Annotated in this window: 102 protein-coding genes, 1 pseudogene and 1 riboswitch (2 of these 104 cut by a window edge); of the genes and pseudogenes, 59 read left to right on the top strand and 44 right to left on the bottom strand. The window is 74.2% G+C overall.

Going from position 1 to position 113,999, the window contains the following annotated elements; all coding sequences use genetic code 11:
- From murJ to CHC11_RS20850, 4 genes are all read left to right on the top strand, one after another.
- Positions 1-465, top strand: partial view of a murein biosynthesis integral membrane protein MurJ gene (gene murJ, locus CHC11_RS20865; protein WP_089313416.1) — the 3' portion only. It extends 1,197 nt beyond the left edge of the window; 465 of the gene's 1,662 nt are visible here — the last part of the coding sequence; its start codon lies off the left edge, out of view; its stop codon occupies positions 463-465.
- The gene (locus tag CHC11_RS20860) at positions 458-1,651 is read left to right on the top strand and encodes a glycosyltransferase (RefSeq protein ID WP_179278915.1); all 1,194 of its coding nucleotides are present in this window, start codon (positions 458-460) and stop codon (positions 1,649-1,651) included. The genes murJ and CHC11_RS20860 overlap by 8 nt, the downstream gene beginning before the upstream one ends.
- A gap of 226 nt (positions 1,652-1,877) precedes the next feature.
- The gene (locus CHC11_RS20855) at positions 1,878-2,882 is read left to right on the top strand and encodes a TerC family protein (protein ID WP_089313481.1); all 1,005 of its coding nucleotides are present in this window, start codon (positions 1,878-1,880) and stop codon (positions 2,880-2,882) included.
- A gap of 76 nt (positions 2,883-2,958) precedes the next feature.
- Positions 2,959-5,154 carry an acyl-CoA dehydrogenase family protein gene (locus CHC11_RS20850; protein WP_089313415.1) on the top strand — a complete coding sequence of 732 codons (2,196 nt, stop codon included), beginning with the start codon at positions 2,959-2,961 and terminating at the stop codon, positions 5,152-5,154.
- A 315-nt stretch (positions 5,155-5,469) separates the two neighbouring features.
- On the opposite strand, the gene CHC11_RS20845 is transcribed toward CHC11_RS20850, so the two are convergent.
- Entirely contained in the window at positions 5,470-5,811 is a 342-nt protein-coding gene (locus CHC11_RS20845) for a hypothetical protein (protein ID WP_143227177.1), read from the bottom strand.
- A gap of 128 nt (positions 5,812-5,939) precedes the next feature.
- On the opposite strand from CHC11_RS20845, the gene CHC11_RS20840 reads away from it, so the two are divergent.
- Genes CHC11_RS20840 through CHC11_RS20830 form a run of 3 tightly spaced genes read left to right on the top strand, consistent with a single transcriptional unit; the run spans position 5,940 to position 8,639 of the window.
- Positions 5,940-6,374, top strand: coding sequence for a hypothetical protein (locus tag CHC11_RS20840; RefSeq protein WP_245919501.1), 435 nt, complete (start codon positions 5,940-5,942; stop codon positions 6,372-6,374).
- Positions 6,371-7,240 (top strand): AAA family ATPase, encoded by an 870-nt coding sequence (locus tag CHC11_RS20835; protein WP_089313412.1) that lies wholly within the window; start codon positions 6,371-6,373, stop codon positions 7,238-7,240. The genes CHC11_RS20840 and CHC11_RS20835 overlap by 4 nt, the downstream gene beginning before the upstream one ends.
- A 1-nt stretch (position 7,241) precedes the next feature.
- Positions 7,242-8,639 carry a VWA domain-containing protein gene (locus tag CHC11_RS20830; protein ID WP_089313411.1) on the top strand — a complete coding sequence of 466 codons (1,398 nt, stop codon included), beginning with the start codon at positions 7,242-7,244 and terminating at the stop codon, positions 8,637-8,639.
- A 7-nt stretch (positions 8,640-8,646) separates the two neighbouring features.
- On the opposite strand, the gene CHC11_RS20825 is transcribed toward CHC11_RS20830, so the two are convergent.
- The gene (locus CHC11_RS20825; RefSeq protein ID WP_089313410.1) at positions 8,647-10,041 is read right to left on the bottom strand and encodes an MFS transporter; all 1,395 of its coding nucleotides are present in this window, start codon (positions 10,039-10,041) and stop codon (positions 8,647-8,649) included.
- A 91-nt stretch (positions 10,042-10,132) separates the two neighbouring features.
- Here CHC11_RS20825 and CHC11_RS20820 point away from each other — a divergent pair, with 91 nt between their 5' ends.
- Positions 10,133-10,627, top strand: coding sequence for a winged helix-turn-helix transcriptional regulator (locus tag CHC11_RS20820; RefSeq protein WP_089313409.1), 495 nt, complete (start codon positions 10,133-10,135; stop codon positions 10,625-10,627).
- Between the two features lie 74 nt (positions 10,628-10,701).
- Positions 10,702-12,303, top strand: coding sequence for an adenylate/guanylate cyclase domain-containing protein (locus CHC11_RS20815; protein ID WP_089313408.1), 1,602 nt, complete (start codon positions 10,702-10,704; stop codon positions 12,301-12,303).
- Between the two features lie 22 nt (positions 12,304-12,325).
- Here CHC11_RS20815 and CHC11_RS20810 read toward each other — a convergent pair whose 3' ends face one another.
- From CHC11_RS20810 to CHC11_RS20800, 3 genes are read right to left on the bottom strand one after another with little or no spacing between them, the layout of a single operon-like run.
- Positions 12,326-13,060 (bottom strand): RlpA-like double-psi beta-barrel domain-containing protein, encoded by a 735-nt coding sequence (locus tag CHC11_RS20810; protein ID WP_245919499.1) that lies wholly within the window; start codon positions 13,058-13,060, stop codon positions 12,326-12,328.
- Between the two features lie 51 nt (positions 13,061-13,111).
- Positions 13,112-13,756, bottom strand: a complete 645-nt coding sequence (locus CHC11_RS20805) for an MBL fold metallo-hydrolase (RefSeq protein ID WP_089313407.1) — start codon at positions 13,754-13,756, stop codon at positions 13,112-13,114.
- A complete protein-coding gene (locus CHC11_RS20800; RefSeq protein WP_089313406.1) occupies positions 13,756-14,841 on the bottom strand; it encodes an S-(hydroxymethyl)mycothiol dehydrogenase in 1,086 nt (361 codons plus the stop codon). The genes CHC11_RS20805 and CHC11_RS20800 overlap by 1 nt, the downstream gene beginning before the upstream one ends.
- Before the next feature lie 157 nt (positions 14,842-14,998).
- Between CHC11_RS20800 and CHC11_RS20795 the strand changes: the two genes are divergently transcribed.
- Positions 14,999-16,270, top strand: a complete 1,272-nt coding sequence (locus tag CHC11_RS20795; protein ID WP_218826170.1) for an alpha/beta hydrolase — start codon at positions 14,999-15,001, stop codon at positions 16,268-16,270.
- Here CHC11_RS20795 and CHC11_RS20790 read toward each other — a convergent pair.
- Together CHC11_RS20790 and CHC11_RS20785 are read right to left on the bottom strand one after the other, a co-directional pair.
- Positions 16,263-16,838, bottom strand: a complete 576-nt coding sequence (locus CHC11_RS20790; RefSeq protein ID WP_089313405.1) for an ATP-binding protein — start codon at positions 16,836-16,838, stop codon at positions 16,263-16,265. The genes CHC11_RS20795 and CHC11_RS20790 overlap by 8 nt on opposite strands.
- 99 nt (positions 16,839-16,937) lie before the next feature.
- The gene (locus tag CHC11_RS20785) at positions 16,938-17,603 is read right to left on the bottom strand and encodes an MBL fold metallo-hydrolase (RefSeq protein WP_089313404.1); all 666 of its coding nucleotides are present in this window, start codon (positions 17,601-17,603) and stop codon (positions 16,938-16,940) included.
- A 208-nt stretch (positions 17,604-17,811) separates the two neighbouring features.
- On the opposite strand from CHC11_RS20785, the gene CHC11_RS20780 reads away from it, so the two are divergent.
- Both CHC11_RS20780 and CHC11_RS20775 read left to right on the top strand, forming a co-directional pair.
- Entirely contained in the window at positions 17,812-21,627 is a 3,816-nt protein-coding gene (locus tag CHC11_RS20780) for a tetratricopeptide repeat protein (protein WP_179278914.1), read from the top strand.
- 99 nt (positions 21,628-21,726) lie between these two features.
- Positions 21,727-22,425, top strand: a complete 699-nt coding sequence (locus CHC11_RS20775) for a Crp/Fnr family transcriptional regulator (protein WP_089313402.1) — start codon at positions 21,727-21,729, stop codon at positions 22,423-22,425.
- A gap of 31 nt (positions 22,426-22,456) precedes the next feature.
- Here the strand turns inward: CHC11_RS20775 and CHC11_RS20770 are convergent, their stop codons facing one another.
- A complete protein-coding gene (locus CHC11_RS20770) occupies positions 22,457-23,221 on the bottom strand; it encodes a maleylpyruvate isomerase family mycothiol-dependent enzyme (RefSeq protein ID WP_179278913.1) in 765 nt (254 codons plus the stop codon).
- A 461-nt stretch (positions 23,222-23,682) separates the two neighbouring features.
- Here CHC11_RS20770 and uvrA point away from each other — a divergent pair, with 461 nt between their 5' ends.
- From uvrA to CHC11_RS20750, 3 genes are all read left to right on the top strand, one after another.
- Positions 23,683-26,520, top strand: a complete 2,838-nt coding sequence (gene uvrA / locus CHC11_RS20760) for an excinuclease ABC subunit UvrA (RefSeq protein WP_089313399.1) — start codon at positions 23,683-23,685, stop codon at positions 26,518-26,520.
- A 54-nt stretch (positions 26,521-26,574) separates the two neighbouring features.
- The gene (locus CHC11_RS20755; protein ID WP_089313398.1) at positions 26,575-27,015 is read left to right on the top strand and encodes a Rieske (2Fe-2S) protein; all 441 of its coding nucleotides are present in this window, start codon (positions 26,575-26,577) and stop codon (positions 27,013-27,015) included.
- Positions 27,016-27,109: 94 nt separating this feature from the next.
- Entirely contained in the window at positions 27,110-27,610 is a 501-nt protein-coding gene (locus tag CHC11_RS20750) for a Rieske (2Fe-2S) protein (protein ID WP_089313397.1), read from the top strand.
- Here CHC11_RS20750 and CHC11_RS20745 read toward each other — a convergent pair.
- Positions 27,597-28,766, bottom strand: a complete 1,170-nt coding sequence (locus CHC11_RS20745) for a mechanosensitive ion channel family protein (RefSeq protein WP_089313478.1) — start codon at positions 28,764-28,766, stop codon at positions 27,597-27,599. The genes CHC11_RS20750 and CHC11_RS20745 overlap by 14 nt on opposite strands.
- A 161-nt stretch (positions 28,767-28,927) precedes the next feature.
- Here CHC11_RS20745 and uvrC point away from each other — a divergent pair, with 161 nt between their 5' ends.
- From uvrC to whiA, 4 genes are all read left to right on the top strand, one after another.
- Positions 28,928-30,919 carry an excinuclease ABC subunit UvrC gene (gene uvrC / locus CHC11_RS20740; RefSeq protein ID WP_089313396.1) on the top strand — a complete coding sequence of 664 codons (1,992 nt, stop codon included), beginning with the start codon at positions 28,928-28,930 and terminating at the stop codon, positions 30,917-30,919.
- On the top strand, positions 30,916-31,794 hold the full coding sequence (gene rapZ / locus CHC11_RS20735; protein ID WP_089313395.1) for an RNase adapter RapZ: 879 nt from the start codon (positions 30,916-30,918) through the stop codon (positions 31,792-31,794). Before uvrC ends, rapZ begins: the two co-directional genes overlap by 4 nt.
- A gap of 52 nt (positions 31,795-31,846) precedes the next feature.
- Positions 31,847-32,815, top strand: a complete 969-nt coding sequence (locus CHC11_RS20730) for a gluconeogenesis factor YvcK family protein (protein WP_089313477.1) — start codon at positions 31,847-31,849, stop codon at positions 32,813-32,815.
- A 61-nt stretch (positions 32,816-32,876) separates the two neighbouring features.
- The gene (gene whiA / locus CHC11_RS20725) at positions 32,877-33,857 is read left to right on the top strand and encodes a DNA-binding protein WhiA (RefSeq protein WP_089313394.1); all 981 of its coding nucleotides are present in this window, start codon (positions 32,877-32,879) and stop codon (positions 33,855-33,857) included.
- A 239-nt stretch (positions 33,858-34,096) separates the two neighbouring features.
- Here whiA and CHC11_RS20720 read toward each other — a convergent pair whose 3' ends face one another.
- The 4 genes from CHC11_RS20720 to CHC11_RS20705 form a co-directional block, all read right to left on the bottom strand.
- Positions 34,097-35,944, bottom strand: a complete 1,848-nt coding sequence (locus tag CHC11_RS20720) for a heparinase II/III domain-containing protein (RefSeq protein ID WP_143227175.1) — start codon at positions 35,942-35,944, stop codon at positions 34,097-34,099.
- 78 nt (positions 35,945-36,022) lie between these two features.
- The gene (locus tag CHC11_RS41435; RefSeq protein ID WP_089313392.1) at positions 36,023-37,231 is read right to left on the bottom strand and encodes a hypothetical protein; all 1,209 of its coding nucleotides are present in this window, start codon (positions 37,229-37,231) and stop codon (positions 36,023-36,025) included.
- The gene (locus CHC11_RS40415) at positions 37,221-38,516 is read right to left on the bottom strand and encodes a hypothetical protein (RefSeq protein ID WP_143227174.1); all 1,296 of its coding nucleotides are present in this window, start codon (positions 38,514-38,516) and stop codon (positions 37,221-37,223) included. The genes CHC11_RS41435 and CHC11_RS40415 overlap by 11 nt, the downstream gene beginning before the upstream one ends.
- An 11-nt stretch (positions 38,517-38,527) precedes the next feature.
- On the bottom strand, positions 38,528-39,289 hold the full coding sequence (locus CHC11_RS20705; RefSeq protein WP_089313390.1) for a hypothetical protein: 762 nt from the start codon (positions 39,287-39,289) through the stop codon (positions 38,528-38,530).
- A 218-nt stretch (positions 39,290-39,507) separates the two neighbouring features.
- Here CHC11_RS20705 and gap point away from each other — a divergent pair, with 218 nt between their 5' ends.
- The 10 genes and pseudogenes from gap (at position 39,508) to CHC11_RS20655 (ending at position 49,013) form a co-directional block, all read left to right on the top strand.
- The gene (gene gap, locus CHC11_RS20700) at positions 39,508-40,512 is read left to right on the top strand and encodes a type I glyceraldehyde-3-phosphate dehydrogenase (RefSeq protein ID WP_089313389.1); all 1,005 of its coding nucleotides are present in this window, start codon (positions 39,508-39,510) and stop codon (positions 40,510-40,512) included.
- 75 nt (positions 40,513-40,587) lie between these two features.
- Positions 40,588-41,775, top strand: a complete 1,188-nt coding sequence (locus tag CHC11_RS20695) for a phosphoglycerate kinase (protein ID WP_089313388.1) — start codon at positions 40,588-40,590, stop codon at positions 41,773-41,775.
- A 3-nt stretch (positions 41,776-41,778) separates the two neighbouring features.
- Positions 41,779-42,588, top strand: a complete 810-nt coding sequence (gene tpiA, locus CHC11_RS20690; RefSeq protein WP_089313387.1) for a triose-phosphate isomerase — start codon at positions 41,779-41,781, stop codon at positions 42,586-42,588.
- 139 nt (positions 42,589-42,727) lie between these two features.
- Complete coding sequence (gene secG / locus CHC11_RS20685) at positions 42,728-42,970, top strand: preprotein translocase subunit SecG (RefSeq protein ID WP_089313386.1); 243 nt, start codon at positions 42,728-42,730, stop codon at positions 42,968-42,970.
- Between the two features lie 82 nt (positions 42,971-43,052).
- Positions 43,053-43,424 carry an RNA polymerase-binding protein RbpA gene (locus tag CHC11_RS20680; protein WP_089313385.1) on the top strand — a complete coding sequence of 124 codons (372 nt, stop codon included), beginning with the start codon at positions 43,053-43,055 and terminating at the stop codon, positions 43,422-43,424.
- A 390-nt stretch (positions 43,425-43,814) separates the two neighbouring features.
- Entirely contained in the window at positions 43,815-44,750 is a 936-nt protein-coding gene (gene bla / locus CHC11_RS20675) for a class A beta-lactamase (protein ID WP_089313384.1), read from the top strand.
- Entirely contained in the window at positions 44,747-46,003 is a 1,257-nt protein-coding gene (locus CHC11_RS20670) for an MFS transporter (protein ID WP_089313383.1), read from the top strand. Before bla ends, CHC11_RS20670 begins: the two co-directional genes overlap by 4 nt.
- A 77-nt stretch (positions 46,004-46,080) precedes the next feature.
- A complete protein-coding gene (locus tag CHC11_RS20665; protein WP_089313382.1) occupies positions 46,081-46,572 on the top strand; it encodes an Lrp/AsnC family transcriptional regulator in 492 nt (163 codons plus the stop codon).
- Between the two features lie 109 nt (positions 46,573-46,681).
- A pseudogene (locus tag CHC11_RS43905) lies at positions 46,682-47,497 on the top strand (DMT family transporter); the annotation flags it as partial.
- A gap of 104 nt (positions 47,498-47,601) precedes the next feature.
- Positions 47,602-47,688, top strand: a riboswitch (ZMP/ZTP riboswitch).
- A gap of 53 nt (positions 47,689-47,741) precedes the next feature.
- Positions 47,742-49,013: a serine hydroxymethyltransferase gene (locus CHC11_RS20655; protein WP_089313380.1), complete on the top strand. Its 1,272-nt coding sequence runs from the start codon at positions 47,742-47,744 to the stop codon at positions 49,011-49,013.
- A 3-nt stretch (positions 49,014-49,016) separates the two neighbouring features.
- Here CHC11_RS20655 and CHC11_RS20650 read toward each other — a convergent pair whose 3' ends face one another.
- Together CHC11_RS20650 and CHC11_RS20645 are read right to left on the bottom strand one after the other, a co-directional pair.
- Positions 49,017-49,802: a class I SAM-dependent methyltransferase gene (locus CHC11_RS20650; protein ID WP_089313379.1), complete on the bottom strand. Its 786-nt coding sequence runs from the start codon at positions 49,800-49,802 to the stop codon at positions 49,017-49,019.
- Complete coding sequence (locus CHC11_RS20645; RefSeq protein WP_089313378.1) at positions 49,786-50,850, bottom strand: GNAT family N-acetyltransferase; 1,065 nt, start codon at positions 50,848-50,850, stop codon at positions 49,786-49,788. Before CHC11_RS20645 ends, CHC11_RS20650 begins: the two co-directional genes overlap by 17 nt.
- A 162-nt stretch (positions 50,851-51,012) precedes the next feature.
- Between CHC11_RS20645 and CHC11_RS20640 the strand changes: the two genes are divergently transcribed.
- Genes CHC11_RS20640 through CHC11_RS20630 form a run of 3 tightly spaced genes read left to right on the top strand, consistent with a single transcriptional unit; the run spans position 51,013 to position 53,751 of the window.
- The gene (locus tag CHC11_RS20640; protein ID WP_089313377.1) at positions 51,013-51,684 is read left to right on the top strand and encodes a carboxymuconolactone decarboxylase family protein; all 672 of its coding nucleotides are present in this window, start codon (positions 51,013-51,015) and stop codon (positions 51,682-51,684) included.
- Positions 51,677-52,264, top strand: a complete 588-nt coding sequence (locus tag CHC11_RS20635) for a GNAT family N-acetyltransferase (protein WP_089313376.1) — start codon at positions 51,677-51,679, stop codon at positions 52,262-52,264. Before CHC11_RS20640 ends, CHC11_RS20635 begins: the two co-directional genes overlap by 8 nt.
- Before the next feature lie 50 nt (positions 52,265-52,314).
- Positions 52,315-53,751, top strand: coding sequence for an NAD(P)/FAD-dependent oxidoreductase (locus tag CHC11_RS20630; protein WP_089313375.1), 1,437 nt, complete (start codon positions 52,315-52,317; stop codon positions 53,749-53,751).
- Here the strand turns inward: CHC11_RS20630 and CHC11_RS20625 are convergent.
- Positions 53,738-54,532 carry an isocitrate lyase/PEP mutase family protein gene (locus CHC11_RS20625; RefSeq protein WP_089313374.1) on the bottom strand — a complete coding sequence of 265 codons (795 nt, stop codon included), beginning with the start codon at positions 54,530-54,532 and terminating at the stop codon, positions 53,738-53,740. The two genes, CHC11_RS20630 and CHC11_RS20625, sit on opposite strands and share 14 nt — an antisense overlap.
- Before the next feature lie 26 nt (positions 54,533-54,558).
- A complete protein-coding gene (locus CHC11_RS20620) occupies positions 54,559-55,290 on the bottom strand; it encodes an aspartate/glutamate racemase family protein (protein WP_089313373.1) in 732 nt (243 codons plus the stop codon).
- Positions 55,291-55,364: 74 nt separating this feature from the next.
- Here CHC11_RS20620 and CHC11_RS20615 point away from each other — a divergent pair, with 74 nt between their 5' ends.
- The gene (locus tag CHC11_RS20615; RefSeq protein WP_245919490.1) at positions 55,365-55,910 is read left to right on the top strand and encodes a helix-turn-helix domain-containing protein; all 546 of its coding nucleotides are present in this window, start codon (positions 55,365-55,367) and stop codon (positions 55,908-55,910) included.
- A gap of 2 nt (positions 55,911-55,912) precedes the next feature.
- Here CHC11_RS20615 and CHC11_RS20610 read toward each other — a convergent pair whose 3' ends face one another.
- From CHC11_RS20610 to CHC11_RS20595, 4 genes are read right to left on the bottom strand one after another with little or no spacing between them, the layout of a single operon-like run.
- A complete protein-coding gene (locus CHC11_RS20610; protein WP_089313372.1) occupies positions 55,913-57,307 on the bottom strand; it encodes an MmgE/PrpD family protein in 1,395 nt (464 codons plus the stop codon).
- Positions 57,304-58,122 (bottom strand): cyclase family protein, encoded by an 819-nt coding sequence (locus tag CHC11_RS20605; RefSeq protein WP_089313371.1) that lies wholly within the window; start codon positions 58,120-58,122, stop codon positions 57,304-57,306. The genes CHC11_RS20610 and CHC11_RS20605 overlap by 4 nt, the downstream gene beginning before the upstream one ends.
- Positions 58,119-58,982, bottom strand: a complete 864-nt coding sequence (locus CHC11_RS20600; RefSeq protein WP_089313370.1) for an HpcH/HpaI aldolase/citrate lyase family protein — start codon at positions 58,980-58,982, stop codon at positions 58,119-58,121. The genes CHC11_RS20605 and CHC11_RS20600 overlap by 4 nt, the downstream gene beginning before the upstream one ends.
- Positions 58,979-60,166 (bottom strand): CaiB/BaiF CoA transferase family protein, encoded by a 1,188-nt coding sequence (locus CHC11_RS20595; RefSeq protein ID WP_089313475.1) that lies wholly within the window; start codon positions 60,164-60,166, stop codon positions 58,979-58,981. The genes CHC11_RS20600 and CHC11_RS20595 overlap by 4 nt, the downstream gene beginning before the upstream one ends.
- Positions 60,167-60,400: 234 nt before the next feature.
- Here CHC11_RS20595 and CHC11_RS20590 point away from each other — a divergent pair, with 234 nt between their 5' ends.
- Genes CHC11_RS20590 through CHC11_RS20545 form a run of 10 tightly spaced genes read left to right on the top strand, consistent with a single transcriptional unit; the run spans position 60,401 to position 70,066 of the window.
- The gene (locus CHC11_RS20590) at positions 60,401-61,651 is read left to right on the top strand and encodes an ABC transporter substrate-binding protein (protein WP_089313369.1); all 1,251 of its coding nucleotides are present in this window, start codon (positions 60,401-60,403) and stop codon (positions 61,649-61,651) included.
- Positions 61,648-62,664: a branched-chain amino acid ABC transporter permease gene (locus tag CHC11_RS20585; protein ID WP_218826169.1), complete on the top strand. Its 1,017-nt coding sequence runs from the start codon at positions 61,648-61,650 to the stop codon at positions 62,662-62,664. The genes CHC11_RS20590 and CHC11_RS20585 overlap by 4 nt, the downstream gene beginning before the upstream one ends.
- On the top strand, positions 62,661-63,716 hold the full coding sequence (locus tag CHC11_RS20580; protein WP_089313368.1) for a branched-chain amino acid ABC transporter permease: 1,056 nt from the start codon (positions 62,661-62,663) through the stop codon (positions 63,714-63,716). Before CHC11_RS20585 ends, CHC11_RS20580 begins: the two co-directional genes overlap by 4 nt.
- Complete coding sequence (locus CHC11_RS20575) at positions 63,713-64,462, top strand: ABC transporter ATP-binding protein (protein WP_089313473.1); 750 nt, start codon at positions 63,713-63,715, stop codon at positions 64,460-64,462. The genes CHC11_RS20580 and CHC11_RS20575 overlap by 4 nt, the downstream gene beginning before the upstream one ends.
- Complete coding sequence (locus tag CHC11_RS20570) at positions 64,449-65,150, top strand: ABC transporter ATP-binding protein (RefSeq protein WP_089313367.1); 702 nt, start codon at positions 64,449-64,451, stop codon at positions 65,148-65,150. The genes CHC11_RS20575 and CHC11_RS20570 overlap by 14 nt, the downstream gene beginning before the upstream one ends.
- Positions 65,147-65,728, top strand: a complete 582-nt coding sequence (locus CHC11_RS20565) for an MmgE/PrpD family protein (protein WP_218826168.1) — start codon at positions 65,147-65,149, stop codon at positions 65,726-65,728. Before CHC11_RS20570 ends, CHC11_RS20565 begins: the two co-directional genes overlap by 4 nt.
- A complete protein-coding gene (locus CHC11_RS20560; protein ID WP_089313366.1) occupies positions 65,728-66,396 on the top strand; it encodes a hydantoin racemase in 669 nt (222 codons plus the stop codon). Before CHC11_RS20565 ends, CHC11_RS20560 begins: the two co-directional genes overlap by 1 nt.
- Positions 66,393-67,787, top strand: coding sequence for an FAD-dependent oxidoreductase (locus CHC11_RS20555; RefSeq protein ID WP_089313365.1), 1,395 nt, complete (start codon positions 66,393-66,395; stop codon positions 67,785-67,787). The genes CHC11_RS20560 and CHC11_RS20555 overlap by 4 nt, the downstream gene beginning before the upstream one ends.
- A gap of 10 nt (positions 67,788-67,797) precedes the next feature.
- Positions 67,798-69,267 (top strand): dihydroorotase, encoded by a 1,470-nt coding sequence (locus tag CHC11_RS20550; protein ID WP_089313364.1) that lies wholly within the window; start codon positions 67,798-67,800, stop codon positions 69,265-69,267.
- Positions 69,268-69,289: 22 nt separating this feature from the next.
- Positions 69,290-70,066 carry an IclR family transcriptional regulator gene (locus CHC11_RS20545; protein WP_089313363.1) on the top strand — a complete coding sequence of 259 codons (777 nt, stop codon included), beginning with the start codon at positions 69,290-69,292 and terminating at the stop codon, positions 70,064-70,066.
- Here the strand turns inward: CHC11_RS20545 and CHC11_RS20540 are convergent.
- Complete coding sequence (locus tag CHC11_RS20540; protein ID WP_089313362.1) at positions 70,063-70,791, bottom strand: phosphodiesterase; 729 nt, start codon at positions 70,789-70,791, stop codon at positions 70,063-70,065. The genes CHC11_RS20545 and CHC11_RS20540 overlap by 4 nt on opposite strands.
- A gap of 46 nt (positions 70,792-70,837) precedes the next feature.
- Here CHC11_RS20540 and pdxR point away from each other — a divergent pair, with 46 nt between their 5' ends.
- The 3 genes from pdxR to CHC11_RS20525 all read left to right on the top strand — a co-directional run bounded on the left by pdxR (position 70,838) and on the right by CHC11_RS20525 (position 73,448).
- On the top strand, positions 70,838-72,226 hold the full coding sequence (gene pdxR, locus CHC11_RS20535) for a MocR-like pyridoxine biosynthesis transcription factor PdxR (RefSeq protein ID WP_089313361.1): 1,389 nt from the start codon (positions 70,838-70,840) through the stop codon (positions 72,224-72,226).
- A 195-nt stretch (positions 72,227-72,421) separates the two neighbouring features.
- Positions 72,422-72,967: an AAA family ATPase gene (locus CHC11_RS20530; RefSeq protein ID WP_089313360.1), complete on the top strand. Its 546-nt coding sequence runs from the start codon at positions 72,422-72,424 to the stop codon at positions 72,965-72,967.
- Positions 72,968-73,076: 109 nt separating this feature from the next.
- Positions 73,077-73,448 (top strand): VOC family protein, encoded by a 372-nt coding sequence (locus CHC11_RS20525; RefSeq protein ID WP_089313359.1) that lies wholly within the window; start codon positions 73,077-73,079, stop codon positions 73,446-73,448.
- A gap of 17 nt (positions 73,449-73,465) precedes the next feature.
- On the opposite strand, the gene CHC11_RS20520 is transcribed toward CHC11_RS20525, so the two are convergent.
- The 4 genes from CHC11_RS20520 to CHC11_RS20505 form a co-directional block, all read right to left on the bottom strand.
- Complete coding sequence (locus CHC11_RS20520) at positions 73,466-73,678, bottom strand: hypothetical protein (protein WP_089313358.1); 213 nt, start codon at positions 73,676-73,678, stop codon at positions 73,466-73,468.
- 89 nt (positions 73,679-73,767) lie between these two features.
- Positions 73,768-74,442, bottom strand: coding sequence for a response regulator (locus CHC11_RS20515; RefSeq protein WP_089313357.1), 675 nt, complete (start codon positions 74,440-74,442; stop codon positions 73,768-73,770).
- Entirely contained in the window at positions 74,439-75,572 is a 1,134-nt protein-coding gene (locus CHC11_RS20510) for a sensor histidine kinase (RefSeq protein WP_089313356.1), read from the bottom strand. Before CHC11_RS20510 ends, CHC11_RS20515 begins: the two co-directional genes overlap by 4 nt.
- Before the next feature lie 148 nt (positions 75,573-75,720).
- Complete coding sequence (locus tag CHC11_RS20505) at positions 75,721-76,176, bottom strand: MarR family winged helix-turn-helix transcriptional regulator (RefSeq protein ID WP_089313355.1); 456 nt, start codon at positions 76,174-76,176, stop codon at positions 75,721-75,723.
- Between the two features lie 300 nt (positions 76,177-76,476).
- On the opposite strand from CHC11_RS20505, the gene CHC11_RS41430 reads away from it, so the two are divergent.
- A complete protein-coding gene (locus CHC11_RS41430) occupies positions 76,477-76,641 on the top strand; it encodes a hypothetical protein (protein WP_179278912.1) in 165 nt (54 codons plus the stop codon).
- On the opposite strand, the gene CHC11_RS20495 is transcribed toward CHC11_RS41430, so the two are convergent.
- From CHC11_RS20495 to CHC11_RS20485, 3 genes are read right to left on the bottom strand one after another with little or no spacing between them, the layout of a single operon-like run.
- Entirely contained in the window at positions 76,638-77,303 is a 666-nt protein-coding gene (locus tag CHC11_RS20495; RefSeq protein WP_089313353.1) for a response regulator transcription factor, read from the bottom strand. The two genes, CHC11_RS41430 and CHC11_RS20495, sit on opposite strands and share 4 nt — an antisense overlap.
- Positions 77,304-77,323: 20 nt before the next feature.
- Complete coding sequence (locus CHC11_RS20490) at positions 77,324-77,752, bottom strand: pyridoxamine 5'-phosphate oxidase family protein (protein ID WP_089313352.1); 429 nt, start codon at positions 77,750-77,752, stop codon at positions 77,324-77,326.
- A complete protein-coding gene (locus tag CHC11_RS20485) occupies positions 77,733-78,935 on the bottom strand; it encodes a sensor histidine kinase (protein WP_245919488.1) in 1,203 nt (400 codons plus the stop codon). Before CHC11_RS20485 ends, CHC11_RS20490 begins: the two co-directional genes overlap by 20 nt.
- A 183-nt stretch (positions 78,936-79,118) precedes the next feature.
- Between CHC11_RS20485 and CHC11_RS42130 the strand changes: the two genes are divergently transcribed.
- Positions 79,119-81,833, top strand: coding sequence for a serine hydrolase (locus CHC11_RS42130; protein ID WP_089313350.1), 2,715 nt, complete (start codon positions 79,119-79,121; stop codon positions 81,831-81,833).
- Between the two features lie 80 nt (positions 81,834-81,913).
- Here CHC11_RS42130 and CHC11_RS20475 read toward each other — a convergent pair whose 3' ends face one another.
- From CHC11_RS20475 to tkt, 10 genes are all read right to left on the bottom strand, one after another.
- Positions 81,914-82,246, bottom strand: a complete 333-nt coding sequence (locus CHC11_RS20475) for a cupin domain-containing protein (protein ID WP_089313349.1) — start codon at positions 82,244-82,246, stop codon at positions 81,914-81,916.
- 43 nt (positions 82,247-82,289) lie between these two features.
- Entirely contained in the window at positions 82,290-83,495 is a 1,206-nt protein-coding gene (locus CHC11_RS20470; protein ID WP_089313348.1) for a L,D-transpeptidase, read from the bottom strand.
- Between the two features lie 129 nt (positions 83,496-83,624).
- A complete protein-coding gene (gene pgl / locus CHC11_RS20465; RefSeq protein ID WP_089313347.1) occupies positions 83,625-84,404 on the bottom strand; it encodes a 6-phosphogluconolactonase in 780 nt (259 codons plus the stop codon).
- The gene (locus CHC11_RS20460) at positions 84,401-85,507 is read right to left on the bottom strand and encodes a glucose-6-phosphate dehydrogenase assembly protein OpcA (protein WP_089313346.1); all 1,107 of its coding nucleotides are present in this window, start codon (positions 85,505-85,507) and stop codon (positions 84,401-84,403) included. The genes pgl and CHC11_RS20460 overlap by 4 nt, the downstream gene beginning before the upstream one ends.
- Positions 85,508-87,034 (bottom strand): glucose-6-phosphate dehydrogenase, encoded by a 1,527-nt coding sequence (gene zwf / locus CHC11_RS20455; protein WP_089313345.1) that lies wholly within the window; start codon positions 87,032-87,034, stop codon positions 85,508-85,510. It abuts the gene before it with no gap.
- 133 nt (positions 87,035-87,167) lie between these two features.
- A complete protein-coding gene (locus CHC11_RS20450; RefSeq protein WP_089313344.1) occupies positions 87,168-88,778 on the bottom strand; it encodes a hypothetical protein in 1,611 nt (536 codons plus the stop codon).
- Positions 88,775-90,457 (bottom strand): phosphoheptose isomerase, encoded by a 1,683-nt coding sequence (locus tag CHC11_RS20445; RefSeq protein ID WP_089313343.1) that lies wholly within the window; start codon positions 90,455-90,457, stop codon positions 88,775-88,777. The genes CHC11_RS20450 and CHC11_RS20445 overlap by 4 nt, the downstream gene beginning before the upstream one ends.
- Before the next feature lie 125 nt (positions 90,458-90,582).
- Positions 90,583-92,238, bottom strand: coding sequence for a glucose-6-phosphate isomerase (locus tag CHC11_RS20440; RefSeq protein ID WP_089313342.1), 1,656 nt, complete (start codon positions 92,236-92,238; stop codon positions 90,583-90,585).
- Complete coding sequence (tal, locus tag CHC11_RS20435) at positions 92,235-93,350, bottom strand: transaldolase (protein WP_089313341.1); 1,116 nt, start codon at positions 93,348-93,350, stop codon at positions 92,235-92,237. Before tal ends, CHC11_RS20440 begins: the two co-directional genes overlap by 4 nt.
- A gap of 97 nt (positions 93,351-93,447) precedes the next feature.
- Positions 93,448-95,574 carry a transketolase gene (gene tkt / locus CHC11_RS20430; RefSeq protein WP_089313340.1) on the bottom strand — a complete coding sequence of 709 codons (2,127 nt, stop codon included), beginning with the start codon at positions 95,572-95,574 and terminating at the stop codon, positions 93,448-93,450.
- 555 nt (positions 95,575-96,129) lie between these two features.
- Between tkt and CHC11_RS20425 the strand changes: the two genes are divergently transcribed.
- The 3 genes from CHC11_RS20425 (at position 96,130) to CHC11_RS20415 (ending at position 99,494) form a co-directional block, all read left to right on the top strand.
- A complete protein-coding gene (locus CHC11_RS20425) occupies positions 96,130-97,119 on the top strand; it encodes a heme o synthase (protein WP_179278911.1) in 990 nt (329 codons plus the stop codon).
- 73 nt (positions 97,120-97,192) lie between these two features.
- Positions 97,193-98,416, top strand: coding sequence for a PrsW family intramembrane metalloprotease (locus CHC11_RS20420; RefSeq protein ID WP_089313339.1), 1,224 nt, complete (start codon positions 97,193-97,195; stop codon positions 98,414-98,416).
- Positions 98,417-98,495: 79 nt separating this feature from the next.
- Positions 98,496-99,494, top strand: coding sequence for a COX15/CtaA family protein (locus CHC11_RS20415; protein WP_089313338.1), 999 nt, complete (start codon positions 98,496-98,498; stop codon positions 99,492-99,494).
- 7 nt (positions 99,495-99,501) lie between these two features.
- Here the strand turns inward: CHC11_RS20415 and polX are convergent, their stop codons facing one another.
- The 5 genes from polX to CHC11_RS20390 all read right to left on the bottom strand — a co-directional run bounded on the left by polX (position 99,502) and on the right by CHC11_RS20390 (position 104,827).
- Positions 99,502-101,223 (bottom strand): DNA polymerase/3'-5' exonuclease PolX, encoded by a 1,722-nt coding sequence (gene polX, locus CHC11_RS20410; RefSeq protein WP_089313337.1) that lies wholly within the window; start codon positions 101,221-101,223, stop codon positions 99,502-99,504.
- A gap of 39 nt (positions 101,224-101,262) precedes the next feature.
- Positions 101,263-102,099, bottom strand: a complete 837-nt coding sequence (prcB, locus tag CHC11_RS20405) for a proteasome subunit beta (RefSeq protein WP_089313336.1) — start codon at positions 102,097-102,099, stop codon at positions 101,263-101,265.
- 71 nt (positions 102,100-102,170) lie between these two features.
- On the bottom strand, positions 102,171-103,130 hold the full coding sequence (locus tag CHC11_RS20400) for an EamA family transporter (RefSeq protein ID WP_089313335.1): 960 nt from the start codon (positions 103,128-103,130) through the stop codon (positions 102,171-102,173).
- A gap of 3 nt (positions 103,131-103,133) precedes the next feature.
- Positions 103,134-103,850 (bottom strand): ABC transporter permease, encoded by a 717-nt coding sequence (locus CHC11_RS20395; RefSeq protein WP_089313470.1) that lies wholly within the window; start codon positions 103,848-103,850, stop codon positions 103,134-103,136.
- 50 nt (positions 103,851-103,900) lie between these two features.
- A complete protein-coding gene (locus CHC11_RS20390) occupies positions 103,901-104,827 on the bottom strand; it encodes an ABC transporter ATP-binding protein (RefSeq protein ID WP_089313334.1) in 927 nt (308 codons plus the stop codon).
- 175 nt (positions 104,828-105,002) lie between these two features.
- Here CHC11_RS20390 and CHC11_RS20385 point away from each other — a divergent pair, with 175 nt between their 5' ends.
- The 8 genes from CHC11_RS20385 to sufD all read left to right on the top strand — a co-directional run.
- Positions 105,003-106,244 carry an arginine deiminase gene (locus tag CHC11_RS20385; protein ID WP_089313333.1) on the top strand — a complete coding sequence of 414 codons (1,242 nt, stop codon included), beginning with the start codon at positions 105,003-105,005 and terminating at the stop codon, positions 106,242-106,244.
- The gene (gene argF / locus CHC11_RS20380; protein WP_089313332.1) at positions 106,244-107,245 is read left to right on the top strand and encodes an ornithine carbamoyltransferase; all 1,002 of its coding nucleotides are present in this window, start codon (positions 106,244-106,246) and stop codon (positions 107,243-107,245) included. The genes CHC11_RS20385 and argF overlap by 1 nt, the downstream gene beginning before the upstream one ends.
- A 26-nt stretch (positions 107,246-107,271) precedes the next feature.
- Positions 107,272-108,207, top strand: coding sequence for a carbamate kinase (gene arcC / locus CHC11_RS20375; RefSeq protein WP_089313331.1), 936 nt, complete (start codon positions 107,272-107,274; stop codon positions 108,205-108,207).
- Complete coding sequence (locus CHC11_RS20370) at positions 108,204-109,670, top strand: amino acid permease (protein ID WP_218826167.1); 1,467 nt, start codon at positions 108,204-108,206, stop codon at positions 109,668-109,670. The genes arcC and CHC11_RS20370 overlap by 4 nt, the downstream gene beginning before the upstream one ends.
- Positions 109,663-110,715: a universal stress protein gene (locus CHC11_RS20365; protein WP_089313329.1), complete on the top strand. Its 1,053-nt coding sequence runs from the start codon at positions 109,663-109,665 to the stop codon at positions 110,713-110,715. The genes CHC11_RS20370 and CHC11_RS20365 overlap by 8 nt, the downstream gene beginning before the upstream one ends.
- 131 nt (positions 110,716-110,846) lie before the next feature.
- Positions 110,847-111,638: a helix-turn-helix transcriptional regulator gene (locus tag CHC11_RS20360; RefSeq protein ID WP_089313469.1), complete on the top strand. Its 792-nt coding sequence runs from the start codon at positions 110,847-110,849 to the stop codon at positions 111,636-111,638.
- Positions 111,635-113,047, top strand: coding sequence for a Fe-S cluster assembly protein SufB (gene sufB / locus CHC11_RS20355; protein ID WP_089313328.1), 1,413 nt, complete (start codon positions 111,635-111,637; stop codon positions 113,045-113,047). The genes CHC11_RS20360 and sufB overlap by 4 nt, the downstream gene beginning before the upstream one ends.
- Positions 113,047-113,999: the 5' portion of a Fe-S cluster assembly protein SufD gene (sufD, locus tag CHC11_RS20350; RefSeq protein ID WP_089313327.1), read on the top strand. It continues 184 nt past the right edge of the window; the window shows 953 of its 1,137 coding nt (coding positions 1-953); it begins with the start codon at positions 113,047-113,049; its stop codon lies beyond the right edge, outside the window. Before sufB ends, sufD begins: the two co-directional genes overlap by 1 nt.

The following is a 113,999-nucleotide window of genomic DNA, read 5'->3' as shown; positions in this document are numbered from 1 at the left end:
CACCTCGGCCGCGTCCTGTACGCGTGCCACCGGGGACGGATGGGCGCGGCCGCCGTCGTCGCGGGCTGGATCGTCGTCATGGTCGCGGAGGTCGCGCTGGTGCTGTCGGTCGACCGGCAGTGGGTCGTCGCGGCGCTCGGCGTCGGCAACGCCGTCGGGATGACGGTCGCCGGCGCCCTGCTGCTCGTGACGCTGGTGCGCGCGAGGGGCGCCGCGGCCGTGCACGGCGTGCCGCGGGCCCTGGCCGCCGGGCTGCTCGGCGCCGCGGCCGGAGGCGCAGCCGGGTACGCGGCGGCCGCGCTGCTCGGCCTCGGCGGGACGGGCCCGGCCGGCGAGCTGCGTAACGTCGGGACCGGGGCGCTCGCCGCGCTGGTCGCCGGCGCAGTCTTCCTGATCATCGCATTCTTGATCGACGGCCGGGACCTGCGGGCCGTCCTCAGCCGGAAGGTCACCCGCAATGTCTGACAGGCAGGATCTGGACGGGCTGCGCGTCGCGCTCGTCCTCGGCACCAGCGCCGGCGGCGTCGGCCGCCACGTCCGGTCCGTCGCCGAAGGCCTGGTCGAGCGCGGCGCCCGCGTGGTGGTGTGCGGGCCCGCCGCCACCGACGAGCTGTTCGGGTTCGGCGCCGGCGGCGCCCGGTTCGCCGAGGTCGACCTCGCCGACCGGCCCCGCCCGGCGAGCGACGCCAGGGCCGTCGCCCGGCTGCGGCGGCTGCTGCGCGACGCCGACGTCGTCCACGCCCACGGCCTGCGCGCCGGGGCCCTCACGGTGGCGGCGTGCGCGCGCGTCGTGCCGGGCCCGCTGCGGTTCGCGCGGGGCGGCCCGCCCCTGGTCGTCACGCTCCACAACGCCGTCATCGCCGGTGGCCGGACGGCCGCGGTCTACGGGGTGCTGGAACGCGTCGTGGCGCGCGGCGCCACCCGCGTCCTCGGCGTCTCGCCCGATCTGGAGGAGCGGATGCGGGCCCTCGGCGCCCGGTCGGTCGGGCACGCGATCGTCCCCGCGCCCGCACCGCAGGCGCCGCCCGGCCCCGCCGTCCGCGCCGGCCTGCGGGCCGAGATCGGCGCGGGGGAGCGGCCGCTGGTCGTCACCGTCGCCCGGCTCGCCGAGCAGAAGGGCCTGCCGACGCTGCTGGACGCCGCGGCGGCGTGGGCGGGACGCACCCCGCCCCCGCTCGTCGCCATCGCGGGCGACGGGCCGCTGGAGGACGGGCTGCGCGCCCGGATCGAGGCGGAGGACCTGCCCGTCCGGCTGCTCGGCCGCCGCTCCGACGTCGCCGGCCTGCTGGCCGCCTGCGACGTGGCGGTCGTGCCGAGCGTGTGGGAGGGGCAGCCGCTGGTCGTCCAGGAGATCCTGCGGGCGGGCCGGCCGCTGGTCGCGACCCGCGTCGGCGGGATCCCCGGCATGGTGGGCGCCGAGGAGCGGGAGGAGGGGGCCTCGCTGCTTCAGGGGCCCGAGTCCGACGCGGCGCTGCTGGTGCCGGCGAACGACGCCGAGGCGCTCGGGCGCGCGGTGAGCCGCGTCCTGGACGACCCGGCGCTCGCGGCGCGGCTGGGCTCGGCCGCCGCCCGGCGGTCGGCGCTGCTGCCCGGGGAGGACGACGCCGTCGACCAGCTGGCGGAGCTGTACCTGGAGCTGACCGGACCTTAGACGCCTCCTCCCGGGCTCCGGTTCGAAGACCGGGCCGGAAAATCGCGGGGGAGGGGAACCGCCCCGGCGCGGCCCGCGTTGAAGCAGGTAACGGAGGGGAGTATCCCCGCGCGCGGTTCTCGTCAATACGGTCGGCCCATGCCGGCCCGGGTTCCGCGGCCCGTACCCGATCGCAGGGCGGGAGAGACCTCCGGCGCTCGTCTCATGTCCGCCGGAGGTGTTCACGTTGTCGGTCTCCCCTCTCGTCTGGGGCCTCACCATCGCGGCGATCCTTGCGATCATCGCCGCCGACCTGTTCCTGATCCACCGCAACGACACGCGGGAGTTCACCACTCGCCGCGCCGCGTTCTGGTCGGTGGTCTACATCGGCCTGGCCGCGCTGTTCGGGCTAGGCGTCTGGGCGTTCTCGGGCGGGGAGTACGCCGCGCAGTACTTCGGCGGCTTCGTCATGGAGAAGAGCCTCAGCGTCGACAACCTCTTCGTGTTCATGGTGATCCTCGCCCGGTTCGCCGTGCCCAAGCACGCCCAGCACACGGTGCTGATGGCGGGCATCGTGATCGCGCTGGTGCTGCGCGGCGCGTTCATCGCGGTCGGCGCCGCCGCCATCGCGACCTTCACCTGGGTGTTCTTCCTCTTCGGTGCGTTCCTCATCTGGACGGCGATCGGCCTGGTCCGCGGCGGCGACGAGGACGAGTTCAAGGAGAACGCGCTGCTGCGCTGGGCCAAGCGCGTCATCCCGACGTCGGAGGAGTACGACGGCAGCCGGTTCCTCACCAGGCGGAACGGGCGCCGGCTGGTCACCCCGATGGCCATCGTCATGATCGCGATCGGCTCCACCGACGTGCTGTTCGCGCTGGACTCCATCCCCGCGATCTTCGGTCTGACGACCGAGGCGTACCTGGTCTTCACCGCCAACGCGTTCGCGCTGATGGGCCTGGTCCAGCTGTACTTCCTGCTCGGCGGCCTCGCCGACCGCCTCGTCTACCTCGGCCACGGGCTGGCGTTCATCCTCGGGTTCATCGGCGTCAAGCTGATCCTGCACGCGCTGCACGAGTACGGCGCCGGGTGGGCGCCGGACATCCCGATCTGGCTGTCCCTCGCCGTGATCGCCGGGACGCTGGCCGCCACCGCGGTCGCCAGCCTCGCCGCCGGCCGCAGGCCGTCCCGCGAGCCGCTCCCGAAGGCCGAGCCCGCCGCCGAGGCGGAGACCCGGGCGACACGCGAGGGCTGAGAGCGGGTCCGCGTCCCCACAACATCCGAATGCTGTTCTAGAATCTCGGTCAAAAGGGTCGAGAGAGGGTTGACGCATGGCCATCGGGCTGACCGAGGAGCATGAGGCGCTCGCCGAATCGGTGCGCGGCTTCGCCGAGCGCAACATTCCGGCGACGGCCGTCCGGGCCGCGCTGGACGCGGAAGAGGAGACCAGGCCCGGGTTCTGGCCGGCCCTCGCCGAGCAGGGCCTGCTGGGCCTGCACCTGGACGAGGAGCACGGCGGGCAGGGCTTCGGCCTGCTGGAACTGTCGGTCGTGCTGGAGGAGCTGGGCCGCGCGGCCGCGCCCGGACCGTTCCTGCCGACCGTGCTCGCCAGCACGGTCATCGACGCCTCCAGCAACGCCAAGCTGCGCGCCGAGCTGCTCCCGGGCCTCGCCGACGGGTCGCGGACGGCCGCCGTCGCGCTGGACGGCGAGCTGACCGGCCGCCGCGAGGGCGACTCGCTGGTGGTGTCGGGAACGTCGGCCACCGTGCTCGGTGCCGCGCTCGCCGACGTGCTCGTCCTGCCGGTCGCCGTGGACGAAGGCGAGCAGTGGGTCGCGCTGGACGCGGCCGACCTCGCCGTCACGCCGGTGGCGAGCCTGGACCGGGTCCGCCGCGTCGCCTCCGTCGAGGTCTCCGGCGCCGCCGTCGCCGCCGACCGCGTCCTGGACGGCCTCACCACCGGCCGGGTCCGGGACCTGGCCGCCGCGCTGTTCGGCGCCGAGGCCGCGGGCCTGGCGGACTGGCTGGTGGCGACCGCCGCCGAGTACGCCAAGGTCCGCGAGCAGTTCGGCCGCCCGATCGGGCAGTTCCAGGGCGTCAAGCACAAGGCCGCCCGCAGCCTGATCGCGCTGGAGCAGGCCCGCGCCGCCGCGTGGGACGCCGCCCGTTCCCTGGACGAGGGCACCGAGGAAGCCGGGTTCGCCGCCGCCGTGGCGGCCGTCATCGCGCTGGACGCCGGCGTGCAGACCGCCCGCGACGCCATCCAGATCCTCGGCGGCATCGGCTTCACCTGGGAGCACGACGCCCACGTCTACCTGCGCCGCGCCCTCACGCTGCGGTCGCTGCTCGGCCCGTCCAAGGGCTGGGCCGCCAAGGTCGCCGCGCTCGCGCTGGACGGCGGGCGCCGCGAGGTCGTGCTGGAGCTGGACGAGGACGCCCAGCCGCTGCGCGAGCGGATCCGCGCCGAGATCGCCGAGCTGGCCGCGATCGAGGACAAGGACGCGCTCGCCGAGCGCCTCGGCGACGAGGGCTGGACCGTCCCGCACTTCCCGAGGCCCTGGGGGCGCGAGGCCGGGCCGGTCGAGCAGATCCTCATCCAGCAGGAGCTGAGGGCCGCCAAGGTCAAGACGCCGAATCTCGGGATCGGCGCCTGGCTGGTGCCCTCGCTCGTCCGCTACGGGACCGACGAGCAGAAGGAGCGGTTCCTGCGGCCGACGCTGCGCGGGAAGATCGTGTGGTGCCAGCTGTTCTCCGAGCCGGGCGCCGGCTCGGACCTGGCGTCCCTGTCGATGAAGGCCGAGCGGGTCGAGGGCGGCTGGAGGCTCACCGGCCAGAAGATCTGGACGTCGCTCGCCCAGCATGCCCAGTGGGGCTTCTGCATCGCCCGCACCGACCCCACCGCCGCCAAGCACGACGGCATCACCTACTTCCTCGTGGACATGGCGTCCGAGGGAGTGGACGTCCGCCCGCTGCGGGAGCTGACCGGCGACGCCCTGTTCAACGAGGTCTTCCTGGACGGCGTCTTCGTGCCCGACGACCGCGTGGTGGGCGAGGTGAACCGGGGCTGGCAGGTCGCGCGCAACACCCTGTCCAACGAGCGGGTGTCGCTGTCGACCGGCGGCGGGCTCGGCATGGGCGTCCCCGAGCTGCTGCGGTTCTTCGCGAACCGGGACCTGGACGCGGTCGCGGCCGCCGAGGTCGGCAGGCTCGTCGCCCAGGGCCAGTCGATCGACCTGCTCGGCCTGCGCACCACGCTCAAGCAGCTGAACGGCGTGGAGCCGGGCGCGGAGGCCAGCGTCCGCAAGCTGCTCGGCGTCCAGTTCAACCAGGACGTCGCCGACCACTGCTGGGCGGCGCAGGGCGCGGCCGCGGCCACCGAGGTCCCGATGGCCGAGAGCGGCATCGTGGGCCGCGCCATGCTGTTCAGCCGCGCGATGACCATCTACGGCGGCACCACCGAGGTGCAGCTGAACATCATCGGCGAACGCATCCTCGGTCTCCCCCGAGACCCCGAACCAGGCAAGTAACCCACCCCGGACACGAGCCGCACCCCCGACTGGACCTGAACCTCAACCCCGACAGGGCGAGAGCCTCAACCCCCGACAGGGCGTGAACCTCAGCCCCCCGGACAAGGCATGAACCTCACCTTCGTCAGGGCAGGTGCATCAGCCCGCATCACGGGCAGGCGCGTGGAGCGAGCGCAGCGAGCGCAACGCGCCTGCCCGTCGACGCAGGCGACCGCAGCGACGCCACAACGGCCGCCACGGACGCCGTGAACCGTCACGGCGGCGTGAGGATCGCCTGCGTTGCAAAGGGGGTTCCAGGGGGTCGCCCCCATGGGGCTATCTGGGCCGAAAGGTGTAGGTGAGGTTGATGAGGACGATGCCGGCCAGGGCGATGAGGAGGCCGGGGAGGCCGGCGTTGACGACGCCGATCGCGCTCAGCGGGATCGCGGCGAGCAGCGACAGTATCGCCATGGCCAGGCTGTGATCGCGGTCGCCGCGCCGGGGTTCGGGCGCCGGGGCGCGGCGGCGGGTGCGCGGCGCCGCGGTGCGGGCGTCGAGGGTCTCCTCGATGCGGTCGACGACCGACTCGAGGAAGGCGTCGTCGTAGTCGGGCCCCAGCTCGCGCCGGGCCGCCATGGCCGCCGTGAGGTCCTCGCGAGGCAGTCGTGGGGTCGTCATGACACCGTTATAGGCGGGCGGGGCCGGCGCCCGCGTCACCCCCCGGTGCCATGTGGCGGCTACCCCTCAGGTGTGAGCGGACGCGCAGGTAGGATTCCGCTCCTGTTCCAGGAAATCCGGAGGTCTCCGTGACAGTGCGGGCCCGTTCGACCGTCCTCGCCGCCTGTGCCGTCGCGGCCGGGCTGGCCCTCGCGGGCTGCGGCGGCGGCGAGAAGCAGGCCGCGGACGCGGCGCCGTCCGCACCGCCCACGACGCTGGCGCCGCTTCCGGCGGTGAAGCCCGCCGACGTCAAGCCGCTGGTGGGACGCTGGGTCGGTACGGCCAAGGACTACTTCCAGTTCAGGGCCGACGGCGGCGGCGTGTGGGTGCGGGGCCGGCAGAAGCTGTGGAGCGGCTCGGCCATCCCCGAGGGCGGCGGCAGGTACCGCTTCTCGTGGAACGGCGGCGACCCCAAGTCCGCGTCCTACTGGGGCGTCGCCCTCAGCGAGGACAAGGCGTCGCTCGTGTTCGCCGGGACCAACCAGACCTACAAGAAGGTCGCCGCGAGGAAGGGCAAGCGATGACCGACGCGATGTTCGCCTCACCCGCCGACGCCGGGCGCAGGCTCGCCGGCGTCCGCTACCTCGCCGACGACGCGATCGCCACGACGGTGTTCCTGGCCCAGGCGCTCGGCAAGCCGCTGCTGGTGGAGGGCCCGGCGGGCGTCGGCAAGACGGAGCTGGCCAAGGCCGTGGCGGCGGCGACCGGTGCGGAGCTGATCCGGCTGCAGTGCTACGAGGGCCTGGACGAGGCCCGCGCGCTCTACGAGTTCAACTACAAGAAGCAGCTCCTCGCGATCCAGGCCGCGCCCGCCGACCGCGCCTGGGAGGAGACCCACGACGACATCTTCTCCGAGGAGTTCCTGCTGGAGCGGCCGCTGCTGGCGGCGATCCGCCGCAGCGACCCGACCGTCCTGCTCATCGACGAGGCGGACAAGGCCGACGTCGAGGTCGAGGGCATGCTGCTGGAGATCCTGTCGGACTTCCAGGTGACGATCCCCGAGCTCGGGACGGTCTCGGCGGTCCGCCGCCCCTTCGTGCTGATCACCTCGAACGCGGCGCGTGAGCTGTCGGAGGCGCTCAAGCGCCGCTGCCTCTACCTGCACCTGGGCTACCCGGCGCCCGACCGGGAGCGCGACATCGTCCTCGCGCAGGTGCCGGGCATCGAGGCGGAGCTGGCCGAGCAGCTGGTCCGCACCGTCGGCACCCTGCGCGACCTGGAGATCAAAAAGGCGCCGTCGATCGCGGAGACCGTCGACTGGGCGCGCACGCTGCTGGCCCTCGGCCTGGACGACCTGGACGAGGCGGCCGTGGCCCGCACGCTCGGCGTCGTCCTCAAGCACGTCTCCGACCAGGAGCGCGCCGCCAAGGAACTCGGGCTGAGCGGCTGACATGGCCTCACTCGTCGACCGGCACACCGGGTTCGTCGCGGAGCTGCGGCGGGCCGGGCTTCCGGTGTCGGTCGCCGAGGGCCTCGACGCGGTCCGCGCCGTGCGGGCCGTCGACCTGCTCGACCGCGAGTCGCTGCGCGCCGCCTACGCCGCGACGGTCGTCAAGCGGCCCCAGCACCGCGCGACGTTCGACACGCTCTTCGACCTGTGGTTCCCGGCGGCCGTCGGGGACGGGGCGGGAGCGGCGCGCGGCCCCGAGCGCCCGGCGAGGACGGTGGACGACGACGGACGTCCCATCCCGGCGGCGCTCGACCCGCAGGTGCAGCGGCGCCGGGACGAGCTCGCAGAGCTGCTCCTGTCCGGGGACGACGCGGGGCTGCGCCGGTTCGCCCGGATGGCCGTCGCCGAGTACGGCCGGACGCCGGGGCAGGAGTCCTGGTTCTCCTCCGGCGTGCTGAGCGCGCTGTCGCCGGAGACCCTGATGGCGCGGCTGCTGGAGTCGGTCCTGACCGGGCGGGAGCGGGGCGGCATGGCCGAGCGCGTCGCGCGCCGGACGTTCCGCGACCGCATCGGCCGCTTCTCCGGCCTCGTCGCGGGCGAGGTGCGGCGCCGCATCGCCGAGGACACCGGCGTCGAGCGGACCGCCCGCATCGCCGTCCGCCCCCCGCTGGAACGGCTCGACTTCGCCGGCGCGACCCGCGCCGAGATGGAGGCGCTGCGCCGCGAGGTGTATCCGCTGGCGCGCAGGCTGGCGTCCCGGCTCGTCCAGAAGCAGCGCCGCGGGCGGCGGGGCCGGCTCGACTTCCGCCGGACGGTCCGCGCGTCCCTGGCGAGCGGGGGAGTGCCGCTCACCACCCACCACCGGCCGCGGCGCCCGCACCGGCCCGAGCTGGTGGTGCTCTGCGACGCCAGCGACTCGGTGTCGGCGTTCGCGCACTTCACGCTGCTGCTGACGTTCGCGCTGCGGGAGCAGTTCAGCAAGGTCCGCGCGTTCGCGTTCATCGACGCCACCGACGAGATCACCAAGTACTTCGCGCCGGGCGCGGACGTCGCCGGCGCGATGACCCGCCTCGCCGCCGAGGCCGACCTCGTGTGGATCACGGGCCGGTCCAACTACGGCCACGCCTTCAAGGTGTTCGACGACAGGTACCGCGACGCCGTCACCCCGAGGTCGTCCCTGCTGATCCTCGGCGACGCCCGGTCCAACTACGGGGAGCTGTCCCTGCCGATCGTGCGGTCGATGGCGGACCGGGCCCGGCACGCCTACTGGCTCAACCCCGAGCCGCGCGCCCAGTGGGACACCGGCGACTCCGCCGCGTCCCGCTACGGCGAGCTGGTCCCCATGTACGAGTGCCGGAACCTGACCCAGCTGGCCGCCTTCATCGAGGAGCTCGCCTAGCGGGGGGTCAGGAGGTCCGGGCCCGATCCCGGATCACCAGGGCGAGGACGGCGTAGGCGAGGGCGGTGACGGCCGAGACGACCAGCGCGACGTTCGTGCCGTGCGCCAGCGAGGCCGCATCGTGCCCGGAACCCGTCGCGATGGCCCCGACGATCGCCACGCCCAGCGACGCGCCGATGTAGCGGGCGGTGTTGTTGGCGCCGGCCCCCATGCTCGCGCGGTCGGCGGGGACGCTCTCCACGGCCAGCCGGGCGAGCATCGCGTTGGTCAGGCCGCTCGCGACGCCGGCGACGGCGAGGCCCGGGGCGAGCCGCCACCAGTGCGCGTCCGGGCTCAGGCCCGCCAGCGTGAGCTCGCTGACTCCGGCGAGCGCGAACCCGGCGGCCAGCAGGCGCCGGACGGGCAGCCGCGCGGGGAGGCGGTGCGCCTGGAGGGCGACGAGGAACGACAGCCCGGACCAGATGGCCAGCACCAGCGCCGCCGCGATCGGGGACAGGCCCATCACCAGGCTCATCATCGTCGCCAGATAGGTCATGATTCCGATCACGGCGAGCCCGGTGACGAGCGCCCCGGTCACCGACAGCAGGAACGCCGGCCGCCGGAACAGCGCCAGGTCGACCATCGGCTCCCGCCGCCGCGACTCGACGGCGACGAACGCGGACAGCAGGACCGCCGCGGCGGCGAACAGCGCGAGGACGCCCGGGGCCGTCCAGCCGGCGCGGCCCCAGGTGATCGCGGCCACCAGTGCCGCCACGCCGAGGCTCATGGTGACCAGACCCGGCACGTCCACACCGCGCGGGCGCTCGGCCCGGGACTCGGTGAGCGCGCGGGACGCCGCCGCGGCGAGCACCGCGGACGCCGCGACCGTGGCCCAGTACCACAGCCGCCAGCCGCCGGCGGCGGTCAGCCCGGCCGCCGCGATGGGGCCGAGCGCGATGCCGAGTCCGACCATCGCGCCCCACATGCCGGCGGCCCGCGCCCGCCGCGGTCCCGGCGCGAACGAGGCGCCGATGATGCCGAGCCCGGTCACCAGCAGGGCGGCGCTGGCCGCGCCCTGCGCGACGCGGCCCACGATGAACACCGCGGCGTTGGGCGCGAGCGCGCACGCGACGCTGGAGACGGCGAGCGCCACCGCGCCGATCACGAACGTGCGCCTGCGGCCGTGGTCGTCGGCGAGGCTGCCCGCGGCCAGCAGCGCCGCCGCCAGACCGAGGCTGATCGAGCTCATCAGCCAGATCTGCGCGGTCGGCCCGGCGCGCAGCCCGCGCGCGGTGTCGGCCAGCGTCGCGGCGGGGGCGCAGTAGTTCATCAGGGCCAGCAGGGTGGCCGCGGCCGGCAGCGTCAGCGCGGCGGCGGTGCCCGGCGCGCTGCTCGCGGCGCGGGGGGTCGCCAGAGTCGTCATGCGGTCTCCAGGTTCATTGAACGAACTCAACGGAGTGACGGTAGCACGACTGAGTTCAATCAATGAACCCTCGGGTGGGTACTGTGGTGGCATGGCACTCGGCAAGGACTACGCGGCGCAGGACTGCTCGCTGGCCCGCGCGCTGGAGGTCGTGGGGGAGCGCTGGACGCTGCTGATCGTCCGGGACGCCTTCTACGGCGTCCGCCGGTTCAGCGACTTCCTCGTTCACCTGGACATCCCCCGCGCCGTGCTGTCGGCGCGGCTCCAGTCGCTGGTCGACGCCGGCGTCCTCGTCAAGGACGGCCACGACTACGTGCTGACGGAGATGGGCAGGGAGCTGTGGCCCGTCGTCCACACCCTCGCCCGCTGGGCGGAGGACCACCTGTCCGCCGAGCCGTGCCGCGTCTTCGTCCACCTCGCCTGCGGCACCGAGATCGGCCCGGACGGGCGGTGCGCGAAGTGCGGGCGGCACGTCGCCCCGGAGGAACTGGAGATCCACGCCGGTCCCGGCGTCCGCCGCCGCACCGACCCGGTCAGCATGGTCCTGCGCAAACCGCACCGGCTGCTGGAGCCGATCCGCACCTGAGTGAGCAATCCCTCGGCGAGGTCGCTCACCGGCGGTGGGGTCCGGGGTGATCCGACCGGATAATCTCCTCGCTCATGAAGACCGAAAGGGCCGAGACCGCCCCCCGCGCCCGGCGCCGGCCGGGAAGCTTGCTCGGTCCCCTGTGGCGGCTGATCGACGGCGGCCCGGACGACACCCGGGCCCAGATCGCCCACCGGGCCAGGGTCCTGGTGCGGATCGCCACCGGGCTGGCGAACCTCGGCGGCGCGCTGGTCGTGCTCGCGTTCGCCGTCGTCGTCCCCGACCCCGTCGGCGAGGTGTCCGAGCGGCTCCGGCTCGTCAACCTGATCGTCTTCACCCTCTACGTCACCGCCGCGGTCCCGGTCGGCCTCGTCCTCGGCGAGCGGTTCTTCCGCCGCGTCCGGCGCATGGTCGAGCGGCACGACGAGCCCGACCGGCACGAGCGCTCCCTGCTGCTGTACGGGCCGCTGCGGCTGATGGCCCTGCACCTGACGCTGTGGGGGATCGGGACGGTCGGCTGGGTCGTCATCAACGCACCCTTCTCCGGCCTGCTCGCCGTCAAGCTGGGCCTGACGAGCCTCCTCGGCGGCCTCACCACCTGCACGGTCGTCTACCTGCTGACCGAGCGGCTGCTGCGGCGCGCGGTGACCACCGCGCTGCGCAGCGAGATGCCGCGCCGCACGGGGCTGCCCGGCGTCGTCGCCCGGTCCGTGCTGGCCTGGGGCCTCGGCACCGCCGTCCCGATCCTCGGGCTGATCACCCTCGCGGTCGGGTCGTTCGTCATCGCCAGGATCACCGTGCGGGAGTTCGCCGTCGCCGTCCTCGCCCTCGGCGGCATCGCGCTGGTCGTCGGGCTCGGCGTCACCTACGGCGCCGCCCGCGCCATCGCCGACCCCGTCGAGTCGGTGCGGCTCGGCCTCGCCCGGGTCGAGCGCGGCGACCTGGACGTCGAAGTCCCCGTCTACGACGCCAGCGAGGTCGGGCTGCTGCAGGCCGGGTTCAACCACATGGCCGCCGGGCTGCGCGAGCACGAGCGGCTGCGCGACCTGTTCGGCCGCCAGGTCGGCGCGGACGCCGCGCGCGTCGCGGTGGAGCGCGGCATCGACCTCGGCGGCGAGCTGCGCGAGGTCGCGGTGATCTTCGTGGACATCATCGGCTCCACCCGGCTCGCGGCCGACCGGCCGCCCACCGAGGTCGTCCGGCTGCTGAACGACTTCTTCGCCGTGGTCGTCGAGGTGATCGGCGCGCACGGCGGCTGGATCAACAAGTTCGAGGGCGACGCCGCGCTGGCGATCTTCGGTGCGCCGATCGCGCTGGATGGCGCGCCCGCCCGCGCGCTCGCCGCGTCCCGCGAGCTGGCCCGCCGGCTGCGCGAGGACGTCCCGGCGCTGAGCGCCGCCGTCGGCGTCTCGGCGGGCGAGGCGGTCGCCGGGCACATCGGCGCCGAGGAGCGGTTCGAGTACACCGTGATCGGCGACCCGGTGAACGAGGCGGCCCGCCTCACCGACATGGCCAAGACCACCCCCGGGCGCGTGCTGGCGGCGGGCTCGCTCCTCGCCGAGGCGGGACCGGACGAGGCGGCGCACTGGTCGCTCGGAGACGAGGTCACCCTGCGGGGCCGGACGCAGCCGACCCGCCTCGCCTCACCCTGCCCCGTCGAGCGGGTCCCGTCCTAGACGCGCCCCTTGTCCGGACGTATCAGGGCGGCCCGAGCGTGGCGCCGCTCAGCGTCGTGTAGAAAGGCGACCCGGCCAGCCGCGAGCCCTTCTCCTCGCCGATGTAGACGTCGGCGTGGTTCTCGCCGCCGTATCCGGGACGGAACACGTCGGTGACCGTCCAGCGGGCCTTCCGGAACGCCGTGCACACCTCGTCCTCGATGGCGCGGCCGTTGCCGTCCTTTCCGCAGTCGACGATCGCGAACCGCCGGCCCCGCGCCAGGACGGACCTGTCGGCCGCCGCCGACGCCCACGCCCGCAGCGGGCGCCCCCGCGAGTCGCGGGTGGTGTCGTCCAGCCAGTAGCCGACGCTGTGCGACCAGTTCAGGTACCGGCCCCGCTCGGGCCCCTCGGTGAGGCGCCCGCTGCCCTCGGTCTGGACGACCTTGAGGAAGTCCTCCGGGTGGGAGCCGAGCGGGGACTTCCCGTGCGAGCAGTGGAAGCGGGCGCAGCCGCGCACCGCTTTCCGCTCGCCGTCGTAGAGGCTTTCCAGCGCCGTGTAGTACGTGGTGATGCGCCACCCCGCGACCCGTCCGAGCGGCGCGGGGCTACCGGTCGCGGGCGAAGGGGCACCGGTCGTGGGAGGCCGGCCCGCGGCGGGAGCGGGGGCCGACACGGGCGGCGCGGTCGGCGGGGGCACGTCGGCGCCGCGCGCGCTCTGACCGCAGCCCGCGACGGCCCCGCACAGCAGGAGCGCCAGCGGTGCCCTGCGCCGCATCGCACCCTCCCGGCCCTGGACGGCTGTCCGCCACCGGGGACACTATCCCGGTCAGTGGCCGCGGGCTATCCATTCCTCCAGATGCGGGGCTTCCGCGCCGATGGTGGTGGACTCGCCGTGCCCGGTGCGGACGGTCGTCTCCGGTGGGAGCGTCAGCAGGCGCTCCCGGATCGAGGCGATGATGGTCGGGAAGTCGGAGAACGACCGGCCGGTCGCGCCCGGGCCGCCGTTGAACAGGGTGTCGCCGGAGAAGACCGTCGCCAGGTCGGGCGCGTGGAGGCACACCGCGCCGGGACTGTGGCCGGGCGTGTGCAGGACGGTGAGGCCGGTGCCCGCGACGGTGATCATCTGGCCGTCGGACAACTCGCCGTCGGGTGCGGCGTCGGGGTGCCGCTGCTTCCACAGCATCAGGTCGTCGGGGTGCAGCAGGACGGGCGCGCCCGTGCGGGCCCTCAGGGCGGGCGCCGCGTCGATGTGGTCGTCGTGCCCGTGCGTGGACACGATCGCCACCAGCCGGCGGTCGCCGAGCGCCGCCGCGATCGCCTCGGCGTCGTGCGCGGCGTCGATGACGATCGCCTCGCCGTCGTCCCCGACGATCCAGACGTTGTTGTCGACGTCCCAGGTCCCGCCGTCCAGCGAGAACGTCCCGGAGGTGACGACGCGGTCGACGCGCAGTCCCGCGGATCCGGCCGCCATCAGAGCACCACCACCGAGCGCAGCACGTCGCCGCGGTGCATCTTCTCGAACGCGGCCTCGACGCCCTCCAGCTGGATCGTCTCGGAGACGAACGCGTCCAGGTCCAGGCGCCCTTGCAGGTAGAGGTCGATGAGCATGGGGAAGTCGCGGGAGGGCAGGCAGTCGCCGTACCAGGACGACTTCAGCGACCCGCCGCGCCCGAACACGTCCAGCAGCGGCAAATCCAGCCTCATCTCCGGGGTGGGCACCCCGACCAGCACGACCGTCCCGGCGAGGTCGCGGGCGTAGAAGGCCTGCTCGTAGGTCTCGGGACGGCCGACCGCGTCGATGACGACGTCCGCGCCGAACCCGCCGGTCAGCTCCCGCACGGCCTCGACCACGTCGGTGTCCCCGGCGCGGATCGTGTGGGTCGCGCCGAGGGAGGACGCGGTGGCCAGCTTGCGCTCGTCCAGGTCCACGGCGATGATCCGGGCGGCCCCGGCCAGCCGGGCGCCGAGCACGGCCGCCGCGCCGACACCGCCGCAGCCGATGACCGCCACCGAGTCGCCGCGCCCGACGTTCCCGGTGTTGATCGCCGCGCCCAGACCGGCCATGACCCCGCACCCGAGCAGGCCCGCGACCTCGGGCTCGGCGGCGGAGTCGACCTTGGTGCACTGCCCGGCGGCCACGAGGGTCTTGTCGGCGAAAGCGCCGATGCCGAGCGCGGGCGACAGCTCCGTCCCGTCCTCAAGGGTCATCTTCTGGGCGGCGTTGTGGGTGTCGAAGCAGTACCAGGGACGCCCGCGCAGGCACGCCCGGCACTGCCCGCACACCGCCCGCCAGTTCAGGATCACGAAGTCGCCGGGCGCCACCTCGCTCACCCCCTCGCCCACCGACTCCACGACCCCGGCGGCCTCGTGCCCGAGCAGGAACGGGAACTCGTCGTTGATCCCGCCTTCGCGGTAGTGCAGGTCGGTGTGGCAGACACCGCACGCCTGGACCTCGACGACCGCCTCACCTGGACCCGGGTCCGGAACGACGATGGTCTCGATCCGCACCGGCTGTCCCTTGCCGGGTGCGACGATCCCACGTACCCGCTGCGCCATGCTGCCGCCTCTCGTCGTCTCGATCTCCCCCCGACCCTACCCACGCCCCGCCCGCCCTCCTCTCCGCTTCCGGACGGGGGACCCTCTCAGGTAGCGGATGCGAGATCACCTGCCGGCGTGACGCGGGTTCGGGCGGCTGGGCGCGAGGCTCACCTCCATGACACGCACCATGACCCGCCTCACCGCAGGGATGCTCGCGGCCGCCGCGATCACGGCCGCCGGCATCGCCGGCGCGTCCGCCGGGGCGTTCGAGCTCCCGGCCACCGATCGCAAGGCGGGGGCCGTCGCTCAGCAGAGCGCCGCACGGGGACACCTGGTCTCCGCGACCCACCTCGCCGCCATGCCCGCCGACCGGGTCCGTACCTGGCTGGCGTCCGAGGACTTCGACACCGCGTCCGTCCGCTACGGCGTGGACACCTACCGGCTCGTCTACCGGACGGTCGACGCCCGGGGCCGCGCGACGACCGCCAGCGGTCTGGTCGTCCTGCCGCGCAGCCGGGACCGCCGCCTCGCCGCGGTCTCCTACACGCACGGCACCATGAGCTACAAGCCGGACGCCCCGTCGACGGCGGACGACGTCTGGGGTCCCGGCCCGGCCGTCACCTATGCCGCGGCGGGGTTCGCGGCGGTCGCGCCCGACTACCTCGGCCTGGGCGAGGGGCCCGGCGTCCATCCCTGGAAGGACGTGCCCTCGGAGACGAGCGCGTCCCTCGACATGCTCCGCGCCGCGCGCGACTTCGCCCCGCGTGCGGGGCGCGTCCTGGACGGCCGGGTCTTCGTCACCGGCTTCTCGCAGGGCGCCTCGTCCGCCCTCGGCCTGGCCCGGGCGCTGCAGGGCGGCGCCGACCCGCACTTCCGCCTCCGTGCGGTGGCCCCCATCAGCGGCGGCTACGACTTCCGGGGCGCGGAACTTCCCGCCCTGCTGAACGGGGACCTCGCGCCGAAACTGTCGGTCGTCTACACGTCGTACCTGCTCACCTCGTGGAACCGCATCCACGGAGGCATCTACAGGACCCCTTCGGAGGTGTTCCGCAAGCCCTACGCCAACCGGGTCGAGAAGTACTTCGACGGCACGACCCCCGGGCCCGTCATGCTCGACGGCCTTCCGGACAAGCTCGGCGATCTCCTCACCCCGCGCGGCCTGGAACTGCTGCGCCACCCGTCCGGCACGTTCGCCGAGGCCCTGCGTGTGGACGCGGAAGTCTGCACGGCCTGGACCCCGCGCGTCCCGGTCCGCCTCTACAAGATGGCCGGGGACGAGCAGGCCGTCACCGCCAACACCGACCACTGCGCCGCGGGGTTCGGGGAACGCGGCGTCACCGTGCCCGTCGTCGAGGTGGGCGACCGGCTCTACGGCGGCTCCCGCCACCTCGGCTCCAACCTCGCGGGCACCGCCCGGATCGTGCGCTGGTTCGGCGAGCTCAGCTGAAGTGGATGGCCCGCAGCTTGTCGGCGGCGTCACGGTCGAGGACGGTGACGCCGTCGGCGGGGGGAATGGGGGCGCCGCTGCGGGCGCGGGCGATCAGGACGCGCCAGCGGCGGCAGTGGCGGGCCCACAGGGTGGAGGTGACGACGCGGCCGCGCGCGTACTGGCCGGCGCGTGCGGTCTCCGGCGAGACGTCGATGAGGATCAGGTGCAGCCGCCCGCCGCGGCGGCGGGCCAGCCAGGCGAAGCAGTGCAGGATGTGCGGCCAGGTGCCGCGGGTGTGGGCGACGACGCCGTGCCCGGCGAGGATCGCGCGGCCGATGCGCCAGACGTGGGTGCTCTGGACGACCGGGGTCCGCAGCCGGACGGGCAGCGGCCCGAGGAACCGCGCCCACCAGTTGCGCGACTGGCGCGAATCGATCACCCGGACGTCGCCGGCGCGCACCGGGGTCGTCTCGTCGCCGCGCAGCCCGTACAGGCGGTTGAGCAGCGTGCTCTTGCCGGCGCCGGGCAGGCCTGCGAGCAGCACCAGCGAACCCGCCGGATAGCGCAGCGCGGGCCCCGGATCCACCTCGTGGGTTTGGGGGATGGTCGACTCCTGGTCTCGAACCGGAAGTGTGTTGGGGCTAACGAACGTCCCGCACCACTTGTTCCGGCCGAGCGGGAAGCGTCACCAGCCGCGGGAGCGCCACTCCGGGAGCGAGGGGCGCTCCCGGCCGAGCGTCGAGTCCTTGCCGTGGCCCGGGTAGAACCAGGTGGCGTCGGGGAGGCGGTCGAAGACGCGTTCCTCCACGTCCGCAAGCAGCTGCCGGAAGCGGGTCGGGTCGCCCCAGGTGTTCCCGACGCCGCCGGGGAACAGGCTGTCGCCGGTGAACAGGTGCGGGCGGTCGGCCAGCTCACCGCCGGCGTCGTAGAGCAGCGCGATCGAGCCGGGCGTGTGGCCGCGCAGGTGGATGACGTCGAGGGACGCCTGCCCGACCGCGACGGTGTCGCCGTGCTCCACGGGCTCGGCGACCGGCTCGGGGAGGGGGGCGGCGTCGCGCGGGTGGGCGACGACAGGCGCGCCGGTGGCCCGCGCCACCTCGCTCAGCGCCATCCAGTGGTCCTCGTGGCGGTGCGTGGTGACGATCCGCGCGAGGGGGCCGTCGCCGATCAGCTCCAGCAGCCGGGTCGCCTCGTTCGCCGCGTCGATCAGCAACTGCTCGCCGGTCGCGGTGCACCGCAGCAGGTAGGCGTTGTTGTCGTACGGGCCGACCGCCACCTTCGTCACCCGCAGCCCGGGCAGCTCGCGGACGTCCGGACGCCCGCCGGACTCGACGTTGCCGGTGTAGGTCATGCGCCCTCCCCGTCGATCGTTTGAAGACCATCTTCCATCATCGGCTCCCGCGATCACCCGCGCCCCGGGTGCGTGCCTGGAATGAGTCACCAGACGCAGCCGAACCGTGCGCTGCCGGACGGACTTTCCCCCCTTTTCGCCGCACCATGGGAACTGGAAGATCAGGTTCGACCGGACGCCGGCGGCGGCGATGGCGGGAGGTGACCGGATGATCGGAGACGACCCGGGCGTCCGGCCGGGCAGCTTCTGGGAGCGGCTGGCCCCCACCGACCGGCAGGCCCTGCGCGCCATGGGCCGGCGCACCGGCATCCCGCCCGGCGGCATGCTGTGCCACCAGGGGACGGTCGCGCCGGCCGTCTACGTCGTGTTCAAGGCGTCGCCGCGGGCCGCGAGCAACGCGGTGGCCAAGGAGTTCGTGGACTCCAGCGACGGCGACGAGTCGATCATCGACCTGTTCGGGGCGGGCGACCTGGTCGGGGTCCTCGGCCCGTGGGGGCATCCGCAGCGCGCGACGGTCGCCGCGCTGGACCACGTCACGGCGCTGCGGGTGGACCGCGGCAAGTTCCGCAGCCTGCTGGCGGCGAGCCCGCAGGTCGCCGAGGCGATGATGCACGCCCTCTCCGAGAGCGTCACCTACGGCGGCCGCCGGCACGCGGTGCGGGCCGCCGACCATCCCCAGCGGCTCGCCTACCACCTGCTGGAGCTGGCGCACCGGTTCGGCGAGCCGGCCCCCGGGCAGGGCACGCGGATCCCCCTGCGGCTCAGCCAGGCGGAGCTGGCGAACTGGGCGGGGATCTCGCGCGAGACGCTGGTGCGCTGGTTCCGGGCCTGGCGGGCCAAGGGCATCCTGGACCGGCAGGCCCGCCCGCTGACCGTCCTCGACGTCGAACGGCTCCGCCGCGCCGCGAGCCCCTGGGGCGACGACTGGCCGGCCGCCGAGGCCGAGCGGCCGCCCGAGGACGCGCTGGGGCACGGCGGCGGCGCCGGGATCGCGGCGCGCGAACCGGTGCGCCTCGGGGCGCAGGCCGGGCCTCCCGCCGTACGCCTCCCCGCCGACAACCCCTACTTCGCCGGGCGCGTGGTCAGCCTCGGCAAGCTCGATCTGCTGGTCGGCCAGTCCGTGTGGCCGCGCGCCGTCGTGGTCCAGGGGATGGCGGGCGTCGGCAAGACCACGCTGGCGCTGCACTGGGCGCACCGGGTCGTCGACCGATTCCCCGACGGCGTCCTGTTCGCCGACCTGCGCGGCACGTCCCGCAGCCCCGTCACCCCGGCGGAGGCGATGGGGCAGGTGCTGCGCGCGGCGGGCGTGCCCGGCGACCAGGTCCCGCGGACGCAGGCGGAACTGGCGGCGCAGTGCCGGTCACTGCTCGGCGACCGCCGCATGCTGCTGATCCTCGACAACGCCGCCCGGCCCGAGCAGATCGCACCGCTGCTGGCGGCGATGGCCTCCGGGCTGGTGGTCGTGACGAGCCGGCGGCGGCTGCCGGCCCTGCTGGAAGGCGCCGACGTCCGGACGCTGGAACTGCGGGAAATGGCGACGCAGGAGGCCGTGGACCTCATATCCAACGTCCTCGGGGCGGGCGACCCCCGCCTCCGGGAGGAGGACAAGGCGGTCGAGCGGCTCGCCCGCGAGTGCGGCCACCTGCCGCTCGCCCTCGGCGTCATGGCCGGGCGGCTGGCCGAGAACCCCGGCGAGTCGATCGCCGGGACCGTCCGGGAGCTGGCCGCCCGCGACGTCCGGGACGCCGCGCCGTACGGGCCGGGCCTCGCGGGGGCGGGCCTGGGCGACGGCGCGGCGCCCGGCACGTCGGGGACGGCGCTGCTGGCCGTCCTCAGCCCGACGTTCGACGTCGCCTACCGGAGCCTGCGCCGCGGGCAGCGCGAGGCGTTCCGCAGGCTCGGCCTGGTCGCCGGCCCCGACTTCACGCCCACCGCCCTGGCCGCCCTGCTCGACGGCACGGTCGGCGGGGCGCGCGAATACCTGGAGGGACTGCGCCAGGCGTACCTGGTGCACGACGTGGGGCCGGACCGCTACCGGATGCACGACCTGCTGCGCGACTTCGCCCGCGAACGGGGCCTGCGCGAGGACTCCGACGGCGAACTCCAGGCCGCGCAGCGGCGGCTGCTGGCCGGCTACCTCGCCGAGGCGCGCCACGCGGGGGACGCCATGGCGGCGCGCTCCCGTCCCAGGGCGCACCCGGGGGAAGCGCAGGGACGCCCGTCCGCCGCCGCGGAGCGCGCCGCCGGGCTCGCCTGGTTCGAGGCCGAGCGGCGCAACCTGGTCGCCGCGGTGCACCAGGCCGCCCGGCTCGGCCTGCACCGGACGTGCTGGGAGCTCGCCGACGCGCTGTTCGATTTCCAGGAGTTCCGCCGCTACAGCGAGGACAGCATCGCCGTCCACCAGGTGGGCCTGCACGCCGCCCGCACCGAGGAGGACTGGGCGGCCGCGGCCGTCATGCTCCACAATCTGGCCACGGCGCACTTCGAGCTGGGCGACTCCGTCCAGGCCATCGGGTACGGGGAGGACGCGCGGCGCGGGTTCCGGGCCGTCGACCCGCCCGACCGCTACGGGGAGGCCGCCACCCTGGCCACCCTGGCCGACGTCCACGTGGCGCTGGGCCGCTACCTGACGGCGATCGACCACGCGCGGCGCTCCCTCGCCATCCACGGGGAACTGCGAGACGACGCGGGCACGGCCGAGGGCCACGACATTCTGGCCAGGGCGTACCTGGGCCTCGGCGACTACGAGACGGCTCTGGACCACGCCGCCAGGGCGCTGGACGTCCGCCGCCGGACGCAAGACCAACCGGGCGTGGCCGAGACACTGCTCACCGTGGCCCAGGTGCACCGCCGCCAAGGGAACGTCCACGGCGCGGTCTCGCACGCTCTGGAAGCGCTCGCTATCCGGCAGGAACTCGCCGACATGCACGGCGCCGCGCAGGCGCTGACGGAGCTCGCGCGGATGAACGCCGCGCTCGGCCTTCGCGACCTGGCGCAGCAGGACGCCGAGCAGGCGCTGCGCACCTACCGCGCGCTGGGCGCCCGCCACGGGGAGGCGCGCGCGCTGACCACGCTCGGCATGCTGATGTGCGAGGCGACGCGGTTCGCCGAGGCGTTCACCTACTGCGGGCAGGCGCTGCGGCTGCACCGCGACACCAGCGACCGGCACGGCGAGGCCGAGGCGCTCGCGCAGATCGGGATCGTCCACTGGCGCCTCGGGCGGTACCGCGAGGCGCGCGAGCACCTCCTGCGCGCCCTGGAGATCCGCCGCGAGATCGGCGACCAGCACGGCGAGGCCAACGACCTGGAGCACCTGTCGGTGGTGATGCGACGCCTCGGCCGGCACCAGGAGGCGTTCATCCTCGGCCTGGAGGCCCTGGACCTGTGGCACCGGCTCGGGGCGCGGGGCGGGATGGCCGGGACGCTCGGCAGCCTGGCCCGCACGTACTCGCGGCTCGGCCTGCCCGAGGACGCCGAGCGCGCCGCCCGGCAGGCGCTGGGCATCCGCGAGTCCGGCGGCGACTGGTACGGCCTCGGCGTCGGCATGGACACCCTCGCCGCCGTGCTGCGCCGGGCCGGCCGGCCCGAGGAGGCGCTGGAGCGGGAGCTGGAGGCGCTGCGCATCCTCGGCGAGGTCGGCGACCGGCACAGCGAGGCCGTCGGCCTGGTCCACCTCGCCGCCATCCACCTCGACCTCGGCCGCGCCGGCGAGGCGCTCGCGGCCGGGCGGCGCGCCCTCGACCTCGCCGCCGAACTCGGCGCCACCCGCGAGCAGGCCCACGCCCTGCACAGCATGGCCCGCGCGTCCCAGCTGACCGGCGAGCACGCCCGCGCGGTGGAGCACGTCACCGCCGAGATCGCCATCCGCCGCGAGACCGACGACCAGTGGGGCCTGCGGCGGGCGCTGGAGCTGCTGCGCGACACCCACCTGGCCCTCGGCGACCAGGCCGCGGCCGCGGACTGCGTCCGCCGCGTCCGCGCCCTGGACGGCCTGCTCGCCCCGGAAGGACCGCTCGACGTGTGACCGATGACCTGGTCGGCCGGCCCCGGGGCGCGTTCACTGGACGTACGCGATCATGAAAGCCCGGGGCCCGGCCGGATCCGGGCCCGGTGAGGAGGCGAGATGCAGACCCCCCGGTTCTGGGACGCGCTGACCCCCCGTGCCCAGGAGGCCCTGCGGCGGGCGGGCGCCCCGGTGCTGATCAGGCCCGGCGCGTTCCTGACGCGCGAGCACACCCGCGCGGCCCAGGTCTTCGTCCTGCGGTCCGGGGCGGTGAAGGTCTGGGTGGACCGGGACGGCGAGACCGCCATCCTCGACGTCCTCGGCCCCGGCGACCTGGTGGGGGAGCTGGAGGCGGTGGACGGCGGGGTCCGGCACGCCAACGCCGAGGCGCTGACGCGGGTCGAGGCCCTCGTGCTGCCCGCCGCGCGGTTCCGCGGCGTCCTGGAGGCCGAGCCCGGCTCGGTGTGGGCCGTCGCCGCCGTCCTCGCCGAACGGCTCCGCGACGCCAACGAGCTGCGCGTCGCGCACTTCCCCGACGACCCCGAGCGCCGCCTCGCCGGCCGCCTCCTGCGCCTGGCGGCGCGGTTCGGCTCCCCGGTCAAGCGGGAGCGCCCGGACGGCGTGACCGAGGAGGGCGTCCTCGTCCAGATCCCGGTCACCCAGCAGGACCTCGGCCGCTGGGCCGGCATGGGCCGCCGCAAGGTCGCGCAGATCCTCGCGGCCGAGCCGGTGCGCGGCTGCGTGACCGTCGCCCGGAGCGCGATCGCCGTCCGCTCCGCGGACGCGCTGCACCGGCTCGCGGGCGACGACCCTCCCTAGGCCGACGTCCTTCCCCAGGCCCCCGGCCCCCTCAGAAGCCCGACTCCTCCGAGAACCGCGAGGGCTCGTGCGGCCAGGGCGGCGGCACGGGCAGCGGGCCGTCGGGGCGGAGGTGAACGCCCGCGCCGTCCGACCGTCCGCTCAGCCAGCCCAGCAGCGCCCGCCCGGAGCCGGACGCCTCCGGGCCGCCGGGCGTCCAGCCGAGCTCGGCGGTCTCGCCGGAGTCGGTCGCGGTGATCCGCAGCCCGGCCAGCTCCCCGAGGCGCCGGTCCGGCAGGGCCGGCAGGTCCGCCAGCGTGGCCGCCGCGGCCCACCGGACGTAGGGCTCGGGCCAGTCGGCGGGGCCGTACCCCGCGGCGAGGTCGACATGGTGTGCCTCCACCTCGTTCCAGCGGCGGAAGACCGCGTACCAGGCCGGATGGGACCGGCCCGACATCGCCCGCACCGAAGCGTTCCAGGCCCTCCCGGGCAGTGACCGGGCCTGCTCGGAGAACCGCGCCTGCGTCGCCCGGACGTCCGCGACCAGCTCCTCCCGGCCGCGCCCCGCGCCCGCGGTGACGTCGGCGTTGCGCCGGTCCATGCTCGGGTACTGCGGGATCTCCGTCCCCGTGCGCGCCCCTTCGAGCAGGTTCCACAGGGAGTCGGCGTTGCGCGCGATGTGCGTCGCCACGTGCCCGCGGCTCCATCCCGGCAGCGCGGACGCGCCCCGCAGGGCGTGGTCGGACAGCCCCTCCAGCGTCGCGGAGATCCGCTCCACGCCCGCGTCCAGCTCGTCGATCACGTCGCGCCAGTCCATGATCCCTCCTCGCCGAAAAGGACGCTCCATCCTGTCGCACCGGCCCGGCCCGCGCCAGACGACGATGATCACGGAGCGTCCGGTCGGCGGACGGGCGGCGTCCGAGGACGCCGGGCCCCGCCCGGACCGCCTGGATGGCGGGGACGAGCGGCGGTGCGACGGCTGCGCTCCGTGTCCCGAACCCGAAAGCGGCCTGGGCGGGCGCGTCCACGACCGGAGAGCGTTCCGGGTGGTCGGAGGGGGTGCCGCGCTCCAGGCGGTGTTCCGGTGGCGGGTGGCGTTCGAACACGTGTACGGTGCGATGGTGCCGTCCCGACCGCTCGGATCGGCCGGGTAGCGTCATGAAATGCAGCGGCGAGCGCCGCTGTTGAGAAGTCGGGGACTCCTGTCGCACCCCGTGGCTAGCCTTGATACCGAGCCGTAACCGCAGATCACCGCGCCCAGAAGAGGACCGGAAGAACGTGCATGACCGACTCATCGTGCGTGGAGCACGCGAGCACAACCTGAAGGACGTCTCGCTCGACCTCCCGCGGGACGCCATGATCGTGTTCACCGGTCTGTCGGGTTCCGGGAAGTCCAGCCTGGCCTTCGACACGATCTTCGCCGAGGGGCAGCGCCGGTACGTCGAGTCGCTGTCGGCCTACGCCCGGCAGTTCCTCGGGCAGATGGACAAGCCCGACGTCGACTTCATCGAGGGGCTGTCCCCGGCGGTCTCGATCGACCAGAAGTCGACCAGCAAGAACCCCCGGTCCACGGTCGGGACGATCACCGAGGTGTACGACTACCTGCGGCTGCTCTACGCCCGGATCGGGCACCCGCACTGCCCCGAGTGCGGCCGGCCGATCAGCCGGCAGGCGCCGCAGCAGATCGTCGACCGGGTGCTGGAACTGGAGCAGGGCGCCAGGTTCCAGGTGCTGGCGCCGGTGATCCGCGGCCGCAAGGGCGAGTACCTGGAGCTCTTCCGCGAGCTGCAGTCCAAGGGCTACTCGCGGGCGCTGGTCGACGGGCAGATGGTCCGCCTGGACGAGCCGCCCCAGCTGAAGAAGCAGGAGAAGCACGACATCTCCGTCGTGGTCGACCGGCTCTCGGTGAAGGACTCCGCCCGGCAGCGGCTCGCCGACTCGGTCGAGACGGCCCTCGGCCTGGCGGGCGGCACGATCGTCCTCGACTTCGTCGACCTTCCCGACGACGACGAGCACCGCACCCGGATGTACTCCGAGCACCTCTACTGCCCCTACGACGACCTGTCGTTCGAGGAGCTGGAGCCGCGCTCGTTCTCGTTCAACTCGCCGTACGGGGCCTGCCCCGACTGCACCGGCCTCGGGACGCGCATGGAGGTCGACGCCGAGCTCGTCGTCCCCGACGGGGAGCTTTCGCTCGGCGAGGGCGCGATCCAGCCGTGGTCGGGCGGGCACGTCAGCGACTACTTCCTGCGGCTGCTGTCGGCGCTGGGCGATGCGATGGGCTTCGACCTGAACACGCCCTGGGACCGGCTGCCCGCCAAGGCGCGCAAGGCGATCCTGAACGGGCACGAGACGCAGGTCCACGTCCGCTACAAGAACCGCTACGGCCGGACGAGGTCGTACTACACGGCCTACGAGGGCGTCGTCCCCTACATCCAGCGGCGCCACGCGGAGTCCGAGAGCGACTCCAGCCGGGAGCGGTTCGAGGGCTACATGCGGGAGATCCCGTGCCCGACGTGCGAGGGCGCCCGGCTGAAGCCGGTCGTGCTCGGCGTCACCATGGGCGGGATGTCGATCGCCGAGGTCGCCGCGATGCCGATCGGCGAGGCCGCGAAGTTCCTGCTGGCGCTCGAACTGAACGAGCGCGAGACGCACATCGCCGAACGCGTCCTGAAGGAGATCAACGCCCGGCTCGGCTTCCTGCTGGACGTCGGCCTCGACTACCTCACCCTCGACCGGGCCTCCGCCACCCTCGCCGGCGGGGAGGCCCAGCGCATCCGGCTGGCGACGCAGATCGGCTCCGGCCTGGTCGGCGTCCTGTACGTGCTGGACGAGCCGTCCATCGGCCTGCACCAGCGCGACAACCACCGGCTGCTGGAGACGCTGCTCCGGCTGCGCGACATGGGCAACACCCTGATCGTCGTCGAGCACGACGAGGACACCATCGCCGCCGCCGACTGGATCGTCGACATCGGCCCGCGCGCCGGCGAGCACGGCGGCGAGATCGTCGTCTCCGGCACGGTCGAGGACCTCAAGAAGTCCGAGCGCTCCCTGACCGGCGCCTACCTGGACGGGCGCCGCGAGATCGCCGTCCCGCAGATCCGGCGGCCGCGCACCAGGGGCCGCGAGGTCACCGTCAAGGGCGCGCAGCAGAACAACCTGCGCGACGTCGACGTGGCGTTCCCGCTCGGCGTCCTCACCGCCGTCACCGGTGTGTCGGGGTCCGGCAAGTCGACGCTGGTCAACGACATCCTCTACAACTCGCTGGCGAAGAAGCTGAACGGGGCCAAGACCGTCCCGGGCAAGCACAAGCGCGTCAACGGCGTCGACCAGCTCGACAAGGTCGTGCACGTCGACCAGTCGCCGATCGGCCGCACCCCGCGGTCCAACCCGGCGACCTACACCGGCGTGTTCGACCACATCCGCAAGCTGTTCGCGCAGACCACCGAGGCGAAGGTGCGCGGCTACCAGCCCGGCCGGTTCTCCTTCAACGTCAAGGGCGGCCGCTGCGAGAACTGCTCCGGCGACGGCACCATCAAGATCGAGATGAACTTCCTGCCGGACGTCTACGTCCCGTGCGAGGTCTGCCACGGCGCCCGCTACAACCGGGAGACCCTGGAGGTCCACTACAAGGGCAAGACGATCTCCGAGGTGCTCGACATGCCGATCGAGCAGGCCACCGAGTTCTTCGAGCCGATCACGGCGATCCACCGGCACCTGAAGACCCTGAACGACGTCGGCCTCGGCTACGTCCGGCTCGGCCAGCCCGCCCCGACGCTGTCCGGCGGCGAGGCGCAGCGCGTCAAGCTGGCGTCCGAGCTGCAGAAGCGCTCCACCGGCCGCACCATCTACGTGCTGGACGAGCCGACCACCGGCCTGCACTTCGAGGACATCCGCAAACTCCTCGGCGTGCTGAACGGCCTGGTCGACAAGGGCAACACGGTCCTGGTCATCGAGCACAACCTCGACGTCATCAAGACCGCCGACTGGATCATCGACATGGGCCCCGAGGGCGGCTCGCGCGGCGGCACGGTCGTCGCCACCGGCACCCCCGAGGAGGTCGCCGAAGTCGAGGCCAGCCACACCGGCCAGTTCCTCAAGAAGATCCTCGACTGAGCCCTGGAGGCGGGTCGGTGCGGGACGGGTGAGGCCGTCCACCAGGATGGAGCCATGGGAGACGAAGTGACGCCCGGAGCCGCCGAGGCCGCCGGGAGCGGGGGAGTCGGCCGGCGCGCGGTGCTCTGCGGGGCGGGGGCGCTCGGCGCCGCCGCGCTCGCGGGGTGCGCGTCCGGAGGCGGGGCGAAGCCCGCCGAGGACCTCAGGGGAAAGCAGATCGCCAAGGCCGCCGACATCCCGGTCGGCGGCGGCAGGGTCTACGGCGACGAGAAGGTCGTGGTGACCCAGCCGAGCCCGGGCGCCTACAAGGCGTTCACCGCGGTGTGCACCCACCAGGGCTGCGCGGTCGGCGGGGTGTCGAACGGGCTGATCAAGTGCCACTGCCACGGCAGCGAGTTCAAGATCACTGACGGCTCGGTGCAGCACGGCCCCGCCAAGGCGCCCCTCAAGGAGTATCCCGTGCGGGTCGAGGGCGGCGGCATCGTCGTCACCTGATCATCGTTCGGGTTCGGCTTTGAACCGACCCGCTCGCGCATCCGTGGTTCCCGGTGACGGACAGGAACCGAGAGAGGTCACCGGAGGGGCGAGAATGCCACACAGGTCCGAGACGCGGGCGGACGGAACGGAGCGCACGCCGGGGGAGGACGCGCCAGGGGAGTCCCAAGCGGGCGGTACCCGCCGGGGACTTCTCATCGGCGCCGGACTCGCGGGCGTGGCCGGGCTGGCGGCGGCGTGCGGCGAATCGGGCGACGGCGGGGGCGGCTCCGGCGGCTCCGGGGGCGGGAGCGGTGGCGGCGGGACGGGCGCGGCCCTGGCCTCGGTGAGCGAGATCCCCGTCGGCGGGGGCAAGGTGTTCGAGGACGCCAAGGTCGTCGTCTGCCAGCCCCGCCAGGGCGAGTTCACGGCGTTCTCCGCGACCTGCACCCATCGGGGATGCAGCGTCGGATCGGTGTCCGGAGGCACGATCAACTGCCCCTGCCACGGCAGCAAGTTCAAGATCACGGACGGGTCGGTGGCGAGCCCGCCCGCCGACGAGCCCCTGGCCGGGAAGAAGGTCACCGTCCAGGGCGGGAAGATCACGCTCGCCTGAGCGCCTTCGTGCGCGCCGGGCCGTCCACACGGGGGACGGCCCGCGCGCCGTCGGCGTGCCGTCCCTCCGCCACCTCGTCCTCGGTGGCCGGCGCCGGGTCGTCCGCCTCGGCCCCGGCACCGTCCACCACCGGTTCGGGGCCGATACGGAGCCGGGGGAGGGCCTCCGGGTGGCGGTCGCGGATATGGGAGACCAGGTGCTCGCGCACGTCGCAGCGCAGGTCCCAGGTGCTCGCCGAGTCGGCGGCGCTCATCAGCGCGCGCACCGTGACGAGGCCGCTCGGCAGCACGTCCACCACCTGCAGCATCCACTCCCGCCGGTCCCACAGCGGGTTCTCCTTCAGCGCCGTGTACAGCTCGGCGCGCAGGTCCTCGACCGGGACCGTCCAGTCCACGTGCAGCTCGACCGAGCCGAGCAGGCGGCTGGAGTGCCGGGTCCAGTTCTCGAACGGCTGCTCGGTGAAGTGCGACACCGGGAAGATCATGCGCCGGTCGTCCCAGAGCTGCAGGACGACGTACGACAGCGTCAGCTCCTCGACCCGGCCCCAGATGCCCTGCGTGACGACGACGTCGTCCAGGCGCAGCGCGTCGCTGAACGCCAGTTGCAGCCCGGCCAGCAGGTTGCCGAGGGTCGGCCGCGCCGCGATGCCGACCACCAGGCCGGCGACGCCCGCCGAGGCGAGCACCCCGGCCCCGACCGCCCGCACGGCCGGGAACGTGAACAGCGCCGCGCCGACGGCGAGGACCACGATGATGACGGCGGCGATGCGGCGCAGCAGCAGCATCTGCGTGCGGGCCCGCCTGGCCCGCCGGTTGCGCTCGCCCTCGATCCGCATCAGCCGCGCCAGCGGCGGGTCGCTCAGCGCGTAGCCGATCCGCATCACCAGCCACGTGGAGGCGCCGATCGCCGCGATCCGCATCGCGTGCCGGACCACGTCCTCGGCGTGCCCGCCGATGAACTGGTACGGCATCGCGGTGCTGGAGCTGACCACCACCGCGAACGCGAACACGGGCGCGGTGCAGCGCCGGGCGACCCGGCCCGCGCCGGGCCAGCGGTGCGACAGCCGGCCCGCGACGAGCCGGCGGCCCACCTCCACGGCGATCACGGACGTGCCGGCGACGGCGGCCAGGATGGTCCATGCCCAGAGTGCGGACATGTGCGCGACGTCCCCCTTCCGGATCCGTTTGACCCTCCCTTTCCGAAGCATTTGCGAACATCCGGGCAGTAGGGAGAGATCTACGTCACCCTCGGGGCGGCGGGACGGCGCCGGGCGTGCGGGGGCTCGGCGTGTCGGTGTCGCCCATTAGGCTTTCGAGCGTGGCAGACCCGGCGACCTACCGACCCGCACCCGGCTCCATCCCGGAATCCCCGGGGGTGTACCGGTTCCGCGACGAGCACGGCCGGGTCATCTACGTGGGCAAGGCCAAGAACCTGCGTTCGCGGCTGAACTCCTACTTCGCCGACTTCTCCGCCCTGCACCCCCGCACCCAGACGATGGTGCAGACCGCCGCGCGCGTCGACTGGACGGTCGTCGGCACCGAGGTCGAGGCCCTCCAGCTGGAGTACTCCTGGATCAAGGAGTTCGACCCCAGGTTCAACGTCCGCTACCGCGACGACAAGTCCTATCCCTATCTCGCCGTCACCCTGAACGAGGATTTCCCGAGGGTGATGGTGATGCGGGGCGCCAAGCGGAAGGGCGTGCGCTACTTCGGGCCGTACTCCCACGCTTGGGCGATCCGGGAGACGGTCGACCAGCTGCTGCGCGTGTTCCCCGTCCGGACGTGCAGCGCCGGCGTGTTCAAACGGCAGCACCAGCTCGACCGGCCGTGCCTGCTCGGCTACATCGGCAAGTGCTCGGCGCCGTGCGTCGGCCGCGTCTCGCCCGACGAGCACCGCCTGCTCGCCGAGGACTTCTGCGACTTCATGGCCGGCGACACCACCCGGTTCATCAAGCGCCTCGAACGCGACATGCGCGAGGCCGCCACGTCCCAGGAGTACGAGCGCGCCGCCCGGCTCCGCGACGACATCCGCGCCCTGGAGCGCGCTCTGGAGAAGCAGGCGGTCGTACTGCCCGACCGCACCGACTGCGACATGATCGCCTTCGCCGAGGACGAGCTGGAGGCGGCCGTCCAGGTGTTCTACGTGCGCGGCGGCCGCATCCGCGGGCAGCGCGGCTGGGTCGTCGACAAGGTCGAGGACGTCACCACCGCCGACCTGGTCGAGCACTTCCTCATCCAGATCTACGGTGAGAGCGAGTCGGTGCCCCGCGAGGTCCTCGTCCCGGCCCTGCCGCCGGAGGAGGAGGCCATGGCCGAGCTGCTGTCGGAGCAGCGCGGCGGGCCCGTCCGGCTGCACGTCCCGCAGCGCGGCGACAAGCGGACCCTGCTGGAGACGGTGGCGCGCAACGCCCACGAGGCGCTCAAGCAGCACAAGACGCGCCGCGCGTCCGACCTCACCACCCGCAGCCGCGCGCTGCAGGAGCTCCAGGAGGCTCTGGAGCTCGACGACGCCCCCCTGCGGATCGAGTGCTACGACGTGTCCAACCTGCAGGGCACCGACGTGGTCGCGTCCATGGTCGTGTTCGAGGACGGCCTGGCCCGCAAGAGCGAGTACCGCCGGTTCACGATCAAGGCCGTGCAGGGGCAGGACGACGTCCGCTCCATCCACGAGGTCATCACCCGACGGTTCAGGCGCTACCTCGCCGAGAGCGAGAGGACCGGCGAGCTCGACACCCTCGGCGACCCGGAGGAGGAGGGCGCGCACCAGCCGATCGACCCGGAGACCGGCCGGCCGCGCAAGTTCGCCTACCCGCCCAACCTGGTCCTCGTCGACGGCGGCCCACCGCAGGTCGCGGCCGCGCAGCGCGCCCTCGACGAGCTCGGCGTCGACGACATCGCGGTGTGCGGGATCGCCAAGCGGCTGGAGGAGCTCTGGCTCCCCGGCGAAGGCGATCCGGTCATCCTGCCGCGCAACAGCGAGGGCATGTTCCTCGTCCAGCGGGTCCGCGACGAGGCGCACCGGTTCGCCATCACCTTCCACCGGCAGCGGCGTTCCAGGTCCATGACGGTCAGCGAACTCGATAACGTTCCGGGTCTGGGCCCGGCGCGCCGCGCGGCGCTGCTGAAGCACTTCGGATCGCTGAAGCGGCTGAAGGACGCGACGCCCGCGCAGGTCGCCGAGGTTCCGGGGATCGGCCTGCGCAGCGCGCAGAGCATCGTCGCGGCGCTGCACGGCGGCGCCGCGCCGGCGGGCGGCGGGGGCGGGGATCGCGGCGGGGACGACGGGGAGCACAGGGGGAGAGGCGCATGACCAGCGAGACCAAGATTCCGGACATCGTGATCGTCACCGGTATGTCCGGGGCGGGCCGCAGCACCGCGGCCAAGTCGCTGGAGGACCTCGACTGGTTCGTGGTCGACAACCTGCCGCCCGGACTGCTGGCCACGATGGCCGACCTCGGCGGCCGGGTGAAGGACGCGGTGCCGCGCATCGCCGTCGTCGTGGACGTCCGCAGCCGCGCGTTCACCGACGACCTGCACTCCTCGATCGCCGAGCTGGAGGCCCGCGGCGTCCACCCGCGGGTGGTGTTCCTGGAGGCCGGCGACGCCGACCTGGTGCGCCGGTTCGAGAGCGTCCGCCGTCCCCATCCGCTGCAGGGCGACGGCCGCCTGGTGGACGGCATCGCCCGCGAGCGCGAGCTGGTCCGCGAGGTCCGCGCCGAGGCCGACCTGGTGATCGACACCAGCGGCCTGAACGTGCACGAGCTGCGCAACAAGATCATCGGCTTCTTCGGCAACGACACCGGCGAGTCCAGCCTGCGCGCCACCGTCGTGTCGTTCGGCTACAAGTACGGCCTGCCGGTCGACGCCGACCTCGTCGTCGACTGCCGCTTCCTGCCGAACCCGCACTGGGTGCCGGAGCTGCGGCCGAAGACGGGGCGCGACACCGCCGTCCGCGACTACGTCCTCGGGCAGCACGGCGCCAAGGAGTTCCTGGACGCCTACGCCGAGGTGCTGCGGCTCCTCGCCGACGGGTACGAACGCGAGGGCAAGCACTACGTGACGCTCGCCGTGGGATGCACCGGTGGAAAACACCGTAGTGTTGCCATGGCGGAACAGATCGCCGCCCGGCTGCGGGACGAGGGCATCGAGGTGCAGGTCGCCCATCGTGACCTCGGCCGCGAATGACGGTCCGCGCCGGGAGCCGGCGGGGGTCCCGGACGAGGAGAGAAACGGCACGGTGAAGCCCCTCGGCCCGAAGGTCGTCGCGCTCGGCGGGGGCCACGGCCTCTACGCGTCGCTGTCGGCGCTGCGCCGCGTCACCGACCGGCTGACCGCGATCGTCACCGTCGCCGACGACGGCGGTTCCAGCGGCCGGCTGCGCCGCGAGCTCGGCGTGCTGCCGCCCGGCGACCTGCGGATGGCGCTCGCCGCACTCTGCGGCGACGACGAGTGGGGCCAGACCTGGCGGGACGTCGTCCAGCACCGCTTCCGCAGCGAGGGCGACCTGCAGGGCCACGCCGTCGGCAACCTGCTCATCGTCGCGCTGTGGGAGCTGCTCGGCGGTGACGGCGCCTCGCCCGGCTCCACCGTCGCCGGGCTCGACTGGGTCGGCCGGCTGCTCGGCGCGCACGGCCGCGTGCTGCCGATGGCCGCCGTCCCCATGGACATCGTCGCCGAGGTCCGCGGCGCCGACCCCGCCCGGCCCGACGAGATCACCCATGTCAAGGGCCAGGTGGCGTGCGCCAGGACGCCCGGCGGCGTGCTCGGCGTGTCGCTGGTGCCGGCCGACCCGCCCGCCTGCCCGGAGGCCCTCGCCGCCGTCGAGGACGCCGACTGGATCGTGTTCGGCCCCGGCTCGTGGTTCACCAGCGTCATGCCGCACCTGAAGGTGCCCGCGCTCGCCCGCGCCCTCACCACCACCCGCGCCCGCCGCGTCGTCGCGCTGAACCTCGCGCAGCAGCCCGGCGAGACCGACGACTTCTCCCCGCAGACGCACCTGGAGGTGCTGCAGGCGCACGCGCCCGACCTGCGCGTGGACGTCGTCCTCGCCGACCGCGCGGTGGTGGACGACCCGGACGCCCTCGACAAGGCCGTCCAGGACCTCGGCGGACGCCTCGTGCTCGCGGACGTCGCCGCCGACGACGGATCACCGCGTCATGAACCCGCCCGCCTGGCCCAAGCCTTCGTACAGATATTCACCGAGTGACGACCGGCGCGGCCGCGATCGGCCAGACTGCTGGAAGTCCGATAGGGGGAGGGTTCATCAGATGGCGATGACCGGTGTGGTCAAGGACGAGCTGAGCAGGCTCACGGTGCTGAAGCCGTGCTGCCGCAAGGCCGAGGTCTCGACGCTGCTGCGGTTCGCGGGCGGCCTGCACCTGGTCAGCGGCCGCATCGTGATCGAGGCCGAGATCGACACCGGTGTGGCGGCCCGGCGGCTGATCAAGGACATCTCGGAGGTCTTCGGGCACACCTCCGAGGTCGTCGTGCTCGCGCCGAGCGGCCTGCGCAAGGGCAACCGCTACGTCGTGCGCGTCTTCCGGGACGGCGAGTCCCTCGCCCGGCAGACCGGCCTCATCGACAACAACGGCCGGCCGGTCCGCGGACTGCCCCGGCACGTCGTCTCGGGTGCCGCCTGCGACGCCGAGTCGGCCTGGCGCGGCGCGTTCCTGGCGCACGGCTCCCTCACCGAACCCGGCCGCTCCATGTCGCTGGAGGTGACCTGCCCCGGTCCCGAGGCCGCGCTCGCCCTCGTCGGCGCCGCCCGCCGCCTGAAGATCCACGCCAAGGCCCGCGAGGTCCGCGGCGTCGACCGGGTCGTCGTCCGCGACGGCGACGCGATCGGCGCCCTGCTCACCCGGCTCGGCGCCCACGACAGCTACATGGCCTGGGAGGAGCGCCGGATGCGCCGCGAGGTCCGCGCCACCGCCAACCGGCTCGCCAACTTCGACGACGCCAACCTGCGCCGCTCCGCCCGCGCCGCCGTCGCCGCCGGCGCCCGCGTCGCCCGCGCCCTGGAGATCCTCGGCGACGACGCCCCCGAGCACCTGGTCAACGCCGGCCGCCTCCGCCTTGAGCACAAGCAGGCGTCCCTGGAGGAACTCGGCCAGCTCGCCGACCCGCCCCTCACCAAGGACGCCATCGCCGGCCGCATCCGCCGCCTCCTCGCCATGGCCGACAAGCGCGCGGGCGACCAGGGCATCCCCGGCACCGAAGCCAACCTCACCGCCGACATGCTCGCGCAGTAGTTCTCCGGGGGGCGACCCCCCACCCCCCCCGTCACGACGCAGGCGATCCTCACGCCGCTGTTGCGGTTCGTTGTGCCCGTTGCGGTTGGTGTGGCGTCGCTGCGGTCGCCCGCGTCGACGGGTCGGGCGACCTCCAGGCGCTGAGAGCGCCCTCCGGCCACCCGACCCGCGCCCTCGCTCAGGTCGACTCCAAGAGGGTCTTGGGCGGCACGTCCAAGAGCGTTGGATGTGGATGTTGGTCAGGGGAGGCGGCTGAGGGTGCCGTCGGGGTGGGCCTCGAAGGTCAGGTGATGGGTGGGGAAGGTCGCCTCCACGTGGAGGGTTCCGTCCGGGAGCGTGCGGGTTCGGATCCTCGGGCGTGCTTCGCCGCGGACGGGGGCGATCAGGGTCAGGACGCGGGCCGGCGGGATCCCGCCGCGGGCGGTGAAGGAGACCACCGGGGCGGGGAGCCTCCTGCGGGCGGAGGGGGCGATCCAGCCTTGCGGCGGGGTGCGGGAGCCCCGGACGACCCTGGTGGGCCCGCTCGTGGCGCCGGGGAGCGGCAACCGGATGAAGTGGACGCGGACGGGGCCTGCGGTGGCGATGGCGTTGAGGCCGTCCGGGACCGCGGTGAACGCCGCGGGCAGGTGCCAGAGCTGCTCGACGGGATGGGGGGCGGCGGAGCGCACCTCGTCCAGCACGGCGACGGCGTCGGGGTCGGACGCGGCGAGCACCGAGCGGGAGCGGGTCGTCCCGGCGAAGGCGGTGTCGGAGAACCGGAAGGTGTCGGCGCCGCGCCGGAAATCGTGCGCCACCAAGGCCGTTTCCGCGTTCTCGCGGAACGGTGCGCCGTGCACCACGAGCGTGTTGTGCGCCTCCGGCGAGGCCAGCCACCTCCGCCACGTCGTGTCGCTGTAGCCGATGTGGCCGCTCGGAACGAGGATGTCCCGGCCGAGCGCGTGGAAGGTGAGCGCCATGTGGTCGTTCTGCCCGTGCGCGTACCGGGCCGGGCCGAACCGCGCCGTGTAGGCCATCTCCTCGCTGAACGAGCGGCCCCCCCGGCCCCAGCCGGACCTGCCCACCACGTATCCGGCGCGGTAGAGGCGTGCTCGCTCTCTTGGCGGGACGCCTTTCGCGCCCTGCGTCGCCACGTACCTGAGCGGGCCCGTCCCGGGGGAGTCGATCGCGGAGGCTCTGGACGCGTACGACTCACCTATCTGGAGCAGGTCTCCGGCGGGTGTGGTCTGGAAGGCGATGAACTCGTCCAGCAGCCGGTGCCGGCGGACGAGTTCGGCGGGGACTGTACGGCCGCACTCCCGCATCACCCGGAACGCGCGCCGCCACCGGTTCCGGTTGTAGACGGCGTAGTGCGCGGACTGCTCGTTGCCGGCGCCCTCGTCGTCGATGGCCGGGCGCGCGCCGCCGGGCGGGGCGAGGATCGCGTCGAGCAGGCGCCGGTGGCCGAGCCCGGCGAGGTCCGCCCGGCCGATGCCGCAGCCCGCCGTCATGAGCGTCATCGACTCGTCGGTGCCGTGGTTCCAGGGGCCCGAGTAGTGCTCGGGACGGGCCAGCCACTGCGCGTGAGCGGCGATGGCCTCGTCCAGCCACCGTCCGCTCAGGTGCCTCCGCAGGCAGACGAGGGTGGCGAGGCGGAACTTGGCGGCCTGGCCGATCGCCTCGCGCCGGTGCCCGGAGAACCGTTCCGGGCGGGCGTTGTCCGCGAGCCAGTCCTGGGCGATGCCCGCGGCCGTCCTCAGCGCGGCGCGGTCGCCCGTCCGCTCGTACTCCCCGATGAGGCCGCCGAGCCATTCGAGGGAGTGGAACCAGAGCTGCCACGACCGGTCGCCGTACGGGTCGCGGCCCCAGTCCACGTCCGTCCCCACGGCGACGCGGACGGGGGCCGCGCTCGGTGTGGCGAACCGGCCCGTGCGAACCCGCGCCGCCGGGTTCGCCCTGTCCAGGCCGTTGTAGCCGAGGCAGACGGCCTGCGCCGCGCGGGCGGTCACCGGCACGACGGGCGGGCCGGCGCCCTGGCAGCCGCACGACAGCGACAGCAGGAGCGCGGCGCACGCCGCGCCGGGGGCGCTTCTCCAAGATCGATGGGCCACAGTCCCACAACACACGTGGGGCGCCCTACCGGCGGACCGCCACCGGTGAAGGGACGGTAAACATTCGGGGCCGCGCGGTCAGCGGGGGGTGTTGTCGCCGCGCAGCACGCGCTCGATGAGGTCGTCGCGGAGCTGGCCGTAGCCGGTCTCGGCCCACACGCTGCGGGACGGGTCGGCCTCGTAGTAGGGGACCTCCCGGCCGTCACGGCGGTCGGTGAGGACCTCGGGTGTGCGCTTGTCGCGGGCCGCGCGGGCGCACGGGCGGCAGGTCCGGACGCTCAGCCGCCTGCGGGAGCCGAGGGGCCGCCAGTCGAGCTCGCTGGTCGCGTCGCCGTGGAGGGGGTTGAAGAAGCACAACGGGACGGGCGGGATCTCGGGCCTGCCCTTCGCGACGGCCTGCGCGGAGGCGAGGGCGTCGCGGCCCTGGTCGAGCAGGACCAGGACGCCGGCCAGGTCGGGGACGCCCCGCGCCGCGTCGAGGGTCTTCCCCGCGGCCTGGTAGGCGTCCAGGGCGCGGGCCACCAGGGTACGGGGCCGCTCGCCGGAGGTCGGGACGGTGCTGTCGTCCAGCAGCTCCCCGAACGCGATGACCTCGCGGGACGCCTGCTCGCGGAGCTGGTCCTCGGTGGCGCGGTTCGCCGTGGCGAACACCGTGCGGGGCATCAGCAGCCTCTCGCCCTCGCGGCGGACGGAGGCCATCCGGCGCCGCCGCCACAGCAGGAACCCGGCGGCCCCGGCCGCGGCCGCGCCCGCCGCGCCCGCGCCGAGGGGCAGCGCGAGCCCGCCCCCCTCCGCGCCGCGCCCGGGCGGCGGGGTGCCGTGGCGGGCCTTGTAGCGCTTGTCGATCTCGGCGGAGACCCGGTCGTACTCCTGCTGGCCGGTGCCGGAGACGATCAGGTCGGCGACGCGGGACAGCCGGTCGGCGAGCGGCGCGTCGTCCATGGCGCGGTCCAGGGTGACCGCCCAGGCCGCGCGGTCGGCCCGGTGGTCGCCGCCCCACTCGCGCGCCCTCAGGTCCTGGGAGTCGTCGTCGAAGGTGATGAAGATCCCGTCGCGGCCGAGCCGGTCGTGCACGACGGTCGCGAGCTGCTCGGCGTCCGTCCACGTGCCGCCCTTGACGATGGGGACCAGCACGACGAACACCGGCGCGGGCGCCCTGCGGAGCTTGGCGATGAGCGCGCGGCGGGCCGCCGCGGGGAGCGCGGACGCCAGGGACGGGTCGACGTGCACGGGGGAGCGGCGAAGGGCGGCGGCCAGCCGTTCGCCGGGGGTGGGTTCAGTCAACACCGAGGTACCTCATCACACGGGGGAGGAAGGTCTTGCCGTGGGCGCCCCACGCCGTGTCGCGCCACACGCCCGGGACGAGGGTGTGCGGGCGGTGGCCGTCCGGGCCCGGGATCTGCAGGAGGCGCCGCTCGTCGAGTCCGTGCCGATGGTCGAGATCGCGGCAGTCGGCGCAGAGCGGGCACGGCCTCGGCAGGGCGCCGCCGTGCCCCTTCTCCAGCTTCCCTACGCGCCTGCGCACGACCGACCCGCCGTGCAGCGGGTTCACCAGGCACGGGGACGGCGGGGACGCGACGTCCCGGGTCAGGGCGATGCGCCCCTGGCGGGCCAGGACGATCGCGCCGACCAGGTCGATCGCCTTGCTCTCGTCATCCTTGGCGTCGTCGTAGAGGATCTGGGCGGCGTCGTAGGCGGAGACGGCGTAGGCGCGTCCCTGCTCGCCGCCGGCCGTGGTCAGCAGGCGGCGAAGCCTCTCCAGATCCTTGGCGCCGTGCCGGCGGAGCCAGCTCATGCTCGGCCTGGTGCGCGCCTGGGCGTGCCGTCCGGGCCTCCGCCGGACCGGGGAGCGCGACCGCCCGCCCCGGCGCAGCGCCAGGACACCGAGGCCCAGCCAGTACAGGACCGCGGCCCCCGCCGGCCCGGCGAGCAGGAGGCCGGTCAGCAACGGCGCCTTGATCTCCGGTTCGTCGGCCCTCAGGGTGTTCTCCTGCCCGAACGGGTCCGGGCTGGAGTACGACCGCGGCATGGTGGGGGACGCCGAGGGCGCCGCCGCGTGGCCGTCCAGCCTCCTGATGATCCGTTCGGCGAGCCCGTCGAACGGACGCTCGGAGTCGGCGGGCGACGCGGCGCCCGGTTCGTCGTCCTCGTCCAGCGGGGACGGGCCCTCGCGCGGCACGTTGAACGCCTCGGACTCCAGGTGGCCGTGCGGGTCGGCCATCACGTAGAGGCCGTCGCGGCGCGAGCGGTCGTGCAGCATGAACAGGAACGCGTCGTCGCGGCCCTGCGACTCCGACTGGCTCGGGTTCGGGATCACCACGACGTACGCCGGCGTGCCGAGCCGCCTGGCCGTATCGGCGAGGGCCGCGCGGAGGCGGGCGCGGTCGGACGCGCCGAGCGCCTGCGCGACGTCCGGGTCGACGAACAGCGGATCCTTGGCCAGCGCGGCGCCCACCCGGTCGAGCCGGTGATAGGCGTACGGGGGCGGCTCGTCGGCCGCGGCGGCGCGGGGAAGCACCGCGAGCGCGGAAAGGGCGAGGGCGGCGAGCACCAACGGGAACCGCAGAGCCACTGGAGACCGCCTCATCTGCGGGCCTTCCTGCTGTTCTGCTTCTGCTTCTGCTTCTTCTTCGGCGGCGGCCTCCTGGGCAGCCGCGCCCGCCTCGCCGACCGGACGCGGCGGCCGACCAGCAGGCCCAGGATCGTGGCCCCGCTCAGCGCGGCGCCGCCGCCGAACACGCCCCACTCGATGCGGGACGCCCGCCGGTCGGCCGCGTCGTCGGCGTCCAGGGCCTTGCGGACCTTCGACTTCGGCCTCGGGCGCGGATGGTCGCGGCGCTCCCCGGCATGCCCCGACAGGGCGATGTCCACGAACCGCGCGATCACCTCCGGGGCGCCCGCGTCGTAGGGGGTCTCGAAGTCCGCGGCCGCCCAGGCGTCGTCGAGCGGGAGGCCGCGGACGCCGCCGAAGTGGCGGACCTCGCCGCCCCCGCCGGCCGGGGGCACCACGATGTAGACGCCGTCCTTGCGGAGCCGGTCGCGCAGCAGCGAAGCGAAAGACTCGGACGGGTTCTGCGGTCCGAGGCCCGAGGTCGGCGTCACCGCCACGTACGCGGGGACTCCGAGCCGGGCGACGGACGCCCTGATCCGCGCGGCGGCGTCCGGGGGCAGCGCGCGGGGCGCGTGGTCGGTGACGTACACGGGGTCGCGGCGGAGCGCGGCGGCGATGGCGTCCGCGCGGCTCTCCGGTCTGGCGCGCTCCAACGAGGGAGCGGCCTCGGCCGGGCAGCCGAGCAGCACGGCCCCCACCAGCCCCGCCAACAGAACCGACCACCCGCGCCCCATGGCCCGCGAGTGTAGTGATGATCGTGTTATGTCGTGACAGGGGCCCGTCGCGCTCCCCCTACCGGGGGAATGCGGGCTCACCCGTGAATCCCACGAAACCGGTGTCCGGCTACTCGTGGGTCATTGGATAGGGTCTGAGGTGGGGGAGAACCCCGGATCGACCGTAGGTAAGAGCCCGGCTGGCACCGGGCGATACGACGTACGAGGAGAGCGGTTCCGTGACCATCCGAGTAGGCATCAACGGGTTCGGCCGGATCGGCCGCAACTTCTACCGCGCGGTGAAGGCGTCCGGGGCCGACATCGAGGTCGTGGCGGTCAACGACCTGACGGACAACGCCACGCTTGCCCAGTTGCTCAAGTACGACAGTATCCTCGGCCGCCTCCCCGAGGACGTGCGCGCCACCGAGGACGAGATCGTCGTGGGCGGCAAGGCCATCAAGGCCTTCGAGGAGCGCGACCCCGCGAACCTCAAGTGGAGCGAGGTCGGCGCCGACATCGTCGTTGAGTCGACCGGCTTCTTCACCGACGCGAACAAGGCCCGGGTGCACGCCGACAACGGCGCCAAGAAGGTCATCATCTCCGCGCCGGCCAAGAACGAGGACCTCACCGTCGTCCTCGGCGTCAACGAGGACAAGTACGACCCGGCGAACCACACGGTGATCTCCAACGCGTCCTGCACCACCAACTGCCTGGCCCCGCTGGCCAAGGTGCTGCACGACACCTTCGTCATCGAGAAGGGCCTGATGACGACGATCCACGCCTACACGCAGGACCAGAACCTGCAGGACGCGCCGCACAAGGACCTGCGCCGCGCCCGCGCCGCCGCGCTGAACGTGGTCCCCACCTCCACCGGCGCCGCCAAGGCGATCGGCCTGGTGCTGCCCGAACTGAAGGGCAAGCTGGACGGCTACGCCCTGCGCGTCCCGGTGCCGACCGGCTCGGCCACCGACCTCACCGTCGAACTGTCCCGGGAGGTGACGGTCGAGGAGGTCAACGAGGCGTTCAAGGCCGCCGCCGACGGCCCGCTGAAGGGCTACCTCACCTACACCGAGGACCCGATCGTCTCCAGCGACATCGTCACGGACCCGTCGTCCTGCATCTTCGACTCCGGGCTGACCAAGGTCATCGGCGACCAGGTGAAGGTCGTCGGCTGGTACGACAACGAGTGGGGCTACTCCAACCGCCTCGTCGACCTGGTGAAGCTCGTCGGCTCGCAGCTGTAACCGAAGCCCGTCACCGCCGTGGCCGCGCGACGCGCGGCCACGGCGGGGCCGTGTACGGAAGGACACCGCATCCCGATGCGCACCATTGACGACCTCGACGTCGCAGGACGGCGCGTGCTGCTGCGCGCGGACCTCAACGTCCCGCTGCACGATGGGCGGATCACCGACGACGGGCGGATCCGGGCCAGCCTGCCGACGATCGAGGCGCTGCGGGCCCGCGGCGCCAGGGTCATCGTCTGCGCCCACCTCGGCCGTCCCAAGGGGGAGGTCAAGCCCGGGCTCTCGCTCGCGCCGGTCGCCGCCCGCCTGGGCGAGCTGCTCGGCACGGAGGTGGCGTTCGCGGCCGACGTCGTGGGCGACTCCGCCCGCGCGGCGGCCGGCGGCCTCGCCGACGGCGGCGTCGCGCTGCTGGAGAACCTGCGCTTCGAGCCGGGCGAGACCAGCAAGGACGACGCCGAGCGCGGCGCCTTCGCCGACCGGCTGGCCGCCCTCGCCGAGGTCTACGTCGGGGACGGGTTCGGCGCGGTGCACCGCAGGCACGCGTCGGTCTACGACGTGCCGGAGCGGCTCCCGCACGCCGCGGGCGGGCTGATCGCCACCGAGGTCGAGGTGCTCAGGAAGCTCACCGAGGACGTCGAGCGCCCCTACGCGGTCGCGCTCGGCGGGTCCAAGGTGTCCGACAAGCTCGGGGTCATCGACAACCTGCTCGGCAAGGCCGACCGCATCCTGATCGGCGGCGGCATGGTGTTCACCTTCCTCAAGGCGCAGGGGCACGAGGTCGGCGAGAGCCTCCTGGAGGAGGACCAGCTCGGCACCGTCCGCGAGTACCTGCGGCGCGCTGAGGAGACCGGCGTCGAGTTCGTGCTGCCGGTCGACATCGTCGCGGCCACCGCGTTCGCCGCGGACGCCGACCACGACGTGGTGCCGGCCGACGCGATCCCGGCCGGCCGGCTGGGCCTGGACATCGGGCCCGAGTCCGGCAAGTTGTTCGCCTCGCGCCTCGCCGACGCCCGGACGGTCTTCTGGAACGGACCCATGGGCGTGTTCGAGATGGAGCCCTTCTCGCACGGCACCCGCGCCGTCGCGCAGGGTCTCATCGACTCCGGTGCCTTCACCGTGGTCGGCGGCGGCGACTCGGCCGCGGCCGTCCGGCTGCTCGGCTTCGACGAGGCGGCCTTCTCCCACATCTCGACCGGCGGCGGCGCGAGCCTCGAGTACCTCGAAGGCAGGACGCTGCCCGGCCTGCAAGCCCTGGAGGACTGACCGATGGCACGCGCGACCCCTTCCGGCGGCCCGAGCGGACGCAAGCCGCTCATGGCCGGCAACTGGAAGATGAACAACAACCACCTCGAGGCGATCGCGCTCGTCCAGAAGATGGCGTTCGCGCTCAAGGACGCGGACTACGCCGCCGTCGACGTCGCGGTGATCCCGCCGTTCACCGCGCTCCGCTCGGTGCAGACCCTGATCGAGGCCGACAAGTACGGGATCCAGTACGGCGCGCAGGACGTCTCCCAGCACGTCTCCGGCGCCTACACCGGTGAGATCTCCGCGGCGATGCTGGCCAAGCTCGGCTGCACCTACGCCGTCGTCGGGCACTCCGAGCGGCGCCAGTACCACGCCGAGGACGACGCGGTCGTCAACGCCAAGGCCAAGGCCGCGCTCGCCGCCGACCTCTCCCCGATCCTGTGCGTCGGCGAGGGGCTGGAGGTCCGCAAGGCCGGCGGCCACGTGCCGCACGTGCTCGCGCAGATCGACGGCGGGCTCGAAAAGATCACCGCCGACCAGGTGCGGCGCACCGTGATCGCCTACGAGCCGGTCTGGGCGATCGGCACCGGCGAGGTCGCCACCCCGCAGGACGCGCAGGAGGTCTGCGCGGCCATCCGCACGCGGCTCGCCGAGTTGTACGACGGCGGAGTGGCCGACGAGGCGCGTATCCTGTATGGCGGTTCGGTCAAGGGCGGGAACGTCGCCGGGATCATGGCGCAGACCGACGTGGACGGCGCTTTGGTCGGTGGTGCCAGCCTGGACCCGGGAGAGTTCGTCAAAATCTGCCGGTACCGGGATCTGCCGGTCTGATCAAAACTGATCAATTCCGCGTGAACCAGGGGTTCTTGCCGAACCAGCGAAGACTTCGTCGTACCCTTCGTAGCTGACGGGTAAACGCCCGGTCCGGCTCGAGCTCCGTCCTGAACTACAGACAAGGCGCTGAAGAAACGTGATCATCGCAACGTCCATCGTGCTCATCGTCACGAGCCTGCTGATGGTGGTCCTCGTCCTGATGCACAAGGGCAAGGGCGGCGGCCTGTCCGACATGTTCGGCGGCGGCGTCTCGTCCTCCCTCGGAGGGTCTTCGGTGGTCGAGCGCAACCTCGACCGGCTGACCATCGGCGTCGGGGTCGTCTGGTTCGCCTCGATCGTCGTGCTCGGGCTGCTGTTCAAGCACAAGGGCGTCGGCTGAGCCGTCCCGTCCAACACATGCGAGCGCCGCGCCGCCCTCGAAGGTCACGGGCGGCGGCGGATCACCAAGCGAGGAGTATTCCGTGGGTAGTGGCAACGCGATCCGGGGCAGCCGTGTCGGGGCCGGTCCGATGGGAGAGGCGGAGCGCGGCGACGCCGCCCCCCGCGTCTGGGTGACCTTCTACTGCGCCAACCGGCACGAGACCCGCCCCAGCTTCGCGACGGACGTCGCGGTCCCCGAGACATGGGACTGCCCGCGCTGCGGGTTCCCCGCCGGCCAGGATTCCGACAACCCCCCGGCCCCGCCGAAGACGGAGCCGTACAAGACCCACCTCGCGTACGTGAAGGAGCGGCGCAGCGACGAGGACGGCGAGGCCATCCTGGAGGAGGCGCTCGCCAAGCTCCGGCAGAAGCGCGCCGCCGTCAAGCAGGCCATGGAGGCCGCGGCCCGCTGACGCCCGCCGAAGCCGCACCGTGTGGCCCGACCCGAGCAGGGGCCGGGCCACACGCCTTTTCGGGCCGGTTCCGCGGCCGGGCGGGGGCGGCGGCGTTCCGCGGCCGGGGGCGCGGAGGCGGGCGGTGGCCGGCCCGAAGATCGATGACCGCCCCGCCCGCCGCCGCGATGCCGGCACCTGCGCGAGCCGCCAAGCGCCGGACCCAGGCGACACACCGCCGTCGGCAGAATCGCCGGGTCTGCGCGACCTCGCCTCGGCCGCGGGCCTGACCAGGTCTGATATGCGCATGTGTATGGCGGTACGAGTGATATCCATATTGGACGTCACGCGTGCGGCTCTGGTCTGCTGAGCCGCGTCCGCCCTCCGCCCCGGGAAAGCAGGTGCCCCCGCATGCCGTTCGAGCGTTCCGGTCCGTCCCGGCGGGCCCTGCTGGCCGTCGCGGCGCTCCTGCCGCTGGCGGGATGCGGCGAGAAGGAGCGCCCGTCCGCCGCGGCGTCGCCGCCGCCCGCCCGGCCCTCGGCCGCACTGCCGGACATGTCGCGGTTCGCGGCGCTCGAACGCCGGCACGGCGCCCGCCTCGGGGTGTACGCGACGGCGACCGGGACCGGAGCCGAGGTGGCCTACCGCGCCGACGAGCGTTTCGCGTTCTGCTCCACCTTCAAGGCGCTCGCCGCGGCGGCGGTCCTGCACGGCAATCCGCTCGGCCACCTCGACGAGCGGGTCACCTACACCCGGGCCGACGTGAACTCCATCTCACCGATCACCAAGGACCGCGTCGACACCGGGATGACCATCCGGGAGCTGTGCGAAGCCGCCGTCCGCCACAGCGACGGCACGGCGGGGAACCTGCTGATGCGCGACGCCGGCGGCCCGGCGCGGCTGACCGCCTACCTGCGCGGGCTCGGCGACACCGTCAGCCGCATGGACGACTACGAGCCCGAGCTGAACAGGATCCGTCCAGGCGACCCGCGGGACACCACCACCCCCCGGGCGATCGCCGCCGACTACCGCGCGATCGTCCTCGGGGACGCACTGGAGCCCGCAAAACGCGCCCTGGTCCGCGGCTGGCTCGAACGCAGCGCCACGACGGTCGGAGCCGAACGCGTCAAGGCCGGACTGCCCGAGGGGTGGAGGACGGCGAGTAAGACCGGGACGGGCGACTACGGCAGGGCCAACGACATCGCCGTCGTGTGGCCACCCCGGGGCGCTCCCCTCATGGTGGCCGTCATGTCCGACCGCCCGGGATACGACACTCCGCCCAAGAACGCCCTGATCGCGCAGGCCACGGAGCTGGTCGTCTCCGACCTGTCCCGGGCAGGGCTGTGACCGTCTCCGTCCCCGCGCCCGTCCCCGCGCCCGCCCCCGCGCCCTCCGGCCTGCGGCCCGCGCCCGCCGCGGACCCGTCCGGCCGCAGGGTGATCGTGACGGTGGTGGCGATCCAGCTCGCCGCCAGCCTCGGCTTCTTCGCGGTGATGTCGCACCTCGTCGCCCACCTCCGGCACGACCTCGGGCTGCTGGCCGGCACGGTCGGGCTGGTCCTCGGGGTGCGGGTGGGCCTGCAGTTCGCGCTGCTCCTGCCGGTCGGCACGGTCACCGACCTGCTCGGCGCGCGCCGGACCGGATTGATCTCCTGCGCCGTGCGCGCGCTGGGGTTCGTGATGCTCGGGTCCGCCGGGAGCGTGGGCGCGCTGCTCTGCGCGGCCGTCGCCCTCGCGGTCGGCGGCGCGCTCTACAACCCCGCGGGCCACAGCCTGCTCGCGTCCGTCGGCCCCGGCAGCAGGTCCGGCGGATTCGCCGCCTATGTCGCCGCCCAGCACCTGGCGACGGTCGCCGGCCCGCCGATGGGGCTCCTCCTGCTGGGCATGGGGCCGGGGTTCCCGCTCCTGGCGGGGACGGCCGCCGCCCTGTGGACGGTCGCCGGCGTCCTGTTCCTGTTCGTGCCCCGGTCCGGTGGGAAGGGCGCGCCCGCGCGTTTCCGCGACGTCCTCGCCGGCGTGCGGGCGGTGCTCGGCGACCGCGCGTTCCTGTTCTTCGCGCTGCTGACCGCGCCCACGACGCTGCTCGCCACCCACATCATGACGGCGGTGCCCCTCCTCGGTTTCGAACCTGCGGTGGCCACACTGTGCTTCTCCCTCCTGGCCATGGTCGCGGCGGCGGCCCAGCCCTTCGTCGCCGTCCGGCGCCGCGGTGAGCGGCCGTGGGTGCTGCGGACCGGCCTGCTGTGCGCCGCGGCGGGGTTCTTCGTTCTCGCGGCGCTGGACGGCACGCAGCCGGGTCCGCTGATGCTCGCGGCCGTCCTCAACGGGGCCGCGAACGGCCTCGTCCAGCCGTCGGTGTTCCAGCGGACCGCGCGGCGCGCCCCGCCGGAGCGCTTCGGCTCGTACTACGGCGTCCTGGCGTTCTGCGCCGGCATGTTCTCCTTCGCGGGCGACCTGGTGATCGGCCGCCTCTTCGACCTCGGCCCGGCGGGCGCGGCGTGGGCCCTCACCGGGGTCGGCGCCTGCGCGCTGCTGGCCGTGGCCGGCACCATGGCGGGCCCCGCGGCGGGCGCCATGGCGGGCCCGGCCCGGGGCGAATAATCTTCGGGGAACGGGACGTCCGGGCGCGGTTCCCGCGCGGGAGTTCGGCGTCCGCCGGGCAGTTCGGGAGGAACCACATGGACGCGGTCGACCAGGCGATCCTGCGGCGCCTGCAGCGGGACGGGCGGCAGACCAACCGCGAACTGGCGGAGGCGGTGGGGGTCGCGCCGTCCACGGCCCTGGAGCGGACGCGGGCGCTGCGCTCGCGGGGCGTCATCACCGGGTTCCACGCGGCGGCCGACCTGGAGCGGCTGGGACGCGGCGTGCAGGCGCTGATCTCGATCAGGATCCGGCCGCAGTCGCGCGAGGCGATCGAGTCCGCCCGCGACAGCATGGCCTCGATGCCCGAGACGATCGGGGTCTTCGTGGTGACCGGGAACGAGGACCTGCTCGTCCACGTGGCCGTGCCGAGCACCGCCTACCTCCGCGACTTCGTGCTCGACCGGCTGGCGCGCCGCAAGGAGTACGTGGACGTCCGCACCATCGTCGTCTACGACTACGTGCAGCCGGTGGAGCAGTCCGAACTTCCGTCGGCCCACCGGTCCGAAGGGCGAACGCCCTACAGCTGACGCCTGGAGTTCTCCGGCTGCGGCGAAGGAACGACGGTGCCAGCTGACTGGGGCGAACGAATGACGGCACAGAGCGCCAGATCCCGCATGTTCGCCTAGCTTCGGCGGCATGGACCGATGGAACAACTCATCTGGTGCGCTGCTGGTGCTCGCCGCCGGTGTGCTCTGGGGGACGGTCGGGCCGGCGCAGGTGCTGGCCGGGCCGTCCGCCGGCCCGGTCGCCGTCGGCGGCGCCCGGATCCTCTCGGGCGGGCTCGTCCTCGCCGTCCTCGTGCTCGTGGCGGACCGCCGCGCGTTCCTGGCGCTGACCCGGCGGACCTGGCCCGCCCTGCTGGCCGCCTCGGCCGCGACCGGTACCTTCCAGGCGTCGTTCTTCAGCGCGGTCGACCGGACGGGCGCCGCCGTCGCGACCGCCGTCGTGTTCGGGCTCGCGCCCGTCTCCACCGGCCTCTGCGAGCGGCTCGCCCTGGGCGCCCGGCTCGGCCGCCGCTGGTGGGCCGGGACGGCCTGCGCGGTCGGCGGCGTGGCGCTGCTGATGGTGCCGGGGGAGGCCGTCCACGCCGACCCGGCCGGGATCGCGCTGAGCCTGGTCGGCGGCACCTGCTTCGGCGTCTACACGGTGTCGGCCAAGGTGCTGACGGGCCTCAGCGCCGGGATGAGGGGGATCGGGATGGCCGGCGCGGTGTCGGTGACGCTGCTGGCCGGGGGAGCGGCCCTGCTGCCCTGGACGCTGCCGGAGCTGCCCGCGCTCGCCGAGCCGCGCTCGGCGGCCCTGGCGGCCTGGCTGGGGATCGCCGCCACCGCCGCCGCGTACATGTTCTTCGTCACCGGCCTCGGCCGGGTGGCGGCCGCGACCGCCGGGACGCTCAGCCTCGCCGAGCCGCTCGTCGCCACCGGCCTGGCCGTGGCCGTCCTCGGCGAGCGGATGTCGGCGCCGGTCGCGGCGGGGTCGCTGCTGCTGATGGGGGGGCTGTCCCTGGTCTCGGTCCCCGCGGGTGCGCCGCGCGGGCGCGGGACGGCCCGGTATGATGGCGCCCACGCGACTGGCGCAGTCAAGGTGGAGACGACCACCGGGGAGCGAGAGTAGTCCGCACACCGCGCGCCTGGGTGTACGGGTCCCCTTCGCCGGGGCGCCCGACGCCCCGGCGCGAGCAGCGCGGAGGCTCACGATGCACGAACCGGCCGTACCCCATCTGCAGGGCCAGGACCCCGAGATCGCCGCGCTGGTGGAGGCCGAGGCCCGCCGCCAGTACGAGAAGATCCGCTTGATCGCCTCGGAGAACTACGTCTCGGAGGCGGTGCTGGAGGCCGCCGGCACGGTCCTGACCAACAAGTACTCCGAGGGCTACGCGGGCAAGCGCTACTACGAGGGCCAGCAGAACGTCGACCCTGTCGAACTGCTCGCCATCGAGCGGGCGAAGGGCGTGTTCGGCGCCGAGCACGCCAACGTCCAGCCCTACTCGGGCTCGCCCGCCAACCTCGCCGTCTACATGGCGTTCCTTGAGCCCGGCGATCCGGTCATGGGCCTGTCGCTGCCGATGGGCGGCCACCTCACGCACGGCTGGTCGGTGTCGGCCACCGGCAAGTGGTTCCGGCCCGTCCGCTACGACGTGCGCGCCGACACCGGCCGGGTCGACATGGACCAGGTGCGCGACCTCGCCCTCAGGGAGCGGCCGAAGCTGATCTGGTGCGGCGGCACCGCGGTCCCGCGAACGATCGACTTCCCGGCGTTCGCCGAGATCGCCCGGGAGGCCGGCGCGGTCCTGGCCGCCGACATCGCGCACATCGCGGGCCTGGTCGCCGGTGGCGCGCACCCGTCCCCGGTCGGGCACGCCGACGTCGTCACCACCACCACGCACAAGACGCTGCGCGGCCCCCGCGGCGCCATGATCCTTTCGACGGCGGAGCACGCGAAGGCGGTCGACAAGGCCGTGTTCCCCGGGCTGCAGGGCGGGCCGCACAACCACACGACGGCCGCGATCGCCGTCGCGCTGAAGGAGGCGGCGCGGCCGGACTTCGCCGGGTACGCACGGCAGGTCGTCGCGAACGCCAAGGTGCTGGCCGCCGCGCTGCTGGACCGCGGCTACGACCTGATCTCCGGCGGTACCGACAACCACCTCATCCTCATCGACCTGACCGGCAAGGGCGTGGCGGGCAAGCCCGCCGCGCAGGCCCTCGACCGCGCCGGCATCGAGCTGAACTACAACGCCGTCCCGTTCGACCCGCGCAAGCCCTTCGACCCGTCCGGGTTGCGGCTCGGCACCGCCGCGATCACCACCCGGGGGATCGGCGAGGAGCACATGCCGCAGCTCGCCGCGTGGATCGACGAGGTCGTGCAGGCCACCGCCAAGCAGGACGAGGCGGTCCTGGACCGGGTCGCCGGGCAGGTCCGCGAGCTGCTCGCGTCCTACCCGATGCCCGGCTGGCGGTCCGCGCCCTGACGCTCAGCGCGGGCGCAGCAGCGTGATCATGCGCCAGGCCCCGGGGCCGGCGAGAGGAACCGCGTCCTCGCCGGCCCCGAAGTCGCCGTACTGCGCGACGGCCTCCAGCCCGCCCGCGAGTCGGACCGCGGCGTCCAGCTCGGTGGCCGTCCAGAACCGGTAGGGCACGACGTCGCGGACGACCCGCGGCTCCGTGCCCTCACCGGTGATGGTCATCGTCACGCGGTCGTCGGCGACCTGGGTGACCGGGTCCAGCCGGTCGGACGGCTCGCCCCAGCGCACGCTCGCCCGGACGCCGTCCCGCTCGACCGTCCAGCCGGTGCTGACGCTCGGGTCGTCGCCCAGCCGGTCCCGGGGATGCGACATCTCGATGACGTGGAGGCCGCCGGGGGACAGGTGCGCGGCGGCGCACCGCAGGTGCGCCACGAACGCGTCCAGCGTCATGAGGTGGGACGTGGAGTCCAGCATGGTCGCGACGAGGTCGAACCGGCGGTCCAGCGCGAACCGCGTCATGTCGCCTTCGACGACCTCCAGTTCGACGCCGGCGCGTTCGGCCTCGCGGGCCGCGTAGGCGCACATGCGCGGGTTCAGGTCGAGAGCCGTCGCGGCCAGCCCGCGGCGGGCGAACTCGCGGGCGTGCTCGGCGGGTCCGGCGGCCAGCTCCAGCGCCGTGCCGGGCGCGAGGCCCTGCTCGGCGCACCACCCGAGCAGCGCGTCCACCTCGGCCGGCACGTCGCGGAACGAGCACGCCAGCTCGTACGCCCAGGGGTCGTCATATATGCCGGTCACCCGCCCATCCTGCCAGCGCCCCCGGCTCGGCGGGACGGCCGTCCAGCCGCAGCCTGATCTCCACGATCGCGGTGTCCTCGGTGCGCCGCGTCCGCCCGCCGAGCGAGGTCAGCAGCCGCCGCATCCGGGCGTTCTCGCTCAGCGCGGTCGCGCGCACCTCCACCAGGCCGCGATCCCTGGCCAGCGCGAGGAGCAGCTCGGCGAGGCCGCGGCCGAGCCCGCGGCCCTGCCAGGCGTCCTCGACCAGGAACGCGACCTCCGCGGCGCCCGGATCACGGACGAGGACCAGGTGCGCCAGGGCCAGCAGCGACCCGTCCGGCCCCTCGGCGACCAGCGTCAGGCCCCGCGAGGGATCGCAGAACCGCTCGAACGACCGGCGCGGCGGGTACGGCTTGGGGCTGAAGTAGCGCATCCGGCGGCTGTCCAGCGAGCAGCGCTCGTGCAGCGCCCGCACGGCGTCGCCGTCGCGGGGCTCGACCGGCCGGACGACCACCCGCGTGCCGTCGCGCAGCGCGATCCGCCGGGACGCCGACGGCCGCGGCACCGTCGGGAGCGCTGCCCGTACCAGCGCGTCCGCCCGCGCCGCCTCCGTGGCGGTGAACGGCAGCCCGGCGCGCCGGAGCCGGACCGGGCGCCCGCGCACCGGGACGAGGAGGTCGCAGCGGTCGGGCTCCTCGCCGCCGGGGGCGTCCCAGCGGGCCTCGTCGGCGCGCAGCAGCTCCCCGAGGATCTCGGGCACCGCGTGCGGCTCGGCCCGCAGCCGGGCCGCCAGGGCGAGGGCGCGGGTCGGCTCGTCCACCAGGTCGCGGGGGCGCGCGGGGAGCACCGCCGTCCGGGTGCCGCCCGCCGCGCCCAGCGCCTCGGCGAGGGCGCGCGCGTCCGGGCCGCCGGGCGGGACGTCGACGATGAACTCGTCCACCACCCCGTCGGCGTCGAGCTGGACCGACAGCCCGAGGATGTTGGCGCCGCGCCGGGCCAGCGCGGCGGTGAGGGAGGCGAGGCGGCCGGGGCGGTCCTCGATCTCGGTGCGGATGCGCAGCAGCGGCATGGGACGTTCCCTCCGAGGGCCGGGTGCCCCGTTCGTGTCCGGTGCGGTCGCCGACAAGGTTCGCCGACGCGTGTTACGCGGTCGCTACGTCATCGTGTGCCAGGGGTTTCACATTCCGGACGGGGGTTGAGCCGCCCGCTTCGAGCGCCTAGCGTGCGGTGAGTGATCGACCCCGTGACCGGTGAGCGCGTCAACGACCGACCGCGGCGAGGCCCGTCCCCGACGAGGCTCCCGCTGCTCCTCCCCGGTTCGCTCAGCGAAGAGCAGCGAGCCGTCTACGAGGCGGTGACGGGCGGGCCCCGCGCCGGCGACCGCAACCCTCCCTTCGCCCTGGCCGATGACGTCGGGCGCCTCCAGGGCCCGTTCAACGCGATGCTCTACAGCCCTCCCGTCGGGCTGCCGCTGCAGGACCTCGGTGCCGCGCTGCGCTTTCGCACGGGGTTCACCAAGCGCGAGCGGGAGATCGCGACCCTCGTCGTGGCCGCGCACCTGCGCTCCGACTTCGAGTGGTACGCCCATGAGCGGATCGGGCGCAGGCAGGGGCTCGCCGACGAGGAGATGGACGCGCTGCGCGAGGACCGCGCGCCGATGCTCGCCGACGTCCGCGAGCGCGTCGTGTACGAGGCGGCGCGCCAGCTCGTGGCCGAGGGCGACCTCGCCGACGCCGTGTACACCGAGGCGGTGGCCACACTCGGCCGCACCGCCCTCGTCGAGCTGGTCGCGCTCGTCGGCTACTACCAGGCGCTCGCGCTGCAGTTGCGCGTGTTCCGCGTCGGCGTCCCCGACGGGGAGGAGGCGCCCGAGTGGCCCGCCGCGGGGGACGGGCATGAGTGAGGTGCTGCGCACGGTGCGGCTCGTCCTGCACCCGGTGTCGATGCGCGACCACGGCGCCCTGCTGACGCACTGGACGGGTCCCCTCGTGCGGCGCCACCTGTTCGACGACCGGGTGGTCACGCCGGTGCAGGTCAGCGAGATCATCGAGGCCAGCGAGCGGGACTTCGCCACCGAGGGCTACGGGCTGTGGGCGCTGCGCCCCGCCCCCGGGTCCCCGGGCGGCGGTGCGGCGGCGCCCGGCGGCCCGCTCGCGGGCGTGGCCGGGCTCAGCCACCACGAGGGGCCGCTCGGCCACGGCGTGGACGTCGAGATCCTCTACAGCCTGGAACCCGACCACTGGGGGCGGGGGCTGGCCGCCGAGGCGTCCCGCGCCGTCCTCGACTACGCCTTCGGGGTGGTCGGCGTGCACCGGATCACCGCCGAGATCGACACGGCCAACCCCGCCTCGTCGGAGATCGCGCTCCAGCTCGGGATGCGCCGGTGGCGGGAGGGCCCCGCAGGTCCCGACGGTGCCGCGTACTACGCCGCCGAACGCTCCCGCTGGATCGGATCCCGTCGAATCGCCGACACCGTACCCTAGGATCCGTTGCCGACTGTTGATTTTGCTGCGGAATGCAGCAGGATGAGCGCATGAGCTCCTCCCCGGGGCGGGCGCCCCTGGCTCCCGGCTTCGCCAACGGCGGCGTCTCCCACTGGTACCGGGCGGCCGGGCGCCCCGCCCCCGGCCCCCGCCTGCCGGGCCCGCGCACCGCCGACGTGTGCGTCGTCGGCGCCGGCTACACCGGGCTCTGGACCGCCTACTACCTCAAACGCGACCGGCCCGACCTGCGGATCGTCGTGCTGGAGCGCGAGTTCGCGGGGTTCGGCGCGTCCGGCCGCAACGGCGGCTGGGTGCTGGGGGAGATCGCGGGGTCCCGGGAGCGCTACGCCGCCCGGCACGGCCGCCCCGCCGCGATCGCGCTGCAGCACGCCATGTTCCGGGCGGTGGACGAGGTCGTCCGCGTCGCGGGCGCCGAGGACATCGACGCCGGCCTGGTCAGGGGCGGCGTCCTGCACGTGGCCAGGAACGCCGCCCAGCGCGCCCGTCTCGCCGCCCTGGTCGACGAGGCCCGCGAGTGGGGCTGGAGCGACGACGACCTCGTCCCGCTGCCCGCCGTCGAACGCGACGAGCGGCTGCGCGTCGAGGGCGCGACCGGCGCCGCCTGGAGCCCGCACGCCGCGCGCGTGCAGCCCGCCGCACTCGTCCGGGGCCTCGCCGCGGCCGTCCGGCGGCTCGGCGTGCAGATCTACGAGCGGACGCCGGTCGTGCGGATCGACCCGCGCCGGCCGGGCGGGCCGGCCGCCGCCGTCACCCCGTTCGGGACCGTCACCGCCGAGCACGTGCTGCGGGCCACCGAGGGCTTCACCGCCGCGCTGCCCGGCCACCGCCGCGACTGGCTCCCGATGAACAGCTCGATGATCGTCACGACGCCGCTGCCCGCCCGCACCTGGAAGGCGATCGGGTGGGAGCGCCGCGAGCTGCTCGGGGACATGGCGCACTACTACATGTACGCGCAGCGCACCGCCGACGACCGCATCGCCTTCGGCGGCCGGGGCCGCCCCTACCGGTACGGGTCGCGCGTCGACGACGGCGGGCGGACGGAGCCGGCCACCGTCGACGCGCTCTGGACGATGCTCACCGGGATGCTTCCCGCCGTCGCCGACGAGGGGGCGGTGGAGCACGCCTGGTCGGGGGTCCTCGGCGTCCCCCGCGACTGGTGCGCGACGGTCGTCCTCGACCGCGAGACCGGGCTCGGCCACGCCGGCGGCTACACCGGCCACGGCGTCGCCACCGCCAACCTGGCCGGCCGTACCCTCCGCGACCTCGTCCTGGGCCGCGCCACCGAACTGACGGCGCTGCCGTGGGTGGACCGCCGCGTCCGCCGCTGGGAGCCCGAACCCCTGCGCTGGCTCGGCGTCCACGCGATGTACGCCCTCTACCGGGCGGCCGACGCCCGCGAGTCGTCCGCGCCGTCCGCGCGCACCTCGGGCCTGGCCCTCCTCGCCGACCGGATCACCGGCCACTGACGAGCCGCTGGACGTCCCCGTACGACGGCACGGGAGGGGCGTCGCCCGCTCCGGTGACTTCGAGGGCCGCGGCGACCGTCGCGCGCAGCGCCTCGCGGAACGGCAGCGACCCGGTGCTCACCCGGTGCACGCCGAGCCGGGCGAGCCGCGGGTACCCGGTCCTGCCCGGCAGGTACAGCACGTTCAGCGGCAGGCCGGTGGCGTCCAGGACCGCCCGGATGTCGGCGTCGCCGGCGATCCCGGGGACGAAGATCCCGTCGGCTCCCGCCTCCGCGTACGCCCGTGCCCGGCGCAGCGTCTCCTCCAGCTCCGGCGTGCCGAGCCAGAACGTGTCGGTGCGGGCGTTGAGGAACACCTGGGGCGCCGCCTCCTTGACGGCGGCGATGACCTCCGCCCGGTCGCCGGCGGGCGCGAGGGTCCCGTCGGCGCGCCCGTCCTCCAGATTGAGCCCGGCGATCCCGAACGAGGCGAGTTCGGCGGCCAGCGCGGCCACGTCGCCGGGCCGGTCGGAGAAACCGCCCTCGATGTCGACGGTCACCGGGACGGGCAGCCGCGCCAGCGTCCGGGCGAGCGCCGCCGTCTCGGTGCGCGTGCCGCCGGTCGCGTCGGCCTTCCCGGCCGCCGCGGCGACGCCGAGGCTCGTCGTGCCGATCGCCGGGAACCCCGCCTCGGCCAGCGCCGCGCCGCTCGCGAAGTCCCACGCGTTCGGCAGCACCAGCGGACGGTCGCCGTGGTGGAGCCGCCTGAACCGGCTCGCCTTCTCCGCGCTTCCGAAGTCCATGCCCGCCAATCTAGGGGCGGGTCGTTTCACCGCCCGTCGAAGCGTCCGCCGCGCCAGGTGGGGAGGGGGCGGCGGTCCGCGGCCACGTCGAAGGCGGCGCGGGCCAGCAGGCGGGTGGAGTCGAGCGTGGGCAGCGGCGAGGCCTCGGGCGTGACCAGGAGCGGGATCTCGGTGCACACCAGGGCGACGGCGTCGCACCCGCGCCCGGCGAGGCGCTCGATGATCCGGACGTACTCGCGGCGCGAGTCCTCGGTGAAGACCCCGTTGACCAGCTCGTCGAAGATGATCCGGTTGACGGTCTCCCGGTCGGCGGGGTCCGGGACCTCGGCGGCGATGCCGCGCGCGGCCAGTTCGCGCGGGTACAGCGGTCCGTCCATCGTGTAGCGGGTGCCGAGCACGCCGACGCGCGTCCGGCCGTCGCGGGCGGCCTGGTCGGCGACGACCTGGACGATGTGCAGGCCCGGCAGCGCCAGCTCGTCGGCGGGGTGTTCGAGGGCCAGGTGCGCGGTGTTGTCGGGGCAGACGAAGAAGTCCGCGCCGGCCGCGGCGAGCCGCCGGGCGCTCTCGGCCAGGATCGTCCTGATCGGGGCGTGGTCCCCGGCGTCCCAGGCGGGCATGCTCCGCGCGAGCGCGATGAGGTCGAGCGTGACGTCCGGGTGGTCGTCGGGGCCCAGCTCGCGGAAGCCCTCCTGGCAGAAGGTCCGGAAGCACAGCGCGGCGCCTTCCGCGCTGTGGGCGAGGATGCCGAGGTGCCTCATGTTCAGTCCTGTTCGGTCTGGCGAACAATCGTCCGATACAGTGAACACTACCCTCGGAGGGCGGGAGCGGGCGAGTGGATGTGATCGCGGTGATCGCGGCGTCGATCCGGCGGGAGCGCGAGCGCGCCGGGATGTCCCAGACGGAGCTCGCCGGGCGGGCGGGCCTGGCCAAGTCGACGCTCTCCCAGCTGGAGTCGGGCACCGGGAACCCGAGCGTGGAGACGCTGTGGGCCCTCGGGACTGCGCTGGGCGTCCCCTTCAGCCGCCTGGTGGACCCGCCGCGCCCGGCCGTCCGGGTGGTCCGGGCGGGGGAGGGGCCGGCCGCGCACTCCGACCGGGCCGACTACACGGCGACCCTGCTGGCGTCGTCCCCGCCGCACGCGCGCCGCGACCTCTACCGCGTCACGGCGGAGCCGGGCGAGCCGAGGGTCTCCGACCCCCACCCGCCGGGCACCACCGAGCACGTCGTCCTCAGCGCCGGCCGCGCCGTGGCCGGGCCCGCGTCCGAGCCGGTGGAGCTGGCCCCCGGCGACTACCTCACCTACCCCGGCGACGTCCCGCACGTCTTCGAGGCCCTGGAGCCCGGCACGGCCGCGGTCTTCCTGATGGAGCACCTCTAGCGTCAGGCCAGCAGGGACGTGAGCCGGCCGAGGTCCGCCAGCCCGGCGAGGCCGTAGACGAGTTCGGTGATCTCGTCGGCCCGGGCCTCCGGGACGCGGCGGGCGGCGTTGAGGCGGAACTTCGTCGCCAGCTCCTCGGCCGAGAGGGGGTTGCCCGGGCCGCCCCGGTTGACGTCCACGCGCTCCTCCAGAAGCGCGCCGTCGCGGGTGCGGACGCGCAGGACGGCCGGGAACTGGTGCGGGAAGATCTCGTCGCAGCGGGCGTCCGGGACGCAGCGGACCCGGGCGGCCAGTGCCAGCCGGGCGGGGTCGGCGGCGGCCTCGTCGGTGAAGTCCTCATGGAAGACGCCGAGGCCGCCGCCGCCGAGCAGGGCCGCCGCGACGGTGTAGGGCCCGGAGAACGCGGCGTGGTACCCCGACCGGGGACGGATCTTGTCCTCGTGCGGCTCGCCGATCGTCCGCAGCACGGGGGCCGGCGCGCCCAGCTCGATCGAGTCGATGCCGGCCGGGTCCAGCCCGCGCGAGCGCAGCCGGAGGGCGCCGTCGATGCCGGCATGCGTGAAGTGGTTGCACGGGTACGGCTTGAAGAAGATGCCGGGCAGCTCCCAGTGCTCGCCGAGCTCCGAGGTGAGGGCGTCGAGGTCGACCTGGTCGCCGCAGAACGCCTGGAGCATCCCGAAGCGGCCTTCGAGGACGGTCGGCGGGCCGGTGATGCCGGTGCGGGCGAGCCCGGCGGCGGTGACGGCGGCGTGCGCGGCCCAGCCGCAGTGGATCCGCTTGACGGTGCCGCCGGTGCGGTTGGCCTCCAGGATGCCCGAGCCCATGCTCGCGGCGATGCCCATGGCGTCGGCGATCCCGGCGGCGTCCAGCCCGGACAGCATCGCGGCGGACGCGGCGGCGCCGACGGCGCCGCAGATGGCGGTGGCGTGCTGGCCGCGCTCGAAGAACACCGAGTTGCCGAGCTCGCGGTCGTACCCGGCCATGCCGAGCCGGACGGTGATCTCGACGCCGACGCCCACCGCGTCCAGCAGCCGGCCGCCGCCCGCGCCGTGCGCCTCGGCCACGGCGAGCGCGGCGGGCACGACCGACGCCGACGGGTGCAGGACGGACGGCAGGTGCGTGTCGTCGAAGTCCAGGGAGTGGGCGAGCGTCCCGTTGAGCAGGGCGGCGCTCGGCTCGGGCAGGCGCGTGCCGGTGCCGATCGCGGTGGCCCGGCCCTGCCCGCCCCATTCGGCGACGAGGTCTCCGACGGCCCGCGCCGGGCGCTCCCCGGTCGCGGCCAGGCTGTTGCCCAGGGCGTCCAGGACGCGGCGCGCCGCGTCGGCGCGCAGTTCCGGGGGCAGCCCGCGGGAGGCGACGGTGGCCGCCAGTCCGGCGAGCCGCTGGACGGGGGTCACGCCGCCACCGCCGCGAGGGGGCGGACGGGGGAGCCGGTGCCGCCGGTGATCCGCAGCGGTGCCAGCACGAACACGAACTCGTGCAGCCCGGCCTCGGCGAGCGCCTCCAGGGCGAGGTGCTCCAGGATGAAGATCCCCGACTCGACCAGCAGGATGCGGTGCACGGGCAGGACGGCGTGCCCCGCGCCCGCCGGGATCTGCTCGTAGGCGGTCGTGTCGGCGCCCGTCGCGGCCACGCCGCGGCCGGCCAGCCAGCGGGCGGCGGACGGTGTCGCGCCCGGGACGCCGGTCTCCCGGCCCAGGTAGCAGGTCGCGTCCGCGAAGTTGCGCGACCACCCGGTGCGGATCAGCGCCACGTCGCCCGCGCCCGGCTCGGTCCCGGCGCGCGCGGCGGCCAGGTCCAGGTCCTCGGCGGTCACGCCGTAGCCGGGCGGCAGCGTCGCCACGCCGTGGACCGCCGCCACGTCCAGCAGCACGCCCCGGCGCAGCAGGCCCGGCAGGTTCTCGGCGCCGTGGCTGGTGAAGGCGCCGCCGCGCTGGGCGTCGGCGGCGCGGATACCGCCGTGCAGCTCTCCGTCGTGGCTGACGTGGGAGAGCGCGTCGATGTGGGTGCCGACGTGCCCGCCGGTCACGATGATCTCGTTGGCCGCCGAGCCGCCGTCGGGGCGCTCCATGTCGCCGTGCCGGCGGATCAGCGTCATGCGGAACCCGGGATGGTTGGGCGAGCAGGGCATTCCGGTGAAGAACGGCTGGCCCAGCTCGATCAGCCGGACCCCTCCGGCGACGGCCGCGAGCAGCGGGTCCTGCGAGTTCATCGGTGGCCTTCCTTGACGGGCGGGGCGGCGGAGCCGGCGGACGCGGCGGCGTCGAGCAGCCAGGCGGCGCGCTCGACGACCGCCTTGTCCACGAACCGGCCGGCGGAGTCGAGCCAGGCGCCCCGGCGAGCCGGGTCGCCGTGTTCGGCGAGCCGGCTCATCAGGTCCCGCGCCCAGGCGACCTCGTCCGGGTCGGGCGCGGACGCCTCGTGCACGACGGGGATCTGCGCGGGATGGATGACCGAGCGTCCGAAGAACCCGGCCCGCCGCCCCGCGAGCGTGTCGGCGCGCAGGCCGTCCAGGTCGCGGACGGCCGTCCAGACGCTCTGCGGCGGGGACGGGAGCCCGGCTGCGCGGGCGGCCACGACGACGCGGGAGCGCGGCCACGCCAGCGCGTCGCCGCCCGCCACCCGAAGGTCGGCGGACAGGTCGGTTTCGCCCAGCGATATCCCGGCGACGAGCGGGTGCGCGGTGGCGAGCGCGAAGGCGTTCTCCACGCCGAGCGCCGACTCGAGGACGGGGAACACCGGGACGCCGAGCGCGTCGGCGGCGCGGCGCAGTTCGGCCGGGTCCTCGCACTTGGGGATGCGCACCCCGGCGAGGCCGCCCGGAGCGGCCGCGAGGAGCGCGATGTCGTCGGCGCCGTCCGGGGTGCCGGGCGCGTTGATCCGCACGTGGGCGGTGCGCCCGGCGTCCAGGGCGCCCAGGGCGTCCAGGACGGCGCGCCGGGCGGCCTGCTTGGCCGGCGGCGCGACCGCGTCCTCCAGGTCGAGGATCACCGCGTCGGCCGCCGAGGCCAGCGCCTTGGCCATCCGGTCCGGGCGGTCGCCCGGGACGTAGAGCCAGGTCCGCGGCGTCACCTGATCACGCCCTTGGCCCGCAGGTCCTCCAGCCCGGCCCCGTCCACGCCGTAGCGGGCGAGGATCTCGGCGGTGTGCGCGCCGAGCGGCGGCCCGGCCGAGGTGATCCGGCCCGGCGTCCCCGACAGGCGGAAGAGCACGTTCTGCATCCGCACCGGGCCGAGCTCGTCGTCGGGGACGGAGGCGATGGTGCCGAGCGCCTCGAACTGCGGGTCGGTCATCACGTCGGCGGCGGTGTACACGGGGGCGACGGCGGCCTGCGCCTCCTCGAACGCCTTGACGACCTCGTCGCGGTCGCGCCGGGCGATCCACGACCCGACCGCCTCGTCCAGCACGTCGGCGTGCCGGGCGCGCTGCGCCCCCGTCGCGAACCACGGCTCCTCGATCAGCTCGGGGCGGCCGACCAGCCGCATCACCCGCTCGGCGATCGACTGGGCGCTGGTGGAGACCGCGACCCAGCCGCCGTCGCGGGTCCGGTAGGTGTTGCGCGGCGCGTTGTTGTGCGAGCGGTTCCCGGTGCGGGCCTGCAACTCGCCCAGCTGGTCGTAGGTGATGATCTGCGGGCCGAGCAGGGTGAGGATCGGCTCGACGATGGCCAGGTCGACCACCTGGCCCTCACCGGTCGCCTCCCGTGCCCGCAGCGCCGTCATCACCGCGAACGCGGTGGTCAGCGCGGCGATCCCGTCGGCGAGGCCGAAGGGCGGCAGGGTCGGCGGGCCGTCCGGCTCGCCGGTGATCGCGGCGAATCCGCTCATCGCCTCGGCGAGCGTGCCGAACCCGGGCCGCCGGGCGTAGGGGCCGGTCTGCCCGAACCCGGTGACCCGGGCCAGTACGAGCCGCGGGTTGATCCTGTGCAGCTCGTCCGGGCCGAGGCCCCAGCGCTCCAGCGTCCCGGGACGGAAGTTCTCGATCACCACGTCGGCGTCGGCGGCCAGCCGCCGGAACAGCTCCTGGCCCTCGGGCGAGCCGAGGTAGAGCGTCATCGCCTTCTTGTTGCGGCCGAGCATCTTCCACCACAGGCCGACGCCGTCGCGCTGCGCGCCGTGGCTGCGCACCGGGTCGCCCGCCGGATGCTCGATCTTGATGACCTCGGCCCCGAAGTCGCCCAGCAGCGTCGCGGCGAGCGGGCCGGCGAACAGCGTGGCCGTGTCGAGGACCCGGACTCCGGACAGGGCGTCGGTCATGGACGGCACCGCCTTCGCTGATCGTTTCTCTTAGAGAAACATAAGTGAATCTCGTGGCCGACTCGCGTAGCGACCCGGAGCCTTCAAGTTGGCACTGCTTGTCGAGTCTCGTCAAGTTTCCCCTAGATATTGACCCCAAGGCGTGACGAGTGCCACCATGACGCAACCATGACCTGCTGTTCCTCTAAGCGGAACGCTCGCGAGAGGGCAGGGGCAGACGGGCAGGAGAGATGAATGTCGGCTCGCAAGCTCGCCGCCGGGCTCGGCGCGTGCGCGGTCCTGCTGGCCGCGGCCGGCTGCGGCGGCTCGGCGCCGTCCGGCGCGGCCGGGGTGGCGGCCGGGCGCGACGAGGGCCCGGTCAAGATCGGCGCGCTGCACCCGGTCAGCGGCGCCAACGCCGTCGACGGCCAGCAGATGCGGCGCGGCGCGCGGATGGCGGTGGAGGCGATCAACGCCGCCGGCGGCATCCGGTCCCTCGGCGGACGCAAGGTCGAACTGGAGACGGGCGACACCCAGGGCAAGGCGGAGGTCGGCCAGAGCGAGGCCCAGCGCCTCATCTCCGCGGGCGCCGTCGGGCTCGTCGGCACCTACCAGAGCGCCGTCAGCACGAACGTCGCGGTCGTCGCCGAGCGCAACCGGGTGCCGTTCGTCATGGACGTCACCGCCTCGGACGCGATCTTCGCCCACGGCCACCGGTACGCGTTCCGGGTCCAGCCGGGCAGCGCCGCCATCGCGGGCGCCGCCGCCCGCTACCTCAAGGAGGTCTCGGAGCGGGCGGGCAAGCCCGTGCGCAAGGTCGCGTTCCTGCACGAGCAGACCGACTTCGGCAGCGGCGCCGCCGAGGCGTTCACCGCGGCGGCGAAGCGGCTCGGCATCGAGGTCGGCCCGGACATCAGCTACGACGCGCTCACCGTGTCCGACCTCACCGCGCAGATCACGCAGGTCAAGGCGTCCGGCGCGGACGTCCTCGCCGTCGCCGGCTACTACCGCGACAGCCTGCTCGCGGCCAAGGCGGTCGCCGCGGTCAAGCCCGCCCTGAACGCAATCTGGGGCGTGTCCAACGGCGCCTACGACCAGCCCAAGTTCGTCACCGACGGCGGCGCCGCCGCGGAGCGGATCTTCAGCACCAACTATCACTTCGACGCCCGGAGCCCGCAGACGGAGCAGCTGCGGGCCGACTACCAGCGGCGCTACGGCGCCCCCATGCGCACGGGCGCGGTCCTCGCCTACGACGCGGTCCAGGTGATCGCGCAGGGCGTGGAGCGCGCGGGCACCACCGACGCGGAGAAGGTGCGCGACGCGATCGCGTCCTCGAAGGTCGAGCCCCTCACGGTCGGCACCGGCCCGATCTCCTTCGCCCCGAACGGGGACAACCGCAACGCCCTGCCCGTCCTCATGCAGGTGCAGGGCCGAGGGGTCAAGCAGGTCTACCCGCCGGAGAAGGCCGAATCCCAGCCCAACTACTCGGTGACGTGGCGGTCGTGAGCGACATCGGAACCAAGGCCCAGTCCCCTCCCACCCCCGCCGCCCGGCGCCGCCTCCCCGGCGGCGTGACGGCGGTGGTCCTCAAGCGCGCCGCCCTCACCGGCGGCCTGGTGGCGGCCGCGATCGCGGTCGCCCTGATCAAGTCCGGCAGCGGCCTCGTCGTCTGGCAGTCGGTGGTCACCGGCCTGCTGATGGGCGGGCTGTACGGGCTCATCGCGATGGGCCTCACGCTCATCTTCGGCGTGCTCGACATCGTGAACTTCGCGCACGGGGCGCTGCTCGCCATCGCGATGTTCATCGCGTTCGGTGTCGTGCAGGGCACCGGCCTGCATCCCTACCTCACGCTGCTGGTCGCCGTCCCCGCGCTGTTCCTGATCGGGGCGGCCGTGCACCGCGGCCTGCTCGGCGGGACGGGCGGCGCGTCGCTGGAGAACCAGCTGCTCATCACGCTCGGCCTGTCGCTGCTGCTGGAGAACGGCCTGCTGATGTTCTTCGGCGCCGAGCCCAAGAACGTCGCGCTGCCCGGCGACTTCCAGTTCTCGCTGTTCGGCGCGGTCGTGTCGGGCGCACGGCTGTACGCCTTCCTCGGCGCCGTCCTGATCGGCGCGGCGCTGTTCTGGATGCTGCGCCGCACCCGGTTCGGCACGGCGATCCGCGCGGTGGCCTCGAACCGGCCGGGCGCGGAACTGGTCGGCGTGAACGTCCGCCGCGTCCACACGCTCACGTTCGCGATCGGCACCGCGTGTGCCGGAGCGGCGGCCGTGCTCGCGGCGCCGCTCGTCACGGTGACGCCCACGCTCGGCGAGCAGTTCAACATCACCGCGTTCGTCGTGGTGGTGCTGGGCGGCATGGGCAACGTCGCAGGAGCGCTCGCGGGCGGGCTGCTCATCGGCCTGGTCGAGCAGCTCACCACGATCTACATGGACGGCCAGAGCTCGCTGCTCGGCGTGTTCGCCGTCTTCCTGGTCGTGCTCTTCCTCCGCCCGCAGGGACTCTTCGGGAGGCGTGCATGACCGGCATCACCCTCACCGGCCGCCCCGGTGCCGACGCGGCCCGCTCGGCGAAGGCAACGCCGCTGCGCCCGCAGAACCGGCAGCTCGCCGTCCTGGCGGTGCTGCTGCTCCTGGCGATCCCGCTGCCGCTGGTGCTGCCGCCCGCGCAGGGCGCCGTCGCCGTCCGCATCCTGATCTTCGCGCTGATGGCGATCGGCTGGAACGTGATGAGCGGGTTCGGCGGCATGTTCAGCTTCGGGCACGCCGCGTTCTTCGGCCTCGGCGCCTACACCAGCGCCTACCTGCTGGTCGAGCGCGGGGTGTCGCCCTGGATCGGGATGCTCGCCGGGATGGCGGTCGCGGCGGCCGTCGCCGTGGTCATCGGGTTCTTCGCGTTCCGCTACCGGCTCAAGGGCGCCTACTTCGCGCTGGCGACGTTCGCGTTCGCCGAGATGCTCCGGCTGGTGGTCACCACGACGGAGTTCACGGGCAAGGCGGTCGGGTTCACCGTCCCGCTGATCCAGGGGTCCTCGCTCTGGAAGATCCAGTTCGCGGCGGACTCGCCCGCCTACTTCTGGATCGCGCTCGCCCTCGCCGGCCTCGCCGCCGTGGTCAGCATCCTGTTCCTGTACTCGCGGACCGGGCGCTACGTCACCGCGATCCGCGACGACGAACTCGCGGCGGCGTCCCTCGGTACCCCGGTCCTGCGGTACAAGCTGCTCACGGTCGCGCTGTCGGCCGCGATCACCGCCGTCGCCGGGGCCCTCTACACGCAGTACTACCTGTTCGTGAACCCGGACCTGGCGTTCGGGTCGTCGGTGTCGATCCAGGCGATCGCCGCCGTGGTCATCGGCGGCATCGGCACGGTCTGGGGCCCGGTCGCCGGCGCGGTCATCCTGGGCTCGCTGTCGGACGTGACCGCGACGCTGCTGCGGACCCCGCCCGGCTTCCTGGACTTCCTGCAGGGGCGCAGCGGCCTGGACGTCGCGGTCTACGCGGTCCTGCTGATCCTCATCGTCCGGCTGCTCCCCAAGGGCATCGTCGGCACGATCGCCGCGAGGTGGCGCGGATGAGCCCGTCCGAGGAGGCCGTGCTGACCGTGTCCGGCGTCGGCAAGCACTTCCGGGGCCTGCGCGCGCTGGCCGATGTCGACCTTCGGGTCGCCGAGGGCGAGATCGTCGGCGTCATCGGCCCGAACGGCGCCGGGAAGACGACGCTGTTCGACGTCATCTGCGGCGCCCTCGCCCCCGACGCGGGCCGGGTCGAGTTCGGCGGCCGGGACGTCACCGGCGCCTCGCCCGACCGCATCGCCCGCGCCGGGATGGTCCGGACGTTCCAGCTGATGCGGCCGTTCGGGAGCATGACCGTCCTGGAGAACGTCGCCCTGGCCGCCCAGCACCGCCGCCAGCCGCCGCACCGCCTGCGGGCGCGGTCGATGGACGTCGTGGAGCGGGTCGGGCTCGGGGAGTGGGCGCACCGGGGCGCCACCGAACTGCCCACCGCCGGGCTCAAGCGGCTCGAACTCGCCCGCGCGCTCGCGATGCGGCCGAGGGTGCTGCTGCTGGACGAGGTCCTCGCCGGACTCGTCCCGGCCGAGCGCGAACCCGTCCTGGACCTGCTCGCCGCGCTGCGCGAGGAGGACGGCACGACGCTGCTGTTCATCGAGCACATCATGGCGGCCGTGATGCGCCTGTCGGACCGGGTCCTCGTCCTGGACCAGGGCCGGGTGCTGGCCGCCGGGACGGCCGCGGAGGTCACCTCCGACCCCCGCGTGATCGAGGCGTACCTCGGAGAGGAGCCGGACGATGCTGGCGATTGACGGGCTCTGCGCCGGCTACGGCCGCATGCGGATCCTGCACGAGGTCGACCTGCGGCTCGGCGAGGGCGAGATCGTCGCGCTCGTCGGCGCGAACGGCGCGGGCAAGACGACCACGCTGCGCGCGGTGTGCGGTCAGCTGCGCCCGACGTCCGGGACGATCACGTTCGCGGGCGCGTCCACGGCCGGGCGGCGCCCGGACCAGCTCGTCAGGGACGGCCTCGTGCACGTCCCCGAGGACCGGGCGCTGTTCGGCACGCTCACGGTCGAGGAGAACCTGCGGATGGGCGCCTGGACCCGCCCGCCCGCCGAGGCCGGCGCCCGGATGCGGGAGGTCTTCGAGCTGTTCCCCGTGCTAGCCGAGCGCCGCGCGCAGGTCGCGCAGACCTTCAGCGGCGGGCAGCAGCAGATGCTCGCGATCGGACGCGCGCTGATGGCCCGGCCGAGGCTGCTCATGCTGGACGAGCCGTCCACCGGCCTGTCGCCCAAGCTCACCTGGGCGATGCTCGACGCCGTCAAGCGGATCCGCGACACCGGGGTCGCCGTGCTGCTCGTCGAGCAGAACGCCAAGCAGGCCCTCGGCATCGCCGACCGCGCCTACGTCATGGAGAGCGGATCGACCGTCCTGCACGGGACGGGCCGCGAGCTGGCCGGATCCGCCGAGGTCAGGAAGGCGTACCTGGGACTGTGACGGATGCGGTGGAGGCGACGGCGCGCCTGGGGGAGTGGGCCGCGCGGCTGGACGCGGCGCGGGCGCCGGAGCCGGTGCTCGACCGGCTGTCGCTCGTCCTGCTCGACGTCATCGGCGTGACGGCGCTCGGCGCCGGGCTGGCCTCGCCGCGCTGGGACAACCGCCTGTCGGCGATGTTCTCCACGCCGTTCGCCGTGGCCGCGGCCCTCCTGCACGGCGAGGTCGGCCCGCGCACCAGCCTGGAGGACCCGCGCCTGCGGGCCCTCGCCCGGCGCGTCCGGCTGGTCGAGGCGGACGACCTGACGGCCCGGCTCCCGGACGAGCGCGCCGCGCGCGTCACCGTCGCGCTGGCCGATGGGACGACGCGGATCCGCGAGGTGCCGAACCCGGTGGGCGACGCCGACCACCGCCCCCTGGACGAACGGGAGGTCCTGGCCCTTCTGCGGCGATGGCTGCCCGGACGCGGGGACCTGATCGGCCGGGCCGCGGCCTTCGCCCGTGAGCTGCCCGCCCTGGACCACGCCGGTGAGCGCCTGCGCGAACTCGCCGGCGGCGACGAGACGAAGGAGCCGAAGTGATGCGCGCCCTGGCCGTGACGCCGATCCATCTGCCGCCGGAGGAGATCCGCAGGAGGCAGGCCCGCTACGACCGGCTCGCCCCACCGGGGCTGTCGGTCGAGCTGCGCGACGTCGGCCCCGCCGCACCCGGGGCGCTGGACGACGAGGCGTCGATCCGCGCGTCCGAGAGCGAGGTCGCCGCCGCGCTGGCGCGGGCCGGGGCCGGCTGGGATCTCGCCTTCCCCGACTGCGTGCTGGACCCGGCCGTGCCCACCGGTCCTGTGCCCACCCGTCCCGTGCCGACCGGTCCCGCCCCTGACCGGGCCGTTCCGGTGAACGGCCTGCTCAGGCTGAGTAGTCTGTATCTTTCTGCGATGAATGTACGTTTCGGTGCGGTGGTGCGGAACGAGGCGATCGGCGCGGAGCTGCGCCGCCGCCTCACGGCCTACGGCCTGGACGCCCACACGGCCGGGATCGAGGTGCTGGACCTGCCCTTCGACGCCGTCGCCGACGCGGGCGCCTGGAACGCCGCCCTCGGCGCGGCCGTGGACGCCCTCGCCGCCGTCGGCGCCACCGCCGTGATCAACGGCTGCTCGGCCGTGGACGTCGCGACGCACCGCCTCGCGGCCCGGATCGTCGACCCCACGGCCCTGGCCCTGCGGCTCATGGCGATCGGGAGGAGCGCATGACCGGCGGCCCCGACCTCGTCGTCGCGGGCGCCGGCGGCGGCCTCGCCGGGGCGCTGCGCGCCGCCGAACTCGGCCTCAGCGTGCTCGTCGTCGAGGCGAGCGAGCACTTCCGGCGCGGCAACAACACCTCGATGTCGACCGCGATGTTCCCCGGCGCGGGCTCGCGCTGGCAGAAGGCGGCGGGGGTCGAGGACTCCCCGGACCGCTTCGCCGCCGACATCGCGGCCAAGACCGGCGGCCGCGCCGACGCCCGCCTCGCCCGCACGCTCGCCGAGGTCAGCGGCCCCCTCGTGGAGTGGCTCGCCGACTCGGCCGGGCTGCCGCTCTCCCTGGTCACCGACTTCAACTACCCCGGCCACTCCGTGCACCGCTGCCACTCCGTCCCCGGGCGGCACGGCTCCAGCGTGATCGACCACCTCGCCCGCCGCGTCCGCGAGCACCCGGGCATCGACCTGCTCGTCCCGGCCGAACTCGTGGACGTGGCGACCGGGCCGGGCGGCCCCGGTGCCGCCGCCGGCGTGCGCGGGGCGGTGGTCCGGTACCCGGACGGGACGCAGGAGGAGATCCCCGCCGGGGCCGTGCTCCTCGCCACCAACGGCTTCGGCGCCGACCGCGCCCTGGTGGAGCGCCACCTGCCCGAGATCGCGGGGGCCCTCTACCAGGGCGGCGAGCGGTCCCGCGGGGACGCGCTGCGCATCGGCGGCGGGCTCGGCGCCGCCACCGGCTACCTGGACGCCTACCAGGGGCACGGGGCCGTCGCCGCCGGCGCGGGCACCCTCGTCGGCTGGGCCACGATCATCCACGGCGGGATCATGGTGGACCTGGGCGGGCGCCGGTTCGGCGACGAGACCCGCGGCTACTCCGAGTACGCCGCCGAACTGGCCGCCCGCCCCGGCTCCACCGGCTGGATCGTCCTGGACGAGACGATCGTCGAGCAGTGCCGGCCGTTCCAGGACTTCCGCGACACCGTCGAATCGGGCGTCCTGGTCCGGGCCGACGACGCCGAGGGCCTCGCCGAGGCCACCGGCCTGCCCGCCGGGGCCCTGGCCCGCGAACTGGAGGCCAGCGGCGCCGCAGCGCGCGGCGAACGCCCCGACGAGCACGGCCGCACCCACTGGGAGCGCCCGCTCGCCGCCCCCTACGCCGCCGTCCGCGTCGTCCCCGCCCTCTTCCACACCCAGGGCGGGCTGCTCGTCGACGGGGACGCCGCCGTCGTCGACTCCGGCGACCGCCCCATCCCCGGCCTGTACGCCGCGGGCGGCGCCGCCGCCGGGATCTCCGGCCACGGCGCCGGCGGCTACCTGCCCGGCAACGGCCTGCTGCCCGCCTTCGGGCTCGCCTACCTGGCGGCCGGCGCCATCGCCCGCCGCACGACCACCCGCGAGAATTGAGGAGACCACCATGGCGACGACCGAGCTGCTGCTGAAGAACGTGCGGGTGGTCCGCCCCGACGCCCCCGAGGGCACCGAGCCCGAACCCCTGGACATCGCCGTGAACGACGGCGCCATCGCGCGGGTCGCGCCCGGGCTGCCGGACGACGACGCCGCCACCGTGATCGACGGCCGCGGCCGGCTCGCCTTCCCCGGCGTCGTGGACGCCCACCAGCACTGGGGCATCTACAACGAGCTGGCCGCCGACACCCGCACCGAGAGCCGCGCCGCGGCGCAGGGCGGCGTCACCACGGCCCTGACCTACATGCGCACCGGCCAGTACTACCTGAACAAGGGAGGACCGTACCGCGAGTTCTTCCCCGAGGTGCTGAGCGCCGCGCAGGGCAACGCCTACGTCGACTACGCCTTCCACCTCGCGCCGATGGAGGCCCGGCACATCGAGGAGATCCCGTACCTGGTCGAGGAGCACGGCGTCACCTCGTTCAAAATCTTCATGTTCTACGGCAGCCACGGCCTGCACGGGCGCTCGTCCGGCCAGAGCGACTTCCTCATGACGCCGCCCGACGAGCGCTACGACGTGGCGCACTTCGAGTTCGTCATGCGCGGCGTCCAGAAGGCCCGCGAGCAGCTCGCCGAGTATGCGCCGCACATCTCCCTGTCACTGCACTGCGAGACCGCCGAGATCATGACCGCCTACACCAGGATGGTGGAGCGCGACGGGTCGCTGACCGGCCTGCGCGCCTACAGCGCGTCCCGCCCCCCGCACTCGGAGGGCCTCGCCGTCACCATCGCGTCCTACCTCGCGCACGAGACGGGCCTGCCCAACATCAACCTGCTGCACCTGTCGTCGGAGAAGGCGCTGTCGGCCGCGCTGACCATGGCGGGCGCCTTCCCGCACATCGACTTCCGCCGCGAGGTCACCATCGGGCACCTGCTCGCCGACGTCGACACCGCGGCCGGCCTGGGCGGCAAGGTCAACCCGCCGCTGCGCGAGCGCTCCGACGTCGAGGCGCTGTGGCGGCACGTCCTCGACGGCGAGGTCGACTGGGTCGTCAGCGACCACGCCTGCTGCCGGGACGAGATGAAGTTCGGCGCCGACCGCGACGACGTCTTCCTCGCCAGGTCCGGCTTCGGCGGCGCCGAGTACCTGCTGCCCGGCCTCGTCGGCGAGGGACTCAAGCGCGGGCTGTCGGTCCAGCGCGTCGCCCGGCTGACGTCCTGGAACCCCGCCCGGCGCTACGGGCTGCTCGACAAGGGCGCCATCGCCGAGGGATACGACGCCGACATCGCCCTGGTCGACCCGGACGCGTCCTGGACGGTCCGCGCCGCCGACTCCGAGTCGACGCAGGAGTACACGCCGTTCGAAGGCTTCGCCATGACCGCGCGGGTCACCGACACCTTCGTGCGCGGCCGCCGCGTCTACGCCGACGGTGAGATCACCGGCGCCCCCGCCGGCCGCTATCTCCACCGCGGCCGGTGACGCCTTTCCCTAGGATCGTCCAGTGACCAACCAGACCGCCGCTCCGGCCCAGGGGGGAACCGAGGTCGCCGGGCGCGTCGCGGACGTGCTGCTGCTGTTCGCCGGCGGGCCCGAGTACCTCGGTGTCACCGCCATCAGCCGCGAGCTCGGCATCTCCAAGGCCGTCGTGTACCGCATCCTGCAGTCGCTCGTGTCGCGCGAGATGCTGGAGGCGGGCACGTCCGGCTACCGGCTCGGGCCCGCCGCCGTCGCCCTCGGCGTGAGCGCGCTGCGGCGCTTCAACGTCCGCAACGCCGCCGCGCCCGTGCTGCGCCGGCTGCGGGACGAGACCGGCGAGACGACCACGCTGTCCGGGCTCGTCGGCGACGAGCGGGTCTACCTCGACCAGTTCGAGAGCCCCCGCGAGGTCAAGATGACCGTCGAGGTCGGGCGGCGGTTCCCGCTGCACGCGGGCTCCTCGGGCCGGGTGATCCTCGCTTTCCTGCCCGAGGAGCGGCGCGAGGCCGTGCTGGCCCGCCCGCTGGCGGCGCTGACCGACCGGACCGTCACCGGGTCGGCGGCGCTGCGCGCCGAACTCGCCGAGACGGCCCGGGAGGGCGTCGGCGTCTCCTTCGGTGAGCGGCAGGCCGACGCCGGGTCGGTCGCCGCGCCCCTCTTCGGCCCGGACGGCGAGGTGCACGGCTCCATCAGCGTGTGCGGGCCCCGGCACCGCTTCACCCCCGAGGCCGTCGAGCGGTACCGGACGCTGGTCCGCGACGCCGCCGAGGAGGTCACCCGGACCTGGACCGCGCACCGCTAGAAGGTGCGGTAGTGCGTGCTCAGACGCCCCTCGTCGTCCAGGACGTGGAAGGCGACGCCCGGGGGAGCGCCCAGGTCGGCGATGTCACCCTCCTGCCAGGGCAGCCGGAGGGTCGACACGACGCCGGGCGCGACGAGCAGGGGCCGGCCCGCGAAGGTCGTGGCCGCCGCCGTGTGGGCGTGCCCGCACAACACCGCCGCGACCTGCGGGTGGCGCAGGACCACCTCGGCCAGGCGCCGCTCGCCGAACTGCCGGATCCCGTCCACGTACGGGATCTGGAGCGTCACGGGCGGATGGTGGAAGCAGACGAACGCCGGCGCGTCCGGGGCCGCGGCGAGCCGCCGGTCGAGCCACCCGATCGTCTCGTCGTCGAGCCGCCCGTGGTCCTCGCCGGGGACGGTCGAGTCGCACATCAGGAAGGTGGCCCCGGCGATCTCGTGGACGCGGTTGACCGGGCCGCCGCCCGGCGGCTCGTCCAGCAGGACCTCCCGGTACGGGCCGCGCCGGTCGTGGTTGCCGGGGCAGGTCAGTACCGGATGCTCCGACGCGAGGACCTTGCGGGCCTGCTCGTACTCGGCGGGCTCGCCGTGGTCGGCGATGTCCCCGGTGACGAGGACGGCGTCGACGGCCACGTCGTTCAGGTGGTCCATGACGCGGGCCGCGCGTTCGGCCCGGCCCTCGCCGCCGTCCAGATGGGTGTCGCTGAGCTGCGCAAAAACAATCATGCTGCGAAGCTAGGCCACGACCGGACCAGTATTAAGATCCAGTCTCATGCGCAAAGACTGGGCCGGTTCGGTCGACCTGCATTTGGACGTCGACGCCTCCGGCGGCCGCCGCGCCGGACTCGAACGCGCCTTCCGCGAAGCCATCAGGTCCCGGCGGCTGGCCCCCGGCGACGTCGTCCCGTCGACCCGCGCGCTGGCCGCCGAGCTGGGCCTGGCGCGCGGGACGGTCAGCGCCGCCTACGACCAGCTGACGGCCGAGGGCTACCTCACGGCCGTTCCCGGCGGGCGAACGCGGGTCGCGGCGGGCCCCGCGCCGCCGCCCGCGCCCGCCGAACCGGCGTCCGCCGAGGCGCCGGCGCACGACCTGCTGCCCGGGCGGCCCGACCTGAGCACGTTCCCCTCCACGGCGTGGCTGCGCTCGACGCGCCGCGTGCTGGCGTCCGCCCCGCCCGGCGTGCACGCGCTCGGCGACCCGCGCGGGCGCCGCGAGCTGCGCGAGGCGCTGGCCGGATACCTCGGCCGGGCCCGGGGCGTGCACGCCGACCCCGCCCGGATCGTGGTCACGTCCGGCTACGCCCAGTCCCTCGGCATCCTGGCCTCCGTCCTGCGGGACCTCGGAACGGAGTCGATCGCGATGGAGGAGCCGGGACATTTCTTCCACCGCGCGATCGTCCGGCGCGCCGGGCTCGCCGTCGTCCCGCTGCCGGTGGACGAGCGGGGCGCACGCCCGGACCCGCCCGGCCCGGCGGGCGCGGCCGTGCTGACCCCGGCGCACCAGTACCCGACCGGCGCGACCCTCCCCCCGGACCGCCGCCGCGCCTTCGCCGCTTGGGCCCGCGACACCGGCGGCACGATCGTCGAGGACGACTACGACGGCGAGTTCCGCTACGACCGCCAGCCGGTCGGGGCCCTGCAGGGGACGGCGCCCGACCGCGTCGTCTACGGCGGTACCGCGTCCAAGACCCTGGCCCCGGCGCTGCGCCTGGCCTGGCTGGTCCTGCCCACGCACCTGGTCGAGCCCTTCGCCGAGGCCAAGCGCCTCGCCGACGCCCACACCCCGTCGCTCGCCCAGCTCGTCCTCGCCGACCTCATCGCCTCCCACGCCTACGACCGGCACGTCCGCGCCGCCCGCCTGCGCTACCGGCGCCGCCGCGACCTCCTGGTCGAGACGCTGCGCGACCGCGTCCCGCCGGTCCGGGTCCAGGGGGTCGCCGCCGGGCTGCACGCCCTGGTGCTGCTCCCGGACGGCGGGCAGGGTGAGGGCGAGGCCATGCGCCGCGCCGCGTTCCACGACCTCGCCCTCATGCCTCTGCGCGACCACTGGCAGGACCCCCGCGAGCGCCCGCAGGGCCTCGTCGTCGGCTACAGCACCCCGGTCGGCGCCGCCTACCCGGCCGCCCTGGACGCCCTCTGCGCCGTGCTCGCCCAAACCTGATCGCCCAGGCCTGACCCGGGCCGCTCGCCCGGGGCTCCGCTCGGGGATCGACAACACGATCATCATTCCCGAACGCGACGGCCGGACCACTCACCGTGAAGGGCGGCCTTCCTGGCGTCTCCGCGACCCATTTCTGGCCCGAGGCCGTCACCTCGGTGAACCGCGGCGGTGCCCGGCCGCCCATAAGATGATCACATGCCCGGTAGCGTCGTCGTCCTGACCGGCCCGCCCGGAGCGGGGAAGTCGACGGTCGCGGCCCGCCTCGCCCGCCGGCACGGCAAGGCCGTCCATCTGCACACCGACGACTTCTGGGACTACATCGTGGCCGGTGCGATCCCGCCGTACGAGCCGGCGTCGCGCTCCCAGAACGAGACGGTCATGGACGCCGTCGCCGGTGCGGCGTTCACGTACGCGACGGGGGGCTTCGTCACGGTCGTCGACGGGATCGTCGGCCCGTGGATGATCGATCACTTCCGCAGGCGGGCACGGCTGCATCCCTCGGTGCCGTTCCACTACGCGGCCCTCCGCCCGCGCCGCGACGTCGCGCTCGCGCGGGCCCAGGCGCGGACCGCGCCCGGCGCGCTGGTGGACCGCCATCCGATCCTGGCGATGTGGGACCAGTTCGCCGACCTCGGTGAACTGGAGCGCCACGTGCTCGACACCTCGCACGAGGACGTCGCCGGGACCGAGGTCAGGGTCGCGGACGCCCTCGCCTCCGGCCGCCTGCGGTTGCGCCTCTAGGGCGGCGTCCGGGATCCGGCCGGCCCGGTGAAATTCGGCTCGACGCCCGGCGCAGGTCTCTGGCACCGTGGCGGACAGAGATCCGATCTTCAGAGGGTGGGGGCCGACCGTGGCGTGCCGGGTGAGTGAGCTGGTGCTCGACTGCCGCGATCCGGAGAGACTCGCGGAGTTCTGGTGCGAGGTGCTCGGGTTCGTGGAGCTGGACCGGGAGGGCGACGACATCGAGATCGGTCCGCCGGAAGGGTTCGGCGGGCTCCAGCCGACGCTGATCCTCAGCCGCAGCGAGGAGCCGAAGAACGGCAAGCTGCGACTGCACTTCGACGTCAACGCCACGGACCGGGACCAGGACGCCGAACTGGAGCGGCTCCTGGCGGCGGGGGCGCGGCCGGTGGACGTCGGGCAGACCGGCGAGGAGAGCTGGGTCCCCCTGGCGGATCCGGAGGGCAACGAGTTCTGCCTGCTCCGGGCACGCCTGGGCTGACCGCCGGGGGCCCGGGCTCACCGCCTGGTTCCGAAGCGGGAGCCGGCGACGGCGCCGACGAGCGCGGACAGGACCGGCACGAGGACGAAGGCGGCCAGCAGGACGGGCGTGCCGTCGACGTCGAGCGTGCGGTCCAGGACGAAGGTGAAGAACGCTCCCACGGTCTCGGTCAGCAGGAAGCCCGCGGCCCCGCCGACCACGAACCCGATCATGGCGCCGGTGTGGTTCATGGCCCAAGGATCGGGACGCGGCCGCCCGCGCCGCATCGGCCCGCGGCGGGCATCCGCGCTACACCGCCGGTTGCCGGCCGGCGGCGCGCCTACCTCCCTGGTCGCATCCAGCGCGGGCTGACCATGCCGGACTCGTAGGCGAGGACGACCAGCTGCGAGCGGTCCCGCACGTCCAGCTTGGACATGATGCGGCTGACGTGGGTCTTGGCGGTGGCGGGGCTGAGCACGAGGCGGGCGGCGATCTCGTCGTTGCTGAGCCCGGCCGCGACGAGCAGCATCACCTCCCGTTCCCGGACGGTGAGGGAGCCGAGCCGCGGGCCGGGGGCCGGCGCCTGCACCCGCCCAGCGAACTCGCCGATGAGGCGGCGGGTGACGGACGGGGTGATGAGCGCGTCCCCGCGCGCCGCGACCCGCACCGCGTGGATCAGCTCCGCAGGCTCGGTGTCCTTGAGCAGGAAGCCGGTGGCCCCGGCGCGCAGCGCCCCGTACACGTACTCGTCCAGGTCGAAGGTCGTCAGGATCACCACCCGCACGCCGTCGAGCCGCGGGTCGGCGGTGATCCGGCGGGCGGCCTCCAGGCCGTCCATGCCGGGCATCCGCACGTCCAGCAGCGCCACGTCCGGACGCAGCTCGCGGCAGGCGGAGACCGCCCGGGCGCCGTCCGCGGCCTCGCCGATGACGGTGATGTCGTCCTCGTCGTCGAGGATGGAGCGGAACCCGGCCCGCACCAGGCCCTGGTCGTCGGCCAGCAGGACCTTGATCATCGCTGGGCCTCCTCGTTCCGGTAGGGCAGCCGGGCCCGGACGAGGAAGCCGCCGCCCGGCCGCGGCCCCGCCGTCAGTTCGCCGCCGAGCGCGCGGGCCCGCTCGCGCATCCCGTCGACCCCGCTGCCCGAACCGGCCGGCGGCCTGGCGGCGCCACGGCCGTCGTCGGCGACCTCGACGAGCAGCGCACCCGGCCCGCGCTCGACGCTGACGGTGACCTTCGCGGCGGCGGCATGCCGCGAGACGTTGGTCAGGGACTCCTGGACGATGCGGTAGGCGGCCAGGCCGACCTCGGTGGGCGGGTCCGCCGCGCCGGTGACGCGGCCGTGCACGGTGAGCCCGGCCGCCCGGGCCGTCCCGATCAGGCCGCCGATCCCGTCCAGGGTGGGCGGGGGCGCGGTCGGCGCCTCCTCGTCGGCCTGCCGCAGCACCCCGAGGGTCGCCCGCAGGTCGCGCAGGGCCTCCCGGCTCGACGCCTTGATGGCGGCGAGGGCCGCCTCGCCCTGCGCCGGGTCCCGGTGGAAGCGGTGCAGCGACGTCCCGGCCTGGACGTTGATCAGCGAGAGGTGGTGCCCCACGACGTCGTGCAGCTCGCGGGCGATGCGCAGCCGCTCCTCTCCGGCGGCGCGCCGCTCGGCCTCGCGCAGGTAGGCGAGCCGGCTGCGGCGCACCCATCCGAGCGCGACCACGGCCACCAGCCACCCGGTCAGCATGAACAGGGCGACGCCGTTGACGTCGCGGTTGCCGAGCAGGGTGCCGGTGCCGGTGGCGATCACCGTCAGCGCCGCGAGGACGACGGCGGCCTGGAGCCGGCCCCCGGCCGCGACCGCGTACAGCGCCGCGATGACCGCGATCATCAGCCCGCCGTCGTGCAGGCTGGCGACGTAGTAGGCACCGGTGGTCGCCAGGACGAGGACCGCGACGGCCACCGGCCGCCGGCGGGCGAAGTACAGCGCCCCGCAGGCGAGGAGGATCAGCGCCCAGTCGAACGCGGTCTCGGCCCACGGCTCCTCGCGCGGGCCGACGAGCGACTTCAGGCTGCTGACGGCCACCACGGCGAGCACTCCGCCCGCCAGGGCCGCGTCCCGCGCGCGGCCCGGCGGCGGCAGCGGGATCAGGCGACCACCCATCCCGCCAGCCTAGACGGCGGTCCGGCCCGGAACCGTCCTCCGCGCGGCCGAGCGCTTCGCGCCGGACCCGCGACCGGGGTTGTAGGCGGGCGCCGCCCGACCGCAACCGGGGGAGGACGCGGGACGCCCCGCACCGGCGGCCCGGAGGTCAGCCCTCGTAGGTGTGGACGAAGCGGGACAGGAGGCGGGCGAACGCGGAGCGCTCCTCGTCCGTCCAGCCGCTCATGGCCTTGGCGAAGTGCTCCTGCCGGGTGCGGCGGGTGGCGTCCACGACGGCTCTGCCCGCGTCGGTGAGCTCCAGATGGATGCGGCGGCCGTCCGCCTGCGAGGCGACCCGCCGGACGAAGCCGGCCTTGACCGCCTCGGCGACGATGCGGCTGCCGCGCGAGGCGTCGACGCCGAGGCGGGCGGCCACCAGGCCGACGCTCATCTCCTCGCCGGGCCGGTCGGGACCCTCGTCCACGACGTCCACGACGTGCAGGACCTGCACGTCCACGGGGAGGTTGTGGTCCCGGATCGCCGCCCTGCCCAGCCGCTGCCGCGACATGCCCCGGCGCAGCCTGACCATGCTCCGCTCGACGGCGTCCAGCGCCTCGTCGCTCATGGCGCCCAGTCTAGATGGACTGCGTGACTCATATACCTGTGTTCAGCATCTATATGCCTTAAGCACAAAGATGCGAGGTCCGCGTGATCGAGACGACCGCGCCGATGACCGGGCGGCACCGGAAGCTGGTGTTCGGCGGGCTCATGCTCGCCGGGCTCATGTCCTCGCTGGACGCGACGGTGCTAGGCAGCGCGCTGCCGATGATCGTCGGGGACCTCGGCGGGCTCGACCGGCTCGACTGGGTGTCGACGGCGTACGTGCTGGCCACCAGCGTCACCGCGCGACGCCGTCCGTCCCGCGGTGCTGGCGACCCTCCCGGCGCCGGTGCGCGACCGCGTCGCCGAGGCCTTCGCGGATGTGTTCTCCACCCTGTTCGTCGCCGCGCTGCCCGTCGCCGTGCTGGGCCGGGCGGCGGCGGTGCTGCTGCGCCCCGTCCCGCTGGCGGGGCGCGGCCCGGACGGCTAGTCGTCGAGGGCGGCGTCGTGGACGAGGAGGGCGATCTGGACGCGGTTGTTCAGCTCCAGCTTGGCCAGCAGCCGCGACACGTACGCCTTCACCGTGGCGACGCTGAGCGACAGCTCCTTGCCGATCTCGCTGTTGGTCCGGCCGCGCCCGACGAGCGCGGCCACGGCCCGCTCGCCGTCGCTCAGCCGGGCCAGCAGATCGCGGGCGCGGGCCCGGCGCGGGTCGGCGCCGCTCTCGGCCACGTACGCCATCATCCTGCGCAGCACCGCGGGCGACATCATCGGCTCGCCTGCCGCGACCTGGCGGATCGCCCGGACGATCTCCGGCGGCGGGGTGTGCTTCAGCAGGAAGCCGCTCGCGCCCGCGCGCATCGCCCGCAGGATGTGGTCGTCGCTGTCGAACGTGGTCAGGATGATGATCTCGGGCGGCTCGCGGCGCCCCCGCAGCAGCGCGGTCGCCGCGAGCCCGTCCAGCCGCGGCATCCGGATGTCCATCAGCACGACGTCGGGCCGGTGCTGGTTCACGGCGGCGACGACCTCGGCGCCGTCGGCGGCGTCCGCGACCACCTCCAGGTCGTCGGCGCTCGCCAGCATCATCGACAGGCCGGCCCGGACGAGCGCGTCGTCGTCGACGATCAGGACGCGGACGGGAGGGGAGTCCATCCCGCCACCCTATTGGCGGCTCAGCCGCGGCGCAGGCGGCGGCCGGTGACGCTCGACGCCGCCAGCCGGAACCACGCCTCCCGGTCGCCGCCCGGCCACGGCCGGACCTGCGCGACCTCGGCCTTCTCCGCCTCGGAGAGGGGGTGCGCGCCGCCGCGCAGCAGCACGCTCCAGCCCTCGTGGTGGGCCTCCTCGAACCGGTCGACCTCGAAGGCCGCCCGGACCTCTCCGCCGGTCACCGCCGAGAGCAGGTTGCGGTTCAGCCGGCCCGACGCCGACGTGCGGAAGATCACCGAGTCGCCCTCGACGGCGTAGTTCACCGGGACGACCGTCGGTCCCTCGCCGTCGTCGAACGCCACCCGGCCGATGGTGCCGCCGGCGAGGAGCTTCATGCACTCGGCGCGGTCGAGTTCTTCCAGAACGGGCTCGTCAGAGGAGTTCGGTGCCATGCGTACCACCTTTCCCCCCGGTCCCGGCGCCATGCGCGGCCCGCAGCGGGAGGCGGGCGCGCAACCGGAACCGCCCGTCGCCGGTGCGGCCGTGCTCCAGGGTCCCGCCGAGCAGCGCCACCCGCTCGGCCAGGCCGACGAGCCCCGTGCCGGAGCCCGGGAGGGGCAGGGCCGGGGGGCCGGGGGGCATCGCGTTGACGATCTCGACGTCCAGATCGGCGCCCGCGCCCAGGGACACCCGGACGTCCGCGCCGGGCGCGTGCTTGCGGGCGTTCGTCAGCCCCTCCTGGACGATCCGGTAGGCGTGCCGCCCGACGCGGGACGGGACCAGCCCGGGGTCGGGGACGTTCTGCTCCAGGGTGACGCGGCCCCCGGCCCGCCGCGACTCCTCGACGAGCCCGGTAACGTCCGCGAGCGTCGGCTGCGGGCGTTCTGGGTCGGCGCCGGGCGCGTCGTCCCGCAGCACCCCGATCACCTCGCGCAGGTCCTCCATCGCCTCGTGGGCGCTCCGCCGGATGACCCCGGCGGCCTCCCGCTGCCCCTCGGGCGTGCCCGGGCCGAACTCCAGCGCCCCCGCGTGCACGGCCAGCAGCGAGATGCGGTGCGCGAGGACGTCGTGCATCTCGCGGGCGAGCCGCTCGCGCTCCAGCAGCCGGGCCTCCTCGACCCGCAGGCGCTGCTCGGTCTCGGCGGCGCGGGCCCGCTCCTCCAGCGAGGCGATGAGCTGCCGCCGGGACCGCACCAGCATGCCGGTCGTGACGAGGACCGCGTAGATCAGCGCGAAGATGACGCTGCCCTCGAGAAAGTCGTCCCCGGCCCCCGCGATCCGGAAGAGCCCGATGATCAGAGCCAGGCTCGCACCGGCGATCGGCAGCGCGATCCGCCAGGGGCGCAGCATCGCCAGCGAGTACATCGCGATCGCCGCCGTGCCGAGCGTCGTCGTCGCCGCCCACTGCGCGAACACCATCACGACCGCGACGGCCACCGGATGGCGGCGCCGGAACAGCAGGAGGAACACGCAGGTGGCGGCGCCGATCAGCACGTCCCGGCGGACCGCGATCGTCTCCCCGGGGGGCAGGTCCTCCACCGTGCCCTGGAGCAGTACCCAGCCGAGCACCATCGCGGCGCAGACGGCGCCGAGGTCGCCGAGCCAGTCGCGCCACGATCGTCTCAGGAGGTCCACCCGCCCAACGGTAGCCATGGCGCCCGCCCCGGGCAGCGGCCGCAGGTCGGCGGCGCCATCGACTTTGGTCGCCGGGGCGCCTCCTGGGGCTGTCCCCACCTCGCGGCCGCCCGCTGCCCGCAGTACCGGTCCGGGTGAGCGCCGCAGTGTGCTCGCGCCCGCGGCCGCCTAGCGTCGGAGACCATGACGATTACACAACCGAGGCGGCGCCGGGCCACCAGGCGGGCGGTCGCGGTGCTGGCGGCGGGGGCCGCGATCGCCGCGGCCGCCGCCGTCCCGGCACCCGCGCGAGCCGAGCCGGCGCCGGCCGGCTGCACCGACCGCACGGCGACGCTGCGGGCCCTGGAACGCATGACCGGAACGCACGGGCTCACCGGCGCCGCCGTGCGCGTCGACGACCCCGCGTGCGGGACGTGGGCGGCCGGCAGCGGGGTGGCCGACCGCCGCACGCAGCGGCCGATGCGGGCGGACCTGCGGGTACGGATCGCCAGCGTCACCAAGACGTTCACCGCCGTGACCGTGCTCCAGCTGGCGCGGGAGGGCAGGATCTCGCTGGACGCACCGGTCGAGCGCTACCTGCCCGGCCTGATCGCCCGGGGCGGCTACGACGGCCGGAAGATCACCGTGCGGAGCCTGCTGCGGCACACCAGCGGCCTGCCCGACCACATGGACGCCTTCGCCGACCCGGACGGGTACCGCTTCCGGCACTTCGAACCCGCAGAGCTGGTCGAACGGGCGCTGACGCTCCCGCACCCGCGCCCCGGCTGGCACTACTCGACCACCAACTACGTCATCGCGGGGCTCATCGCGGAGAAGGCGAGCGGGCACAGCCTGGAGGACGAGGTCCAGCGCCGGATCGTCCGGCCGCTGCGACTGCGCGACACCTACTGGCCGGGCGACCGGACGCGGATCAGGGGAGCGCACGCGCGCGGCTACCTGCGCGAGGAGCGCGACGGGACCGTCCGGTGGGACGACTTCACCGAGATGAACACGACGGTGGCCTGGGCCGGCGGCGCACTGGTCTCCAGCCCGCGCGACCTGAACGCCTTCTTCGGCGCGCTGATGGGCGGCCGGCTGCTGCCCCCGGCGATGCTCGCCCAGATGGAGCAGACGGTTCCCGCCGACCCCGACCGCGTCTGGGACGGCGCGGCCTACGGCCTCGGCCTGATCGGGACCCCGCTGCGCTGCGGCGGCACCTGGTGGGGGCACGCCGGCGGTCTCGAAAGCTACGTCACCGTCTCGGGCGTCGCGCCGTCAGGGCGCCGCGTGACGGTCGACCTCAACGAGAACCCGTCCACCAAGGAGGCGTTCGACGACCAGATGAAACTCGTCGAGACGGCCTTCTGCGACGGGGCCGCCGCCCCGGGCACCGCGCCGGCCGGCGCCCTTGCCGCTCCGCCGGCCGGCGCCCTTGCCGCTCCGCAGACCGGCGCCCTTGCCGCCGCGCCGGCCGCCGCCACGTCGGGCAAGGGCGGTCTCGCCCGCTTCTACGACCAGCGGCTGGACTGGAGGGAGTGCACGCTCGACGCCGGCGACGAGGTCGGCAAGGAGCTCGACGAGGCGGGCGCCCGGTGCGCCGACGTCACCGTCCCGCTCGACTACCGCCGTCCGGAGGGCCGCACCATCACCGTCGCGATCTCCCGGCTGAAGGCGTCCGACGGCCCCCACCGCATCGGGACGATGATCATAAATGGCGGCGGGCCGGGACCGGCCATCGACATGCCGCCCTACATGCGCTCCCTCATGGGCGAGGCGGGCCCCCGCTACGACCTGGTCGGGATGGACCCGCGCTCGCTCGGCCGCAGCGCCGCGGTCGACTGCGGAGGGCCCTCCGGGACCTGGATCAAGTCGGCGGGGGAGAGCCGCCGCTCCTTCGACCGGGCCGCCGCGTTCGCCAGGGACCTCGCCGACCGGTGCGCGCGGACGAACGCCGGCGTCCTGCCGCACATCAGCACGCGCAACATCGCCCGGGACATGGACATCGTCCGGGGCGCCCTCGGTGAGCGGAAGGTCTCCTACAACGGCGCGTCCTACGGCACCTACCTCGGGTCGGTGTACGCGACGATGTTCCCCGGCCGCCTCGACCGCGTCCTTCTCGACAGCTCGGTCGACCCGACGCGCTTCGGCCCGCGCCTGCTGGCCGGCACCGAAGGCGCCAACGACCACGCGCTCGGCGCGTGGGCCGCGTGGGCGGCCGAGCGCGACGCGGCCTACGGCCTCGGCGGCACCCGCGCCGAAGTCCTCGGCACCGTGCGCGAGGTGGTCGAGGCGTCCGCCAGGACGCCCCTCGCCGTCGGCCGGTACCGCGTGGACGACACGACACTGCCCGTCGTGCTGTTCGACAACCTCGGCACCGACGAGGACGGGCCGAGGGCCGTGCTCGCGGAGTCGCTGCGCGTCTTCGCCAGGGCCGCGGCGGGGGAGAGCGTCCAGCCGACCAAGGACCTGGACGAGGAACTGGCGTTCCTGCTCACCGGCGCCGAGTCGGTGTACGGGAGCGGGCAGACCGCCATCATCTGCGGGGACGCGGCCGCGCCGCGCGACCCGGAGTTCTACCGGAGCGACATCGAGCGGAACCGGCCGGCCAGCCCGCTGTTCGCGCCGCTCACCCGCAACGTCAACCCGTGCGCGTTTTGGCCGGCGCGGCCCGCCGAGCGGCCGACCGAGGTCGGCGGGCGCCTGCCCGCGCTGATGGTGGCCGCGACCGGCGACACCCGGACGACCTACGCCGGCAACGAGGCGCTGCACCGGCTGCTGCGCGGGTCGCGGATGGTCACGCTGGACGCCGACGTCCACGCGCCCTACCAGCGCGGCTACCCGAACAGCTGCGTCATGGACACCGTCAACGACTACCTGCTGACCGGCCGCCTCCCCGCGCGGGACCTCACCTGCGCCTGAGGCGGCGCGCCCTCCTGCCGGAGGCGCCGGGCCGGGCCGACCCGACATCGGGCGGCCCGGCCCGGCGCCTCCGCCGTCCGTCAGCCGGACTTGGCCACGGTGAGCAGCACCGCGGCGTCCTCCAGCGCCTCCAGGCTGTGCCGCGCGTTCGGGATGATCAGCAGATCGCCGGCGATGCCGTCCCAGCAGTCCTGGCCGGCCACCAGCCGGACGCGCCCCTGCATGACCAGGACCGTCGCCTCGCCGGGGCTCTCGTGCTCGGCCAGGGCCGTGCCCGCCGTCATGGCGATCAGCGTCTGGCGCAGGACGTGCTCGTGCCCGCCGTACACGGTGTCGGCGCCGCGCCCGGTCGAGGCCGCGGCGGCGCGCTTCATCAAGTCCCGTACTCGTGCGTCCAACGAGAGCTTCTGCATGGCACCAAGTGTGCCAGTGCGGTCGTGGACGGCACCGGTGACCTCAGGTGAGGGGCGTGCCCATGACCGGCCTGCCGACGGCGCCGCCCTTCAGCCAGCCGTCCCAGGACTTCGCCCACGGCGTCGGGCCGTTCCCGAACCGGAGCTGCCGCGACGTGCCCGTCACCTTCACCACGTCGCCCCGGTTGGTGAAGTCGAAGAACCACTTGGCGTCGCCCGGAGAGGCGTTCACGCACCCGTGGCTGACGTTGTCGTTGCCCTGCGCGTCGGTCGACCACGGCGCCGAGTGGACGAACGTCCCGCTGTAGGTGAGGCGGACATTCCACTTCGTCGGGATCCGGTACTCGCCGGGGTCGCCGGTGGTGGCCGAGTCCATGACGATGCGCGCCGCCTTCTCCTGCGCGATCATCGTGCCGCTGTAGCTGTCGTGGCCCGGCTTGCCGAGGCTCACCTTCATCGTCCGCACAGTCCTGCCGCCGTCGGTCACCGTCGCGCGGTGCTTCTTGGCGTCGACGGTGGTGATGTGCCGGGGCCCGACGGTGAAGCCGATGCTGCGGTCCTTCATCCCGTACAGGCCCTCGCCGGCCTTCAGCCCCGCCAGATGCGCGACGACCTCCACCTTCTGGCCGGACGGCCAGTAGTCGCGGGGACGGAAGTCGACCTCCCTGTCGCCTACCCAGTACCAGGCGCCCTCGACCGGCTTGGACATGCGGACCTCAAGGGCCTTCTCCACCGCCACTTTGCCGGCCTTGGTGCTGACCGGCTTGGACAGCAGCAGCTGGACGGGCATGCCGACGCCGACGGTCTCGCCGTCCAGCGGCGACATGCCGCTCTCCAGCTTCTTGCCCGGCGTCAGTGTCGTGAACGTGGACGTCGCGGTGGCCTGCTTGCCGCCGTCCCCGGTGGCCTTGGCCGTGACCGTGTACGTCGTGGACGGCCGCAGCGTCCACGACGACGTCCACGACCTGCCGCCGGAGGCGAGCTTCCCGCCGGCCTTCGCCCCCTTCTTGCCGTAGGTGAGGGTCACGCTTGTGAGCTTGCCCTTGTCCGCCGTGACGGTGACCGGCTTGTCCGGGGCCGCCTGCCGCGTCCCGGTGGCGGGCGTGATGGCGAGCTTCACCGCGTCCTCGGCCTTGCCGCCGCCACCGCCCCTGCCTCCACCGTCACCACCGGAGGAGCAGCCCGCGGCGGCGATCACCACCGCCCCGGCGACCACCGTACCGACCGTCCCGGCCCGACCCTTGAGCACCTGAGAACTCCTCACGCTCGACGCGGGTTTTCCCTCGGTCAGGGTATGCACGCTTTCACGCAAGGCATGCGGGAGCACCGCTACTGTTCAGTCTTCTCCCAGGTGTACGGGCCTGCGTTCAGGCCGGGTTCAAGGGGACGTGATGCGCCCCATACCCGGCGGGAGCTCGGACGCGGCGGCGCGGTCGAGCAGGAACAGGGTCCGGCTCCGGCCGCGGGCCCCGGCGCACGGGACGCGGAACGGGTCCGCGTCCGGCGCCAGCCCGAGCCCGACGGCCTTCGCCTTGGACCCGCCCGCCGCCAGCAGCCACACCTCGTCCGCGGCGCGCAGGGACGGGAACGTCAGCGAGATCCGGGTCGGAGGCGGCTTCGGGGCGCCCCGCACCGCCGCCACCGCGCCCGTGTCGCGCAGCGCCGGCAGCTCAGGGAACAGCGACGCCACGTGCGCGTCGGGGCCGACGCCCAGCATCAGCACGTCGAAGGCCGGGACCGGGCCGCCGCCGGCCCCGGCGGCGGCCCGCAGCTCGGCGGCGTACCGCTCGGCCGCGGCCTGCGGGTCGTCGCCGTCCGGGCCGTCGGCCGCCGGCATCGCATGGACCCGCGCCGGGTCGAGCGGGACGCGGTCGAGCAGCGCCTCCCGCGCCCCGGTCTCGTTGCGCTCGGGGTCCCCGGTGGGCAGGAAGCGCTCGTCGCCCCACCACACGTCGAGGCGACCCCAGTCGACCGCGTCGCGGGCGCCGGCGGCGGCCAGCGCGGCGAGCACCGCCGTGCCGACGCCGCCGCCGGTGAGCACGACCGACGCCGAGCCCCGCGCCGCCTGGGCGTCGGCGATCCGCGTCACCAGCCGGGCCGCGGCCGCCTCGGCGAGCAGGGCCTGGTCGCGGTGGACCAGGACGTCCGGGGGAGTCACGCGTCCCCCGACTTGCCGCGACCCTTGCGCGCCGGCTGCTTGGACTCCGCCTGCCTGGACTCGGGCTGCTTGGACGCGGGCTGCCCGGACTCGGCCCGCTTGGACTCGGCCTGCTTCCTGGCGGGACCCGTCGTGGCCGCGCCGGACGTCGCCGACACCGGCTCGCTCGCCACGCCCGGCTTCTGCGACCCGCCCGCCAGGTCCTTGGCGAACCGGGCGGCGGCGTCGCGGTAGACCTCGTCGGGGTCGAGGCGCCGCAGCTCCTCGGCCAGCAGCTCGGCCATCGGCCGCCGCATCAGCGACACCTGCCGGTCGGGCTGGGCGGGACGGCTCAGCGTGGCGACCCGCCCGTCCGGGCGGTCGATCACCAGGTCGCCGCTCGTCGTCGCCAGCCGGACGCCGGTGATGCCGGGACCCTCGGAGACCGTCCGGTCCACCGGGACGCCGAGCCGGACCGACAGCCACGCCGCCAGCAGCTCCGCGCTCGGGGAGTCCGGCTCGGCCATCACCTCGCCCGCGGTGATCTCGTCGTGCTCCTGGTCGAGCGCGGCGGCCAGCAGCGACCGCCACGACGTCAGCCGCGTCCAGGTGAAGTCGGTGTCGCCCGGCCGGTAGCCCTCGGCGAGCTGGGCGAGGGTGCCGAGCCGGTCGCGCGCCGCGTAGGCGTCGGTCACCCGGCGCTGCGCCAGCCGGCCGAGCGGGTCCTTGGCGGGCACCTTCGGCACCTTGCCGCCCGGCCACCATGTCACCACCGGGGTGTCGGGCATCAGCAGCGGCACGACGACGGAGTCGGCGTGCTCGGCGAGCGGCCCGTACATGCGCAGCAGCACGGTCTCGCCGGGGCCGGTCTCGCCCATCCGGATCTCGGCGTCGAGCCGCGAGGAGCTGCCCCGCGGGTCGCGGGAGATGACGGTCAGCACCCGGCAGGGGTGCTCGCGCGCCGCCTCGGTCGCGGCGCGCACCGCGTCGTACTGGGCCGACTCGTCCGTCACGATGATCAGTGTGAGCACCATGCCGACGGCCGGGCCGCCCATCAGATGCCGGGACTGCGTCAGCGCGTCCTGGATCTTGCGGGTCGTCGTGCCGGTCAGATCGATGTTCATCTAGAGCCGCCTCCAGGTTCGGCCGTCCCGCGCCATCAGCTCGTCGGCGCTGTCGGGCCCGTAGCCGCCGGACTTGTACTGGTCGAGGCCACCGCGGCTCGCCCAGTACTCCTCGATCGGGTCGAGGATCTTCCAGGACAGCTCGACCTCCTCCTGCCGGGGGAACAGCGGCGGGTCGCCGATCAGCACGTCCAGCAGCAGCCGCTCGTACGCCTCGGGTGAGGCCTCGGTGAACGACTCGCCGTAGGCGAAGTCCATGTTGACGTCGCGGATCTCCATCGAGGTGCCGGGCACCTTCGAGCCGAACCGGACCGTGATGCCCTCGTCCGGCTGCACCCGCATCACCAGGGCGTTCGCCCCGAGCTCCTCGGTGTCGGTGTGCGAGAACGGGAGGTGCGGGGCCTGCTGGAACACCATCGCCACCTCCGTCACCCGGCGGCTCAGCCGCTTGCCGGTGCGCAGGTAGAACGGGACGCCCGCCCAGCGGCGGTTGTCGATCTCCAGCTTGACGGCCGCGTAGGTCTCGGTGCGCGAGTCGGCGGGGATGCCCTCCTCCTCCAGGTACCCCTGGACGCTCACGCCGCCCTGCCAGCCCGCCGCGTACTGCCCGCGCGCGGTCGACTGGGCCAGGTCGCCCCGCACCCGCACCGCGGAGAGGATCTTGGCCTTCTCGGCGCGGACGGCGTCGGCGCTGAACGACGTCGGCTCCTCCATCGCCGTGAGCGCCAGCAGCTGGAGCAGGTGGTTCTGGATGACATCGCGGGCGGCGCCGATGCCGTCGTAGTACCCGGCCCGGCCGCCGATCCCGATGTCCTCGGCCATGGTGATCTGCACGTGGTCGACGAAGGAGCGGTTCCAGATCGGCTCGAACATCGTGTTGGCGAACCGCAGGGCCAGGATGTTCTGCACCGTCTCCTTGCCGAGGTAGTGGTCGATCCGGAAGATCGCCTCCTCGGGGAACACGCGGTGCACGGTGTCGTTCAGCTCCACCGCGGTCTTCAGGTCACGGCCGAAGGGCTTCTCGATGACGACCCGGCGCCACGAGCCCTCCTCGCGGTCGGCGAGGCCGCTGCGCTGCAGCTGCTCGACGACCTGCGGGAAGGCCTTCGGGGGGATCGACAGGTAGAAGGCGTAGTTCCCGCCCGTGCCGCGGCTCTCGTCCAGTTCCTTGACCGCCATCGCCAGCGCGTCGAACGCGCCCGGGTCGCTGAACTCGCCGGGGACGAAGTGCATGCCCTCCATCAGGTGCGTCCACACGTCCTCGCGGAACGGGGTCCGCGCGTGGGCCTTCACCGACTCGTAGGCGATCTGGCGGAAGTCCTCGTTCTCCCAGTCGCGCCGCGCGAATCCCACCAGGGAGAAGCCCGGCGGCAGCAGCCCTCGGTTCGCCAGGTCGTAGATCGCCGGGAGGAGCTTCTTGCGCGACAGGTCCCCGGTGACCCCGAACAGCACGAGCACGCACGGCCCGGCCACCCGCGGCAGGCGCTTGTCCCGCGGGTCGCGGAGCGGATTGGCTGTGTTGGTCACGTGGCCCCCTCTGATCGCACTGCGCCTTCTTCGACTACTGCTGCAAGCATCCTGCCCCAACTCGTATCGCGGGCCCCAACCGGGAATCGCCCCCTGTCCGGCCACGGCCTCCGCCGGTCCCCGGTGTGAGCGCTCATGTGTCCCCTCTGGCGGCGTCGAGCAGCCGGGCCAGCCCGGCCCGGCGGTTCTGCAGGTGGAGCCGGACCACCGGGCGGCCCGCCGCGCGCGCGTCGCGGGCGTCCCCGAGCGCCCGCGCGAGTTGCAGCATGCCGAGCCTGTGGTGCCGGCCGGGGACCGGTACGTCGCGGACGACGTTCCCGGTCACCAGAAGGTAAACGCATCCGTCCGGGTGATCATTTCCGGTCGCGGGCGGCCGCGCGCCCCATTCCACCCGCACCGGCCGCCCGCAGCGGGCGGCGAGCAGCGCGGCGAGCCGGCGCACCTGCGCGCCCTGGCCGCGCGCCTCGTCCGGGTCGAGGTAGGCGACGAGCGCGAGATGCTCGCCCCGCCCGACCCGGCCGGCGAGCGCGTCCAGCAGCTCGGTGAGCCCGGACGCGCCGGCCAGCGCCGGGACGGTCGTGTGGGCCTCGACCGCCCGGCCGGGGCCGCCGTCGGCGAACAGCGGCCCGCCGGTCCCGTCGTCCAGCGTCATCGGGGCGGGCCGCCCCGCCGCCAGCGGGTCGGCCTCCAGCAGGTAGGACGCCACGGCGGCCGCGTACTCCCACACGACGAGCTGCGCGGCGAGCGGCCCGGCGACCGTGGCGTCGTCCTGGTGCGGGCGGCCGTCGAACGTCAGCAGGAACAGGTCGTCGTCGGGCAGCAGCGGCAGGCCCCCGTCCTGGACGACCGGCGCCAGCCGGCCGCGGGCCGCCTCCCGCAGCAGCAGCGCCGCCCACCCGGCGATGCCCGGCAGCGCCGCCGGGTAGCCGCCGAGGACCGCCGTCCCCCGCCCGGCCCGGGCCGCGCCGCCGAGGATGGCGCCGAGCACGAGCCCCGGGTTGTTCTCCGGCCGGGTGAGCGACGGCAGGACGGCGGTGGCCTCCACCAGCAGCGCGCCGACGTCGGCGCCCGCGAGCGCGGCGGGCACCAGCGCGTAGGGGGACAGCGCGCCGAACGCGGTGGGCGCCGGAGCCTCCACCAGCGGGTGCCCCGCCTCCGCCGCGTGCTCGGCCGCCGCCGCGCGCGGCTCGGCGACCGTCACGAACCGCCGCGCGATCCCGGCGGGGGACAGGCCCTCCTCCCGCAGCGCCTCCGCGAACACCTCGCGCAGGGCCTCGGTCGCCGGGTCGTCGCCGGTCACCACGAACGCCGTCCGGTTCAGCCGCTCCGTGTCCTCCCGGACGCGCAGCGGCGGCCCGGGGTCCGGTCCGTCCAGCACCGTCAGCGAACCGGTGCCGTCCGGCGCGGCGGGCCCGCGGGCACGGACGATCAGCTCGGCGGCGCGGGCCGGGGCGCCGCCGCCGAGCAGCACCACGTCGGTCAGCCCGTCCTCGCGGGCCCGCGCGCGCAGCCGTTCGGCACGGTCCAACACCGCGCGGCCGGGGCCGGGCTGCCCCGGCCAGCACAGCGGGCGGCCCCGCACGCCGGCGGTGGCGGCCGACGGCCACAGCGACGCGTCCTCCGAGGCGAGCCGGACCGGCACCTGGTCGATCCACAACCGGCCCATGACCCGCTCGGCGGCCTCCTTCAGCGGGCCGCGCGCGGTGATGGCCGTCTCCCCCGAGACGACGGCGGTGAAGCTCACGGTCTGCGCGCCCCCGCCACCGCGCGGACCGCCTCGATCAGACGTCCCGCGCCGTCCACCGGGTTGCGCAGGTGCAGCCGGATGACGGGCAGCCGCCGCGAGCGCAGCGCCCGCAGCTCCCCGAGGGCGCGCGCGATCTGCAGCTGCGCCAGGCTGTAGGGGCGCCCCGGGACCGGGTGCGCGGCCAGCGCGTCCCCCGGCGCGGGCTCGCCGGTGATGATCAGGAACGCGCCGTTGCCCGGACCGTCCTTGTGCACCGGGCCCGTCGCGTGCGGGTAGCCGGGCCCCGGCCCGTAGGCGACCGGGCGGCCGGACGCGCGGGCCAGCGACGGCGCGAGGTAGCGCCCGGAGAAGTCGCCCGACAGGTACGTCAGCACCGCCAGGTAGCCGTCGGACGGCACCGAGGCGACCAGGCCGCCGAGGACGGTCTGCAGCTCGGCGCCGGGCGGCCACGGGAAGTCGGCGTGCACCTCGATGTCGTCCTCGACGTACACCGGCCGCTCCGCCGTGAGCGACCCGCCCGCGACCGTGCGCAGCAGCGTGGCGGCGTCGTCCTCGGCCTCCTGGACGACCGCGCTGCCCGCCTCGAAGGGGTTCACGCCGAGCAGCCATCCGGCGACCGCCGTCGCGTACTCCCACAGCAGGAACTGCGCGCCGAGCGGCGCCCACACCGAGGTGTCGGACTCGTCCTGCGCCGCCGAGCGCGGATTCACCGACACGCCGTGCACGTCGGGGAAGTCGCCCCGCCCGCCGGGCGGCTCGAAGGCCAGCACGCCGCGCCCCCGCTTGCCGGTGCCGACCGCGAGCAACTGGGAGATCCATGCGCTCAGCGCGCCCGGCCCGCCCGGCTCGCGCAGCAGCACCTTGTCGCGGGCGAGCCCGCCCGGCCCCTGCTGCGCGCAGCCGCCGATGACGGCGCCGAGCAGCAGCCCCGGGTTGTCCTCGTCCTTGGACAGCGACGGCACCAGCGACGCCGCCTCCTCCAGCAGCCGGTCGGCGTCCGCGCCCGCCAGCACGGCGGGGACGAGCCCGTAGGCGGACAGGGCGCCGTAGTGCCCGGGCAGGTAGGGATCGGTCAGCCCGATCCGGTAGCCGCACTGGCGGGCGAAGTCGTGCAGCGGGCTGCCGTGGTCGGTGATGACGAGGAACCGGCCGGCGATCTCCCGCTCCGACAGGCCCCGCTCCCGGAACGCGGCCGCGAAGATCCGGCGGTAGGCGTCGCCCTCCAGGGACACCCCCGACTTGCTGGCCAGCACGACCAGCGTGCGGTCGAGTCGCTCCATCGCGAACGCGAGCGCGGCGGTGTCGCCGCCGTCCAGGACGGTCAGCTCGCCGGACGGCCGCTCGGCGGCGCCGCCGGCGCCCGCCGGCGCGGGAGCGTGCGCCTCCACGATGGCCTGCGCCGCGAGGCTCTCCGCGCCGACGCCGATCAGCACGACATGGTCGAGGCCCGAATAGCGCGCCTCCGACACCAGGCCGCCCACCTGGTTCAGCAGGCCGCGGGAGGCGAACGGCAGGTCGAGCCAGCCCAGCCGGCTGTGGTCGACCGCCCGCCGCCCCCACAGCTGCGGGTCCTTGGCGGCCAGCGCGCTGGGGACGCCGCAGCTCACGAGGTAGTCCCGCGCCTTCAGCGCAGAGTCGAGCACGTCGCCGCGCGTGAGTACGTCGAATCCTGACACCGTTTCCCTCCCGGCCCCCATCGTTTCAGGAGAGAAAGGGCATTCGCGACCATCTCCATCGATCTTCTTGGTCGCGTCGCGGATCCGGCCGGTCGCAGGGAGTCGACGCGGCCGGACCCGGTCGGTCAGCCCAGTGCCGCGGCGAGCCGGCTGAGGCCCTCGGCGCGGTCGCGCAAATGGATCCGGAAGGCGGGACGGCCGAGCGAGCGCAGCACCCGCAGGTCGCCGAACGCCTGCGCGAGTTGCAGCTCACCCAGGCTGTAGGGCCTGCCCGGCACCGGGACGTCGCCGGTGACGGCGCCGGTGATCTGCAGGAAAGCGCCGTTCGGCGGGCCGCCCTTGTGGTACTGCCCGACCGTGTGGAGGCAGCGGGGCCCCCACCCGAACGTGACGGGGACCGGATTCCGGCGGACCTTGGCGGCCCGCGCGGCCAGCAGCGGCCGCAGCTCCGCCGCCGCGGCGTCCCCGGACCGGTCCAGGTAGGCCAGGAGCGCGAGGTAGCCGCCGTCCTGGACGTCCTCCAGGAGGGCGTCCAGCGCCTCGGCGAGGGTCTGCGCGCCCCGCAGCGCGTCCTCGGGGGCGTGCACCTCGACGGCGCCCTCGACCAGCTCCGGGGGCCGGTGCACCACCGTCGGCGGGGCGCCCTCCTCCGAGCGCAGCAGCGCCGCCGTGCTCTCCCGCGACTCGCCGACGTCGGGCTCGGCGAACGGGTCGACCCCGATCACCCGGCACGCCACCGCGACCGCGTACTCCCACAGCAGGAACTGCCCGCCGAGCGGCCCGGCGACGCTCACCCCCGCCTCGCGCCCGGGGCCCGGCTCGTCCGGCCGGCGGCCGAGGATCACCCGCCGCAGCTCCCCGGTCAGCTCGAAGCCGGGCGCGTCGACGCCCTCCACCACGACCGGGAGAAGGCCCTTGCCGTCCTTGCCCATCGCCCCGGCGACCAGCTGCTCCGCCCATGCGGCGAAACCGTCCAGGCCCGAGCCGAGGTCGGCGATCACCAGCTTGTCGCGGGCGCCGAGCGCCGAGGAGCCGAGCGCCGCGCCGAGCGCCAGCGCCGGGTTGTCGTAGGGCTGCCGCAGCGCCGCCGCGAGCCGGGCCGCCTCGTCCAGGAGGACCTCGACGTCCACGCCCGCGAGCGCCGCGGGGACCAGCGCCCGCGCGCCGAGCGCACCGAACCGGCCGTCGACGTCGGGCTCGGCCAGGACGAGATGGTGCCCGACCTCGCGGGCCGCCCGCTCCAGGCCGGAGCCCTCCTCGGCCACGACGACGAACCGGCGCGCCAGCTCGGCGCCCTTCAGCCCGGCCTCGGAGAAGGCGCGCCCGAAGACGCGCCGGAGCGACTCGGCCTCGACGCCCTCGTCCACCACGACGACGAGCGTCCGGTCCAGGCCGCCGGCCAGGACGGCGGACACCTCGTGCGGGTCGGTGGTGTCGAGGACGGTCAGGTCCGCGCCCGCCGTCCGGCAGATCGCCTCCGCCGCCAGCGCGGGACCCCCGGACGCGGCCAGCACGACCCGGTCGAGCCCGGCGGAGCGGACCTCGCCCACCAGTCCCGACAGCCGGTCGCTCAGGTACCGCGACGTCTCCGGCAGGCCCAGCCAGCCGAGCCGGCGGGCGGCGAGCGGAGCAGCGTCCGGCCCCCACAGCTTGGCGTTGCGGGACGCCAGCGAGCCCGGCACGCCGTCGGAGACGAGACGGTCCAGGACCGTCTCGCTCTCGTCGACGACGGCGCCGCGGATGGTGACCGAGATCCCCCCGGCGGTCACCACCGAGGTCACGCGCCGGCCTTCTTGGACTCCAGCTCGCCGGTGATGGTGTCGAGGAGCTCCTTCCAGGACGCCTCGAACTTCTCGACGCCCTCCTCCTCCAGCACCCGCACGACGTCGTCGTAGTCGACGCCGGCGTCCTTCAGCGCCGCCATGTGCGCACGGGCGTCGTCGTAGGCGCCCCGGACGGTGTCGCCGCGGACCTGGCCGTGGTCGGCCACCGCCACCAGCGTCGCCTCCGGCATCGTGTTGACTGTTCCCGGCGCGACCAGCTCGTCCACGTACAGCGTGTCGCTGAGGTCGGGGTCCTTCACGCCGGTCGATGCCCACAGCGGCCGCTGGGGGCGGGCCCCGGCGTCCTTGAGCGCCTTCCAACGGTCGGTGCCGGACTTCTCCTCGAACAGCGCGTAGGCGAGCCGGGCGTTGGCCAGGCCCGCCTTCGAGCGCAGCGCCTTCGCCTCGTCCGAGCCGATCTTGTCGAGCCGCTTGTCGATCTCGGTGTCCACCCGGCTGACGAAGAACGAGGCCACCGAGGCGATCTTCGACAGGTCGTGGCCGTTCTCCCGGGCCTTCTCCAGCCCGGCGAAGAACGCGTCGATGACCTTGCCGTAGCGCTCCAGCGAGAAGATCAGCGTCACGTTCACGCTGATGCCCTCGGCCAGCACCGCCGTGATCGCCGGCAGGCCCGCCTCCGTCGCCGGGATCTTGATGAACAGGTTGGGCCGGTCCACCATCCACCACAGCGCCCGCGCCTCGGCGATCGTGCGGCGGGTGTCGCGGGCCACCCGCGGGTCGACCTCGATCGACACGCGGCCGTCCAGGCCCTCCGTCCGGTCGTAGACCGGGCGCAGCACGTCGCAGCCCCACCGGATGTCGTAGGTGGTGATCGCGCGGGACGCCTCCTCGACGTCCACGCCGCGCACCGCGAGGTCGCGGACCTGCTCGTCGTAGGCGTCGCCCTTGCCCAGCGCCTTCGCGAAGATCGTCGGGTTGGACGTGACGCCGACGACGTTCTTGTCCTTGACCAGCTCCGCCAGGTTGTCCGTGCGCAGCCGCTCCCGGCTGATGTCGTCCAGCCAGATCGACACGCCCTCGCCGGAGAGCTCCTTCAGAATCTCGCTCATCGCTTTCTCCTCGTCGTCGTCTTGATCGTCCCGCCGGGGGCGGAAGGGCGGCGCCGCCCAGGGATGCGCGGGCGCCGCCCGCCTCGCGGGCCCCCGCTCAGTTGCCGGTCGTCTCGCCCCGCCCGGCGTGGCGGACCCCGGCCTTGATGAGGCTGGCCTTGGCCGCCGCCACCACGCGCTCGGGCGTCAGGCCGAACTGCAGGAACAGGGTCTTGTAGTCGGCCGAGGCGCCGAAGTGCTCCAGGCTCACCGACTCGCCGGCGTCGCCGACGTAGCCGCGCCAGCCGAGCGCCACGCCGGCCTCGACCGACACCCGGGCCCGCACGCCCGGCGGGAGGACCTCCTGCCGGTAGGCCTCGGTCTGCTCCTCGAACCACTCCACGCACGGCATCGACACGACGCGGGTCGGGGTGCCCTCGGACTGCAGCGTCTCGCGCGCCTGCAGCGCCGGTTCCACCTCGCTGCCGGTCGCGATGATGATCACTTCGGGCCGCCCGCCCTCGGCGTCGGCCAGCACATAGCCGCCCTTGGCGGCGCCCTCGGCGGACGCGATCTCGCCGCCGCGCTCCAGCGTCGCCAGCTTCTGCCGGGTCAGGGCCAGCCCGGCCGGCCGGTCGGTGTGCCGCAGGACCGTCCGCCACGCCACCGCCGTCTCGTTGGCGTCGGCCGGGCGGACGACGTCCAGGCCGGGGATCGCCCGCAGCGCCCACAGGTGCTCGACGGGCTGGTGGGTCGGGCCGTCCTCGCCGAGGCCGATCGAGTCGTGCGTCCAGACGAAGGTGACCGGCAGCTTCATCAGCGCCGCCAGCCGGACCGCCGGGCGCATGTAGTCACTGAAGATCAGGAACGTGCCGCCGTACGGGCGGGTGCCGCCGTGCAGCGCGATGCCGTTGCAGATCGCGGCCATCGCGTGCTCGCGGACGCCGAAGTGCAGCGTCCGGCCGTAGCGGTGGCCGGGGAACTCCTTGGTCTGGAACTCCTCCGGAATGAAGGACGGCTCGCCCTTCATCGTCGTGTTGTTGCTCTCCGCGAGGTCGGCCGAGCCGCCCCACAGCTCCGGCAGCGCCGGCGCCAGCGACGCCAGCACCTCGCCGGACGCGGCGCGGGTCGCGAGGGCCTTGCCCGCCTCGAACTCCGGGAGCGCGTCCTCCCAGCCGGCCGGAAGCGTCCGGGACGAGATCCGGTCGAACTCCGCGGCCCGCTCGGGGTTCGCGGAGCGCCACGCCTCGAACGCCTTTGCCCACTCGGCGTGGTCGGCGCGGCCCCGGTCGGACACGGCGCGGGCGTGGGCCAGCACGTCCTCGGGAACCTGGAAGCTCTCGGCCGGGTCCATGCCGAGGATCCGCTTGGTCGCGGCGACCTCGTCCGCGCCGAGAGCCGAACCGTGGATCTTGCCGGTGTTCTTCTTGTTCGGCGCAGGCCAGCCGATGATCGTGCGCAGCGCGATGAAGGACGGGCGGGACGTCTCGGCCTTGGCCGCGGCGAACGCCTTCGCCAGCGCGGCGACGGTCTCCGCGTAGTCGCCGTCCTGCGTCCAGTCGACGTGGTGGACGTCCCAGCCGTAGGCCGCGTACCGGGCGCGTACGTCCTCCGACAGCGCGATCGCCGTGTCGTCCTCGATCGAGATGTGGTTGTCGTCGTAGAGCAGGACCAGGTTGCCCAGGCGCTGGTGCGCCGCCAGCGCGCTCGCCTCGTGGCTGATGCCCTCCTCGATGTCGCCGTCGGACGCGAACGCCCAGACGGTGTGGTCGAAGGGGGACTCGCCCTCAGGCGCGTCCGGGTCGAAGAGGCCGCGCTCGCGGCGGGCCGCCATCGCCATGCCCACGGCGTTGGCGACGCCCTGCCCGAGGGGCCCGGTGGTGGTCTCCACGCCCGCGGTGTGCCCGTACTCGGGGTGGCCGGGCGTGAGGCTGCCCCACTTGCGCAGCGACTTCAGGTCGTCCAGCGTCAGCGGGTAGCCCGACAGGTACAGCTGGATGTAAAGGGTCAGGCTGGAGTGACCGCAGGACAGCACGAACCTGTCCCGTCCGGCCCAGTGCGGGTCGGTCGGGTCGTGCCGCAGGAAGCGCTGGAAGAGAAGGTAGGCGGCCGGCGCGAGGCTCATCGCCGTGCCCGGGTGACCGGAGCCCGCCTCCTCGACCGCGTCCATGGCGAGGGCGCGGATCACGTCCACCGCGCGCCGGTCCTGGTCGGACCACTCAAACGTGCTGTTGTCCCTGCTCACGGAAACGCCAGGCTCCTCTCGAACCGATGTCAAAGAACCACTCTGTGATGTCGTGCGCCGGCGGCCCCGAAGACGGCCCCACAGCGGACAACGCCCGGCGGTGCGGCGCCTCTTCCCCCCGCCCCGCACGCCGTGCGGGCGCGGTCGCGAAGATCATGCCCGCGCCCGCCGCGAGCCTATCGCGCGGGAGGGCCGCGGCAGGCGGGTGCGGGGGACCGCTGCGCCGCACGCCGGGCATCGGGCCGCGACGCTGCATGCACCCTTGCCCGAACGCCCCGCGGACTAACCCCCCCGCACGGGTGATCCGGCGGGTGATCCGAGGTCGCCCCCCGGTCGGGCCCCGGTCCGGCCGGTCCGGCCGGCATCGGGCGCGGCGCGTCCGGCGACCCGGTGCGCGCCTCCGGGAGGGGGCGGACTACAGTGATTGCGCGGCTGAGGCCAGCGGCCGCGGCAACACGACCAAGCCGAAGTCGCACCCAGCCGAGGCCGGCCCGATCGCGGGGCACCGCCAGGGTGGTACCGATTTCTCATCCCTAGTCAGACGTGGACCCGATTGTGACGGTGCTCAGTAACAAGCGCGGGATCGACCTGGACGAGCAGGTGCCGGAGGCGCCCGCGTCCAGGCTCGCGCCGCCCCCCGCCGAGCGGGACGCCCGGCGCACGCCCGGTGCGAGCGTGCGCGCCTACGTGGCGCTGACCAAGCCGCGCGTGATCGAGCTGCTCTTGATCACCACCATCCCGGTGATGTTCCTGGCGGAACGGGGCCTGCCGTCGCTGTCCACCGTGCTGCTGACGCTGGCGTTCGGCACCATGTCCGCCGGCGCCGCCAACGCGATCAACTGCTACATCGACCGCGACATCGACGCCAAGATGCGCCGCACCCGGCGCCGCCCGCTGGCCCGCCACCAGGTCACCCCGGCCCGCGCCCTGGTCTTCGGGGTGACGCTCGCCGTGCTGTCCACCGCCGGGTTCCTGCTCACGGTCAACCCGATCGCCGCGGCGGGCTCGCTGTTCGCGATCCTGTTCTACGTCTTCGTCTACTCGCTGCTGCTCAAGCGGCGCACCTCGCAGAACGTCGTGTGGGGGGGCATCGCCGGGTGCATGCCCGTCCTCATCGGCTGGGCCGCCATCACCGGCAGCGTCGCCTGGACGCCGTTCGTCCTGTTCGGCGTGGTGTTCCTCTGGACGCCGCCGCACACCTGGACGCTCGCGATGCGCTACCGCGAGGACTACGCCGTCGCGAAGGTCCCGATGCTGCCGGTCGTCGCGTCCGAGCGCCGCGTCGTCGTCGAGAGCCTCGTGTACACCTACGCGACCGTCGCCTGTTCGCTGCTGCTGTGGCCCGTCGCCGGGATGGGCCCGGTGTACGGGGCCGTCGCCGTCGTGCTGGGCCTGGTCTTCCTGGCCGAGGGGCACCGGCTGCTGAAGGCCGTGCGCGCCGGGGTCACCGGCGTCCACCTGCGGCCGATGCGCTTCTTCCACCTGTCGAACGTCTACCTGGCGCTGCTGTTCACCGCCGTGGCGGTCGACCCGCTCCTGTACTGACCCGCCTCCCGCGCCGCCGCGGGGACCAGCGGCGCTTTAGCGATCGGTGCGGCCTGCCGTTACGCTTCGCGTTATGGCGAGCATGGATCCCAAGGCGGTGCTCGAAGGCCGTGTCCCCGGGCGGCCTCCGGTCGGCCTGATCCTCGGCATGACCGTGTCCGGGCTGTGCGCCGTCGTCGCGCTCGGCGCGATCGCCGCGCTCGGCGGGGCCGGCTTCTGGGTCGGGGTGCTCCTCGCCATCCTGCCGATCCCGGTGCTGGTCGCCCTCGCCCTCACCCTCGACCGGCTGGAGCCCGAGCCGCCGCGCGCCCTCGCCTTCTCGTTCATGTGGGGCGCGGGCGTCGCCGTGCTGGGCGCCCTCGTGCTCAACACCGCCGGGATGCTGTACGTGACCGTGCCCATCTTCGGCGAGACGGAGGGCCACTTCGTCAGCGCCGCCATCGGCGCGCCGATCATCGAGGAGACGCTTAAGGGCGCCGTCCTGTTCGGCATGCTGTGGTTCCGCCGCAACGAGATCGACGGGTTCGCCGACGGGATCATGTACGCCGCCATGGTCGGGCTCGGCTTCGCCATGATGGAGAACATCACCTACTACATGCGGGCCTTCGAGGACGGCGGCGCCCGGCAGCTCCAGGCGGTCTTCATACTGCGCGGCCTGATCGCGCCGCTCAGCCACCCGCTGTTCACCTCGATGACCGGCCTCGGCGTCGCCTACGCCGCCACGCACCGGCGCGGCCAGATCGCCGCGCCGCTCGCCGGGCTGCTCGGCGCGATGGTGCTGCACGGGCTGTGGAACGGCGCCGCCGCGTTCGGGCTCGGCGGGCTCGGCATCGTCTACCTGCTGGACTTCTGCGTCCTGGTCGCGCTGATCGTCATCGTGTTCGTCGAGCGGCGCAACACCGTGCGCCGCATCGAGGCCTACCTGCCGATGTACGCGGGGACGGGCCTGGTGACGCCGCAGGACGTGCGGATGCTGCGCTCCATCCCCTCGCGCCGCGCCGCCCGCCGCTGGGCCCGCTCGGTCGGCGGCGCGCCCGCCGGCCGCGCCATGGTCGACTACCAGCTCGCGGCGACCGAGCTGGCGCTACTGCACAAGCGCGCCGACCGGGGCGTCGCGGACCAGCGCTGGTTCGTGACCCGCCGCGACTCGCTCCTCGCACTGATGTCGCTGGCCAGGCAGGCGTTCCTGCGCACCCCGCCGCGCCCCGGGGCGGGCCTGCCGGCCGGGCCGCCGTGGGCGGGGCAGGGCCCGTCGGGGTTCCTGCCGCCGCGGCCCCCCGGCCCGTACGGCGCCTGACCCGCGGACGCGGGCGGAGCCGCGGGCGTGGGCGGGGGCCGGGTCACGGTCGCGGGGACCCGGCCATACGATTGGTGCCGTGGCAGAGCGAGAGTCGTCCAACCTCCTGACCCGGACCTGGAACGCCGTGTGGCGCCCGACGCCCGGGTCCCTGCGGCTGCTCGCGCTGATCGGGGTCATCGGCAACGTGGTGATCGTCGTCAGCGGCGGCGCCGTCCGCGTCACCAAGTCCGGCCTCGGCTGCCCCGACTGGCCGCGCTGCTCCGGCGACAGCCTCGTGCCGACCCACGACCCCGAGCACCACGTGCTCAACATGTCGATCGAGTTCGGCAACCGGCTGATCACCTTCGTCGTGCTGGGCGTCGGCGTGCTGGTGTTCGTCGCCGCGCTGCGGCTGCGGCCGCGCCGCCGGAGCCTGGTGTGGTGGGCGCTGGCCCAGCCGATGAGCGTGTTCGCCCAGGCCGTCATCGGCGGCATCGTCGTGCTGACCAAGCTGCACCCGGCGGCGGTCTCGCTGCACTTCCTGGTCTCGCCGGCCCTGCTGGTGTTCTGCGTCGCGCTCTGGATCCGCGCTGGGGAGGGCGACGCGCCGCCCCGGCCGCTCACCGGGCCCTGGACGCGCCGCCTCGCCGCCGCGCTGCTGGTCTCCTGCGCCGCGGTGCTCGTCGCGGGCACCGTCGTCACCGGCACCGGACCGCACGCGGGCGACGCCGAGTCGCGCCGCTACGGGTTCGACATCACCGACGTCGCCCGGATCCACGGCGAGCTGGCGTGGCTCACCATCGCGCTGACGGTGCTCGCCATCGTGGCCCTGCACCGCGCGGGGGCGCCGGCCGCCGCCCGCCGCCGCGCCCACGAGCTGGCCGGGCTGATCGTCCTGCAGGGCGCCGTCGGCTACACCCAGTACTTCCTCGGCGTCCCCGCCGGCCTGGTGCTGCTGCACATGCTCGGGTCGGTGCTGATGTGGATCGCGGCGTTCCGCCTCTTCTTCGCCCTGCGCGACCGGGGCCCCGTCCCCGCGGCCGCGGGGACGGCCCCGGCGGCCCCGAGGCCCGCCGAGGCGCCCCAGCCCGCCTGACCCGCGCTCAGGCGGCCTTGCGCAGGAACGCGCGGAGGCGCTCCAGCGGCCAGGTGTTGATGACGTCGTCGGGGGTCAGCCAGCCCCGCTGGGCGGTGCCCACGCCGTAGCGGATGTTGCGGTGGTGGCCGACCGAGTGGGCGTCGGTGTCGATGGAGAACCTCACGCCGAACCGCTTCGCGCGCCGGATCAGGTCGGCGGGCAGGTCGAGGCGGTCGGGGAAGGAGTCGATCTCCATCGCGGTGCCGGTGCGGGCGGCGGCGCGGAACACCTCGTCCCAGTCGGCGTTCACCGGCGCCCGCCGGCCGATGCTGCGGGCGGTGGGGTGCCCGATCACGTGGACGTGGGGGTTCTCGCACGCGCGGACGAGCCGCCGGGTCATGCTCGCCTCGTCCTGCGTGAAGTGGGAGTGGACGGAGGCGACGCAGACGTCGAAGCCGGACAGGAAGCCGGCGTCCCAGTCGACGCCGCCGTCGGGGCCGATGTTGAGCTCGGTGCCGTGCAGGAGCGTGAGGCCGGGGAACCGCTCCCGCAACTCGGCGACCTGCGCGCGCTGGGCGAGCATCTTCTCGTCGGTCATGCGCTGCATGACCAGGTCCGGCGCGTGGTCGGTGATCGCGTAGTACTCCAGGCCGCGGTCCCGCGCGGCGGCGGCCATGTCCTCCAGGGAGGCGACGCCGTCGGTCAGGTCGGTGTGGCTGTGCAGGTCGCCGCGCAGGTCCTCGACGGTCACCAGGCGGGGCAGCTCGTCCCTCAGCGCCGCCTCGATCTCGCCGGCGTCCTCGCGGAGGGCGGGGTGGACCCAGGGAAGGCCGAGGCGCTCGTAGACCTCCTCCTCGGTCTCGGACACGATGAGCTCGTCGGTCCGGGCGTCGAACAGCCCGTACTCCGACAGCCTGAGCCCCGCCTTGACGGCGATCTCGCGGGTGCGGATGTTGTGGGCCTGCGAGCCGGTGAAGTACTGGAGCGCGGCGCCCCACGACTCGGGCGGGACGACGCGCAGGTCGACCTGCAGGCCCCTGGCGGTGCGGATCGAGGTCTTCTTGTCGCCGCCCGCGATCACCTCCGCGACGAACGGGAGCGCGGTGAACGCTTCCATGATCGGACGCGGGTCGCGGGAGGCGGCCAGCACGTCCACGTCGCCGATCGTCTCGCGCATCCGGCGCAGCGAGCCGGCGTGGGCGCAGCGTTCCACCTGGGGCAGCTCGGACAGGGCCGCGACGATCTCGTCGGCGACGCCCGCCGCGGCGTCGACCAGGACGCGCTCGCCGGAGCTGCGCATCAGCTCGATGCCGTGGAGGATGTTCTCCTCGGTCTTGACGCCGAAGCCCTTGAGCCCGCGGAGCCGGCCCTCCTGGACGGCGGAGGCCAGCTCGTCCACCGAGGAGACGCCGAGCGCCTCGTGGACGGCGAGGGCCTTCTTCGGGCCGAGCGTGGGGATGGCCGTCAGGGCGCGGACCCCGGCCGGGATCTGCGTGCGCAGCTCCTCCACCTGCCGGATCGTGCCGGTGGTGTTGTAGTCGAGGAGCTTCTTGGCGATCGCGTCGCCCACCCCCGAGATCGTGCGCAGCCCGGCCAGGTCGAGGCCGGCGATGTCGCCGGGGTGGCCCGCGACCGCCCGCGCCGCCCTCTCGTACGCCCTGATCTTGAACGCGTCGCCGCCCGTGATGGACAGCAGATCGGCCAGTTCCTGGATGAGGGCCGCAGCCTCGTCGTTCGCCCGTGCCATGGGGTCGAGTCTAGAAGCCGGGTACGACGTTCCCGGCGCTCAGCGCAGGGGCGCGACGGGTCCGCCGGGCCGCTCGGTCCGGCCGCGCACGACCTCCTCGGCGATCGCCGCCACCTGCTCGTCGGGCAGCCGCCGGTAGCCGTCGGCGGTGACGACCGCGATCGTCGGGTAGATGCGCCGGGCCGGGTCGGGGCCGCCGGTGGCGGTGTCGTCGTCGGCCGCGTCGTAGAGGGCCTGGACGCAGACGGTGGCCGCGTCCTCCAGGGACAGGTCGTCGCGGTAGAGCTTCTTCAGCGCGCCGGCCGCGTACGGGGAGCCGGAGCCGTCGGCGTGGAAGCCGCGGGCCTCCTGCGGGGCGCCGGTGATGTCGTAGGTGTAGATCCGGGCCACCCCGGAGCCGGGGTCGAGGCCGGCGAACAGCGGGACGACCGCGAGCCCTTGGAGCGCCTGCGCGAGGTTGGCCTGGATCACGGCGCCGAGGCGGCGGGCCTTGCCCGGCAGCGACAGCGGGACGGTCTCCATCTTCTCGTAGTGCTCCAGCTCCACCTGGAACAGGTGGACCATCTCCAGCGCCAGCCCGACCGTTCCCGCGAAGGCGACGGCGGAGTACTCGTCGGCGCGCTGCACCTTGTCGAGTTCGCGATAGGCGATGCGGTGGCCCTGCGTGGCGCGCCGGTCGCCGGCCATCATGACGCCACCCGGGAACGTCAGCGCCAGGACCGTCGTCCCGTGCGGAAGCTCGGGCGCGTCCCCCTCGGGCACCCGGTTGACGGGCAGCAGCTCAGGGGAGTGCAGGCGCAGGAAGTCGACGAACGACGCCGACCCCGCCTCGAAGAACTCGGGCGGAATCCCCTGGTCCTCGCTCCGGCCGATCACGGCGGCTCCTCTCCGGCTTGATGATCGCGACGTCCCGATCCTTCCACGCTGCCACACGGGGCCGCCACCGCTCAGGCCTCGGGCGCCGCGGGCGGCTCCTTCCGGCTCCGGGTGGCGCCCGCGCAGGCGACGATGACGCAGCAGATCGCGAGCCACTGGCGCGTCGTGAGGATCTCGCCGAGCAGCGCCACCCCGACGAGCGCCGCCACGGCGGGTTCCAGGCTCATCAGGATCCCGAAGACGCGGGCGGGCATCCGCCGCAGCGCCTCCAGTTCGAGCGAGTACGGGATCACCGACGACAGCAGCCCGACGCCGAGGCCGATCAGCAGCAGCCGCGGGTCCAGCAGGGCGGTGCCCGCGGACGCCACGCCGAGCGGGAGGATCGCGACGGTCCCGACGACGCTGGCGAGCGCCAGGCCGGTGGAGCCGGGGAACCGCTTGCCGGTCGCGGCGGTGAGCACGATGTAGCCGGCCCAGCACGCCCCCGCCAGGAGCGCGAAGGCGATGCCGACCGGGTCGAGGGCGCCGCTGCCGCCCCTGGCCAGCAGGACGACGCCGGCCCCCGCCAGCACGACCCACAGCGCGTCGCGGGGGCGCCGGGAGGCGACGATCGAGACCAGGAGCGGCCCGAGGAACTCGATCGTGACCGCGACGCCCAGCGGGATCCGCGAGAACGACTGGTAGATCGAGAAGTTCATCAGCGCGAGCGCCAGCCCGAAGACGGCGGCGATCGCGAGGCTGGAGCGCGAGTGGTCGCGCAGGACGGTCCGCAGCGCCTTCCGGGTGAGGAACCCCAGCACGATCGCCGAGGTCAGCAGCCGCATCGTCACGACGGCGCTCGGCGGCAGCCGGTCGAACAGGTGCTTGGCCAGGCCGGCCCCGACCTGCAGGGAGATGATGCCGAGCAGGATCAGCGCGGGCGGCGGCACCGACCCGAGCGACAGCTTCCGCGATGACAGCGCCCGCGCCCGGGAAGGCCGTGCGGGGTGGGACGCGCCGCCGAACGAGCCGGGTGCCTCGGACAGGGCCATGCGCTACTCCCACCTGAAGAAGCGGGCGGCCAGGACGAGGCCCGCGACGGCCCACACGGTGAGGACCGCCAGCGGCTTGCCCGGGAACGCGGCGCCGTGCTGGAGGACCTGGCGCAGCCCGTCGGAGAGCGCCGAGATCGGCAGCAGCTCCAGCGCGGACCGCACCGCGCCGGGGAACCGGTCCAGCGGGAAGACGACGCCGCCGAGGACGAGCAGCAGGACGTAGACGAGGTTGGCGGCGGCCAGGGTCGCCTCGGCGCGCAGCGTCCCGGCCATGAGCAGCCCGAACCCGCTGAACGCGGCGGTGCCGAGCAGCAGCAGGGCGGCCACCGAGGCGGGGTCGCCGTGCGGGTGCCAGCCGAGCGCCAGCGCCACCGCGCAGACCACCGCGGCCTGCACGGCCTCGACCGCGACCACGCTGAGCGTCTTGGCGGCGATGAGCCCGCCGCGCGGCAGCGGGGTCGCGCCGAGCCGCTTCAGGACGCCGTAGCGCCGCTCGAAGCCGGTGCCGATGGCCTGGCCGGTGAACGCGGTGGACATCACCGCGAGGGCGAGGATGCCGGGCGCGAGGAAGTCGACGCGGCGCCCGGCGCCGAGGTCCAGCAGGGACGTGGCGCTGAACAGCGCCAGCAGCACCACCGGGATGACCAGCGTGAGCAGCAGCTGCTCGCCGTTGCGCAGCACGGCGCGGAACTCGTAGCCGGCCTGGGAGAGGACCATCCGCGGCAGCGGCGCGGCGCCCGGCGCGGGGGCGAGGTCCAGCGAGGTCGTCACGAGCGCAGCTCCCGTCCGGTGAGTTCGAGGAAGACGTCCTCCAGCGTGCGCCGCTCGATCCGCAGGTCCTCGGTCATGACGCCGTGCGAGGCGCACCAGGCGGTGACCGTGGCCAGCAGCTCGGGCCGGACGTCGGCCTCGATCAGGTAGTGCCCGGCGGGCGACTCCTTGGCGGCGCTCCCGGCGGGCAGCGCCGTGAGCAGCTCCTCCAGGCCGAGGCCGGGACGGGCGCGGAACCGCAGCTGCCGCTCGGCGCCGGTCAGCTCCTCGGGGGCGCCCTGGGCGACGACACTGCCGCCGTCGACGATCACGACGTGGTCGGAGAGGCGCTCGGCCTCCTCCATGTTGTGCGTGGTGAGCACGACCGACACCCCGGCGGCGCGCAGCTCGCCGATCAGGTCCCAGGTGGCGTGCCTGGCCTGCGGGTCGAGCCCGGTGGTGGGCTCGTCGAGGAAGACCAGCTCGGGCCGTCCGACCACGGCGACGGCGAGGGAGAGCCGCTGCTGCTGCCCGCCCGACATCCGCCGGAACGGGGTGCGGGCGTGCCCGGTGAGCCCGAGCCGCTCCAGCAGGGCGGAGGTGTCGAGCGGCGCGGTGTGGAACGAGGCGACCAGCCGCAGGAACTCGCCGGCCCGGGCGGTGCCCGGCACGCCGCCGGACTGCGGCATCACCCCGACCCGCGGACGCAGGGCGCGCCCGTCGGCGGCGGGGTCGAGGCCGAGGACGCGGACGGTGCCCGCATCGGCCCGCCGGAACCCCTCGCAGATCTCGATCGTGGTGGTCTTTCCGGCGCCGTTCGGGCCGAGCAGCGCGGTGACCGCGCCCCGGGCGGCGCTGAGCGACAGGCCGTCCACGGCCGCCACCGCGCCGTAGCGCTTGGCGAGCGAGTGCAGTTCGACCGCGCCGTCTCCGGGGGGTGTCATGGTGACGAGTTTAGGTCCGGGGGAGGACAGCTCCGCGCCCGGTCCGGGCGCCGCCCGCGTGAAGTCGCGGTAAAGCCGGCCGGTGGAAGTCGATCTAGTTTCGCCGTCGCGCCGCGGGGGAATCCGCGATCTGGGGGGAGTCGCGGCGCCGTGGCCGGGCTCCGGGGAGGTGGGGATGGCGTTCCGCGTCGATTCGGAGGTCGGACGGCTCCGGGAGGTGCTGCTGCACCGGCCCGAGCTGTCGCTGAAGCGGCTCACCCCGTCCAACGCCGCCGGGCTGCTGTTCGACGACGTCCTCTGGGTCAGGCGGGCGGTGGAGGAGCACGAGGAGTTCGAGGACGTGCTGCGGGCCCAGGGCGTGCGGACGCATCTGCTGATCGACCTGCTGGTCGAGACCGTCACGATCCCCGAGGCGCGCCGGCACATCCTCGACAGGGTGGTCGACCCGCACTGGTTCGGTCCGCTGGCCACCGACGCGATCCGCAACTGCTTCGACGCCATGGACGTGGCGGAGCTGGCCGCGTTCCTGATCGGCGGCATCACCAAGCGGGAGATGCTGGAGCGGATGCCCGAGCCGGCGTCCATCGCGTTCCACTCCATCGGCATGGACGGGTTCGTCCTGCCGCCGCTGCCCAACCACCTGTTCACCCGCGACACGTCCTGCTGGGTCTACGACGGAGTGTCGATCAACACGATGCGCATGAAGGCCCGGATGCGCGAGACGGTGAACATGGAGGCGGTCTACCGCTGGCACCCGCTGTTCGCGGCCGGCTACGACCGGCCCGCCGAGGGCGGGTACCACGTGTGGAACCGGGGCACCGCGATGGCGCCGGCGACGCTGGAGGGCGGCGACGTGCTGGTCCTCGGGAACGGCGGCGTGCTGGTCGGGATGAGCGAGCGCACGCAGCCGCAGGCCGTGGAGATGCTGGCCCGGTCGCTGTTCGCCGCGGGCGCCTGCGACCGGATCGTCGCGCTGCGGATGCCGCGCGGGCGGGCGTTCATGCACCTGGACACGGTCATGACGATGGTCGACCGCGGGGTGTTCACCAAGTACGCGGGGATGGGCATGCTGCCGTCCCACACCGTGGAGCCCGGCGACAACGAGAAGGAACTCAAGATCACCGACCATCCGGCGGAGGACATGCACCGGGCCGTCGCCGCCGCGCTCGGGTTGGACGACATCAAGGTCCTCACCCCGACCCAGGACGTGTTCGCCGCCGAGCGCGAGCAGTGGGACGACGGCGCGAACGTCCTGGCCGTCGCGCCCGGCGTGGTCATCGCCTACGAGCGCAACGCCACGAGCAACAACCACCTGAGCCGGAACGGCGTCGAGGTCATCACGATCCGCGGCAGCGAGCTCGGCCGGGGCCGCGGCGGCCCGCGCTGCATGAGCTGCCCGCTCGTCCGGGACGCCTGATGGCGCCCGGTCTGCGGGGGCGCAGCCTGCTCAGGGAACTCGACCTCGCGCCGGGCGAGTTCGAGCACCTCATCGACCTGGCGGCCGACCTGAAGGCCGCCAAGCGCGGCGGGACGGAGGCGCGGGCGCTGACGGGCAGGAACATCGCGCTCGTCTTCGAAAAGCCCTCCACCCGCACCCGCTGCGCGTTCGAGGTCGCCGCGCACGACCAGGGCGCGCACGTCACCTACCTCGACCCCGGTGGGACGCAGATCGGCCACAAGGAGTCGATGAAGGACACGGCGCGCGTCCTCGGACGGATGTACGACGGCATCGAGTACCGGGGGGCCAGCCAGAGGCGCATCGAGGATCTGGCCGAGCACGCGGGCGTCCCGGTGTGGAACGGTCTGACCGACCAGTGGCACCCGACGCAGATGCTCGCCGACATGCTCACCATGCGCGAGCACGCCGGCAGGCCGTTGCGCGAGGTCACGTACGCGTACCTGGGCGACGCGCGCAACAACATGGGGCATTCCTACGTGGCGGCCGGGGCACTGCTCGGCATGAGCGTCCGCATCGTCGCCCCGCGCGGCCTCTGGCCCGACGAGGAGACGGTCGTCGGGCCGTCCCGCGCGGTCGCGGCCGGGACGGGCGCGAGCATCACCCTCACCGAGGACGTCGCGGACGGCGTGCGCGGCGCCGACTTCGTCATCACCGACGTGTGGCTGTCGATGGGCGAACCGGCCGAGGTGTGGGACGAGCGGATCGCGATGCTCACCCCCTACCAGGTCAACGCCGAGGTCATGCGGGCGACGGGTAACCCCGCCGCCAGGTTCATGCACTGCCTGCCGGCCTTCCACGACCGGGGGACCGCCGTGGGGGAGGAGATCTTCCGCAGGACCGGCCTGGACGCCCTGGAGGTCACCGACGAGGTGTTCGAGTCCGAGGCGTCGATCGTCTTCGACGAGGCCGAGAACCGGATGCACACGATCAAGGCGGTCATGGTGGCGACGCTCGGCTGAGCGGGGGTCGCCGGGGAGGGGGACGCATGCGCGTGGTCGTCGCGCTCGGGGGGAACGCGCTGGTCAAGCGTGGACAGACGCCCGACGCCGAGCTCCAGCGCGGCAACGTCGACCGGGCCGTGCGGTCGCTGGCGCCGCTCGCCGAGCGGCACGAACTGATCATCACGCACGGGAACGGGCCGCAGGTCGGGGTGCTGGCGCTGGAGAGCGTCAACGACCCGAACCTGACCCGGCCCTACCCGCTGGACACGATCGGCGCCGAGACCCAGGGCATGATCGGCTACTGGATGCTCCAGGCGCTGCAGAACGCGCTGCCCGGCCGCCAGGTGATGGCGATGATCAACCAGACGCTGGTGTCGGCGGTGGACCCGGCGTTCGAGAACCCCACCAAGTTCGTCGGCCAGGTCTACGAGCGGGAGGAGGCTGAGAAGCTCGCCGCCGAGTACGGCTGGACCGTCCGGCCCGACGGGGACCGCTGGCGCCGCGTGGTGCCCTCCCCGCGGCCGCAGCGGGTGATCGAGACGCGGCTGATCAGGGAGCTGGTCCGGCTCGGCACGGTGGTGGTGTGCGCGGGCGGCGGCGGCATTCCGGTCTTCCGCAACGACGTGGGGCGGCTGGAGGGCGTCGAGGCGGTGGTCGACAAGGACTTCACCGCGGCCGTCCTCGCCGAGAGCATGGACGCCGACGCGCTGCTCATCCTCACCGACGTGCCCCGCGTGATGCGCGACTTCGGCACGCCGCGGCAGGAGGAGATCACCCACACGACGCCCTACGAGCTGCGCGGCGAGGACTTCCCCGCCGGGTCGATGGGCCCGAAGGTCGAGGCGGCGGTCAGCTTCGTCGAGCGGACGGGCGACATGGCCGCGATCGGGATGCTCGACCAGTGTGAGCGCATCCTGGAGGGGACCGCGGGGACGATCGTCACCCCGAACGCCACCTGGCCGCTGGCGAGCACCCTGTGACCGCCCGGGCCGCGCCGGAGGCCTTCGCGCGCAGCCTGCTGCGCACCAAGCCCGTCGACCTGATCGTCGCCGAGGGCGGGCACGGCGAGGGCGGCGAGCTGAAGCGCACGATGAGCCTGCTCCAGCTCACCCTGTTCAGCGTCGGCGCGACCCTCGGCACCGGCATCTTCGTCGTCCTCGGCGAGGCGGTCCCGCTGGCCGGGCCCGCGGTCGTGCTGTCGTTCGTCCTCGCCGCCGTCACCGCCCTGTTCTCGGCGCTGTCCTACGCCGAACTGGCCGGGACCATCCCGGTCTCCGGCTCGTCCTACTCCTACGCCTACGCGACGCTGGGCGAGCTGGTCGCGTGGGTCTGCGGCTGGTGCCTGCTGCTGGAGTACGCCGTGTCGGTGTCGGCCGTGGCGGTCGGCTGGGGCTCCTACCTCAACGCCTTCCTCGACGGCGCGGCGGGCTTCACGATCCCGGCGCAGATCAGCAACCCGCCGGGGGAGGGCGGCCTCGTCAACGTCCCCGCGGTGATCGTCGTGCTGTCCGCCGCGGCCCTGCTGCTGCGCGGCACGTCCGAGAGCGCCGCCGCGAACACGGTCATGGTGTTCCTGAAGATCGGCGTGCTGCTGTTCTTCTGCGCGATCGCCTTCACGGCGTTCCGGGCGGGGAACATGTCCCCGTTCGCGCCGATGGGATGGGCGGGCATCAGCGCGGCGGGCTCGAAGGTCTTCTTCTCCTACATCGGATTCGACGCCGCCTCCACCGCCGGCGAGGAGGCCGAGAACCCGCGCCGCGACCTGCCCCTCGCGATCATCTTCTCGCTGGCCATCGTGACCGTCCTCTACGTCCTGGTCGGGCTCGCGGCGGTCGGCGCCATGCACTGGACGCGGTTCTCGCTCAGCGGCTCCGAGGCCTCGCTGGCGCAGGTCCTGGACTCGGTGAGCGGACGGACCTGGCCGTCGGTGATCCTGTCCCTCGGCGCCGTGATCGCCATCGCCAGCGTCGTGCTCACCGTCATGTACGGGCAGACCCGCATCCTGTTCGCGATGTCGAGGGACGGGCTCGTCCCGCAGGTCTTCCAGAAGGTGAGCCCGCGGCGCCGGGTGCCGGTCGCCAACACCGTCATCGTGGCGGCGTTCATCGCGGTCCTCGCCGCGGTGATCCCGCTGGGCCGGCTCGTCGACGCCACCAGCATCGGGACGCTGTTCGCGTTCGCCCTGGTCAGCGTCGGCGTGATCGTGCTGCGCCGCACCCGGCCGGAGCTCGCGCGCAGCTTCCGCACGCCGCTGTACCCGGTGACGCCGCTGCTCGGCGTCGCGCTGTGCGTGTACCTGATGGTCGGCCTCGGCGGCGTCACCTGGACCGTCTTCGCGATCTGGACCGCCGTCGGCCTGGCCGCCTACTTCCTGTACGGCCGCCGCCACTCGCGCCTGGCGGCCCGGAACGCAGGGCCCATCGGAAGGAGCCCGCATGAGTGAGCCGAACGGCAGTGAGCCGAACGCCGGTGGATCGGGAGGCGGGGAACCGGACGGGCTGCGCGTGCTGGTCGGGTACTCGCCCGACGAGCGCGGCGACGACGCCCTGGCCCTGGCCGCGCTGGTCCGGTCGGCGGACCGGTCGAGCCGGCTCGCGCCGCTGACGGTCGCCAACGTCCATCCGCCCGCCTGGCCCGCGCACGGCCCCGCCTCGGTGGACGCCGAATGGATCGCCTACCTCAGGGGCCAGGCGGAGGAGGCGCTGGCCGGCGCCGCCGCCCGGCTCGGCGAGCTCCAGGTGCCGCGGCCGGAGCTGGACCTGCGGGTGCGCGCCCACCGGGGCAGCGGGCGCGGCCTCATCGAGGTCGCGCGGGAGGTGGGCGCCGACCTCGTCGTGATCGGCTCGGCGCCGGGCGGCCGCCGCGGCCGGATCGCCATCGGCAGCACCGCCGACCAGCTCCTGCACGACTCACCCGTGCCGGTCATGCTGGCGCCGCGCGGGTACGCCGGCGAGCCGCCGCACCACCACCGGACGCTGGGGCCCGACCGCTCGGCGCGGCGGCTGGAGCGGATGACCGTGGCCTTCTGGCCGCGCCGCGACGTCGAGGGCCCGCTGCTGGCCGCCGCCGCGCTCGCGCGGACGCTGGGGCTGCCGATGCGGCTGCTGACGCTGGTACTGCGCCCGGCCGCGCTCGCGGCCAGGTTCGGCGGCGTCGGCGGCGCGCTGGACCGCCAGGTCGCCCAGGCCGACGAGGACCTGCGGGAGGCCGCCGGCCTGCTCGGGGCGCGGCTGGGGGACGGGATGCCGGTCGAGCGGCTCGCGGAGGTCGGGACCGGGGTCGCCGGCACCATCGGCGCCGTCGATATGCTGCCGGGCGAGGTCGTCGCCTGCCTGCCCGGCCGGCACGGGCCGCTGCGCAAGGTGTTCCTCGGGGAGGGCTCCGGGAAAATCGTCCGGGCCGCCCCGTGCCCGGTGCTGGTGCTGCCGCGCGGGACCGGCGCGGGCCCGGAGGAGCCCCCCGCCGGCGAGGACGCCCAGCTTAGGTAAGGCTTACCTGCGTGAGCTACGACATCGGGAATCCGGTGTTTCGCGGGAAGTAATTACGGCACACTGATGTTGTGAAAAACGTGGGCGAGGATCAGACGAGCACCAGGGGCGCCGCAGCGCGCCCCGTCGGCGTGCCGTCCGGCCAGCCCGAGCGCGACACCCGCGCCCGGGTGGCCAGGCTGATCCTCGAACACGGCCCCGTCACCGCGTCCACGCTGGGAGAGCGCGTCGGCCTCACGCCGGCGGCGATCCGGCGGCACCTGGACGCGCTGCTGGCCGAGGGCATGATCGAGGTCCGCAAGGCACGGGTGCCGCAGTCCCGGCGCGGCCGGGGCCGCCCCGCCAAGTGGTTCGCCATCACCGACGCCGGGCGCAGCGCCTTCGTGCACGCCTACGACGACCTGGCGACCAGCGCCCTGCGGTTCCTCGCCGAGACGGCCGGCGACCACGCGGTCGCCGAGTTCGCCCGGCGGCAGATCGCCGATCTGGAGCGCCGGTACCGGCCCGTCGTGCAGGACGCGCCGGCCCACCAGCGGGTCCGCACCCTTGCCGAGGCCCTATCGGGGGACGGCTACGCGGCCGCCGCCGCCAAGGCGCCCCAGCCGGGCGGCGGCGAGCAGCTGTGCCAGCACCACTGCCCGGTCGCGCACGTCGCCGCGGAGTTCCCCCAGCTTTGCGAGGCCGAGACCGAGGCGTTCAGCCGGCTGCTGGGCACTCCCGTGCAGCGGCTCGCCACGATCGCGCACGGCGACGGCATCTGCACCACCCACGTCAGCCCCCGCTCCCTGTGCGGGACGGGCGACACCGGCGAGGGCGGCGTCCGCGCCGCACGCGCCGCCCCTGGCGGGGACACGGCGGACGCGGGGGCGTCCGCCGGAACGCATCTGACCAGTGACGAGGAGTCCGGAGGGACCTCCCTATGACTACGGCAGCCCACCCGGAGCTCGAAGGGCTCGACAAGTACAAGTTCGGCTGGGCCGACTCGGACGCGGCCGGCGCCGCGGCGCGCCGCGGCCTGAACGACGACGTCGTCCGCGACATCTCGGCCAAGAAGAACGAGCCTGAGTGGATGCTCGACCTGCGCCTCAAGGGGCTGCGGCTGTTCAGGAAGAAGCCGATGCCCACCTGGGGCTCGGACCTCACGGGCATCGACTTCGAGAACATCAAGTACTTCGTGCGCTCCACCGAGCAGCAGGCCACGTCCTGGGAGGAGCTCCCCGAGGACATCAAGAACACCTACGACAAGCTCGGCATCCCCGAGGCGGAGAAGCAGCGCCTCATCGCCGGCGTCGCCGCCCAGTACGAGTCGGAGGTCGTCTACCACAAGATCCGTGAGGACCTTGAGGAGAAGGGCGTCATCTTCGTCGACACCGACACCGGCCTGCGCGAGCACCCGGAGATCTTCCAGGAGTACTTCGGCTCGGTGATCCCGGTCGGCGACAACAAGTTCGCCGCGCTCAACACCGCCGTGTGGTCGGGCGGCTCGTTCATCTACGTCCCGCCGGGCGTGCACGTGGAGATCCCGCTCCAGGCCTACTTCCGGATCAACACCGAGAACATGGGGCAGTTCGAGCGGACGCTGATCATCGCCGACGAGGGCTCCTACGTCCACTACGTCGAGGGCTGCACCGCCCCGATCTACAAGTCCGACTCGCTGCACTCGGCCGTCGTGGAGATCATCGTGAAGAAGGACGCCCGCGTCCGCTACACGACGATCCAGAACTGGTCGAACAACGTCTACAACCTGGTGACCAAGCGCGCCGTCGCCTACGAGGGCGCCACCATGGAGTGGGTCGACGGCAACATCGGCTCCAAGGTCACCATGAAGTACCCGGCCATCTACCTGCTCGGCGAGCACGCCAAGGGCGAGACCCTGTCGATCGCGTTCGCGGGCGAGGACCAGCACCAGGACGCCGGCGCGAAGATGGTGCACGCCGCGCCGAACACCTCCAGCAGCATCATCTCCAAGTCGGTGGCGCGCGGCGGCGGCCGCACGTCCTACCGCGGGCTGGTGCAGATCCAGGAGGGCGCCGCGCACAGCAAGTCCACGGTCAAGTGCGACGCGCTGCTGGTCGACCAGATCAGCCGGTCCGACACCTACCCCTACGTCGACGTCCGCGAGGACGACGTGGAGATGGGCCACGAGGCCACCGTCTCCAAGGTGTCCGAGCAGCAGCTGTTCTACCTGATGAGCCGCGGCCTCACCGAGGACGAGGCGATGGCGATGATCGTGCGCGGGTTCGTCGAGCCGATCGCGCGCGAGCTGCCGATGGAGTACGCCCTGGAGCTGAACCGGCTCATCGAGCTGCAGATGGAAGGGGCCGTCGGCTGATGGGGCTGGAGCAGAAGCCTCTCTCGACGCTGCACGAGAAGGCGTCCTACGACGTCGCCGACTTCGACGTGCCCACGGGCCGCGAGGAGGAGTGGCGGTTCACCCCGCTGCGCCGGCTGCGCGGCCTGCACAACGGCACGGCCCAGGACGGCGGCAAGATCCTCCTGGAGGTCGAGGCGGCGCCGGAGGTGGCCGTCGAGACCGTCGGCCGCGACGACGAGCGCCTCGGCAGGGCCTACGTCCCCGCCGACCGGGTCAGCGCCCAGGCGTGGAGCTCCTTCGCCCAGGCCACGGTCGTGACCGTTCCGAAGGAGACCGCGGCCTCCGCGCCGACGGTGCTGCGGCTGCGCGGCGAGGACGCCTCGGCCGCCGCCTACGGGCACACCACCGTCGTCCTGGAGCCCTTCGCCGAGGCCACCCTCGTGCTGGCGCACCAGGGCTCGGCGACCTACGCCGACAACATCGAGTTCGTCGTCGGCGACGGCGCCCGCCTGTCGGTGATCAGCCTGCAGGACTGGGCGGCCGACGGCGTCCACGTCTCCCACCAGCACGCCCGTCTCGGCCGCGACGCCCGGTTCGTCTCGCACAACGTCTCGCTCGGCGGCGACGTCGTGCGGATCTCCCCGTCCGTCGCCTACGAGGGGCCCGGCGGCGACGCCGAGCTGTACGGGGTGTACTTCGCCGACGGCGGCCAGCACCTGGAGCACCGCCTCCTCGTCGACCACGCCGTCCCGCACTGCCGCAGCCGCGTCGACTACCGCGGCGCCCTGCAGGACCGGGACGCGCACGCCGTCTGGATCGGCGACGTGATCATCCGCGCGGAGGCCGAGGGCACCGACACCTACGAGCTGAACCGCAACCTCGTGCTCACCGACGGGACGCGGGTCGACTCCGTGCCGAACCTGGAGATCCTCACCGGCGAGGTCGCCGGTGCGGGCCACGCCTCGGCGTC

The organism is Actinomadura mexicana (assembly GCF_900188105.1).
Lineage (GTDB): Bacteria > Actinomycetota > Actinomycetes > Streptosporangiales > Streptosporangiaceae > Spirillospora > Spirillospora mexicana.
The sequence above is the reverse complement of the archived record's forward strand: the minus strand, read 5'-3'. Positions and strand labels throughout refer to the sequence as shown.

Bases quoted from the DNA above. Each gene is read 5' to 3' on its own strand.
- CHC11_RS20860 (WP_179278915.1), top strand. From the start codon at position 458: ATGTCTGACAGGCAGGATCTGGACGGGCTGCGCGTCGCGCTCGTCCTC.
- CHC11_RS20850 (WP_089313415.1), top strand. From the start codon at position 2,959: ATGGCCATCGGGCTGACCGAGGAGCATGAGGCGCTCGCCGAATCGGTG.
- CHC11_RS20845 (WP_143227177.1), bottom strand. From the start codon at position 5,811: ATGACGACCCCACGACTGCCTCGCGAGGACCTCACGGCGGCCATGGCG.
- CHC11_RS20835 (WP_089313412.1), top strand. From the start codon at position 6,371: ATGACCGACGCGATGTTCGCCTCACCCGCCGACGCCGGGCGCAGGCTC.
- CHC11_RS20830 (WP_089313411.1), top strand. From the start codon at position 7,242: ATGGCCTCACTCGTCGACCGGCACACCGGGTTCGTCGCGGAGCTGCGG.
- CHC11_RS20825 (WP_089313410.1), bottom strand. From the start codon at position 10,041: ATGACGACTCTGGCGACCCCCCGCGCCGCGAGCAGCGCGCCGGGCACC.
- CHC11_RS20820 (WP_089313409.1), top strand. From the start codon at position 10,133: ATGGCACTCGGCAAGGACTACGCGGCGCAGGACTGCTCGCTGGCCCGC.
- CHC11_RS20815 (WP_089313408.1), top strand. From the start codon at position 10,702: ATGAAGACCGAAAGGGCCGAGACCGCCCCCCGCGCCCGGCGCCGGCCG.
- CHC11_RS20810 (WP_245919499.1), bottom strand. From the start codon at position 13,060: ATGCGGCGCAGGGCACCGCTGGCGCTCCTGCTGTGCGGGGCCGTCGCG.
- CHC11_RS20805 (WP_089313407.1), bottom strand. From the start codon at position 13,756: ATGGCGGCCGGATCCGCGGGACTGCGCGTCGACCGCGTCGTCACCTCC.
- CHC11_RS20800 (WP_089313406.1), bottom strand. From the start codon at position 14,841: ATGGCGCAGCGGGTACGTGGGATCGTCGCACCCGGCAAGGGACAGCCG.
- CHC11_RS20795 (WP_218826170.1), top strand. From the start codon at position 14,999: ATGACACGCACCATGACCCGCCTCACCGCAGGGATGCTCGCGGCCGCC.
- CHC11_RS20785 (WP_089313404.1), bottom strand. From the start codon at position 17,603: ATGACCTACACCGGCAACGTCGAGTCCGGCGGGCGTCCGGACGTCCGC.
- CHC11_RS20780 (WP_179278914.1), top strand. From the start codon at position 17,812: ATGATCGGAGACGACCCGGGCGTCCGGCCGGGCAGCTTCTGGGAGCGG.
- CHC11_RS20775 (WP_089313402.1), top strand. From the start codon at position 21,727: ATGCAGACCCCCCGGTTCTGGGACGCGCTGACCCCCCGTGCCCAGGAG.
- CHC11_RS20770 (WP_179278913.1), bottom strand. From the start codon at position 23,221: ATGGACTGGCGCGACGTGATCGACGAGCTGGACGCGGGCGTGGAGCGG.
- CHC11_RS20755 (WP_089313398.1), top strand. From the start codon at position 26,575: ATGGGAGACGAAGTGACGCCCGGAGCCGCCGAGGCCGCCGGGAGCGGG.
- CHC11_RS20750 (WP_089313397.1), top strand. From the start codon at position 27,110: ATGCCACACAGGTCCGAGACGCGGGCGGACGGAACGGAGCGCACGCCG.
- CHC11_RS20745 (WP_089313478.1), bottom strand. From the start codon at position 28,766: ATGTCCGCACTCTGGGCATGGACCATCCTGGCCGCCGTCGCCGGCACG.
- rapZ (WP_089313395.1), top strand. From the start codon at position 30,916: ATGACCAGCGAGACCAAGATTCCGGACATCGTGATCGTCACCGGTATG.
- whiA (WP_089313394.1), top strand. From the start codon at position 32,877: ATGGCGATGACCGGTGTGGTCAAGGACGAGCTGAGCAGGCTCACGGTG.
- CHC11_RS20705 (WP_089313390.1), bottom strand. From the start codon at position 39,289: ATGGGGCGCGGGTGGTCGGTTCTGTTGGCGGGGCTGGTGGGGGCCGTG.
- CHC11_RS20695 (WP_089313388.1), top strand. From the start codon at position 40,588: ATGCGCACCATTGACGACCTCGACGTCGCAGGACGGCGCGTGCTGCTG.
- tpiA (WP_089313387.1), top strand. From the start codon at position 41,779: ATGGCACGCGCGACCCCTTCCGGCGGCCCGAGCGGACGCAAGCCGCTC.
- bla (WP_089313384.1), top strand. From the start codon at position 43,815: ATGCCGTTCGAGCGTTCCGGTCCGTCCCGGCGGGCCCTGCTGGCCGTC.
- CHC11_RS20665 (WP_089313382.1), top strand. From the start codon at position 46,081: ATGGACGCGGTCGACCAGGCGATCCTGCGGCGCCTGCAGCGGGACGGG.
- CHC11_RS20655 (WP_089313380.1), top strand. From the start codon at position 47,742: ATGCACGAACCGGCCGTACCCCATCTGCAGGGCCAGGACCCCGAGATC.
- CHC11_RS20645 (WP_089313378.1), bottom strand. From the start codon at position 50,850: ATGCCGCTGCTGCGCATCCGCACCGAGATCGAGGACCGCCCCGGCCGC.
- CHC11_RS20635 (WP_089313376.1), top strand. From the start codon at position 51,677: ATGAGTGAGGTGCTGCGCACGGTGCGGCTCGTCCTGCACCCGGTGTCG.
- CHC11_RS20630 (WP_089313375.1), top strand. From the start codon at position 52,315: ATGAGCTCCTCCCCGGGGCGGGCGCCCCTGGCTCCCGGCTTCGCCAAC.
- CHC11_RS20625 (WP_089313374.1), bottom strand. From the start codon at position 54,532: ATGGACTTCGGAAGCGCGGAGAAGGCGAGCCGGTTCAGGCGGCTCCAC.
- CHC11_RS20620 (WP_089313373.1), bottom strand. From the start codon at position 55,290: ATGAGGCACCTCGGCATCCTCGCCCACAGCGCGGAAGGCGCCGCGCTG.
- CHC11_RS20605 (WP_089313371.1), bottom strand. From the start codon at position 58,122: ATGAACTCGCAGGACCCGCTGCTCGCGGCCGTCGCCGGAGGGGTCCGG.
- CHC11_RS20595 (WP_089313475.1), bottom strand. From the start codon at position 60,166: ATGACCGACGCCCTGTCCGGAGTCCGGGTCCTCGACACGGCCACGCTG.
- CHC11_RS20590 (WP_089313369.1), top strand. From the start codon at position 60,401: ATGTCGGCTCGCAAGCTCGCCGCCGGGCTCGGCGCGTGCGCGGTCCTG.
- CHC11_RS20580 (WP_089313368.1), top strand. From the start codon at position 62,661: ATGACCGGCATCACCCTCACCGGCCGCCCCGGTGCCGACGCGGCCCGC.
- CHC11_RS20575 (WP_089313473.1), top strand. From the start codon at position 63,713: ATGAGCCCGTCCGAGGAGGCCGTGCTGACCGTGTCCGGCGTCGGCAAG.
- CHC11_RS20570 (WP_089313367.1), top strand. From the start codon at position 64,449: ATGCTGGCGATTGACGGGCTCTGCGCCGGCTACGGCCGCATGCGGATC.
- CHC11_RS20560 (WP_089313366.1), top strand. From the start codon at position 65,728: ATGCGCGCCCTGGCCGTGACGCCGATCCATCTGCCGCCGGAGGAGATC.
- CHC11_RS20555 (WP_089313365.1), top strand. From the start codon at position 66,393: ATGACCGGCGGCCCCGACCTCGTCGTCGCGGGCGCCGGCGGCGGCCTC.
- CHC11_RS20550 (WP_089313364.1), top strand. From the start codon at position 67,798: ATGGCGACGACCGAGCTGCTGCTGAAGAACGTGCGGGTGGTCCGCCCC.
- CHC11_RS20540 (WP_089313362.1), bottom strand. From the start codon at position 70,791: ATGATTGTTTTTGCGCAGCTCAGCGACACCCATCTGGACGGCGGCGAG.
- pdxR (WP_089313361.1), top strand. From the start codon at position 70,838: ATGCGCAAAGACTGGGCCGGTTCGGTCGACCTGCATTTGGACGTCGAC.
- CHC11_RS20530 (WP_089313360.1), top strand. From the start codon at position 72,422: ATGCCCGGTAGCGTCGTCGTCCTGACCGGCCCGCCCGGAGCGGGGAAG.
- CHC11_RS20520 (WP_089313358.1), bottom strand. From the start codon at position 73,678: ATGAACCACACCGGCGCCATGATCGGGTTCGTGGTCGGCGGGGCCGCG.
- CHC11_RS20515 (WP_089313357.1), bottom strand. From the start codon at position 74,442: ATGATCAAGGTCCTGCTGGCCGACGACCAGGGCCTGGTGCGGGCCGGG.
- CHC11_RS20510 (WP_089313356.1), bottom strand. From the start codon at position 75,572: ATGGGTGGTCGCCTGATCCCGCTGCCGCCGCCGGGCCGCGCGCGGGAC.
- CHC11_RS20505 (WP_089313355.1), bottom strand. From the start codon at position 76,176: ATGAGCGACGAGGCGCTGGACGCCGTCGAGCGGAGCATGGTCAGGCTG.
- CHC11_RS20495 (WP_089313353.1), bottom strand. From the start codon at position 77,303: ATGGACTCCCCTCCCGTCCGCGTCCTGATCGTCGACGACGACGCGCTC.
- CHC11_RS20490 (WP_089313352.1), bottom strand. From the start codon at position 77,752: ATGGCACCGAACTCCTCTGACGAGCCCGTTCTGGAAGAACTCGACCGC.
- CHC11_RS42130 (WP_089313350.1), top strand. From the start codon at position 79,119: ATGACGATTACACAACCGAGGCGGCGCCGGGCCACCAGGCGGGCGGTC.
- CHC11_RS20475 (WP_089313349.1), bottom strand. From the start codon at position 82,246: ATGCAGAAGCTCTCGTTGGACGCACGAGTACGGGACTTGATGAAGCGC.
- CHC11_RS20460 (WP_089313346.1), bottom strand. From the start codon at position 85,507: ATGAACATCGATCTGACCGGCACGACGACCCGCAAGATCCAGGACGCG.
- tal (WP_089313341.1), bottom strand. From the start codon at position 93,350: ATGAGCGAGATTCTGAAGGAGCTCTCCGGCGAGGGCGTGTCGATCTGG.
- CHC11_RS20420 (WP_089313339.1), top strand. From the start codon at position 97,193: ATGGCGAGCATGGATCCCAAGGCGGTGCTCGAAGGCCGTGTCCCCGGG.
- polX (WP_089313337.1), bottom strand. From the start codon at position 101,223: ATGGCACGGGCGAACGACGAGGCTGCGGCCCTCATCCAGGAACTGGCC.
- CHC11_RS20400 (WP_089313335.1), bottom strand. From the start codon at position 103,130: ATGGCCCTGTCCGAGGCACCCGGCTCGTTCGGCGGCGCGTCCCACCCC.
- CHC11_RS20395 (WP_089313470.1), bottom strand. From the start codon at position 103,850: ATGGTCCTCTCCCAGGCCGGCTACGAGTTCCGCGCCGTGCTGCGCAAC.
- CHC11_RS20390 (WP_089313334.1), bottom strand. From the start codon at position 104,827: ATGACACCCCCCGGAGACGGCGCGGTCGAACTGCACTCGCTCGCCAAG.
- CHC11_RS20385 (WP_089313333.1), top strand. From the start codon at position 105,003: ATGGCGTTCCGCGTCGATTCGGAGGTCGGACGGCTCCGGGAGGTGCTG.
- argF (WP_089313332.1), top strand. From the start codon at position 106,244: ATGGCGCCCGGTCTGCGGGGGCGCAGCCTGCTCAGGGAACTCGACCTC.
- arcC (WP_089313331.1), top strand. From the start codon at position 107,272: ATGCGCGTGGTCGTCGCGCTCGGGGGGAACGCGCTGGTCAAGCGTGGA.
- CHC11_RS20365 (WP_089313329.1), top strand. From the start codon at position 109,663: ATGAGTGAGCCGAACGGCAGTGAGCCGAACGCCGGTGGATCGGGAGGC.
- sufB (WP_089313328.1), top strand. From the start codon at position 111,635: ATGACTACGGCAGCCCACCCGGAGCTCGAAGGGCTCGACAAGTACAAG.